This window comes from Crocinitomix catalasitica ATCC 23190 (assembly GCF_000621625.1).
Taxonomy (GTDB): domain Bacteria; phylum Bacteroidota; class Bacteroidia; order Flavobacteriales_D; family Crocinitomicaceae; genus Crocinitomix; species Crocinitomix catalasitica.
In genome coordinates this window covers 1-85,296 of record NZ_JHXV01000024.1, presented here as the reverse complement: position 1 = coordinate 85,296, position 85,296 = coordinate 1, and the positions used below count along the sequence as shown (strand labels likewise).

General features: G+C 34.2%; 72 protein-coding genes. 31 read left to right on the top strand and 41 right to left on the bottom strand.

Features of this window, described 5'->3' with window-relative positions; translation table 11 throughout:
• A partial coding sequence (locus T367_RS0113990) for a transposase (RefSeq protein WP_027420416.1) occupies positions 1–317 on the top strand: 317 nt, incomplete at its 5' end.
• 108 nt (positions 318–425) lie between these two features.
• On the opposite strand, the gene dnaJ is transcribed toward T367_RS0113990, so the two are convergent.
• From dnaJ to lnt, 3 genes are all read right to left on the bottom strand, one after another.
• Positions 426–1,556: a molecular chaperone DnaJ gene (gene dnaJ / locus T367_RS0113985; RefSeq protein WP_035844109.1), complete on the bottom strand. Its 1,131-nt coding sequence runs from the start codon at positions 1,554–1,556 to the stop codon at positions 426–428.
• A gap of 22 nt (positions 1,557–1,578) precedes the next feature.
• On the bottom strand, positions 1,579–2,136 hold the full coding sequence (locus T367_RS0113980; RefSeq protein ID WP_027420414.1) for a nucleotide exchange factor GrpE: 558 nt from the start codon (positions 2,134–2,136) through the stop codon (positions 1,579–1,581).
• Between the two features lie 152 nt (positions 2,137–2,288).
• Positions 2,289–3,902: an apolipoprotein N-acyltransferase gene (gene lnt, locus T367_RS0113975; RefSeq protein ID WP_027420413.1), complete on the bottom strand. Its 1,614-nt coding sequence runs from the start codon at positions 3,900–3,902 to the stop codon at positions 2,289–2,291.
• Between the two features lie 142 nt (positions 3,903–4,044).
• Between lnt and T367_RS0113970 the strand changes: the two genes are divergently transcribed.
• Positions 4,045–5,157: an acyltransferase family protein gene (locus T367_RS0113970; protein WP_027420412.1), complete on the top strand. Its 1,113-nt coding sequence runs from the start codon at positions 4,045–4,047 to the stop codon at positions 5,155–5,157.
• 237 nt (positions 5,158–5,394) lie between these two features.
• On the opposite strand, the gene T367_RS0113965 is transcribed toward T367_RS0113970, so the two are convergent.
• From T367_RS0113965 to topA, 9 genes are all read right to left on the bottom strand, one after another.
• A complete protein-coding gene (locus tag T367_RS0113965) occupies positions 5,395–7,308 on the bottom strand; it encodes an ABC-F family ATP-binding cassette domain-containing protein (RefSeq protein WP_027420411.1) in 1,914 nt (637 codons plus the stop codon).
• A gap of 135 nt (positions 7,309–7,443) precedes the next feature.
• Positions 7,444–9,156, bottom strand: coding sequence for a type IX secretion system motor protein PorM/GldM (porM, locus tag T367_RS0113960; RefSeq protein ID WP_027420410.1), 1,713 nt, complete (start codon positions 9,154–9,156; stop codon positions 7,444–7,446).
• Positions 9,157–9,266: 110 nt separating this feature from the next.
• A complete protein-coding gene (porN, locus tag T367_RS24055) occupies positions 9,267–10,274 on the bottom strand; it encodes a type IX secretion system ring subunit PorN/GldN (RefSeq protein WP_072032209.1) in 1,008 nt (335 codons plus the stop codon).
• Positions 10,275–10,294: 20 nt separating this feature from the next.
• Positions 10,295–12,034, bottom strand: coding sequence for a type IX secretion system motor protein PorM/GldM (gene porM / locus T367_RS0113950; protein WP_027420409.1), 1,740 nt, complete (start codon positions 12,032–12,034; stop codon positions 10,295–10,297).
• A 55-nt stretch (positions 12,035–12,089) separates the two neighbouring features.
• Positions 12,090–12,938 (bottom strand): type IX secretion system motor protein PorL/GldL, encoded by an 849-nt coding sequence (gene porL, locus T367_RS0113945; protein ID WP_027420408.1) that lies wholly within the window; start codon positions 12,936–12,938, stop codon positions 12,090–12,092.
• Between the two features lie 54 nt (positions 12,939–12,992).
• Complete coding sequence (porK, locus tag T367_RS22440; RefSeq protein WP_051568559.1) at positions 12,993–14,570, bottom strand: T9SS ring complex lipoprotein PorK/GldK; 1,578 nt, start codon at positions 14,568–14,570, stop codon at positions 12,993–12,995.
• Positions 14,571–14,680: 110 nt separating this feature from the next.
• Positions 14,681–15,652, bottom strand: coding sequence for a PorP/SprF family type IX secretion system membrane protein (locus tag T367_RS0113935; protein WP_072032208.1), 972 nt, complete (start codon positions 15,650–15,652; stop codon positions 14,681–14,683).
• 125 nt (positions 15,653–15,777) lie between these two features.
• Positions 15,778–16,944, bottom strand: coding sequence for a formimidoylglutamase (locus tag T367_RS0113930; RefSeq protein ID WP_051568558.1), 1,167 nt, complete (start codon positions 16,942–16,944; stop codon positions 15,778–15,780).
• A 43-nt stretch (positions 16,945–16,987) separates the two neighbouring features.
• Entirely contained in the window at positions 16,988–19,291 is a 2,304-nt protein-coding gene (gene topA, locus T367_RS0113925) for a type I DNA topoisomerase (RefSeq protein WP_027420405.1), read from the bottom strand.
• A gap of 324 nt (positions 19,292–19,615) precedes the next feature.
• Here topA and miaB point away from each other — a divergent pair, with 324 nt between their 5' ends.
• The 7 genes from miaB to groL all read left to right on the top strand — a co-directional run bounded on the left by miaB (position 19,616) and on the right by groL (position 26,259).
• Complete coding sequence (miaB, locus tag T367_RS0113920) at positions 19,616–21,049, top strand: tRNA (N6-isopentenyl adenosine(37)-C2)-methylthiotransferase MiaB (protein ID WP_211252712.1); 1,434 nt, start codon at positions 19,616–19,618, stop codon at positions 21,047–21,049.
• 1 nt (position 21,050) lies between these two features.
• Complete coding sequence (locus T367_RS0113915) at positions 21,051–22,292, top strand: sigma-54 interaction domain-containing protein (protein ID WP_027420403.1); 1,242 nt, start codon at positions 21,051–21,053, stop codon at positions 22,290–22,292.
• A 27-nt stretch (positions 22,293–22,319) separates the two neighbouring features.
• Positions 22,320–22,820, top strand: a complete 501-nt coding sequence (lptE, locus tag T367_RS0113910) for an LPS assembly lipoprotein LptE (RefSeq protein ID WP_157454243.1) — start codon at positions 22,320–22,322, stop codon at positions 22,818–22,820.
• Complete coding sequence (locus T367_RS0113905; protein ID WP_027420401.1) at positions 22,817–23,812, top strand: tetratricopeptide repeat protein; 996 nt, start codon at positions 22,817–22,819, stop codon at positions 23,810–23,812. Before lptE ends, T367_RS0113905 begins: the two co-directional genes overlap by 4 nt.
• A gap of 13 nt (positions 23,813–23,825) precedes the next feature.
• Positions 23,826–24,167, top strand: coding sequence for a preprotein translocase subunit SecG (gene secG, locus T367_RS22435; protein WP_072032207.1), 342 nt, complete (start codon positions 23,826–23,828; stop codon positions 24,165–24,167).
• Between the two features lie 163 nt (positions 24,168–24,330).
• Positions 24,331–24,597 carry a co-chaperone GroES gene (locus T367_RS0113895; protein ID WP_035844108.1) on the top strand — a complete coding sequence of 89 codons (267 nt, stop codon included), beginning with the start codon at positions 24,331–24,333 and terminating at the stop codon, positions 24,595–24,597.
• 27 nt (positions 24,598–24,624) lie between these two features.
• Positions 24,625–26,259, top strand: a complete 1,635-nt coding sequence (groL, locus tag T367_RS0113890; RefSeq protein ID WP_027420399.1) for a chaperonin GroEL — start codon at positions 24,625–24,627, stop codon at positions 26,257–26,259.
• A gap of 372 nt (positions 26,260–26,631) precedes the next feature.
• Here the strand turns inward: groL and T367_RS0113885 are convergent, their stop codons facing one another.
• The 14 genes from T367_RS0113885 to T367_RS0113820 form a co-directional block, all read right to left on the bottom strand.
• Positions 26,632–29,802, bottom strand: a complete 3,171-nt coding sequence (locus T367_RS0113885; protein WP_027420398.1) for a SprB repeat-containing protein — start codon at positions 29,800–29,802, stop codon at positions 26,632–26,634.
• 288 nt (positions 29,803–30,090) lie between these two features.
• Positions 30,091–30,687 (bottom strand): sugar transferase, encoded by a 597-nt coding sequence (locus tag T367_RS0113880; RefSeq protein WP_027420397.1) that lies wholly within the window; start codon positions 30,685–30,687, stop codon positions 30,091–30,093.
• Positions 30,687–31,904, bottom strand: a complete 1,218-nt coding sequence (locus T367_RS0113875) for a DegT/DnrJ/EryC1/StrS family aminotransferase (RefSeq protein ID WP_027420396.1) — start codon at positions 31,902–31,904, stop codon at positions 30,687–30,689. The genes T367_RS0113880 and T367_RS0113875 overlap by 1 nt, the downstream gene beginning before the upstream one ends.
• A 157-nt stretch (positions 31,905–32,061) precedes the next feature.
• Entirely contained in the window at positions 32,062–33,087 is a 1,026-nt protein-coding gene (locus tag T367_RS0113870; RefSeq protein WP_027420395.1) for a glycosyltransferase family 2 protein, read from the bottom strand.
• Positions 33,074–34,321 carry an O-antigen ligase family protein gene (locus T367_RS0113865; RefSeq protein WP_027420394.1) on the bottom strand — a complete coding sequence of 416 codons (1,248 nt, stop codon included), beginning with the start codon at positions 34,319–34,321 and terminating at the stop codon, positions 33,074–33,076. The genes T367_RS0113870 and T367_RS0113865 overlap by 14 nt, the downstream gene beginning before the upstream one ends.
• Positions 34,318–35,346: a glycosyltransferase family 4 protein gene (locus T367_RS0113860; protein ID WP_027420393.1), complete on the bottom strand. Its 1,029-nt coding sequence runs from the start codon at positions 35,344–35,346 to the stop codon at positions 34,318–34,320. The genes T367_RS0113865 and T367_RS0113860 overlap by 4 nt, the downstream gene beginning before the upstream one ends.
• Positions 35,330–36,562 (bottom strand): glycosyltransferase family protein, encoded by a 1,233-nt coding sequence (locus T367_RS0113855; protein ID WP_157454242.1) that lies wholly within the window; start codon positions 36,560–36,562, stop codon positions 35,330–35,332. The genes T367_RS0113860 and T367_RS0113855 overlap by 17 nt, the downstream gene beginning before the upstream one ends.
• On the bottom strand, positions 36,549–37,460 hold the full coding sequence (locus tag T367_RS0113850; RefSeq protein WP_027420391.1) for a glycosyltransferase family protein: 912 nt from the start codon (positions 37,458–37,460) through the stop codon (positions 36,549–36,551). Before T367_RS0113850 ends, T367_RS0113855 begins: the two co-directional genes overlap by 14 nt.
• Positions 37,457–38,701, bottom strand: coding sequence for an oligosaccharide flippase family protein (locus tag T367_RS0113845; protein WP_027420390.1), 1,245 nt, complete (start codon positions 38,699–38,701; stop codon positions 37,457–37,459). Before T367_RS0113845 ends, T367_RS0113850 begins: the two co-directional genes overlap by 4 nt.
• Positions 38,691–40,103: an O-antigen ligase family protein gene (locus tag T367_RS0113840; protein ID WP_157454241.1), complete on the bottom strand. Its 1,413-nt coding sequence runs from the start codon at positions 40,101–40,103 to the stop codon at positions 38,691–38,693. The genes T367_RS0113845 and T367_RS0113840 overlap by 11 nt, the downstream gene beginning before the upstream one ends.
• 95 nt (positions 40,104–40,198) lie before the next feature.
• Positions 40,199–41,176 carry an NAD-dependent epimerase/dehydratase family protein gene (locus T367_RS0113835; protein WP_027420388.1) on the bottom strand — a complete coding sequence of 326 codons (978 nt, stop codon included), beginning with the start codon at positions 41,174–41,176 and terminating at the stop codon, positions 40,199–40,201.
• Between the two features lie 34 nt (positions 41,177–41,210).
• The gene (rny, locus tag T367_RS0113830; protein WP_027420387.1) at positions 41,211–42,752 is read right to left on the bottom strand and encodes a ribonuclease Y; all 1,542 of its coding nucleotides are present in this window, start codon (positions 42,750–42,752) and stop codon (positions 41,211–41,213) included.
• A gap of 94 nt (positions 42,753–42,846) precedes the next feature.
• Entirely contained in the window at positions 42,847–43,134 is a 288-nt protein-coding gene (locus T367_RS0113825) for a cell division protein ZapA (RefSeq protein ID WP_027420386.1), read from the bottom strand.
• 3 nt (positions 43,135–43,137) lie between these two features.
• Positions 43,138–43,416 carry a hypothetical protein gene (locus tag T367_RS0113820; RefSeq protein WP_027420385.1) on the bottom strand — a complete coding sequence of 93 codons (279 nt, stop codon included), beginning with the start codon at positions 43,414–43,416 and terminating at the stop codon, positions 43,138–43,140.
• A gap of 177 nt (positions 43,417–43,593) precedes the next feature.
• Here T367_RS0113820 and T367_RS0113815 point away from each other — a divergent pair, with 177 nt between their 5' ends.
• Positions 43,594–45,354, top strand: coding sequence for a M23 family metallopeptidase (locus T367_RS0113815; RefSeq protein WP_027420384.1), 1,761 nt, complete (start codon positions 43,594–43,596; stop codon positions 45,352–45,354).
• 51 nt (positions 45,355–45,405) lie between these two features.
• On the opposite strand, the gene T367_RS0113810 is transcribed toward T367_RS0113815, so the two are convergent.
• Entirely contained in the window at positions 45,406–45,606 is a 201-nt protein-coding gene (locus tag T367_RS0113810) for a dodecin family protein (protein WP_027420383.1), read from the bottom strand.
• 83 nt (positions 45,607–45,689) lie between these two features.
• On the opposite strand from T367_RS0113810, the gene T367_RS0113805 reads away from it, so the two are divergent.
• Genes T367_RS0113805 through T367_RS24050 form a run of 4 tightly spaced genes read left to right on the top strand, consistent with a single transcriptional unit; the run spans position 45,690 to position 48,707 of the window.
• Positions 45,690–47,045 (top strand): sensor histidine kinase, encoded by a 1,356-nt coding sequence (locus T367_RS0113805; RefSeq protein ID WP_027420382.1) that lies wholly within the window; start codon positions 45,690–45,692, stop codon positions 47,043–47,045.
• A 3-nt stretch (positions 47,046–47,048) separates the two neighbouring features.
• Entirely contained in the window at positions 47,049–47,744 is a 696-nt protein-coding gene (locus tag T367_RS0113800; RefSeq protein ID WP_027420381.1) for a response regulator transcription factor, read from the top strand.
• The gene (locus T367_RS0113795; protein ID WP_027420380.1) at positions 47,741–48,079 is read left to right on the top strand and encodes a tRNA-binding protein; all 339 of its coding nucleotides are present in this window, start codon (positions 47,741–47,743) and stop codon (positions 48,077–48,079) included. Before T367_RS0113800 ends, T367_RS0113795 begins: the two co-directional genes overlap by 4 nt.
• A 40-nt stretch (positions 48,080–48,119) precedes the next feature.
• Positions 48,120–48,707, top strand: coding sequence for a DUF4920 domain-containing protein (locus T367_RS24050; RefSeq protein ID WP_051568557.1), 588 nt, complete (start codon positions 48,120–48,122; stop codon positions 48,705–48,707).
• Between the two features lie 6 nt (positions 48,708–48,713).
• Here the strand turns inward: T367_RS24050 and T367_RS0113785 are convergent, their stop codons facing one another.
• Positions 48,714–49,907: a 3-deoxy-D-manno-octulosonic acid transferase gene (locus T367_RS0113785; protein ID WP_035844115.1), complete on the bottom strand. Its 1,194-nt coding sequence runs from the start codon at positions 49,905–49,907 to the stop codon at positions 48,714–48,716.
• A gap of 5 nt (positions 49,908–49,912) precedes the next feature.
• Positions 49,913–50,659, bottom strand: a complete 747-nt coding sequence (locus tag T367_RS0113780) for a hypothetical protein (protein ID WP_157454240.1) — start codon at positions 50,657–50,659, stop codon at positions 49,913–49,915.
• Positions 50,660–50,758: 99 nt separating this feature from the next.
• Between T367_RS0113780 and T367_RS0113775 the strand changes: the two genes are divergently transcribed.
• From T367_RS0113775 to T367_RS0113730, 10 genes are all read left to right on the top strand, one after another.
• Positions 50,759–51,895, top strand: coding sequence for a DegT/DnrJ/EryC1/StrS family aminotransferase (locus T367_RS0113775; RefSeq protein ID WP_027420377.1), 1,137 nt, complete (start codon positions 50,759–50,761; stop codon positions 51,893–51,895).
• Positions 51,896–51,904: 9 nt separating this feature from the next.
• On the top strand, positions 51,905–53,218 hold the full coding sequence (locus T367_RS0113770; RefSeq protein ID WP_027420376.1) for a UDP-glucose dehydrogenase family protein: 1,314 nt from the start codon (positions 51,905–51,907) through the stop codon (positions 53,216–53,218).
• A gap of 2 nt (positions 53,219–53,220) precedes the next feature.
• Positions 53,221–54,216, top strand: a complete 996-nt coding sequence (locus T367_RS0113765) for a UDP-glucuronic acid decarboxylase family protein (protein WP_027420375.1) — start codon at positions 53,221–53,223, stop codon at positions 54,214–54,216.
• A gap of 25 nt (positions 54,217–54,241) precedes the next feature.
• On the top strand, positions 54,242–54,817 hold the full coding sequence (locus T367_RS0113760) for an acyltransferase (protein WP_027420374.1): 576 nt from the start codon (positions 54,242–54,244) through the stop codon (positions 54,815–54,817).
• Positions 54,814–55,854 carry a Gfo/Idh/MocA family protein gene (locus T367_RS0113755; RefSeq protein ID WP_027420373.1) on the top strand — a complete coding sequence of 347 codons (1,041 nt, stop codon included), beginning with the start codon at positions 54,814–54,816 and terminating at the stop codon, positions 55,852–55,854. Before T367_RS0113760 ends, T367_RS0113755 begins: the two co-directional genes overlap by 4 nt.
• 11 nt (positions 55,855–55,865) lie before the next feature.
• Positions 55,866–57,170, top strand: a complete 1,305-nt coding sequence (locus tag T367_RS0113750) for a nucleotide sugar dehydrogenase (protein ID WP_211252711.1) — start codon at positions 55,866–55,868, stop codon at positions 57,168–57,170.
• 10 nt (positions 57,171–57,180) lie between these two features.
• Positions 57,181–58,221, top strand: coding sequence for a dTDP-glucose 4,6-dehydratase (rfbB, locus tag T367_RS0113745; RefSeq protein WP_027420371.1), 1,041 nt, complete (start codon positions 57,181–57,183; stop codon positions 58,219–58,221).
• A 219-nt stretch (positions 58,222–58,440) separates the two neighbouring features.
• Entirely contained in the window at positions 58,441–59,727 is a 1,287-nt protein-coding gene (locus T367_RS0113740; protein WP_027420370.1) for a hypothetical protein, read from the top strand.
• Between the two features lies 1 nt (position 59,728).
• Entirely contained in the window at positions 59,729–63,076 is a 3,348-nt protein-coding gene (locus tag T367_RS0113735) for a WG repeat-containing protein (RefSeq protein ID WP_027420369.1), read from the top strand.
• A gap of 59 nt (positions 63,077–63,135) precedes the next feature.
• Positions 63,136–64,584, top strand: coding sequence for an AsmA family protein (locus tag T367_RS0113730; RefSeq protein ID WP_027420368.1), 1,449 nt, complete (start codon positions 63,136–63,138; stop codon positions 64,582–64,584).
• Between the two features lie 22 nt (positions 64,585–64,606).
• Here the strand turns inward: T367_RS0113730 and T367_RS0113725 are convergent, their stop codons facing one another.
• The 3 genes from T367_RS0113725 to T367_RS0113715 form a co-directional block, all read right to left on the bottom strand.
• Positions 64,607–65,344, bottom strand: coding sequence for a hypothetical protein (locus tag T367_RS0113725; protein WP_027420367.1), 738 nt, complete (start codon positions 65,342–65,344; stop codon positions 64,607–64,609).
• On the bottom strand, positions 65,341–67,908 hold the full coding sequence (locus tag T367_RS0113720) for a leucine-rich repeat domain-containing protein (RefSeq protein ID WP_027420366.1): 2,568 nt from the start codon (positions 67,906–67,908) through the stop codon (positions 65,341–65,343). Before T367_RS0113720 ends, T367_RS0113725 begins: the two co-directional genes overlap by 4 nt.
• A 209-nt stretch (positions 67,909–68,117) precedes the next feature.
• Positions 68,118–69,206: a DUF2891 domain-containing protein gene (locus T367_RS0113715; protein ID WP_035844104.1), complete on the bottom strand. Its 1,089-nt coding sequence runs from the start codon at positions 69,204–69,206 to the stop codon at positions 68,118–68,120.
• Positions 69,207–69,563: 357 nt separating this feature from the next.
• Here T367_RS0113715 and T367_RS0113710 point away from each other — a divergent pair, with 357 nt between their 5' ends.
• Positions 69,564–69,794: a hypothetical protein gene (locus tag T367_RS0113710; RefSeq protein WP_027420364.1), complete on the top strand. Its 231-nt coding sequence runs from the start codon at positions 69,564–69,566 to the stop codon at positions 69,792–69,794.
• A gap of 15 nt (positions 69,795–69,809) precedes the next feature.
• Complete coding sequence (locus T367_RS0113705; RefSeq protein WP_051568556.1) at positions 69,810–70,112, top strand: hypothetical protein; 303 nt, start codon at positions 69,810–69,812, stop codon at positions 70,110–70,112.
• 506 nt (positions 70,113–70,618) lie between these two features.
• Here the strand turns inward: T367_RS0113705 and T367_RS0113700 are convergent.
• From T367_RS0113700 to T367_RS0113665, 7 genes are all read right to left on the bottom strand, one after another.
• The gene (locus T367_RS0113700) at positions 70,619–72,997 is read right to left on the bottom strand and encodes a TonB-dependent receptor domain-containing protein (protein WP_027420362.1); all 2,379 of its coding nucleotides are present in this window, start codon (positions 72,995–72,997) and stop codon (positions 70,619–70,621) included.
• Positions 72,998–73,119: 122 nt separating this feature from the next.
• Positions 73,120–73,656 (bottom strand): DUF3124 domain-containing protein, encoded by a 537-nt coding sequence (locus tag T367_RS0113695; protein ID WP_027420361.1) that lies wholly within the window; start codon positions 73,654–73,656, stop codon positions 73,120–73,122.
• A gap of 34 nt (positions 73,657–73,690) precedes the next feature.
• Entirely contained in the window at positions 73,691–74,311 is a 621-nt protein-coding gene (locus T367_RS0113690; RefSeq protein ID WP_027420360.1) for an SET domain-containing protein, read from the bottom strand.
• A gap of 519 nt (positions 74,312–74,830) precedes the next feature.
• Entirely contained in the window at positions 74,831–75,376 is a 546-nt protein-coding gene (locus T367_RS0113680) for a DinB family protein (protein ID WP_027420358.1), read from the bottom strand.
• Between the two features lie 58 nt (positions 75,377–75,434).
• On the bottom strand, positions 75,435–75,971 hold the full coding sequence (locus T367_RS0113675) for a Crp/Fnr family transcriptional regulator (RefSeq protein ID WP_027420357.1): 537 nt from the start codon (positions 75,969–75,971) through the stop codon (positions 75,435–75,437).
• Entirely contained in the window at positions 75,968–76,492 is a 525-nt protein-coding gene (locus tag T367_RS22425) for a GNAT family N-acetyltransferase (protein WP_035844100.1), read from the bottom strand. Before T367_RS22425 ends, T367_RS0113675 begins: the two co-directional genes overlap by 4 nt.
• 1 nt (position 76,493) lies before the next feature.
• Positions 76,494–77,639: a hypothetical protein gene (locus T367_RS0113665; RefSeq protein ID WP_027420356.1), complete on the bottom strand. Its 1,146-nt coding sequence runs from the start codon at positions 77,637–77,639 to the stop codon at positions 76,494–76,496.
• Between the two features lie 121 nt (positions 77,640–77,760).
• On the opposite strand from T367_RS0113665, the gene T367_RS0113660 reads away from it, so the two are divergent.
• Positions 77,761–78,507 carry a tyrosine-protein phosphatase gene (locus tag T367_RS0113660; protein ID WP_027420355.1) on the top strand — a complete coding sequence of 249 codons (747 nt, stop codon included), beginning with the start codon at positions 77,761–77,763 and terminating at the stop codon, positions 78,505–78,507.
• Positions 78,508–78,640: 133 nt separating this feature from the next.
• Positions 78,641–79,105, top strand: coding sequence for a hypothetical protein (locus tag T367_RS0113655; protein ID WP_027420354.1), 465 nt, complete (start codon positions 78,641–78,643; stop codon positions 79,103–79,105).
• Between the two features lie 68 nt (positions 79,106–79,173).
• Here the strand turns inward: T367_RS0113655 and T367_RS0113650 are convergent, their stop codons facing one another.
• Positions 79,174–79,842, bottom strand: coding sequence for a MarR family winged helix-turn-helix transcriptional regulator (locus tag T367_RS0113650; protein WP_027420353.1), 669 nt, complete (start codon positions 79,840–79,842; stop codon positions 79,174–79,176).
• Positions 79,843–79,942: 100 nt separating this feature from the next.
• On the opposite strand from T367_RS0113650, the gene T367_RS0113645 reads away from it, so the two are divergent.
• A complete protein-coding gene (locus T367_RS0113645) occupies positions 79,943–82,375 on the top strand; it encodes a TonB-dependent receptor (RefSeq protein ID WP_027420352.1) in 2,433 nt (810 codons plus the stop codon).
• Here T367_RS0113645 and T367_RS0113640 read toward each other — a convergent pair.
• Positions 82,372–83,259 (bottom strand): EamA family transporter, encoded by an 888-nt coding sequence (locus T367_RS0113640; RefSeq protein WP_027420351.1) that lies wholly within the window; start codon positions 83,257–83,259, stop codon positions 82,372–82,374. The two genes, T367_RS0113645 and T367_RS0113640, sit on opposite strands and share 4 nt — an antisense overlap.
• 116 nt (positions 83,260–83,375) lie before the next feature.
• Between T367_RS0113640 and T367_RS0113635 the strand changes: the two genes are divergently transcribed.
• Both T367_RS0113635 and T367_RS25040 read left to right on the top strand, forming a co-directional pair.
• Positions 83,376–85,031, top strand: coding sequence for a WG repeat-containing protein (locus T367_RS0113635; protein ID WP_084274430.1), 1,656 nt, complete (start codon positions 83,376–83,378; stop codon positions 85,029–85,031).
• A 30-nt stretch (positions 85,032–85,061) separates the two neighbouring features.
• Positions 85,062–85,296, top strand: a 235-nt coding sequence (locus T367_RS25040; RefSeq protein WP_027420349.1) for an ISAon1 family transposase N-terminal region protein, incomplete at its 3' end; no start/stop codon positions are given.

The window sequence follows — 85,296 nt, the reverse complement described above, 5'->3', positions numbered from 1 at the left end:
ACATAAAAGAGGCTAAAAAATATGCTTGTTATAGCGGAGTAGTTCCGTTTGACTACTCTTCAGGAACCAGTGTAAACAAAAGATCAAGAGTATCCCCGATGGCTAATAAATCGATTAAAACAATACTACATATGGCAGCAATGTCAGCGATTCAATGTGAAGGGGATTTAAAGCATTATTACCTTCGTAAAGTTGCTGAAGGAAAGAATAAAATGAGTGTGCTAAATGCGGTAAGAAACAAATTAATCCTTAGAATTTTCTCTTGCGTTAACCAAAATAGAATTTATCAAAAAAAGTTTAAATTAAATTTGGTTTAACCATAGAAATCGGGACGAAATGGAGGGGATGGAGGAACGCCCTAATAAAAACAAAAAAACCAGCTCCAAATAAATGAAGCTGGTTCTTTTTAAGATATATTTTGATAATTAATTATGAAAAAAGTTTTTCATTTTGTCAAAAAAGCCTTCTTCTTTTGAACCTGGATGCGGCGCAAAATTGTCTGATTTTTTCAACTTTTCTAATATTTCTTTTTCTTCGTTTGAAACCTTTTTAGGCGTCCAAACATTAACATGAACCAGAATGTCACCATGTCCGTATCCTTGAATGCTCGGCAAACCTTTACCTCTTAATCGAAGCATTTTTCCACTTTGTGTACCAGCTTCAATTTTCACTTTTGCTTTGCCTTCAATTAGAGGTATCTCTATAGACGCTCCTAAAACCGCATCAATGAATCCTACATAAGCTTCGTAATGAAGGTTGTTTCCATCTCTCTGTAATAATTCGTGCTTCTCTTCTTCAATCACGACTAAAAGGTCACCTGGAATCCCGTTAAAAGGACCTGCATTCCCTTTTCCACCTACCTTTAATTGCATGCCTTCTTCAACACCACCTGGAATGTTTATTTCCACTACTTCCTCTTGTCTTTTCAGACCTTGTGCATCAACGCCATTTGGTTTCTTATCAATAAGTTTACCTGTTCCATGACAGCTATGACATGTAGACTGTGTTTGCATCGCGCCTAACATCGTTTGCGTTACACGCAATACACGCCCTTGACCATCACAAGTTTTACAAGTGTTGTAAGTCACGCCTTCAGCATTGACTAACTTATTAACTTTTATTTTTTTGGTTGCACCTAATGCTACTTCTTTTAGGTTCAGCTTTATTTTAATTCTTAAATCAGATCCACGCGCTGTTCTTGCGCCACCGCCGCCTCTACGTCCGCCGCCGCCACCGCCGAAAGAACTACCAAAAATATCTCCGAATTGATCGAAAATATCATCCATATTCATTCCGCCGAAGCCGCCACCGCCGCCTTGTGATGCACCGCCTACTCCTTGGTGTCCAAAACGATCATATCTTGCGCGCTTATCGGCATTACTAAGAATCTCGTATGCTTCTGCAGCTTCCTTAAACTTATCTTCAGCAGATTTGTCGTCAGGGTTTTTATCAGGATGAAACTTTAAAGCAATTTTTCTATATGCTTTTTTAATTTCTTTCTCATCTGCATTGCGCTCTAAACCTAGTATGTCGTAATAATCTCTTTTTTCGCTCATTCTACTTTTTCTTATTCAACACTTATTGTCCAACAACTACCTTTGCATAACGCAACATTTTGCCTCTCAAATTATAGCCTTTTTCAATTACGTCAATCACCTTACCTTTATCCTTCTCATCAGTTACTGGAACATTGGTGATTGCCTCATGAATATCAGCATTAAAAACTTCACCTTTTGCTTCCATCGGCTCCAACCCTTTATTCTTTAAAAGGTTAGCGAATTTCGTATGAATTAAATTGAATCCTTCTTTTAAATTCTCGATATCTTCAACTTTTTCGTTGTTCGCTATTGCTCTTTCGAAATCGTCTAAAACACCAATCAAATCAACCATCAAACTTGCGTTCGCAGTGCTAATGATATCGGCCTTTTCTTTAATTGTTCTTTTTCTGAAATTATCAAAATCAGAATATAAACGAACGTACTTATTGTTCAATTCGTTATACTTATCTTCTGGAGAAACTTCTTTAACTACTTCCTCAGTATTGCCTTCAGAAACCTCTTCTTGACCTACTTTTTCGTTAAGTGTTTCTTCTTGATCTAAATTATCTTTTATTTCTTCGTTGTTATTTTCTGACATTGCTATTAGAATTTATTTAGCCTTTTCAAATATGTTGCCAAGTTAATTCCTAGGACAAACTGTCATAAAACAGATCATCAATCGCCAAGATGGCTGTTAAACTGTCAAAAAAACATGGTTAGCGGTGGCAGAGCTGAGGTTGGTTTAAACTTTTAATTCACGGCTTTAACGCCTCTAGATTTTAAATAAGTTGTTAATGCGTAAAGCATCAATGCGAGCGCGACAAAGATTGAAATGCGGCCAATTACATCGCCATAACGAACAAAAAAAGTGATCTCTTTGTTGATATTTAAATCTGCTTTAATTACACCTGCTTCATCCCATCCTAATTCTTGAATTATATTTCCTTTTTGGTCGATTAAACAAGAGATTCCAGTATTTGCTGATCGTGCGATAGACCTTCTATTCTCAATGGCTCTAATTCGTGAAAACATGCGGTGTTGTTTATAGCCAGGCGTATCTCCCCACCAGCCATCATTAGTGATAACACAAAGAATGTCAGCTCTGCGTGCAGTAAAATAACTTACATAGTCACCATAAACAGATTCATAGCAGATTAAAGGTGCATAAAAAAGTCCTTTTGAAGAGAAGTTCATTGGTTCTTCTCCTAAACCAATCATCCCTGAGGTTCCTCCTAGTTCAACTGCATATTTTTTAAGGAATGGAAACCAAGCTAAAAAAGGTAACTTTTCAGCGCCTAGAACAGCTTTTGCCTTATGGTATATTTGGGTTTGTAAATTCGGATCGATTAGTAAAGCCGTATTGTAACCTTCAACCCAACGATCGTGATTTGGCAAATATTTAGCAGCCAAAGAATTTGAAGTATCAAAAAACTTATAAGTATCAGCACCAATTAAAAATGGAACATTATAATGTTGACTACTAAAGTTTTTAATTGATTGAATTAAGCTCGCCTCTTCAATTTGTTCTTCATTTATTCCTCGTGCGATGGCAGTTTCTGGACAAATGACAATATCTGTCAAACTATCGACTTCATTCTTCGCTAAATCGAATATCTTATTCAATTGATCTTGCACTGGTGTAGCAAACTTTTCAGTATACGCATCAATATTCGGTTGAACTACTACAACACGAACAGGGTCAATTTGTTCGTCATAGCGATAATAAATAAATAGAGAACTTAATATTGGCAAAACTAAAACCAAAGAAAGCATCAAAATTATTGGACGTTGAATTCCGAATGATTCTTTTTTAAACCAAACATTTCTGATGACTAAATAAACCAATATGTTGGCAAATAACACCCAGAGACTTCCGCCAGTTACGCCTGAAAATTCGTACCATTGAATCAGCGCAGGGAAATTGCCAAATACATGACCTAAACTTAGCCAAGGCCAAGATAATTCCCAATAATAATGTCCATATTCAAAAGATAACCAAAGCACTAAAAAAGTCAACAAGCCTTTATTCTCTCCTAATTGTCTAGAGATTAATCCTGTCAGCATTAATGGAATTGTCATTAATAACGAATTACAGATCACTGCCATATAAGCACCTCCTTCAGAAGCGTTATAAATCCACCAAGTTGTTATTGCATTAAAAATTAAAAAGTAGATTAAATTAAAAGAAAAACGCAAGAAGAACGGTGTCTTCGTCGTTTTTGTTGGGATTAAATTCACAATCAACAAAGGCGCAAAGGAAATAAACACTAATGGAAAAAGACTGCCTGTAAAGGGAAAACTAAGGCCCAATAATGTGCCACCTGCAATTGATAATATCAACGCGTTTAACTTTGTAATTTGCATATGTCAAAGTTAATTTTTTTTAATTAATCTATCTATCAGTATGTTTATGAAGTCCTAAAAAAAATGTTAAATAGTTTTATATATTTGCAATTGAACGTTTTGACCACGCTTCACTATAAGTTTAAGTAATCCCAACATATTTATGCCACGTAATAAACGGTTACATTTTAAAGATATTGATGGCTTAAGGGCGATTGCATTTTTACCAATTTATATTTTCTGCATTTTAAAGTTAATCCAGACTCAGGAGGAAGGAATGATTTACGAAGCAGTAAACTTAATTAGGTACACTGCGCTTAGTAGCATGGATTTCTTTTTTGTTATTGCTGCCTTTTTGGCAACATCTAATGGATTAAGAGAACATAAATACCTCCAATCATTTTCATTTAAAGACTTTTTAATTCGAAGAGTTATTCGACTTTTTCCTATTTTATTTATTGGGTTACTTTTTGCTTTTCTAATACACCCTTGGTTGGTTAAAGTACTTGCATTGCGCCCGATTTTAGAACATTCTAGCGAATACTACCTTTTTCTGATTCCAAATTACATGATTTCGAACACCCAGAATCAATATATATATCTGGCAGTGATTGCGTCAATTTATATGTTTATTCAGTATTATTTGGTTTGGGGAATTGTGATGAAGTATTTGATAAAACAGATTGTCCCGATTTCAATCATCTTTATTATTGCCGGTATTATCGATCGTGGTATTCATTATTATTTAGGAACAGATTATTTCTTTGATACAATGGCATATGGAATTCCTATTGGAATTGGAGCCATTGTAGCCAATTGGATTCGAAATGAAAGTTCTATTATCAACAAGATAAAAACCTTTAGTAAAAATGTTAATCTGGGTCTTTATGTAGTGGGATCAATCATTTTCGTTTTCGGTTATTTATTATTCTCGAATACCATTCTAATGCTACTTGTTCCTTTTTTAATCTCAATTTTTGTTGGATATATTATCATAGAACAAACGTTTGGTAAGAGTCTTTCTACTAAAATGAGAAAGAAAAAAGTCTTAACTCATCTTGGTAGAATTAATTATGGGATGGTCATTTACCAGTCAATTATTGGTGTATTAATTATGATCATTATCGAATCACTTGATTATAAATTAGATTCGGCTTATGCCATTTTAGGGATAACTTTAGCTGGATATATTGCAACCTGGGTTGTTTCGGATCTCAGTTATAATCTTATTGAAAAACCACTTGCGAGAATTAAAAGTGATTTTAAGAAAGCGTAGGTTAGTGGTTAGTGGTTAGTGGTTAGTGGTTAGTGGTTAGTGGATAGTAAGCTAAATGCTGATAAATTGCGATATCATTTTACAAATTCAACGTTTTTCATTTTAGTATAGTAATAGATCCAAGATAAATTCTGATACGATTTAAAAGAGTATTTATTATACTCCAATTAAACCATTCCGTAAAAAATCTAATTTACTCCTAGCATGAATAGTTAAAAACGATGATTGTTGATAGTTTTAAGATAATTCGTCCAATTGCATTGCTGCTTCTTCCCAATTCGCCATAGCGCCTTCTAAATCCTTTTTAGCACTCTCAAATTTCTCTACTGCTGCTTGATATAATTCTTGATCGTCAAATGGCGCATTTTCTAAAGCTTTCGTTTCCTCTTTCAATTTTGCTTCAAGATCTTCAATCTTTCTCTCACAATTTTTGATTTTCGTCTCTAACTTTTTGATTTTTTGCTTTTCCTCATTAGTAACTACTTTCTCTGCAGCTGGTTTCTTCTCAACAGGCACATCTTTTACAATCGGGTTTTCTAATGACATGGAATTAATTCGATCCAAAAATTCGTTCACACCAAAATAGTGTGTTTTAATTTTACCATCGTTAATCTCCCAAATCTTATTACTCAATCCGTCTAAAAAATCTCTATCATGCGATACTAACAATAAAGTTCCTTCGTATTTTTTTAAAGCTTCTTTAAGAATCTCCTTACTTTGGATATCTAAGTGATTGGTAGGCTCATCCATAATTAAGAAATTGAATTCTTGGAATAATAACCTACAAATTGCTAAACGTGTTCTTTCTCCTCCTGATAATACTTTTACTTGCTTTTCAATATCTTGCCCTTGAAACAAAAAGGCTCCTAAAGTTGCTCTAATATCTTTTCGTTTATCGCCTACTGCTATGTCATCAATTGTTTTAAAGACTGTTGCTTCTGGGTCTAATTTCTCAGCTGAATCCTGTGCAAAATAACCTACTTTTACATTGTGCCCGTACTCAATCTCCCCATCAAAACGAATTTCTTTATTGATACATTTTATCAATGTTGATTTTCCTACACCATTTGGTCCTAACAATGCTATCTTTTCACCACGTGCCAAAACAACATCCAATTTATCAAACAACGTTTTAGTTCCGTAAGTTTTAGAAATGCCATTCATGTCAATGACACGTTTTCCAGAAGGATTCTCTAATGTGAATTTTAAATTAAATGCTTTTCTTTCAATCGTGTCTATTTCAATACGATCTACTTTATCCAGTTTTTTAATCAAACTCTGTGCGAACGAAGCTTTATTTGCTTTTGCCCGGTATTTACTGATTAATTCTTCAGTTCGTTTAATCTCTCTATCTTGATTCTTTTTCGCTTGCATTGTTCGCTCCATTTCTTCAGCGTGTAAGACAAGATATTTAGAGTAGTTACACTTATAATCGTATAATCGTTGGTTGGCAATCTCTATTGTTCGATTCGTCACATTATCTAGGAATCTTCTATCGTGAGATATCAATACCAAACCACCCTTAAAATTCTGTAAATAATTTTCCAACCACTGAATAGAAACAATATCAAGGTGATTGGTTGGCTCATCAATTAATAAAACCTCTGGATTATTAACCAATAGTTTTGCCAGCTCTACACGCATTTGCCATCCTCCACTGAAACTACCAATCTTATTATCAAATTCATTCGGATTAAAACCTAACCCTTTAAGTACTGATTCTATTTTTTCAGCAAACGAATGGGCATCCAGAACAGTTAAACGATCATTGATTTCTGTTACTTCATGAATTAGTTCTAAATAACTATCCGATTCGTAATCTGTACGAGTCGTTAATTCATTATTTACAAAGTCTAATCGTTCTTGTAATCCAGATACTTCTGTATTCGACTTTTCGATGTATTCTCTGACTGCAATATCCTTTTCAATCTCAATATCCTGTGTTAAATAGCCTACAGAAATTCCTTTTTCAACAATCACTGTTCCTTCGGAAGGTGCAATTTGTTTAGAGATTAGACCCAATAATGTTGATTTGCCTACACCGTTTTTACCGGTAAGACCAATTTTATCACCACGATCAATAAATAGTGAGATATTCTTATATAAATGTCCTTGTGGAAGAAAATAAGATAAGGCGCCAATTCTAATCATGGAAAAAGTAATTTTTTGGCAAATTTACGACTTTAATCGTATTCTTCTATAAACCTGAGTTCGATTATAACAAACGCACACAGTTGATTTCAATTTTAGTCTAATAAAAAAGGGAGGTTTAATCCTCCCCTTTCCTTATCTCACAGTAAATAAAATTCCTTTTTCTTTTGTAATAAGATCAGGTGTTTCGTATTTAACAGTGACCATTACTTGTTTACCACTTGACTGTTGTAATACTTTTCTCGCATTTTCATCGATTCCGCCCCCTGGTAAAATCTTACCTTTTAACATCAATCCACTCGCAGAAATTGTTCCACCTAAAATAGGAAAATTGACACCAGTTAGATTCACACTATTGTCATATCTGGTGCTTGTTCTTGTTTGCGCCACAGCAGTTCCACGGGATACAGTTTGTCCATTTTTAATCGATCCAAGATACAATTCAGGATCAGGTAAAGGTTTGACGTCAAACGAATAGGTTCCAACATTTATACTTGAGCCATCATCTCTTCTAGCGATTACAGAAATCGTTGCATTTCTTACACCAGAATTTGGTAATGCAATCCATTTACCACCTTCTCTAACAATTCGACAACCATTTCCTTGTAAGCTGATACTTTCGTTAGGAAAGCCAGAAGCAGTTCCTTCCACCTCATTTTTAAAACCACGGTATAGAATTCGCATTTGAGGCAATGAAACAATCCCTGTAGGTTGGCCTACTGTATAATCAAACTCCCAAGGTTTCCATGCTATTTTCCCTCTTTCCTTTACACCAATTACACCCTTTACTTTGTGTAAACCTGCTGAGGCACCACTTAAAGAAAATGGTCCTTGTGTTTCTTTCCAGCGTTCAGGAATAGTATCCTCATCCATGCCATATCGAATGATATTAGATTCTGTCGAATCATAAGCCGCAATCAAAACATTTAATTGCAATGAGTCACCTTGATTAATATAACCTTTTGCTGCCATTGCCATTGGTTCAATCTTGTTTATATAGTATGGTGCTTCTTCAATTTTAGCCAACATGAATTCAGTTGCCATTGCTTGCGCATTTTTAATATCTACTTTAAACGAAGTAAACATAGCTGCTGCTGCAACAATTGGCGCATGATTAAATGTAACTGACGACCAAGGCAAATCTTGTTGTTCACCATCATCATATAGCATTTCAGGTATCGTAAGCGATTTATAAAATTGTGCGAGCTTAACAGTATCTTTCGGATTTGCAGATTTGAGCGCCTCTGTTAATCCATTTACATTATCAGGTGGCGTAAAAGACCATATACTATTGGCTTCAGTATAATTAGCCATTGCTTTTAAAACACGATCTCGATAATTGTGAATCTGTAGGCGAACGTTTAAGCCACGTTCATTTGGCTGTTTAGGATTCCCACCAACAAACATACGGGTTGGAATATCATAATTATCCTTCGAATTAATATCTTTTAAGGGTTCTAGATACATTATATTGCCTGATGCATCAAAAGCCTTGTCTGACACCCACTTCTTCCCTTCAGAAGCTTCTATCATACTATTACACTCGGATAATAAAAAGCTTACTGTCTCATTGGATAATGCTTTTAATGAGTCAGCTTTATTATTCCACAAATTAAAGGTTGTTAGGTCTGACTTATTCGCTAATAAAGTCATCTTTTTCATATTGAAGGCGGCGTGATCATCTTCAATTTTATTATCAATAATTTTAGAACTAGCATCTAGTTTATCATTAATGGTTACAAATGCGGAAATCACTTCTTTTGATACATTCAATGCAAGTAAAGCAGTTAATACCAAATACATCATTCCAATCATTTTTTGTCTAGGTGTTTCTTTTCCTCCGGCCATATCTTTGTTTTTTTAAGGTTTAATAGGCTAATACAGGAAAGGAAAAAAAGTAACAAAAAAAAGAGGCTAACTTTTCAGTTAGCCTCTTTTTAATGATTTGATCGAAATCTTTAGAAACTCCAAAGGTCGTGTTCGAAATTAGCAATTTTCTCTTTAATTTTTTCAGCTTCAAGCAGGGCGTCAACGCCAGCTCTATAACTGTCTACACTTCGATCATAAATATTTGTTTCTTTATAGATTGTACTTTGGAACATTCTTTTCCAAAATAAATCATCAAAAGACATTCTTTGTGCATCATTGTGTCTACTTTGAACAAAAAAGTTCTGGAACACATATCTACATTCAGGAAAGTACAACCAGAATAATTCTCTAAGCCCACTTATATTACCATTTTGATCACGGCTATATACTACTGGTGCGATACCAATAATTCTACGATCCATAACAGAACGTTCTTTATCGAAAAAGAAATCTTCTTTAATTCGGTATTGAACGATATCCTTTGATGTATACCAAATTGTATCACTTGGAGGATAAACAGCCTCCATAAATCCAGTTTCTGGATTTTCTCTTAATGAATCTTCATCTGGGTATACATAACTTTTTAATGGTTCCGCGAAAGGATCAACTTGTTCACTACCCATATAAATGAATGCGCGTTCACGAAATTCCTTATCCGTAAAATAAGTACCATTTGGCAAATTCGAAACAACTGGATACTTGAACATATCACCATCCACCCATTGTTCCCAATTAGGATTGAATGGAGAGTAGATTGTTAAATCACCCGTCATAACATGATGACGTATAATTGTCCAAAGACTCCAACGTGTTGTATTTTTTTGCCACATACCATTTTGAAGATCATCCAACGGATAATAAAGTGGATGGTTAAACTTTTCACGTAAGTCAACAAAACTCCACACTCTTCGTGCCCAAGTCACATCAGCTTCACGAACAAAATCATAAGGTACTACCTTTTTGGTAGGAATATGTTCTTGTACATAAACCCCGTCTAATACACCGGGTGCTGGACTAGCAATTGGTCCACGAATGTCTGGTTGTGCATAAGCTACAACCACACTCAACATCACTAAAGAAAAAATTAATCTTTTCATAACTCACGTTTTTAATTTGATTATTTTGTTTGGAACACCAATGCTGTTCTTTTAGAAACACCATCCGGTCCAGAGTAATTAACCAATAAAGTCACCTGTTTTCCTTTTGATTGACTTAAAATACTTTTCGCATTCGAATCAAGATTACCACCACCGGTGATTTTACCTTTTCTCATGATTCCATCAACTGATACTGTACCACTTGTAATTCTAAATGATACGTTAGTCAAAGGAACACTTTCATCGTAACGACAGTTTACTCTACCTTGCGCTTTCACGTTAGATAAACCTGGAGATTGACCTTGAGAGATCCCCCCTAAGTACAATCCTGGTGTAGGTAAGGCTTTTACTTTAAATTTAAAAGCTCCTAAAGAAACACTACCACCGTCATCTTTACGTCCACTAACACTAATTGTAGCTTCACGAACACCAGATCCAACTTTAGCAATGTATTGAGAACCTTTTTTAACAAGTTGACAACCACTTCCAGTTAAAGTAACTTTATCTGCGGGGAAACCAGAAGCCGTACCTTCAACTACGTTATCATACCCACGGTATAAAACACGCATTTCTGGTAATGCAACAATTCCCATTGGTTGTCCAACTGCATAGTCAAATTCCCAAGGTTTAGCAACAGGTACACCACGTTGTTTCACGTAAATTACACCTTTAATTTTATGCTGACCTGGTTGGTCACCACGAATTGCGATACTACCGTCAGCTAAATTAGTTGCAGGTAACCAATTGTCCATATTCGCTGTATCAGCATCTTGTCCCCATTTAACATCAGGAACAGTAGTTGAATCATAAGCAGCGATCATAACTCTTAATTTAAGAGAGTCACCTTGGTTGATATACCCTGTATTTGCAAATGCCAAAGGTTCAATTTTATTGAAATCGAATTCTTGAACATCTACTTTAGTCAACAAGAAATCCGTTGCCATTGATTCAGAGTTTTTAATATCCAATTTAAGCGCCGTTAACATTGCTGCTGCCGCAACAATAGGAGCGTGATCAAACATTGCAGAAGGCCATGGAACATCATTTGAAACACCATGAATTCTTTGCTCAATTTTCTCAGGAATATCTAAAGATCGCATAAATGCAGCCAATGAAGACGTATCTTCAGGGTTTGCAGTTTTAAGTGCTTCAGCTAAACCGTCTAACGACTCAGGAGCTGTAAACGTATATTTCTTCTTTTTCGGAACATCTTCATAAGTTGCCATAATCTCTGCTACTGAGTTACGGTAAGCTATTACAGAATCACGAATATTTAATCCTCTTTGCACTGGTTGTTGAGGATTACCTCCAATAAACATATTAGTTGGAATATCGTAATTATCCATACCTAAAATGTCTGCCAAAGGTTTAAGTTCAAAAATCAAACCTTCTTCGTCCGTACCGTCTTCAGCGATCCAATCAGCCCCTTCCGAGGTTTTGATCATTTCATTTGCTTCAGATAATAAAAAACTTACAGTTTGCTTTGTTCTTTTTTCAACTCTCAAAGCTCTATCTCGCCATTCTTCAACAGCTGCAACGTCACCTTTTTGAGCTCGTACTGTAGTAATTTTCTTCTCGAAAGAAGTATAATTACTTTGATTGTTTAAGTTGATGATATTGGCACTTCTATCCAACTTATCATTGATTGTTACGAACGCAGCAATTACCTGTTTCGAAACGTTCAGTGCAAGAAGGGCAGTCAGTACGAGGTACATCATACCAATCATCTTTTGTCTAGGGGTTTCTTTTCCTCCTGCCATGATTTATCTATTTTTTTTGATTTAACATTTAATTAATAATCCCGATGGACCTCAATTAATCTCTAGATACAGTCATAGCTTTTAGCATATTACCATAAACTTGATTTAAATCAGTTAAGTTTTTAGATAACATGGCCATATTTTCTTTGTACAATTTAGTATCTTCAACTGAATCACTTAAGTTAGACATCATTTCTGATACTTGACTTTGGAATTTCTCAGTTGATTCTAAATGTGCACTAGAACCTTTTAATTGTAATTCGTAAACATTATTTAAAGCAGCTAAATTTGTAGATACTTTTTGCATTTGCTCACCGAAAGAAGCACCTTCATCAGCAGTAGAAGTTAATCCTAAAATTGAAGCTGAAGCTTTTTCATAAGTTGAAGATAAACCTTTCATTTGCTCAGAAGCATTTTCAAGACTTGATACATAGCTATCAGTTGCTGCAGCAGCACCTGAAACAGCTTTTAAACCTTCTGCATTATCACTTAAAGTACGGATTCCGTCGCCTAAACGATTTAATAAAGCTGCATCAATTTTAGCTTCTTCTAATAGGCTATCGAATTGCTCAGTAATACCTGTAACAGTACCACCTCCACCACCGCCACCGCCGTGTGTAAGTCCTGATTCGCCTTTTTCATCTAAATAAGCATGTAAATCAAAATCATCATCGTGTGCCAATGCTAATTCTGGGTATACTAATTCCCATTTAGGATCTTCGTGTAATGGTTCAAATGCCGAGAAAACGAAAATTATTGCCTCTGCACTTAATCCAATTACAAGCATTGGACCTGCTCCGGGCCAGTGCATAATTTTAAATAATGCTCCGACAATTACGACTGCTGCACCGATACCGTACAGTTTCGCCATAAATAATTTCCACTTTTTAGTTCCTGGTCTCATAGTTCCTTGCTTTTAGTTTGTTATTAATTTATTTATTTGGTTATTATTGATTTACTATCTTAATTCTACATCAGAACGCAGTTCATTTCCACCTTCAGAATCGTAGTCAGCTCCACCTCTACCAATATGTGATTGTACACATCTGAATCCTACATAAGACTTTGCAGTATCCTGGTATTCGTAAGTTCGTGTACTATTCTGCAAGTAGTATCCTATATCTTTCCAAGAACCTCCTCTTATCACTTTTCTTTTCATTACTGGTGGATCCCAATCTAAAGCATTATATCTATACTCAGGACTAAGGTCATGTGAGAATTCATAAACAGATTCGTCAAAAGCTGTTTCTGTCCATTCAGCAACATTACCAGCCATACAATATAAACCGTAACCATTTGGATTGTAAGAGTAAGCTTTTACAGTGTAGAAACCTCCATCATCAAAGTATCTACCTCGCATTGGTTTAAAGTTACCTAGCATACAACCACCAGAGTTTCTGATGTAAGGCCCACCCCAAGGATAAGGACTTAACTTTAAGTTACCTCTTGACGCATATTCCCACTCACCCTCATTCGGCAATCTGAAATCTTGTACCCAAGGCAAACCAACAGAAGCTAACCAACTATTCAATTTTTGTGTTCTCCAAATACTAAAAGCACGTGCTTGAACCCAAGTTATACCAACTACAGGATAATTGTCATAAGCTGGGTGCCAGAAATACATATTAGTCATTGGATCATTAAACGAATAAGTAAAGTCACGAATCCAACATAAAGTATCCGGATAAACATTAATTACTTCTTCAATAATAAAACGACCTCTATCTTCATGTGCACGAATCGCATTATTCTGTCCGATTTTATTGAAGTAACCTAAATCCATATCTTGTCCAACTGGTTCAGTTGTAAAAGGATTATCTGGGTTTTTCAATTCACGGTGTTGTGGATCTAAATTAGGATTCGTTGCATCACCGTCACGGTTATAACCATTACGAACAATATTTACACGACCTTTTTTAGCAGCTTCATTTAAATCAATCCAATAGTATTTGAATTTCAATTTACGCACATCAATATCACGACGCTTGTAAAATCTTTCATTCGAACGAAGGTATAAATCAGAAATTAATGGAATAATCTCCTCATCATCAATCCCTCTTACTTTCCATGAAAGTGAGAATTTCTCTCTATTCAAGTAAGTTTCAGATGGATCAAATTCTTTCCACTCCAGATTCTCTTCATCATAGAAAACGTCAGGATGACTTAACATGTCCCCTATCAATTCTTCTTCAATAGAATTGTTACCAGTTGGATCCAAGTTTTCGTAGATCCTCTCCAAGAAAATTGAATCTCTCACCCAATGAACGAATTCACGATACTCGTTATTCGTTATCTCAGTTTGATCCATGTAGATAGCTGGAATAGATACTACTTTAGATCGAGACTGATGCAAGAATGGCACATCTTGATCCCCAGATCCCATTGTATAGGAACCCGAAGGAATATAAACCATTCCGAGTGGAATCTCTGGAAAAAACGCTTTTCTTCCCTGCACACCGGTCAAGTGACCAGTACCTGTATTACAGCTTGAAATCAACACTGCAATACCTACTACAAAAACCATTAATTTTTTCATGCTACCTTTTGTTTTTCTACCAATTTTTACCTTCCGACTATCAGGACTTAATAAGGGTTAGGTCTTCTATTAACGAGTGTGAGTAAAATTGGTTACAAAAATATTTTAAATTATTGTAAAATAAACGGGTTTCCATGTCTTGCAATTGCAGGAGCTGGAGGGAACATACAATAATTCAACATTAACTCATGCGTTCCTTTACCATAAGTGTTTAACGCATTCGTCATAATATCAAACGAATAACCTATTTTAAACATGTTTGTATTGACATTATCACTTGGTGAGAACGCGTAACCAACCATAATACCGATTGCATCGATATATCTATAAGTTACACCTGCCCACAAGAATGAATATTGATTCATCCAAAAATCAGCCATAACATTCACATCAAAAACCATTGTAGAACCATCAGCCTTTAATAAGACACTAGGCTTTAAATCAATTCTTGATCCACCTGTTAATTTTGACAAATCGTAATTATATCCACCATAAACATAGTAATGTCTTGCAACACTATAAGAAATAGTTTGAAGATTTGCTGGTGCTAAATGTGTAGAAGATATTCCAATGTAGTAGTTATCATTACTTGTCCAATACAGACCAAAGTTCATGTCAAAACCAGTACCTGAAACTCCTGCAACTGGAAGACTCGCATCAAAATCGTTTGTTGGAGGAACCCATGCTGGATTATACCCAACATTCACCAATCCTAAACCAACACCACCACTCAATGTACCGAAGGCAGTTGGAAAATGGTATGCACCGTTTACAATTAATTGATTATTTCTTTGGAATCCGATTGCATCATTAGAAACAGACAATCCTAAACCAATAACACCAGGTCCAATTTTTAATCTCTGCATATTACCTTGTACATTTAACAAAGTAGTATTTGGCGCATCAACAACATTATCCCACTGGTTTCTATAAATCAATGTCCCACAATACCCTTTAAAACCTGTTGTTGCAGGATTATAAGACATACGATCGAACATGTAGTGCGTATACTGTTTATCTTGTTGCCCATGGGCAATTCCGATTGTAAAGCAGCATAAAATAAAAGATAAAACTTTCTTCATAAATTAGTTTTTTCAATACCATTTAACGTCAGAACACTCCAACAAGGGGCTAAAATAAATAAAAATTATCAAAAACGATATTTTTTTATCAAAGTATTTTATTTTTTTATCACCCCAAATAATGATTAAGTCAATTTTTTAAAGGCATGGTACCATAAATTAGGTACATCATTCTTTAATGCATTTTGATAATCCTCATAATTACAAGGGACTAGCAAGTGTCTTTGGTATTTTGATCCGATCGATTTTGGATAGGGAACTTCCATCCACCATCGACCACTTTTATTTGATTTATAGAATACAATTTCATCTTTAAAATCATCTAATGAAACTGAATATTTAATGTAGTTCACTTTACTGCCTATAGGGTAGTCATTCTTACGTTGGTTATAGCCTTCAATAAAATACCACAACATTTGCGCCATTAAATTCAAGTCGTTCTTCGAATCAATGCTTCTATTATTGAAATTAAAAATACCTAAACTCGTGAGTTTATCACTAAATCCGGCATATCTCATTATTTTACAAGCATCCTCACCATAGAATCCATTGGGTAAAAATTTATTATTGTTTTGATAATCCGAACTTCTTATTGCGTTCATATCAAAGCTGAATAAATCAGCATTTCTGATTAATGGTTCAACAAACTTTGCATTACCATAATACTCACCTAATCTAAAGGTATCAAAATACAATTGTTCCATTAAATCTAATTGTGGCTTAGGAACTAAATAAGATTGGTATCCGAGAAGCGAATAGTTAAACAGATAATTTGGCTTGTGTAACATCAATTTATTCAACCATGCATCAGCTCCAATTGGAGACTCAACATCTCCAAGATCTAATCCTGGATCAACACTTATAACATTAATCGTCTGTTCTAGCTTTTCATATGCTTGATAAACTGCATAAGTTAAGTCTTGAGTTCCTCCGATTACGATAGGCAGAACATCATTCTTCACCAATTCGGACACCACTTCTTTTAAAGCATTATATGTATCACTGATTTCAAGTCCTGGTTGAATGACGCCTAAATCAAAAAACTCGTTTGTCCAGTCGCCATTGTATAGGTTATAGAAACTTTCTCTGAATTGATTGATCCACTCACTATTTTTTTCAGAAAATGGCTCTGCACTGTTCCTGTATTCCGGAACAAATAATAACGCAATACTATTCGCTGACGGAAGTATAAAATCTTTAGCTGAGCTAAAATTAACCTTCGCCCCTATTTGATCTTCTTCAAAATTGTCATTTGAATAAAAATCACTGAAATAGATGCTAATATCTTTCATTCAATCCTATGCTTTTAACCGTGAAAATTATAAATAGCTTAAATTATTTTTTCTTTTTACCTCTTGGCTTTGGTTGATTTTTAGAAATCTCAACACATTCTTCATAAGATAAATTCGCAGGTTCAACATCCTTTGGAAGTTTGAAGTTTTTCTTGCCAATTTTCAAATAAGCACCATAACGACCGTTCAACAATTGCATGGTTTCATCTTCCTTGAAGGATTTAATAAATTTATTTCTATCATCTTCTCTCTTCTCCTCTATCAATTCAATTGCTCTTTCAATTGTCATTCCTTCAATAGAATCTCCATTTGCTTCTTTTATAGATACAAAAAGTTTATCTAATTGAACATAAGGGCCGAATCTACCTTTATTTACTTTAACATCAACATCTTCATATTGACCTATCACTTTAGGAAACTTGAATAACTCAAGCGCTTCTTCAAGTGTAATAGTTTGAATACTTTGATCTTTTTGAATAGATGCGAATTTTGGTTTATCCTCATCGTCTTGCTCTCCAATTTGAACCATTGGTCCAAAACGTCCAATTCTTGCGATCACATTCTTTCCTGATTTCGGATCAACACCTAAAGTTCGTTCTCCTGAAGCACGTTCAGAATTCTCTAGTGTATCCTCTACTCTTAAGTGGAATGGCTTGTAGAACTCTTCCAACATTTTAGTCCACTTCACTAATCCTTTCGCAATATCATCAAATTCCTTTTCAACTTTAGCCGTAAAGTTAAAGTCCATAATTTGATCAAAGTGCTCAATTAAAAACTCTGTTACAACACGTCCGATGTCAGTTGGAACCAATTTACCTTTATCGCTACCTGTTTTCTCTTTTTTCTCAGTTGTCTTGATAGCTCCATTTTTCAATTCTATCTGGGCATATTTTCTATCGACACCATCTCTAATACCACGTTCAACATAAGCTCGTTTTTGAATTGTAGAGATTGTAGGTGCATAAGTAGAAGGTCTACCGATTCCTAATTCTTCCAATTTCTTTACCAAACTTGCTTCGACATATCTTGCTGGAGGTCTAGAAAATCTTTCTGTTGCAGCAATATAATCTGTAATCAATGCATCACCTTCATTTAATGGTGGTAATAAACCATCCATCTCTTCGTCCTCATCGTCAATTTTAGATTCTAAATAAACTTTTAAGAACCCTTCAAACAAAACGATTTCACCAGTTGCTGTAAACTCTGTACTTTTTGGTCCAGCGATTTTAATTACAGTTCTCTCTAATTTAGCATCCGCCATTTGTGATGCGATAGATCTTTTCCAGATCAATTGATATAATCTTTCTTCATCATTCTCTGCAGTTACTGTATGATTTGCAAAGTTGGTTGGTCGGATTGCTTCGTGTGCCTCTTGTGCTCCAGAAGCTTTATTTGTATATTTTCTAAATTTAAAAAACTCAGAACCATAAGCCGAAACAATTTCATCTTGCGCTGCGTCAATTGCAGTTTGAGAAAGGTTAACAGAATCTGTTCTCATGTAAGTGATATGCCCAGCCTCATAGAGTCTTTGTGCAACAGACATTGTTCTTGAAACAGAAAAACCTAATTTCAAACTAGCCTCTTGTTGTAATGTTGAAGTTGTAAATGGAGCTGTTGGACTCTTTTTAGCAGGTTTTTTTGTTATTGCATCCACCTTAAAGTCATAATCCACACAAGACTCAATATAAGCTTCTGCAGTTTTTTTATCCTCAAATATTTTATTCAATTTCGCCTTAAGATTAGCAGTACCAACTTTAAATTGCGCATCTGTTTTAAAACTACTATCAGATAAAAATTTCTCAATTTCTTGTTCTCTTTCAACCACTAATCTTACTGCAACTGATTGCACTCTACCAGCAGAAAGCGATGGTTTTACTTTTCTCCATAATACGGGAGATAATTCAAACCCAACCAATCTATCCAATACTCTTCTTGCTTGTTGCGCATTTACCAAATCCTGATCGATGTCTCTAGGATTTTGAATTGCATTTAATACAGCTTTCTCTGTAATTTCGTTGAAAGTAATACGTTTATAGCCTTTTTTATCCAATCCAAGCGTTTCTTTTAAATGCCAAGAAATAGCCTCTCCCTCACGATCCTCATCCGATGCTAGCCAAACTTCATCAACTAATTTAACTTGTTTCTTTAGTTCACTTATGATTTTTTTCTTGTCGGTTGACACAATATAGGTTGGTGCAAAATCATTCTCTACATCAATTGACCCATCTCCTTTCGCTAAATCGCGAACATGTCCATAACTAGACATAACGATAAAATCTTTTCCTAAATATTTTTCTATTGTTTTTGCTTTTGCAGGTGACTCGACTATTACAAGATTTTTTGCCATATCCTTAAATTCCCTCTTTAATTTTTGACGTTCTTTTTTTATGAAACGCTGTCCCCAAAATTAGAAATGAAAATCCATTTAGTGGAAAAAAAAATACAAAAAATAAAATTTCACTCCCTTATTATGAAATAATAAAAAAATCAACCCTACAAACTCTAATTGTATTTTTCTTGTAAAATTTTATTTACACATCATTATTTACAACCCATGCAATCGATTCATTAGCGATTAACAGAAATTAACTTCTGCCAGTTTGGCAGATGAAAGTTTTTATGCTTAAATTTGCACAAAATCGAAGGAAGAGTAATGGATAATGATAAAATAATTGAAAAAACGATTGACGAATCTATTCAAGGTTCTGCAACGATGTTAAATACTAATCTAGCTGCGGAAAAATTTTCTAATGGTAAAAAATTATACTTAGAAAGTTACGGTTGTCAAATGAATTTTTCGGATAGTGAAATCGTTGCATCAATTTTAACAGATAAGGGATTTTCAACGACTAGAAATGCGGAAGAGGCTGATGTTATTTTAATGAATACATGCTCTATTCGTGAAAATGCTGAACAGCGAGTAAGGAACAAGCTGAGCCAATACAATAAACGTAAAAAACAAAATCCTTCATTGGTTATTGGTGTTTTAGGTTGTATGGCTGAGCGTTTAAAAGATAGCTTATTAGAGCAAGAAAAATTAGTTGATTTAGTCGCTGGACCAGATTCGTACCGCGATTTACCTAACTTAATTGAAGAAGTTGAGAGTGGACAAAAAGCAGTCAATGTTTTATTGTCACGAGAAGAAACTTATGCAGACATTTCACCTGTTCGACTTGGTTCAGGAGGTGTAACAGCATTTATTTCAATCATGCGTGGTTGTGATAACATGTGTTCGTTTTGCGTTGTACCATTTACAAGAGGACGTGAAAGAAGTCGAGATCCTAAATCGATTGTACAGGAAGCTTCTGATTTATTCGACCAAGGCTACAGAGAAGTTACATTACTAGGACAAAATGTAGATAGTTATAAATGGAATATCACAAAGAAGGGAGAAATTATTAATCCAGACGAACCTGTTGTAACGTTCGCTAATTTGATGGAAAAAGTTGCATTAGTAAATCCTGATTTAAGGATTCGCTTTTCTACTTCACATCCTAAAGACATGATTGATGATGTTTTGCATGTAATGGCGAAATATGAAAATATTTGTGACTACATCCACTTACCGGTTCAATCTGGAAATACTGAAGTTTTAAAGAAAATGAACAGAGGTTATACTAGAGAATGGTATATGAACAGAATTGATGCGATTAAACGTATCATTCCTGAGGCTGCAATTTCGACAGACATCATTACAGGTTTCTGTGGTGAAACAGACGAACAACACAAGGATACTTTAACATTGATGAGTGAAGTTGGTTATGATTTTGCATACATGTTCTTCTATTCGGAAAGACCAAAAACATTAGCTGAGCGAAAATTCGAAGATGACATTCCTGAAGCGACTAAAAAACAAAGATTATACGAAGTACAAGAGTTACAAGCCGAATTATCTTTAGCAAGTAATAAAAAAGCTGTTGGTAAAACTTATAAAGTATTGATTGAAGGAATTTCAAAAAGATCTGATGAAGAAGTTTATGGTCGAAATTCACAAAACGTAACAACTATTTTCGCAAAAGACGATTATAAACCTGGTGATTACGTCAATGTTAAAATTACAGATTATACAAGTGCAACCTTAAGAGGTATTGCAGTAAAAGCATAAAATGGATACACAACAAATTAAGCAACGATTTGGTATAATCGGCAATTCGACCGCATTAAATCAGGCTTTGAATGTTGCGGTTCAAGTCGCCCCTACGGATATTAGTGTATTAATAACAGGCGAGAGTGGTACAGGAAAAGAAGTAATGCCAAAAGTGATTCATCAATTAAGTGCCAGAAAGCATGGTGCTTATATTGCGGTGAATTGTGGTGCTATTCCAGAGGGAACGATTGATAGTGAATTATTCGGGCATGAAAAAGGCTCCTTTACAGGTGCACATGATCAACGTAAAGGATATTTTGAGGTAGCCGATAAAGGAACCATTTTTTTAGATGAAGTTGCTGAATTACCTTTAACAACACAAGTTCGTCTATTAAGAGTATTGGAAACGGGTGAATTCATTAGAGTTGGTTCATCAAAACCAATCAAAACGGATGTTCGAATTATTGCTGCAACCAATGAAAACATGCCGCAAGCGATTAGTACTGGTAAGTTTCGAGAAGATTTATTCTATCGTTTAAGCACTGTTCCGATTAACCTACCTCCCCTTAGACAGCGTAAAGATGATATTCATTTATTATTTAGAAAATTTGCGGCTGACTTTGCTGAAAAATATAGAATGCCTCCAGTTAAACTGAGTGATTCTGCTGTAGTGATGTTATCTAACTATAACTGGCCTGGTAATATTCGACAATTAAAAAACGTCACAGAACAAATTTCAGTAGTAGAGAATGCTCGAGATATTGATGGTGAAATACTAAATCATTATCTACCCGATTACGCAAAGACAAATCTACCTGTACTAGCGAACGATCAATCTAGCACAAGTTTAAACGAACGAGATTTACTTTACAAAGTTCTTTTCGATATGAGAAACGACTTGACCGAGTTAAAAAAACTTGTGATTAAGGTAATGAAAGGAGATCAACAAGATTTGAGTACTGAGGATCGATCTGCCATTATAGAAAAGCTATATAAAGATATTTCTCCTTCAGGAAATAAACTACTTGAAGATTCATATTCAAGTGTAAAAGAAGAACAAGCGCCAATTGTTGCGGATTTTGATAATGATTTTGAAGAACATATTGAGGTAGAGGAATCTTTATCTCTTGAAGATAGAGAAAAAGAACTTATTCAAAAAGCGTTAGAGAAACATAGAGGTAAAAGAAAGTATGCTGCGCAAGACCTCGGTATTTCTGAAAGAACCTTGTACAGAAAAATAAAAGAATACGATTTAAAATAAGCGAATCTTACGAACGTTGATATAATTATGCAAAAATCATTTAAATATTTAATCCTACTTCTCATTTTTAATTTGGGATGTGTATCGGTTAAATATTCGATGGTTGACGGAAGTATAGATGCTGAAACCTTCAACGTAGATTTATTTGAAGAAGCCGCACCAAATGCACCTGCAGGATACGGTGCCACCTATGCTGACTTTTTAAAAGACTTTATCATTTCAAGATCGAAATTAAAACTTAACCAAACAAAGTCTGACATTAGCATTAGTGGTAAAGTCACTTATTATAATACGAGTCCCGTATCTGTTCAATCGAATGAGGTTGCTGCGTTAAATAGCTTAACAGTACGTTTAGATGTTATTGTAATTAATAGCAAGAACCCCGATCAAAGTTTTGAAGCTAGTTTTAGTCAGTTTTCAAATTATAATTCTAGTGATGATTTATCAGTTGTAGAGGCAGAATTATTAGAAGATATTAATACGAAGTTATCGCAAGACATTATTAACCGTTTAACGAGTAATTGGTGATTTCTGGAGAAGACATATCAAATTGGATTGCTGAGCCACGCAAAATTACTCAAGCACCTGCGGAAGAACTAAGATTGTTAACTGAAAAATATCCCTATGCGAGCAGTTTACAATTGCTGTATTTGAAATTACTGGCTGACCAAAATGATTTAAAATTTGAAGCCACTCTAAAGAAAGTAGCATCAAATGTGATGGATCGAGAAAGGTTGTATGCTATCATTAAATTGGCTCCGATAGAAAAAGATATTCAAGTTGTAGCGGAGGAGACAATAGAAACGGCTATTTTAGTTGAAGAAGAAGCTCAAGTTGTAATAGATGAAGTTGAATTAATTGAGACACCAATCATTTCAGAAGAAATCGATATCCCAACAATTAATGAGATGCCAGTTGAGGAAGTTATTTCTAATATGGAAATTCCTTCAGAAAAGCTGGATAAACCGTCAGATCTTTCACCTGAGATTGAAGATGTTGTTGATCCAATACTTGAACCGATAAAAATTGTAGAAGAGCCAATTATAGAAGTTGTTCCACAAGAAAAAAAGAACATTACTAAAAAGGCTGATAATCGGATTGTAGCAGAAAAATCTGAACCTGAAGTTTTAGCGAAAGATTTAAGTTTTGTTGATTGGCTTAAATTAAAAAAACAGCAAGACAAAAAGGCTAATTCTGTTAAAAAGCCGGTTCATGTTCGTGAAAAAAGTCCAAAAAGAGAAAAAAGATCAACAGATATTTCGGCATTATTAGACAAGTTTATAGCGGAAGAACCGTCGATAAGCCGACCAACAAAAGACTTCTACAACCCTTCGTTAAATGCGAGAAACAGTGTTGAAGAGGTATCTGATTTAGTGACTGAAACATTGGCTAAAATACACGTCATTCAGAAAAATTATCGCAAAGCAATTCATGCATATGAGCAATTAATTTTGTTATATCCCGAAAAAAAGACTTTCTTTGCAAGTCAAATTGAAAAAATTAAACAAGAAATACATTAAATAAATTAATAAAATGGCCGGATTTTTAACCATAATAGTACTTTTAGCTTGTGTAGGATTAATATTATTTGTCCTTGTACAAAACCCTAAGGGTGGAGGATTAAATGCAGAATTTGGATCTGCAGTTCAATTAGGAGGCGCGAAAAGGGCTACCGATATTTTAGAGAAAGGAACATGGACTTTAGCGATTGGGATTGCTGCAGTATGTTTGATTATGGCCGCTTCAGGTGGACAATCTACAGCTGGAGCTAATGATGATCAATTTGATGCTAATTCAATGAGTGTTGAAGTAGACAATAGCGCACCTGCTGCAGGTGGAGGTTTACCAACTAATACACCAGTACCTCAGCCGTAAAAATACATTACTTAAAAAAAATGTCAGTATGTCACGCATACTGACATTTTTTTTGCTCCAAATTAGCCTCAGAATGCTATTTTGACACTTATTTAAGTCGTAATTTATTTGGCATAAATTGTGACATGATAATGGAAACAACTAATATAATAAACTAAACATTATGATAAAACCATTAGCAGACAGAGTTATTGTCGAATCTGCTCCAGCTGAGGAAAAAACAGCGAGCGGAATTATTATTCCTGACACGGCAAAAGAAAAACCATTACAAGGAAAAGTAATTGCTGTTGGTCCAGGCAAAATTGACGAGCCTATGACCTTAAAAAAGGGTGACAAGGTAATGTATGGTCAATATTCTGGAACAGAAGTTAAATTAGATGGTAAAACGTATTTAATTATGCGTGAGTCAGATATTTATGGTACTTTATAATAACTATTTTAAAAAATTAAACTAGAAATGGCTAAAGAAATAATTTTTAATATTGATGCTAGAGACCGATTAAAAAAAGGTGTTGATGCATTAGCAAACGCGGTTAAAATTACATTAGGACCTAAAGGTAGAAATGTAATCATCGATAAAAAATTCGGTGCACCACATATCACTAAGGATGGTGTAACAGTTGCTAAAGAAATTGAATTGAGTGATTCTGTAGAGAATATGGGCGCTCAAATGGTTAGAGAAGTAGCTTCAAAAACAGCTGATATTGCAGGTGATGGAACGACAACTGCAACTGTATTAGCTCAAGCAATTATTACAGCTGGACTTAAAAATGTTGCTGCCGGTGCAAATCCGATGGATTTGAAAAGAGGAATTGATAAAGCAGTTGAAAAAATTGTTGCTGATCTTAAAAAGCAGTCACAAGAAGTTGGTTCTGACAATGATAAAATTAAGCAAATTGCAACTATCTCAGCGAATAATGAAGAATCAATCGGAGCATTAATTGCGCAAGCAATGAAAGTTGTTGGGAATTCGGGTGTTATTACTGTTGAAGAAGCAAAAGGTACTGAAACTGAAGTGAAAATAGTTGAAGGTATGCAATTTGATCGTGGATATTTATCTCCCTACTTTGTTACTAATGCAGAGAAAATGATTGTTGAGGCTGAAAATCCTTATATCTTAATTTACGATAAGAAAATTTCTAATGTTCAAGAATTGTTACCTGTTTTAGAGCCGGTTGCACAATCAGGTAAATCTTTGGTTATTATAGCTGAAGATATTGATGGTACAGCACTTTCTACTTTGGTAATTAACAGGTTAAAAGGTGGATTAAAAATATCTGCTGTTAAAGCACCTGGATTTGGTGATAGAAGAAAAGAGATGTTAGAAGATATCGCAGTTTTAACTGGCGGTACAGTGATTTCAGAAGAGCGTGGATTTAAACTTGAAAACGCAACAATTGAACACCTTGGTACAGCTGAAAAAGTTGATATTGACAAGGATTCTACTACCATTGTTAACGGTCAAGGTAAAAAGGCTCAAATCACAACTCGAATCAATCAAATTAAATCTCAAATTAAGGCAACTACTTCTGATTACGATAAAGAGAAGTTACAAGAACGTCTTGCTAAATTATCTGGTGGTGTAGCTGTACTTTATGTAGGTGCTGCAACTGAGGTTGAAATGAAAGAGAAGAAGGATAGAGTTGATGATGCATTATCTGCTACAAGAGCTGCTGTGGAAGAAGGAATTGTTCCTGGTGGTGGAGTTGCACTTTTAAGAGCAATTAAAGCTTTAGATAAGCTTAAAGGTGCTAATGATGATGAAAACACTGGTATTGCAATTGTAAAAAGAGCTGTTGAAGAACCATTGAGACAAATTGTACAAAATGCGGGACTTGAAGGTGCTGTTATTGTTCAACGTGTACTTGAAGGAAAAGATGATTTTGGTTACAATGCTAGAACAAATGTTTATGAAAACTTACTAAAAGCTGGTGTTATTGATCCAACAAAAGTAACGAGAATAGCAATTGAAAATGCTGCATCTATTTCATCAATGTTATTGACTACTGAATGCGTTATTGCTGATATTCCAGAGGCTGAACCAGCTAACGGAATGGGTGGAATGCCTGGCGGTGGAATGCCGATGATGTAATGTGCATAAAAAAATGCTTGCAGTTTTGATTTAATAATTAATTATTACTAGAATTGCAATACATTTTAGCCGGTCTGTTTTTCCTTTTTGGTTTTCCAAGAAGATAGAACGGAACGACAACATATAATAATCCCGATCTTTAATTAGGTCGGGATTTTTTTTATGGGTTTTATATATTGAATTGACCTTATCGTTGGAATTTGAATGCTTAAAAACAAAGGATAATAATGCATCCTCTCGTTCACTAGTTAACATCAAACATTCGGAAGGCATTGTCCAGCGTCCGAAGAATAGCATCTAAACATCTTATCCTGTCTAGTATAACAGGCATTAAAGTCTAAAACCACCCTTCATTTTATTGACTATAATTCTTTAAGGGATATAGAATTTGAAACTAACTTCATGCGCAGGAATCTGAATGAAATATACTCCACTTGAAGCAATAGAATTTAAATCTATAGCAACATTAGCACTATTCGTTTCATATACTTGAATTAGTTGTCCATTAACACCATATAAATTGATTATTCCCATCCCTTCGATTTCACCTTCATTTTCAATGATAAATTGCTTTGACAAAGGAGCATAAAAACCTTTTAAATTAGTCGATACTTCATTGTCGACAGAAAGGTTACTCACTAAAGAAAAGCTAGAATCAAACACACAATCATTCGCATCCAAAATTGTTATTGCATATTCACCAGACGTTAAGTCATAGATGTTTTGACTTGCTTCACCGTTGGACCAACTAAAATGATAAGGAACTGTTCCTCCAGTTACTTCTATTTCAATTGCGCCGTCTACCCCAAATGAAACATCTTTCAAATCTGCTTCAATTTTAACATTTTCAGGTTCTCTGATTGTAAATGAAAACTCATTATTCCCACATAAATCATCAATATCTAATATTTGGATTGTATATGATCCAGCATTAAGATCAGCAATTAATAATGGATTTCCAGCAACAGAATTTGAATCTAAATACGTATCTGATTCTATTCGATACGTAACTGATTCTCTATCTAAATCGATATTAATAGCTCCATTATCATCACCAAAACACTTTACATTGGTCTGAGAATAGGTATAATCTTTTCCAACATGCAGCAAAAATCTTGGCGCATAAGTGGTATCGTACATTTCAAAGCTTAAACTTTCACCTTCTGCGATTAAATAGTTTATTCCTGTATAGGTATCTTCTAATTGTAAACAAGGTACATCTAACTCAAATACATGATTAAATTTCAATTCATAATTTCCATTTTCAAAAACAATAGTTCTTAAAGGAATTGACCATTCTACCGAACTTTTGTCAAATGAATGTACAATCAGATCTTTTTCTTCTGAATTATAAAATGAAACTTGCGGATAAACACCCCATCCACCCCAAAGCTTTTCAGCGTCATATTCATGCTCCATCAACTCACTTGCGCCATCCACATGTCTGATCACCGCTTCATCTATCATTTCATTATGAATCAATTGTACAGTAACACCTCTACTCAATTCTTCAGAAGCTAAAAATCTTACATCATTATTTGATTTTACACTTTCACGAATTGTCAATTCAGGGTCTTCAGCGATAGCATGCACCCAAAAAGATTGTTGTGATGCGATATATCTTGAACCGCCATTAACACTTGCTCCAGCCACATACGTTGCATACAACTGAGTGTCTGGATCCTGGATATAAGTCGCATTTGCCATGTTCGTTTTAGTCCAACCTTCAGCATCCCAATCGATAGTGGACGGATATGGATTACCAATCATATTCCAACCATCTTCATCTTCCCTACCAGAAGCGGTAAAGGTTACAGGCAAAGTAATATCCCCTTGATTAACAGGCCCAACTAAATCCACTAAAAAAGGATCAGTGTGAGTAATTGTGTCTCCTGACCATACTTGATATCCTTGACCGACATTTATCACTTGATCTGCACTGACACAAGCTACATACCCATCGCCAGGCGCTCGTGATTCGTCATATGAATAAATTGATGTAAAAGGAAAACGTGGGTATGGTGATCCGTCAAATCCTGAAGTGACAAAATCATCTAAATACTGTTCGATTCTTGGGTTCTCAACTGCTGAAGCAAAATATCTCCAATATGTTTCTCCCGCATCAATATATCGTTCCATTGTAATATCTCCAATTATTGAAGACGTAAAAGAGCAACCTGTTGCTGTCGATCCGTAAACTTCTCCATCATCTGGAGTGGGCCCGTCACTAAACAGTAAAATGGCTGACTCATCATAAATCTCATAAGAATTATCATTCTCATATGAACCGCTTGTATAATTTATTGTAAAACTATTTCCTCCAACAATTTCGAAAGTTCCGATTGACGCATCGTCTTTACAAGAAAAAACTCCAATTAGAACTCCTTCTTCAAAAACTTCTAAGTATCCCCCATTCCAACTATCTCCATAAGCGTCTTCCATTGAGATTGAATAGGTACAAGTTGTTTTTAACGCTGCAACTCTTCCGGTACCTGTTGCGTCAGAATTTATCACTAGGCTATCATTCGTATTTAAGATGCCTTTACTAACTATTAATTCATCATGTATACTTGCCTTGCGACCAGAAAATATAAGTCCAGCCGAACTATTCAAATGGACAGAACCTAAATCAGTTGGTTCCGAATTTGAAAAAACATGCGTCGCTGGTCCTACAAACTCGATAGTCCCACCTAAGTCAGTTATAAGTCCTGTATTCACAAAATCACCATTTACATCCAACTCTGAACCTGCTGCGAATGTTAACTCTCCCTCTAACTCAATATTATTACAATAAGCAAGTCCATCAATTAAAGGATTTCGTATGGCTGAAACAGGAATATTCACATTCATTTCAGCTTCTGGAACACCTGCTGTCCAATTATCATTCGAAAACCAATTTGTACTAACCGAACCTGTCCACTCTGTTTCATCTTGAAATACAAATCGAATATGTGGCTTGTAATTTCTATTTGTATTAGGATTATATCTACATGCATCGTAAAAAAACGTAAATGCACGGTATCTATAACCTCTTGTTGATGTATTTATTCTAAGTTGACCTGAATTGTTTGAACCAGCAGGAATTTGACTCCAACAAATACGAATCACAATATTATCTGAACCATTCCAATCAAATGGTGTATCTAGATCATGCATATCCCAACCACCCGCTGATGGACTATATGAGTCTATCGTTTTTACATCTGTGAAACCACCATTTGATACACCATTTGCTCTGGTTGCAGATGTATGTTTCATTTGAATCGTATAGTTTGGCATATCATAAATTGGCGCATTTGTTACATAAAAGCCCAATTTATTTATTTCGCCACTACCGATTGCTCCACCCGCTAACAATTCAGCACGTGTGTAAACAATATACGAAACAGCTGATCTTGTACTTATATTAACTGGAGTTGCTTCATCAATATCATTTGTATTTGTACCCGTTCCGATTGTAACTATTTGAGAATTAGCTAAAAACGGAAGTAAAATAGAAATGAATAGCACCTTAACTTGTAAGATTATTTTTTCATGTTTCATAAGTCTTGTCAATTATACACATCAAAAGTAAGTATATATACCTACCCTATACGCCTTTATACGGTTAAAGGTTAGTTTAAATCGACGAAGTGATTGTACACACACAACCAAAACACTGTACATGACTACTATTCAAACAAATAGTCAAGCTCTTAAAAAAAATAAAAATGCGTATTAAATTAAGTATTAAGACCTATTAAATAAATTAATAGCATAAAAACAGAATTTTAAAGAGATAAATAGAAAATATAGATTCAATTCCGAAGCTAAATAGTTTGACAATAAAAACTATTTAAAAATTTTAAATATGGTTTGAAAAATCAATTTAAAGTCAACCAATAAACTTCTATCATTTATATAAGACAGATTGAGAGCTAATTTCTCAGGCATAATTTGATCAATATATACTTTTTGCGGATCACTAGCTTGACCTAGAATTGCCTGCTCATCGATATACTTTAATGACGCATAATCTGTCAATCCTGGTTTAACGGACAAAACATGTCTTTGCTCTTGTGAATATAAGACCACATATTCAGGAACCTCGGGACGAGGACCTACTACGCTCATATCTCCAAGAATTATATTGAGCAATTGCGGGATTTCATCCAATTTATATTTACGAATGAATCGGCCTGATTTTGTAACACGGTTATCGACACCAACTGTAATCTTTCCAAGTTGATCTGCATCTTTTCGCATTGAACGAAATTTAAACAAAGTGAAGTGTTCTTCGTTTTTACCAACTCTCACTTGTTTATAGAAGACTCCTCCTCTACTCTCACTTAAAATCCAAAAGGCCAAGCAAAGCCCAATTGGTAAAAACAAAATGAGTACAATACTTGCAGCGCAAAAATCGAAAACTCTTTTAAGCGCTAAATACATTAACCTAAAATTTTATGAACTGCGTTAATTACCGCAGTACTGACTTGCTCCAATTGCTCGTCATTCAAATCATAATAAACAGGTAAAGAAATCTCATTTGCATATTTATTGAAGGCTTCAGGATAATCCTCCATTTTATAACCTAAATTTTTATATGCGGTTAAAAGTGGCAATGGTTGAAAATGAACATTAACTGCTACTTCCTGTGCGAATATTTCTTGAATTATTTGATCCCGCTGATCTTCTGTTGCCCCTTTTATTCTTATCATATAAAGATGATAAGACGATTCCTTTTCATCATTTAAATAAGTAGGCAAAATCGCCCAGTTATGCGAACTAAAAGCATTCGTATAATGTGCGAAAATATCTTTACGTCTATTTAGGTTGTCATCATATCTATCCAGTTCAACCAAACCGATTGCAGCTTGAATATCCATCATATTACACTTATAACCTGGTTCAACGACATCATATCTCCAAGCGCTACCATTTCCTTGGGTTTTCGCTAAAGCATCTTTACTTTGACCATGTAAAGATTTTGTATTTAATTTCTTGTAAATTTCATCTGTATCTAATCGATCTGGAAAATTCATACAAACAGCACCACCTTCAGCGGTTGTTAAGTTCTTTACGGCATGAAATGAAAATACTGCAACATCAGTTACACTACCTTGTTTCTTTCCTTTATAAGACGAACCAACACTATGTGCTGCATCTGCCATCACCATTATTCGTCCTAATGTTTTCTGTTCATCAGTAGCTGGTGTAAATAACGCCTGAATAGACGATTCTCTTACCAAACTATTGATCGCATCATAATCACAGGGTAACCCTGAAATATCAACAGGTATAATAGCTTTTGTTTTCGATGTTATTTTCGAACGAATGGCTGCTACGGAGATATTAAAATCTTTCTCATCAACATCAACCATGACCGGTATAGCACCACAATGCAAAACTACATTCGCAGTTGCACAATAGGTGTAAGCTGGAATGATCACTTCGTCTCCTGCTTTCACTCCAAACCAACGTAGAACTAATTCCATTCCGGCCGTTGCAGAATTTAGACATATTGTTTTTCGACAACCTACATATTCAGAAATTTTCTCTTCAAACAACTTCGTTCTTGGGCCCGTAGTAATCCATCCTGAAAGTAAAACTTTACTTACTTCATCAACGGTTACTTGGTCCATTCTAGGTGGCGAAAAAGGTATCATATTCGATTGTTTTTAGCAAAAATAGAAGTTATTATCTAGTCGATCCGAAAAACATGGTATTTATTTCTCACCAGAATAAAAAGTTAATCAAGACATACAACTAGGTTTGCTATTTCTTTAAACGACATTTTAATAAATTTTAAAATACGTCCAGTCTCTACCCTCTTGACAATTCTTTACTCTTTATTGAGGGTTCTTGTCCTAAAATAACGAATCTCAATAAACCTTTTAAATATCCATATCCATACGATAGATGTAAAATTGGAAAGATACAACTCACTTTCATGGCCACTAAAAGGTTTGGACTAACCTTGAATGCAAATACAAGTGCCAATAGAATATAAAATAATATTCCTGCTACATAAAGCATCCAGAAAAACGGCATTAATACTGAGAATATGGCTCCAAAAATAAGTCCTAATAAAAATAAAATCGGGACCATTTGACGAATCGATGTGACAGTTTTATGCAATTTATTCACATAGACTTTCCAATAACCATACTGATAATACTGTTTGGTTAATTTTTTGACAGAACCACGAACAAAATATTCTGACTCAATTTCTGGATTATATAAAATCTTATATCCCGCTTTTGTGAGTCTGAAATTCAATTCATCATCTTGATTCCTAATTAAAGATTCATTGAAAAAGCCTATTTTATTAAAAACGTCCTTTTTATAAATGCCAAAAGCTAAAGTATCAACGAATTTTTTCTCCCCTCCTATTCTAAAAGTCGCATTCCCGACACCAAATGGACTAGACATAGCAAAGCCTATTATTTCTGCAGTTTTATTCTGGTAAACGTTTTTTATACGACCGCCAGCACACATAATATCTTCAGATTCGAAAACAGCCTCTGTATTCTTTTCTATAAAACCTGGTAATGCCTTCGCATGTGCATCAATTCGAATGATTAAATCGTACGCCGCAGCATTCAAGCCAATATTCATTGCTTGAGGCGTTGTTTTAAACGGATTGTCAATTAATTTAATCCGTGGATCTTTTACTTGTAATTCTTTAATAATCTCTCGCGTACTATCATCACTCATGCCGTCAATCACTAGAAACTCAAGAGATCCCTTATTGTACTCTTGCAAACTTAATGCTTGTAGGCAGATCGCTATATAATCTTGCTCATTACGACAAGGGATGATAATCGATATCGATTTATTCTTCTCCATCAATCAATTTTTTCTTACTATTAAATTTACTCGTTGCACTGTAAGTTAAACAAATACAAATAATTAAAGTATAAAAAACAATCCCCGATTGCCGCTGAAGCATAGATTCGAACAATGAATTAAAGATCAAATTCGAAACAACGAAAAGGAGAATATAATCCTTCCGACGAATAGCAATACCAGCTATCAATAAGAGCAGAATTATCAGGTAATACATGCCAGGTAGTCCAATATCAATTGCAATTTGTAAGAACTGATTATGAGGATTAAGTGCATGATCTTCTAAATGAGTTACGCCATAAAAAGAAGCTCTATCTTCGATATGATAATCAATATCACCTAATCCCACACCAAATGGATACCTTTGTATTATTTCAACACTCAAAATCCATAGAATTGGCCTAAGCTTAGTTCCTGCATCCGTATGGAGGTTATCACATAAAAAATCTTGAGGTTCATTATAGAATTCGCTAATCGTATCTTTCGCTGTGCGAACATCATAATCCAAAAACGGTGTATTATTCAATATTAAATATCCACAAAACGGTGAAAGAATCAGAAAACTCCATCCAATCAATGGTCCTTTTTTCTGAAATAGCAAGACTGCTATCACGACAAAAACTGCACACATTAAAAATAAAATGTTCGCAAATGAAATCAATAAAATGACAATAATTAGCCAATATCCTATTACAATAAATAAACTCGTTTTTGAAATTGATAATCCTTTTTGTCGATAGCCTATAATAAGAATAAAGCCGGCGATTAAAATATATGTACTCGAATAAGTAGGATGAATATTGAATAATTCCATTGAAGCGACATCCACAGATACTTTATTTACCAATGAATAAACGCTTAATGCAACGGTTAAAAAGAAGTTGGCTATTATAAACGAAGGGATAATTTGCCAAAAATCAATTCCTTTTTTCCGCATTAAAAATAACAATGGAAAGATAAAGAAAGACATTTTGTATTCTAGGAGTTTTATTCCGATATCCACATGTTCAGACCATAACAAACCTGCTGCATAAAACAAAAACAAACCCATGAATAAAAAATGTGGCCATGTTCCAGCAAAACTATATTTTTTTGAAACGATTAAATCGATAATAAATACAATGACAAAAAGTGCGATTGCTAATGCCGTATACTTTTGAGCGATGGTACTGATAATTATAAGTAAGCTCAAGCTTAATCCATAATAATCTCTATTTCGAATTAAAGCAATCATTTAACAGATTTATAAACGAATTGAAAGCTGTCAGTAGCAATTTGTTTCGTTCCACTTTTAGAGATAATTTCTTTATTTTTTTGTTGTACTTTCTCTAAATCCAATGATAAGGCTCTTTTAAAAAAATTTTCTTCTGAGGGTTTAAGAATGACACCGTTCTCACCGTCAACAATCCATTCGTGTGAAACCGTCAAGTCGCTCACAATTGGAATACAACCAGCGGACATCGCTTCTAAAAGACTAACAGCAGTTCCATCACTTGAAGGTATTGTTATATAAATTTTCGCCTTTTGATACTGTTTTATATTCTCTTCTTGTGTTAACCAACCTATAAACTCAATCTTGTTCGTATTTAGTTGATCCACTTGTGTTTTTAAATTTTCAGTTTCCGGTCCAACGGCTCCAATAACTAACTTCCAATCCGGATTTGAAGATGAAAACTGATGAAAAGCGTTTATAATTTTATCAATATTATATAAAGGCTTATGTAACCTATTAGAATAAATAATCTGCTCTTTCGGCTTTATTTCAATTGTATTAATTCCCAACAAGATGTATTTAACATTTTTGTTTTTAGACAAATGATGAATGGCATCAATCATCTCGTATGAATCAGCAGAAATATATGCTGATCGATCTAAAACGCGTTGCACCATTTTTTTAAAAACAATATTCCTTTTTGGCACAACCAAAACGTCACTTCCCCATGCTGTTGCAATCAGCGGAATTTTAAGTCGTTTTGTAATGATGCTTGCGAAGAAAGCTTGTCGATTAATTGACTGCACATGAACAAAATCAGGCTTTTCTGAAACTATTATCTTTTCTAGTTTTTTATTTTCTTTTAACCAAGTAAGCGGATTTTTTGCTCTATAGCTTATGACATGAGAAGAATTGACATATGTGAATTCAGTTACCTCTTCACTCACCACTACAATAGAATCAAATAGATCTTTAATCAAAAAGATGAAGTTTTCGACGTGAACCGAATTAGGTCCGATCACAATTATCTTATTGTATTTTTTCATTCAATATTTTATCAATCAAATTTGACAATTTATGCACTTGGAATTTTCTATGTAATTTAAAAATCTCTTCTTTATGATATTTCAGATGCGATTTCGTTTTCCATAATTCAAAACAATCATGGATTGCCTTCTTAATTCCAGTTATATCTTCGAAATCTGCAACAAACCCGATGTTTAATTCCTTGATTAACTCAGCAGCCACATCGTCTTTATCAACAACTGCTAAAATTGGTTTTTCTACAGATGCATAATCGAATAATTTACCTGTATACACCCCTTTCCTTCCAAAAAATGGTTGAATTAGTAAATTTACATCTGCCTTAGCCATGTAATCGAGGCTTTCACTTTGAGAGACCTTTTCAATAAATTCGACATTATCTTCAAATACCTTAGGCACTTTAAAATTTCGAGGCGAACCAACAAAACGGATCAATAAATCTTTAGGTAATTCATCCTTCAATTCAGATAAAGCTTCAAAAAACGTATTCGGTTTCCTTGTTCCATAAAAGTTGCCGGCATAAACAATCGTAAACCTTGAATTAAAATGATTTAAATCTAAGCTTAAGTCATGATCATAGCCATTTCTTATCTCTTCAAAATGCTGAACTTTAGGTAGAATTTCTTTGAAATAATCTACAATTGGATAACTAACTGTTGTTATTGCGTTTGCCTTTTGATTTATTTGACTTTCTATGGCTTCAAAATAAGCTTTAGAATCTTGACTTAATTCTGGATTTTGACTCATTTCATCCCGCATATCAGCGATCCAATTTACGCCAGGATTACTATCCAAAAAATTAGACACCACAACATGGGGAGCTGCAGGTGCAAAAGAACTAATGATCAAATCAATTTTTTCTGTTTGCTGTAGTTCAATCAGCTTTTTTCCAGCCGTTTTAATCCAGCTTGAATACTCGTCCTTAACTAACTTTTTAATGATTAGTTTTTGGGCAACTTTGAACTTGTGCTTTAATTTAGAATCACTCGATTTAAAAGACGGCAATTTAAAAATCGTCTCATTCGAGCATCGATAAATCTCAACCCCATCCTCGACTTCTTTCTTTGGACCTTTTTTATCTCCCAGACAAACAACTTTAACGGCATATTTATCCTTATCAAGGTATTTAGCGAACGCAACCATCCTATTAACGGCAATGCTTTGCAACGGTTTATACCAGGTTGTTACGAGGACGATATTCTTTTTATTTTTTGGCAATACTTTTTAATTTATCAATATAGGTTTGCAAGATAATTCTTTTATCTAGATTTTCTCTAGCCCAATCAATGTTGGCCAAATTAACAGCACCTTTATTCTGATGAAAATCATGCAACATAGTTTTAAAATCATCTGCTATTCTGTCTAAATCATCAACATAATAACATTGAGGATGCGGCTGATTCCACATGACATAATTGCCATTACTTATTGCTTCAAGAACCGACAACGCATAACCGTCATGATCTGTAAGTCGAATAAAAAACGGGCATTGAACTGACAGTTTTTTTACAAACACATTGTCAACCCAACCGTAAAAAATCATATTCTCTGGTGTTTCCAATCCTTCGCCATTTGTGCCAACGATATGAAAAGGAATCTCGGGGAAACATGACGCTAATTTTATCAAATGATTAATGCCATAAAAAACCTCTTTGTTTTGAGCAACATAAGTTAAGACAGCAGGTTTCTCAAAACTCTTCACCTTCGAATTAATATCAATACTTTTAAAAGGTAAAATTTCAGATGAAATGTTTAATTCATTCAATTCTTCTTGTAGCCATTTTGCATCAGTAAAATGCGTAGAGGCTTTTAAGTACTTATCAGTGAAAATACTTCTCGATTTATTTTCGTTTACGCTTAAAACGTCTGTACCATGCCATTGCATAAGGATACGTTTATTTAATAGACAAGCAAGATCAAGTGATTTACTTGTGCTTGTAACACCGTTAAAAGAAATAACGAGGTCAGCATTCAGTATATTCAACGCAAATTTCAATTGATCTATTTTAGAATTGTAGGTGTTGAAAAACAAATATTTATTCTGTTTGTCAAATTCACTCAATTCCAACGCGAATCTTGATGCAAAATATGGAAGACCTGTGATTAAAACTTTCATTTCTTTTTAATTAACGAGATATACCAAAAGAGTAAATAAAGATAATAAATTGACATTACTGCTGCAAAAAGCATGAGGGATGATTGAAAACTATACCCCAAATATACGCCTAGCTCGAATGCTAAGGCAGATAACAAATAACCCACAACACTAATAACAAAAGCTTTTTTCTGTTGTCTATAAATAAGTGTTATTGACGAAACTGGAGAGACTAAAAAGTTAAATAAAATCGGTATCGCCATTATCCTAGCATATTCTCCAGACATTCTCCAATCATCACCTAAATACCAAGCAAACAAAGAAGGTCCAAACAAAAATATAACAATACAAATAGGTACAGCAAAATAGCTAACCAGTTTAACCGATTTAAGAAAAATGGTCATGACATCTTCATCTTCATTTTTCTGATCATTTGCTTCTTTATAAAAAATTTGTCCAACAGCACTGCCAATTACTCTAATAGGGGCTTTTAAATATTTATTCATCATAAAGAAAAGGCCTAAATAGACAAGTCCGTATTCACGTGTTATAATGGCAAAAAGCACAAACTGACTAAAAAACAAATCACTAAATGCATGTGCTGAATTAATCAGTGGAAAGTCTTTATATTCTTTACCAACTTCTTGCATTCCTTGTTTTGATATCCCTTTAAAACTGAAAGATCTATTAAATGAATAAAATGCCATTAAAAATGAAAGAATTAATCCAATTATCCACCCATAAATCAATCCATCTACTCCAAAATTCAGATACCCCATAAAGATGGTAATCAAATTAATTGCAAGTGATTGTAAGACTTTAATACCTGAAATAAAATTATATTTTTTTTCCCTAATCAACCAGTTGGTAAGAATCGATATTCCGCTGCTAACAAATACAGCTATCCCGATATAAATAACATAATCTGAGATAGCTTCATCTTCGTAAAAGTTTGCAATTTGATCTTTAATTAAGACCAATCCTAAAGTTAGAATTGAAATAAGCGTCGTTAAAAAAAGCGCTAGTCCAATTAAATTAACCGCCTTATTTTTTGTTTTTGGTAGCACTACAGCTAATTCATATCGACCTCCAGCAACGATGGCAATGATTCCAACTATCGCCATAAAGTTCGCTTGAATAGCAAACTCTTCACTTGAAAAAATACGTGATAATAAGGGGGCAAATAAAAAAGGAATTATCTGAGCGACTACATTCCCGGAAAACAATACCAAGAAATTTTTTAAGTATGAATTACGCTCCATTTCTCTTTTTATTATTCGAAGACACTCCAACCAATGTTGCTACAAAAATCCAATTAAATTCTAGAATTAAAAAGCCACTAGGCAAAAAAGAGGCGGCGACAAAAAGTAATAAACTGATGATAAAAATTCCAAATTTAAATTTATCATCTTTATTCATTTTCCAATTACTGTAAATGAGTAAACACATTAAAAACAGTAGCAGTGCCGTAATTAATGCCCCAAACTGAGCTAAAACTTCAATAATGTATGCATGGGGAGAAATATTTGTTTTGGTATAATAGTCAATCTCTCCATTCTTATGTTTAACTCTGAATTGACCAGGTCCTATTCCTAGATAATTCGATTCTCTAAAAAAAGCAATTCCATTTTGAAGCAAACCATAACGAATCTTAAATGAATTATAATTAAGCCGTAATGAATCGTTATTCATGTTCTCTGCTTCCGTCTTAGTGAGCGGTTTATTAGGCGCCGTTTTAACTTCAACAATTTCTGTCCCTGTTGGTGATTCTACATTAACCGCTTCACTTTGAACTACTTCTGTTTGATTAACCCAATAAGGTCCGTAATATTTGTCTGTTTTAAAAAACACCAATAACATTACCACAATCGTAATAACAATATAGATCACTTTTGACCTATTCAATTCAGCTTTAGCCCAGGAGTAAATAGAAGGAGCATAATTTAAAATCGTCAAAATGATACTTGTTACAGAAATAAAAGTTCCAATTCTAGCGGACGTGATGACAGCGATAAATAGGTCTACGATTAGCAGAAATGCAATAAAAATAGGTTTCGATTTTAAGTTCTTTTCTAATAATAATATAAGTGCAGAACAGATAAGCATGTGCGCTACAACATTATTTGCGTTATCATATAAAAATATAGGTGCATAATTAATAGAACCTGATGAATCTAAGAGCATTTGATTGGTGAAACTTCCTTCGAAATGGATACCCGAAACAAATTCAAAAAGGGAGAAAAAGAGCAATAAAAAGAAGACTATTTTCAAACTAAAGCCAAGTACCGATTGCCACCTAATATTTCCTAGCTTAGACTTTGTCCAAATAATCACCCAGGAAGTCAAACACATCATAAGCAAGCTTCGAATATCGATTATGGCATCTTCGTTAAAACCTGATATAAAACTTAAACCTATGGCGTAAAGCAGCCAAAAGAGGAGGAATAATAGAAAGAAGATTTCGATTTTACTTGAAATCAATCGAATATGAAAAAATCCCAAAATGGTTAAAATTCCAACCAAAATAAGAAATGGATAAATCGTCATAAAACCAATAGATACCGCAAAAATATGTGAACCAAAGGGTACAGATATAATTAGAGAAGTGAATAATATCTCAATTATATAATTAGATAAACTAATGTTCTTAATCCATTGAAACATTTAATCTTTTTTATTCAATTTAAATAAAATGGGAGTAAAAATTAAATACATTACTAACAATAAATTCTATCAAAAGAAAATCCAGGATTAAAAAATTAATTCTGGTCGATATTTTTTACTGACATAACTTTAATATATTCCTTCATTCCCTCTGCAAAGTTAAGCTGAACTTTATAATTCAATAGATTTTTAATCTTAGAAATATTAGCTAACGAGTCTTTGATATCTCCTTTACGTACGTCGACGTAAATTGGTTGTATTTCCTCAATTCGCTTATCAATACTAATTAGGTTTGACTTTAAAATATTAACGACCTCATTTAAGTCGAAAGAATCGCCACATGCGACATTAAACGCTTCTCCAAATGCCTCTTGATTTATTGATTCAACCGCACACTGATTAGCATGGATAACATTTTTTATATAAGTAAAATCTCTTGTTTGGGATCCATCACCAAAAATAGTCGGAGCTTCACCGTCTAAGAATAATTGAATAAATTTTGGAATTGCTGCGGCATAAACACCGTTTGGATCTTGATTCTTTCCAAATACATTAAAATACCTTAGTCCAATTGTTTCCATTCCGTAGAGTTGATTAAATACTCTACCATAAAGCTCATTCGTTAATTTAGAAACAGCATATGGAGACAATGGTTTCCCCAGTTCTTCTTCGATTTTAGGACTCTTTTGAGAATCGCCATACACTGAGGAACTTGAAGCGTAAACAAAACGTTTAACACCGGCATCTTTGGCCAAAGTTAAGACGTTTAAAAATCCATGTGCATTAATTTCATTCGTTCTAACAGGATTAGCAATAGATCGTGGCACTGAGCCTAACGCTGCTTGATGAGATACAATATCTACATCTAAAAGCACAGTTGACATAAAATCAACATCCAGAATATCACCTTCTAAAAATTCGAAATTCGCATGACTTAAAAGACCTTCAATATTAGATTTTCTTCCAGTTAGAAAATTATCTACACATCTTACCTTATAACCAAGTTCTAAAAAGTGCTCACAAAGATTACTCCCTATAAATCCTGCTCCACCAGTTACCAATATTCTCTGCATGACACTCCTTTATGTGACGAATCGTCGTTTAATACTATTTAGCGTAATGTACCGCTCTTTTTTCTCTAATCACTGTAACCTTTACTTGACCTGGATAAGTCATTTCATTTTGTATTTTCTGAGAAATTACAAATGATAATTCATCCGCACGTTGATCGTTTACTTTTTCACTTTCAACCATCACACGTAATTCTCTACCTGCTTGAATAGCGTAAGACTTAATTACACCATCAAAGCCTAAAGCTACTGTTTCAAGCTCTTTAATTCGTTTTATATATGATTCAGCAATTTCACGTCTTGCACCTGGCCTAGCGCCCGATACAGCATCACAAACCTGAATGATCGGTGAAATTAATGTTGTCATTTCTATCTCGTCGTGGTGAGCTCCAATTGCATTACAAACATCTGGTTTTTCACCATGTTTCTCAGCCAATTTCATACCTAAAATAGCATGCGGTAATTCCGGCTCATCTTCAGATACTTTTCCTATATCATGTAAAAGACCTGCTCTTTTAGCAACTTTAACATTCAGACCTAATTCTGCAGCCATTATAGCACATAAATTGGCAACTTCTCTACTGTGTTGTAATAAGTTTTGTCCGTAAGAAGACCTGTATTTCATTCGACCAACCATTCGCATTAGCTCCGGATGTAAACCATGTATACCTAAATCGATACAAGTTCGACGACCTGTTTCAACAATCTCTTCGTTTAATGATTTTTTAGTTTTAGCAACAACTTCTTCTATTCGTGCAGGATGAATTCTTCCATCAGACACCAATTGATGTAAAGCCAATCTTGCAACTTCACGTCTTACTGAATCAAAACAAGAAAGGATGATTGCTTCTGGTGTATCATCAACAATAATTTCAACACCTGTTGCAGCTTCTAGCGCTCTAATATTTCTACCTTCTCGACCAATAATACGACCTTTCATTTCGTCGCTTTCAATTCTAAAAATAGATACTGAATTTTCAATTGCTTGTTCCGTTGCAACTCTTTGAATTGCTTGAACGACAATCTTCTTAGCTTCACCCGAAGCAGTAATCTTAGCCTCATCAACAATATCTTTTATATAAGACATTGCATCCGTTCTAGCTTCATCTTTTAAAGCATCCATCATTGTCGCTTTAGCCTCATCTGGAGAATATCCAGAAATTTTAGCCAACTCATTTACTTGCTTCTGATGTAACTTAATTATTTCATTCTTCTTGGTATTGATTACTGCCAATTGCTCAGTGACATCATTTTTATACCCATCAACTTCTTTATCTTTACGATTAACCTCTTCTAATTTTTGATTTAGATTTTTTTCCTTACTCTTCGTCTTATCTTCAAGACTTTGAACAGTTCTTTCGCGATTTCGAACAGCTTTTTCATGCTCTTCCTTTAATTGCAAAAAACGTTCTTTTGCTTGAAGTACTTTATCCTTCTTGATCGCTTCTCCTTCTGCCTCTGCTTCTTTAACTATATTCTCAGCTTTTCCTTTTAAAACACTTTTTTGTAATAAAAAAACTATTGCTCCACCACCTACAAGTCCAATTACTAGTCCGATGACGATATTTAATATATCCATATTTTTATACTTAATTAATTATTTTCCCCTACACGTCCCTGACCTTATTGCCCAAGTACAAAATGGTATAAAACCTGACAGATAGATTCTTTAACTATAGAACCTCGTCAATTTTATCAATAATAGATTTGATGTCTTGATTTACTTGGTGTAGTTCCTGATCTTGTTGACCAGCATCGGGCTTAGCTTGCAAAGCAATTTGTAAGGCTGTCATTGCTAACAAATCTTGCATATCTTTCACAGCGTAACTGCCTTGAAGTTTTTTAATATTCGAATTTATTCGATCAGCAGCTTTGCGAATCGCTTCTTCTTCTTCCGTCTTTATGGTCAAAGGATAAGTTCGACCCGCAATAATTACTTTTAAGGCTATCTTATCCATCATTTTCTACACTTTTAGCAATGAAATACATCTATCTATTTCTTTTACCATTTCGTCAATTTTAAATTTCAAGTCTTCTTTCGGAGCTTCAGGTTGAACTGAACCTATTTGATCCAATTTAACTTGTAACCTATCATAAGACTCATTTTTATTTTTTAACGCTGTCTTTAAACTATCAATCTCTTGAGTTTTTAATACAGATTCTTCCTCAACATTTTTCAGCTTAGAAAAAAGTGATTCAACCTTTTTATTTAAATCGTCAAGTAATTGCTTTGTCTGAGACATTGTTCTTCCAAAAAATTCAAAATTTCAAGTTACAAAAATACAATTCAGGAATCCAATTTCAAAGGAAACTTAAACGTTTTATCAAAAAGAAATTTTTAATAAGATAGTGTTAAGATAAGTCTAAATATCCTCAATGGTATTAATTTTGTTGCAAGCCATTCAAAAACAATTGAATTCATGTATAAAATTGCCCTAGCATTTATTTTATTCTCGTTCCACTCCATCGCTCAACATGATGCACACGCAAACATTGCGTACAATACGCTAAACCTGCGATCCCCTGTAAATATACCACTCATTCTTGCTGGAAATTTTGGTGAAATGCGAAGCAATCATTTTCATACTGGGTTAGACATTAAAACTCAAGGTGTTGAAGGTCATGAAATATTAGCAATTGAAGATGGTTATGTGTCTAGAGTACGAATTTCAGAATGGGGATATGGTAAAGCCCTCTATATCGATCATCCGAACGGACTAACAAGTGTATACGCACATTTAAGTGCTTTTCCTGATAAAATCGATGACCTTATCTACATGCACCAACAAAAAAATGAAGCTTTTCAAGTCGATGAAATTGTACTTTCAGATTCTGTTTTCGTAAAAAAAGGTGAATTAATTGCATATTCGGGTAATTCAGGTGGATCAAGTGCCCCACATCTTCATTTTGAAATTAGAGAAACGAAATCTGAACATGCGCTCAACCCTCTTTTGTTTAAATGTTATAGAGACCTAATCGCAGACAACCGTCCACCAGATATTCGAGGAATAAAATTATACGCGGTTTCAAATCAAGGTTATTTGATTCCTGGAAAATCAACTTATTATACTTGCACTAAAAAAGGGGACAATTGGGTAATAAATAATGACAAACCTATCAACATAGATAACCTTTATACAGAAAACTCTTATTTAGGGTTTGGGTTTCACACAACAGACAAATTAGACGCAGCTTATAACACTTGCGGAATACATCATACTGTGCTCAACAGAAATGACACCACTGTACAAGAGCAAGTGATTAATTATATCAACTTTGACAATAATCGATACCTCAATTCTCATCAGGACTACTATTCGTTTAAACAGGAAAAAAAGAATATCCATAAACATTTTAAAACGGATCTTAACCCTTTAAATATTTATAAAATAAACGAAGGTAAAATCTCTTGGAACAATGCAGCATCCCACTATAACTTTATCGCATACGATGTACATGGGAATAAAGAAAATGTGAAATTCGAATTAAATGCACCAACAGCAAAACCTGCTAAAAACCCACTATCAAATACAAATGCTTACTATTTTCCTGATAGTGTAAATACTTTCTTAAAAGAAGACTTCCAAGTTTTAATGGAACCTGGTACTTTTTATGAACCGCTACAAAAAACTTACAGAAAAGATACTATTTCAAAATATTTGAGTCCGATTTACGAATTTTCTGAAAGCACTATTCCGGTACAGAAGAGATATGATCTACGAATTAAAGTTCCAACTGAATTAACAGACGTTAATAGATTTAAACTTGGGATTGGTGTTTTAGATGACAGAAATAGACTTTCATTTTTAGGCGGTTTTTATATTGATGACTGGGTAGAGACTGCTTCGAAACAATTCGGAAAGTTCATTTTAGTTATTGACTCGATCGCACCAATAATTCAACCTTTAGACTTTTCAAAAGGAAAGGATATCAGTAAATTCTCAACCCTCGAATTAACAATTGAGGACAACTTATCAGGAATTAAAACCTTTGCAGCTTATTTAAACGGATCCTGGGTACTTACAAATTGGGATCGACGCAAAAAGAGATACATTATCCCTTTAGACAAAAGATCAAAAAAAATTCTAGTTGAAGGTAAAAACTTCATCAATATTATCGCAATAGATATGAAGGGAAATAAACAAGAGTTACGCACCGAATTACTTTACCATAAGCCATAAAAAAAGTGTACCTAGCGATACACTTTTTTAATAGAATTCCGTAAAATCGAATTAATTCACCTGGAAAGTCAGCTTTAAATTCAATCTATACTCTGTCACTTTACCATCTTCTACTACAGCACTTTGCTCTTGAACGTAGACTGATTTAATATTTTTCAAGGATTTTGAAGCTTGTTTTACAGCTTTTGCTGTTGCATCTTCCCAACTTTTAGGTGAACTAGATAACACCTCTATTACTTTCATTACTGCCATTTTTCTTAATTTTTAGTTAAAAACGACTTAAAAGGTACTTGATTTTAGATGATTAAATATATTACCCTTAACTTTATCTACCAATGAGTAACAAAAATCTACGAACCGTAATTTTTTTAGGAATCGCTTCAATAATAAGCATCCTAACCATTCAGTTTTTCTGGATAAAAAAAAATATTGAATTCCAGGAAACAAACCTGTCAATTCAGAACAAGCAAGACAGTATTCGAAAAGCGCAGTTTAATGATCAAGTTAATATTGCTTTAAAGGAGGTTGCTTCAGAAATTCAGAGAATTAATCATCAACCTGGTGACCTATTCGAAAATGTTAAACAAATAACTTCAAACTATTTCACGGTAGAATTGCAGGATACTTTACATCCATTTTTATTGGAGCAATTATTAAAAAGAGAATTTTATAATCACAATATAAAAAAGGACTTTCAGTACGGTATTTACAACTGTTTTTCAGACAGTATTGTGTATGGAGAATATATGCACTTTAAAGGTGATTCAACCTTTAGCAATTCTCATAAACATAGCGATGCAAAACTAAATAAGAACCTTCAACTTAAGCTAGACACTGATTTACATTATTTTTCAGTAGCTTTTCCTACAATGGAAAACATAAGCCTCAGTAAACTACCGAATCCTGTAACCCCTTGGTATTATTTAATAGCAATCATCCTATTCATAATTGTGTTTTTTAGTTTCTCGGTCTCTATTCTCTTCAAACAGAAAAAACTATCTGAAATTAAGAACGATTTTATAAACAACATGACCCATGAGTTGAAAACTCCAATTGCTACAATTAGGATATCGAGTGAAACCTTAATGAATTTGGATCAAAATGAGGATCCCGACAAATTATTGCGTTATGCCAGTATTATTTATAAAGAGAATAAGAGATTAGAGTCGCAAGTTGAACGTGTGTTGAACGTTGCGAATATGGATCAAAATGAAATCGACTTTAATTATGAAGTCCTCAATTTAGATGAGATTCTTGAAGAGGCTAAAGAAAATTTTCAATACAATCAACTAGAAGAAATTTCTGGAACTATCACATACACCCCAGAAGCAACAAACACGTTGGTTTTGGGAGATGAAGTACATATTACAAACGTAATACACAACCTCATTGACAATGCAATAAAATATTGCGATAAAACGCCGAACATTTTAATTACAACAAAGAATATAAAGCAGAAACTACAAATTATTATTGAAGATAATGGAAAAGGTATATCTCGTGAAAACATGAAGTATATCTTTGATAAATTCTATCGTGTTTCTACTGGAAATCTGCACGACGTTAAAGGTTTTGGTTTAGGGTTATTCTATGTTAAAACAATTGTCGACAAAATGAATGGTAACATTCAAGTAAAAAGCACTGTTGGTAAAGGAAGTGAATTTACAATTACATTTCCCCTAAACGAATAATATATGACACAAAAAATCAAAATACTTTTAGTAGAGGACGATATTAATCTAGGCTTTGTTGTTCAAGACCAATTGAAAAATGAAGGATATGATGTTTGCCTGAGTACTAATGGATCAGACGGTCTTCAAAAATTCAACGAAAAAACTTATCACTTATGTATTCTCGATGTAATGATGCCAAAAAAAGATGGCTTTACATTGGCAAAAGACATTCGTAAATTAAATTCTAGTGTACCAATTCTATTTTTATCCGCTAAAAATCAACAAGAAGACAAGGTCGAAGGTTTTAAATCTGGCGCAGATGACTATATCACAAAACCATTTAGTACCGAAGAATTCTTATTGCGTGTTAAAGCGATATTAAAAAGAGTGAACTTGATTGATGAAATAGAGGTTAAAACAGTTTTTCAATTGGGTGACATTTCTTTTGATTCAGAAAATTATAAACTTGATTTTAAAACAGAACCTTCCAAAAAACTGACTAAAAAGGAATCCCAGATTCTATTGCTTTTGGTTCAAAACAGGAATAAGGTTCTAACAAGAGACATCGTATTAAACGCTGTTTGGGGTCAAGATGATTATTTTGTTGGGAGAAGTTTAGATGTTTTTATAACGAAATTAAGGAAGTATTTAAAAATTGATGAGCGTGTTGAAATAAACAATATTCACGGGGTTGGATTTAAACTAATCACCCCATGATTAAGGATTTAATTGGCTGGTCTGATTTTGAAAAAATCGATCTTCGCGTTGGCACAATCATAAATGCTTCGATAAACGAAAAGGCAAAGAAACCTGCTTATATTTTAGAAATTGATTTTGGCACAATCGGCATTAAAAAGAGTTCTGCCCAAATCACTGAAAGATATAAAATTAACGAATTAATTGGACAACAAATTGTTGCCGTGGTCAATTTCCCACCAAAACAAATTGCTCAAACCATGAGCGAATGTTTAATTCTTGGAGCGGTTGATGGTTCGGACGTTAACCTATTGACACTTTCTCAAACTTCTAAAAACGGATTAAAAATAAGTTAAAATTAAATTCTTTATCTTTGTCTTCATAAAATATAGACATATGAAATTTTCAATTATCACACCAGTAGTATTATCAGCTTTTCTAATTTTCTCTTGTGGAGGGACTGAAGAAGCTGAAACAGAGATTGCAACCGAAGCAAATGCAACTGAGGAAATTATTGAAGAAGAAATTGAAGAGGAAGCATCATTAGCTTTTGATGGTGTTGATAAAGGTGATTATGTTTTATATGGTCATTCTGAGATCACAGCTGATGGTGAAACTGCAGGAATCGACGAAATGATTGCAGAAGTGAACAATTCAGGTTCATTTGAAGGTAAAGTAAAAGTTTCTATTGATCAAGTTTGTCAAAAAGCTGGTTGTTGGATCACTTTTAAAGATAATAACGATGAATCAATTCGTGTTTTCTTTAGAGACCACTTCACTATTCCAATTGAAACAGCAAGTGGAACGGAAGTGATTTTATATGGAAATGCAATTCAAGACACAACTTCAATTGCTATGCAAAAGCACTTATTGGAAGATGAGATTGAAGCAGGTGGCGAAGTAAGTCAAGAAGAAATAGATGCTATCACAGAAGACATAATTGAATTAACTTTTGATTGCGAATCTGTATTGGTCAAAAAATAATTAGACCTAAATTTTTTCCAAAATAATATTGGTAGCACCAGTTTTAGCATTCATGAATGCTTGAACTTGATCTGATAAATCTTTTACTTTAAAATGCTCGAAGGCTATTTTCAGGGATGCTTTGTCATGAATTGAAATACCGATCCTATTTGCAATAAAATCTTTCGCCTCCTGGAACTTATCATAATTAGGACCAAAAATAACAGGAACGCCAAAACTAGCAGGCTCTAATATATTATGTAACCCCTTACCAAAAGCACCGCCCACATAAGCAATATTTGCGTATTGATAAACATTCATTAACATGCCAATATTATCAATCAAGAGAATATCAGATTCACATCCTGCTTTTAAGTTCGAATAACGAACAATACGCTTCTCAAAAAGCCCTTCAATTTGATTTAAGTGCGATGCGTGGATTTCGTGCGGAGCAATAATAACCTTCCAATTAAATTCTGGTGTATCTATCAAAAATTTGAGCAATACTTCATCTTGCCCCCAAGAGGAACCAACAACCAATACTTTTTGTTGATCAATAAAACGTTCAATCAAGGGGTAAGGCTCCACGCGACTTGCGTTTTCTACCACCCTATCATACCTTGTGTCTCCAGCAATGATTGAATCTATCCCAATAGATTTCAGCATCTCTGCTGACGGAGTATCTTGAACAAAAATGGCATCAAAAGCTTTTAGTACTTTTCGCATAAACCCTCCATAGGCTTTAAAAAATATTTGCTTTTTTCTGAAGATCGCAGAAACACTATAGATAGGAATTTCTAACTTTTGGGCTTCAAAAATATAATGCGCCCAAAACTCATATTTTACAAAAAAAATTGATTTCGGTTGAATTGTGGAAAGGAATTTTCGAGCGTTTGCCTTGCTATCTTTTGGCAAATAAACAACCAAATCGGCTAATTCGTAATTTTGTCGAATCTCGTATCCGGAAGGTGAAAAAAAACTTATAACAATCTGGCAAGCCTCCTTTTGTTTTAACGATTCTATAATCGGCCGACCTTGTTCAAACTCCCCCAAGCTTGCACAGTGAAACCAATAAATAGGCGAACCATTACTTTTAAAACTTTCTATCTTACTCCAAACATCCGCCCTACCATCAATCCATTTTTTAGCTTTTTCATTCCACAATGAGAAGACGCTAACAAAAAACACATACAAATTGACACCAATATTATAGAAAAACATTCCCATTAATCAGTATAGTATTGCGTTCTTGTTCGCTTATAAATTGGAATAATATATCCCACTTTAAACCCATACATCATATCAAATTTACTTGAATTATCTGGTCCGCCTAAAGCAAAATTATAAGACCTTACATTTTTCGTAAAACCTTGCACAAATTCAAATCCAGCATACATTTTAATCAACCTTCGATTCGCTTGAAATAAATACCCTACAAATTGCTTTGTTGAAACCCCCATTGTCAATTCGTCATACCCTTTTCTATACTCTCCTTCCAACTGTGGAACATCGTCATATAAACTCTCAATTCGACTTTTATGCATTAAAAATCCCCCCCCAGCTTTTACCCAAATTCCAGAATTTGGATTGTTACCAAAACGATTAAAAACATAACCAAAATCAAAATGTGCTGTTGCCCCTCTCATTAATATTAAAACGGATGCAGGATCTCCAGTCAAAGATGTGATTTGACCAAAAGAATTAATGACATATTTAAAAGCGTCATCAGACCGTAATTGTTTACCAAAAAGGAAACCTCCATCAAGACCAATTGTGACATTATTCTCGAATTTATAATTTACATCTGCACCTAAATGATTTGTAAATCCCCACTTTTTTGAAAGATCACCACCAGTATAATTTGCCTTGTAATTTAAACCAAAAAGCAAAGTATTAATTGGTCCATCATTCAAATTCACTTGTGAGAAGGAAAAATTGACGGTAAAAAAAATTAAAATTAGAAAATATTTCATCATACAAAACTAAATAAAGCCCCTCAAAGAAACGACAATAAGCAGATAAAAATGGCTATATTCGCAAAGTTTATGAAATTCATTAATGTAATTTAACAAATGAAACAAATCCAAATGGTCGATTTGGTTACTCAATATGAGAAGATCAAATCAGAAGTAAATACAGCTACTCAAGAAGTTTTTCAAACGGCACAGTTCATTAATGGACCAGAAGTCAAGGCTTTCCAAAGCGAACTTGAGCAATATTTAAACGTAAAACATGTCATTCCATGTGCAAATGGAACAGATGCTTTACAAATTGCTTTGATGGCACTTGGATTAAAACCGGGTGACGAGGTAATTACAAGTGATTTTACTTTCGCAGCAACTGTTGAAGTAATTGGACTTTTGAACCTAACACCAATTCTAGTTGATGTTAACCGTGATGATTTCAATATATCAATTGAAGCAATTAAAAAAGCGATCACACCAAAAACAAAAGCAATCATTCCTGTGCATTTATTTGGTCAATGTGCCAATATGGATGCTATCATGGAAATAGCGAAAGAACATAATCTATTTGTTGTAGAAGATACAGCTCAAGCGATTGGTGCAGTATATACAACAAAAGATGGTGAAAAGCATGCCGCTGGAGCAATTGGTAACGTTGGTACAACATCGTTTTTCCCATCAAAAAACTTAGGTTGTTATGGTGACGGTGGTGCTTTATACACAAATGATGATAAATTAGCAGCGATTATTCGCTCAATTGTGAATCATGGAATGGGTAAACGTTATTATTATGATCGTTTAGGAGTGAATTCTAGATTAGATTCTGTGCAGGCCGCGGTTTTAAGAATTAAATTAAGACACCTTGATACTTACATTCAAAGTAGACAAACAGCAGCTCAATTTTACAACGATTATTTTAAGAATATCGCAGAAATTGAAACACCTGTAATTGCGGATAACAGCACACATGTTTTTCACCAGTATACTTTAAAAATTAAAGGACTTGACCAATTTAAATTGCAAACTTATATGCAAGAAAAAGGCATTCCTGCAATGATCTATTATCCAATGCCCCTGCATACGCAAGAAGCATATGGCGCAGATAACTTTAAACATGAAGATTTTGCGATCACAAACGAACTTTGTGAATCAGTAATCTCATTACCAATGCATACAGAGTTAGATTCAGAACAATTGAATTATATTTGCAGCAATTTAGTAGACTATATTAAAAATTCGAAATAAATTAATTAAATGAAAAATATTGCAGTAATTGGCTCTGGTTATGTTGGATTAGTAACAGGAACTTGTTTCGCGGAAAATGGCAACCAAGTGATCTGTGTCGACATTGACGAGGCTAAAGTAAATAAAATGAAATCTGGTGTTGTTCCAATTTACGAACCACATTTAGACGTTTTATTTGAACGAAATATAAAACAAGGTAGACTTACATTTAGCACAGATTTAGCTGCTTCAATTAAAGATGCCGAAATTATTTTCTTGGCACTTCCTACTCCTCCAGGTGAGGATGGTTCTGCTGATTTAAGCTATGTTTTAAGCGTTGCTGATCAATTGGGTAAATTAATTACTGATTATAAAGTTATCATCGACAAATCTACTGTACCTGTTGGAACAGCTGATAAGGTTCATGCTGCTGTTGCTGCGAATGCAACAGTTGATTTTGATATTGTGTCAAACCCTGAATTCTTAAGAGAAGGTTTTGCTGTCGATGATTTTATGAAACCAGATAGAGTTGTTATTGGAACAAACTCAGATAAAGCAAGAGCAGTGCTTACGGAATTGTACAAACCTTTTGTTCGCCAAGGGAATCCTATTTTATTTATGGATGAAAAATCGGCGGAATTAACAAAGTATGCAGCGAATGCATTTTTGGCAACAAAGATTACTTTCATGAATGAAATTGCAAATTTCTGTGAAAAGGTTGGTGCCGACGTTGATGCCGTTCGAATTGGAATTGGTTCTGATACACGAATTGGTAAACGATTTTTATTCCCTGGAATTGGATATGGAGGAAGTTGTTTCCCTAAGGATGTTCAAGCCTTAGTAAAATCTGGAAATGAAGTTGATTATAAATTTCAAATTATAGATGCTGTACTTAAAGTGAATAACCAGCAAAAATTAAGATTAATCGAGAAGTTAGAAAACCATTATGGTAATCTTAAAGATAAATCTTTTGCATTATGGGGATTGGCTTTTAAACCAGATACAGATGACATTAGAGAAGCACCTGCATTGTTCATTATTGATGCTTTATTAGCTGCAGGAGCAACTGTCACGGCGTTTGACCCTGAAGCAATGGAGAATGTAAAAGGAATTTACGACAATAAAATTGAATTCGTAGAAAACCAATACGATGCTTTAGATAATAAAGACGCTTTGTTAATCGCTACCGAATGGAACGCATTTAGAAATCCTGATTTCAATAAAATTAAAGAGAAATTAAATGCCCCTAAAATATTTGATGGTAGAAACCTTTTCGACCTTAAAGAAATGAAAGGCAAAGGTTTTTATTATGAAAGTATTGGTAGAGAAACAATTTTAGCTTAAAAATGGATACAACTAAAACAATATTAATCACTGGGGCTGCTGGATTTTTAGGTTCTCACCTTTGTGATCGTTTTATTAAAGAAGGCTACCATGTAATTGGTATGGACAATTTAATAACCGGAAGGTTAAAGAATATTGAACACTTATTTAAGTTGAAGAATTTCGAATTCTATAATCATGATGTGAGTAAGTTTATTCATATTCCTGGTCAATTAGATTATATCCTTCATTTTGCTTCGCCTGCAAGCCCAATTGATTATCTTAAAATTCCTATCCAAACTTTAAAAGTTGGTTCTTTAGGTATTCATAATTGTTTAGGTTTAGCAAAAGCTAAGAATGCAAGATTGATGATTGCTTCAACATCTGAAGTTTATGGAGACCCTCAAGTTCATCCACAGACCGAAGAATATTGGGGGCATGTTAATCCTATTGGACCAAGAGGTGTATATGACGAAGCTAAACGTTTCCAAGAGGCGATTACAATGGCCTATCATACATTCCACCAAGTAGAAACGCGAATCGTTCGAATTTTTAATACTTATGGACCGAGAATGCGACTAAATGACGGGCGTGTTTTACCTGCATTTATTGGACAAGCATTACGTGGAGAGGATTTAACAATTTTTGGTGATGGTTCTCAAACGCGATCGTTCTGCTATGTAGATGATTTGGTTGAAGGAATTTATCGTCTTTTACATAGTGACATTTCAATGCCTATTAATATTGGTAATCCAAACGAAATTTCTATCGGTGATTTCGCTGAAGAAATTATTAAGTTGACAGGAACTGATCAGAAAGTTATTTATAAAGATTTACCAGTTGATGATCCTAAGCAAAGACAGCCAGATATTACAAAAGCTAGAACTTTATTAAATTGGGAACCGAAAATTGATAGAGCGGAAGGTTTAAAAAGAACTTATGCTTATTTTAAAGGCTTAACAACAGAAGAACTTAACGAAAAGGATCATATTAATTTTGACAAGTTCATTATTAAGTAATCTTATTCGACTCAAATAGAATTAAATGGCAGACTATTTTGCACATGAAACAGCAGTAATCGATCAACCTTGTAAAATTGGTGATGGAACTAAAATTTGGCATTTTTCGCACATCATGCCGAACTGTGTATTAGGTGAGAATTGTAATATCGGACAGAATGTTGTGATATCTCCGGATGTTGTTCTAGGAAACAACGTAAAGGTTCAGAATAATGTTTCTATTTATACTGGTGTTATCTGTGAAGATGATGTATTTCTAGGACCTTCAATGGTTTTTACAAATGTTATCAATCCAAGATCTGCCGTCAATAGAAAAAATGAATACCTTAAGACAGTTGTGAAAAAAGGCGCATCAATTGGTGCCAATGCTACAATTGTTTGCGGAAACCCGATTGGTGAATATGCATTTATTGGTGCAGGCGCAGTCGTAACAAAAGAAGTTCCAGCTTATGCATTATTGGTTGGGAATCCAGCAAAACAAATCGGTTGGATGAGCACTTTTGGTGAAAAACTAGAATTTAATGCGCAAAACGAAGCGACTTGTCCAACAAGTGGCGAAAAGTATAAATTAGACAATAATAAAGTAACTCGAATAATATGATCAAAGAAGATCAAAAAGTAAAATTTGCTGTTGTTGGTTGTGGCCATATCGGCAAACGACACGCAACGATGATTCATAGAAATGATGAATCTGAATTAATTGCATTAGTAGATATTAAAGACCCGAATGAATTAGGTTTGGATGAATTTAAAGATATTCCATTTTTTAATTCGATTGAAGAACTTTTAGCTAGCGGTTTAGACTATGATGTGGTAAACATTTGTAGTCCTAATGGCGCACATTCTGACCAAGCAAAAGCGGCTTTGGCTGCAGATCATCACGTTGTTTGTGAAAAACCAATGGGATTGAGAAAAGATGCTTGTGAAAGTGTTATTTATACAGCTTTACAACATTCTAAACAAGTGTTTTGTGTTATGCAAAACCGTTATTCTCCTCCTTCAGAGTGGATTAAAGATGTTGTGGAAAGAAACTTATTGGGCGATATCTTAATGGTACAATTGAATTGTTACTGGAATAGAGATGATCGTTATTATAAAAAAGGAGGCTGGAAAGGCACTGCTCATTTAGATGGAGGAACTTTGTTCACACAATTCTCTCACTTTATAGATATCATGTATTGGCTATTTGGTGACATTGAAAACATTCAAGGTCGATTTGCTGACTTTACACATAAAGATTCAACCGATTTTGAAGATTCAGGTTTTGTTAATTTTGACTTCATCAAAGGTGGAATGGGAAGTTTAAACTACTCTACTGCAGTATGGGATTCGAATTTAGAAAGCTCAATGACTATTATCGGAACAAAAGGTAGTGTGAAGATAGGTGGACAGTATATGAATGAAATTGATGTTTGTAATATCGAGGGTTATAAAATGCCTGAATTAGCACCTTCTAACCCAGCGAATGATTACGGTACCTATAAAGGGTCTGCTGCAAATCATCACTACATCATTGAAAATGTTGTTGACTCATTAAAAATGAGAAAAAAACCAACAACAAATGCATTGGAAGGACTAAAAGTTGTTGAAATAATTGAAAGAATTTACGCAGTACGCGATAAACAAAACACAAAATAAAAGTAGGAAAGATGAGTCAAAATATATACGAAAAACTCGTTAATAAAGAAACAAAATTAGCCGTAATTGGTCTTGGTTATGTTGGATTACCGATCGCTTTAGAATTTGCAAAACAAATTAAAGTAATTGGATTTGACATCAATGAAAAGCGCATCGAAATGATGCAAAATAATATTGATCCAAGTAGTGAATTAGTTGCTTCTGATTTTGAAGGAACTGATATCGAATTTACTGCATCTATTGATAAATTAAAGGAAGCAACATTTTTTATCGTAGCTGTCCCTACTCCTATTGATTCTAGCAAATTACCAGACCTTAAGCCATTACTTGGCGCAAGTAAAACTGTTGGTTTAGCAATTAAAAAAGGTGATTATGTAGTTTACGAATCAACTGTATATCCTGGATGTACTGAAGAGGATTGTATTCCTGTTTTAGAGGAAGTTTCTGGATTAAAATTTAGAGATGATTTTAAAGTTGGTTATTCCCCTGAAAGAATTAATCCAGGTGATAAAGTAAATACTTTAGCTTCTATTGTTAAGGTATCTTCTGGTTGTGATCCTGATTCTGCTGAGCATATTGCTAAAACTTACGAATTAGTAGTAACTGCAGGTGTTCATCGCGCAGCATCAATTAAAGTTGCTGAAGCAGCTAAAATTATTGAAAACACACAACGTGATGTAAACATTGCCTTAATCAATGAATTGTCAATCATTTTTGGTCGACTTGGCATCAATACTTATGATGTTTTGGAAGCGGCTGGAACGAAATGGAATTTCTTAAATTTCAGACCAGGTTTGGTTGGTGGACACTGTATCGGTGTTGACCCGTATTACTTAACGCATAAGGCGAAACAAGTTGGTTACCACGCTAAAATCATCAATTCTGGACGTTATGTGAACGATTCAATGGGATTCTATGTTGGAAAACAAACCGTGAAGAAAATGATCGGTCATGGGAAGAATCCTATGGAATCTAAAGTATTGATTTTAGGAGCAACTTTTAAAGAGGATGTAAGTGATATCAGAAACTCTAAAATAATTGATGTAATTAATGAATTAGAATCGTTTGCTTGCAAGGTTGATGTAATCGATCCGCATGCCGATTCTGAGGAATTATTTGCTGAATACGGATTTAGATTGGCTGAAAAAGCAACGAATGATTACGATGCTGTTATTGTAGCTGTTAATCATAAAGAATATACAACTTTCTCTGAGGCTGACTTTAGTAATATGCTAAAAGGAGACCACGGAATTGTCGTTGATTTAAAAGGAATCTACAAAGGAAAAATTTCTAATATCGACTATTGGAGTCTTTAATATTTATTGAATGAAAACTATTTTAATTACTGGAGGTGCAGGGTTTATTGGGTCGCATGTTGTACGTTTATTCGTCAACAAATATCCAAACTATAATATTATCAACCTTGATAAATTAACCTACGCAGGAAATCTGGAAAATATAGTTGACATTCAAGATCAATCTAATTATAAATTTGTAAAAGGTGATATCAACGATATCACCTTTTTACAAACACTTTTTACTGAGCATAAAATCACTGATGTCATTCATTTGGCAGCAGAATCACATGTCGATCGTTCCATTTCTGGTCCAATGGAATTTATCAATACAAATATTATTGGCACCGCTAATTTATTAGAAGTAGCACGTACGAATTGGCAAAGTGATGACCATATTTTTTACCATATTTCAACGGACGAGGTATACGGATCATTAGGAAAAGAAGGTTTCTTTACAGAAGAGACTGCTTACGATCCTAGAAGTCCTTATTCAGCGTCTAAAGCAAGTTCTGATCATATTGCTCGTGCTTATGCACATACTTATGGCATGAACTTAAAAATATCGAATTGTTCGAACAATTACGGATCTCACCAATTCCCAGAAAAGTTAATCCCTTTAATGATTAACAATATCGTTCACAATAAACCATTGCCCATTTATGGGACAGGTGAAAATGTACGTGATTGGTTATGGGTGGAGGATCATGCAAAAGCGATTGACACTGTTTTTCACACCGGTAAAACTGGTGAGACCTACAATATTGGAGGCTGGAATGAGTGGACCAATATCGATTTGGTGCAATTACTTTGTAGTATCCTAGATAAAAAACTAGACCGTGCAGCAGGGTCTTCAGCCAGATTAATTACGTATGTCAAAGATAGAGCTGGCCATGATGCCCGATATGCTATTGATGCCAATAAAATCAAAAACGAATTAAATTGGGAACCTTCAATTCAATTTGAAGAAGGTCTTGAAAAAACAGTTGATTGGTATTTAAATAATGAGGATTGGGTGAATGATATCACTTCTGGAGCATATCAAGATTATTATAAGGAGCATTATAAATAATCAAAAAGAACAAACCAGCACCTCATTCATTATTAAATCAAGATACAGAAAATCGCTCCGTAGTAGCTGTACTAAAGAACCAACCCAAATAAAGTTACATTTTCCTAAAAAGTATTAATTCAACCGCTTTAATTCGTTGAATACTATAATATCTAACTTTCTATTGTTACTTTTAGTTAGCATTCGCATTATACAATTCGAATCCCTTAAAACCTAACCATGAAACAATTAATCATTTATTGTGCTTGTACATTGTTCTTTTTTAATAGCTGTGACAATAGCCAAAACCAATTAGACAATATAATTTCTAGTATCCAACCTCCATTTAGTGGAGACTTTCATAACGATACTATATTCACGATCGATCCTTCTAAAATCAATCACCTTACAGCAGCAAACGGATCGAATTTTACCATTCCAGCGAATGCAATGGTTGATAAAAATGGCGTTCTAATTAAAGGGAATGTTGATGTCAAATTTGTACAATTTCATTCGTTAGATGACATAATTAGTTCTGGAATTCCAATGAAATATGATACGCTAGGTTCGAATTTCACTTTTCAATCTGCTGGCATGTTCGATTTAAAAGCGAATCAAAATGGAGAAGTGGTGAGTTTAGCTAAAGACAAGTCGATTGACATGAATTTAGCTTCTGATATTGGCGATATTCCAATGAATTTTTATCAAATTAATGAAAAATCTGGAGAATGGTCTTACCTAGCACCTAGTGCTCCAGTTGTAAACAATACAAAATTCGATAAAAAAACAATTCCTTTAAAGCCAGAAAAATCATCGGGTGACTCGTTTATTTTAGACATTAATTTTGAACTGTCAGACTATGATGAACTCAACGGGTTTGATGCAGTAGTATGGGAATATACTGGCTCGCATGATAGTTTAGATCCAAGAAAAAATAAAAAGGTAATGAATAATAAATGGACATCTTTTGATTTGGTGCCTACGAATGAAAAAGCCTACGAATACTATCTTACCCTCAAAAACACAAATACATCCTTTACAACACAGGTTAAAGCAATTTTAGAGGGCGCCAATTTCGATTTGGCCATGACAAATTTCAAACAAGCCAAGGTTGCATACGCGAAGAAACAAGATTTTAATCAAAAACCCTATGTAAGAGAGGTGGCCATTTCTGGTTTTGGCCTTTATAACTTCGATTATATTCATCAAATGGAAGAACCTATTGAAATGATTGCTGACTTTGATTTTGGTAATAAAAACCACTTAAAAGAAAAATCAATGGTCGTAGTGATTTATGAAAAAGAAAACGTGGTGATTAACTTCCCATACAGTGACTGGAAAAAATTTAACCTTGACCGGAAAGCTGACCCTAAAATTTTGGCTATACTGCCTGATAACGAAGTTGCCGTTTGTAAGGAGAACATTTCAAAAGTCTATAATAAGTCCAACCATAAATTTAAAATGGAGGAACTTTCTACAAAAATCACAGACAAAGACGACCTTATTGAAATCATTGCAGATATATAGCATGAAATGGTTGTGTTCAAGTCTTATTTTTCTATTTACAATTACCTTAGGTTATGGACAACAGCGACTGTTCCCTGTAGCTAAAAATGGTAAATGGGGATTGGTTCGAGCTGATGGAACTGAAGTATTGTCCTTGCGATATGACCATATTACTTATAATGCAACGGCCAATGTTTATCTTTTTACACACCTCAACAAAAGAGGTTTATTAGACAAAAATGGACAAGTTTTACAAAAAGCCGAATACAAAAACATCTTCATACACGACTCCGTTTCGTATAGTGCAAATAAAGATGAAAAATTTAATTTAGTTGTATTAGGGAAAGAAATTTTGCCGCTTGAATATGACGCAATCCATCTTTTATCACCCGAATTGTTTTTGTTGAAAAAGCAAGATGAGTATCAGTTTTTTCTTGCCAATTCGAACAAATTTATTCGGAGTAATGCAACCGGATATTTTGAAAATTTTCCAGAATTAATACTTTTATCGACAGCGGATAGTACGTCTATTTTATATTCAAAAAAGGAGAAAGCGATGCTATTGGACAAAGTAACTTCATACGAGCAAGTTAATGATCAGTATGGAATTATAAATACAAAGGAGTATATTTTTCGAATCTTTCGGATGGCTGATTTAAAACAAATTGGACCAAAAGTAAATTATATTCGATTATTAAAAGACCAGTATTTTATCGCAACAAAAGACAATAAAAGGCTGCTTTATTTACCCGAAATGGATAAAGTGTATACGATCCCACCCCTTGACGATATTGTTAGTTTGAGTTCTACGGTTATTATCTATACATTGAATGGTCAATACGGCGTACATAGTTTATTGAGCGATAAAGTTATTGTACCACCAAAATATACATCTATAGAAGAGATTGATGGCGCTTATTTTGTAAGTGACTTTGACCAGTACGGCGTATACGCTTCGACAGGGAAAGAATTAATTACTGCCGATTACGATAATATAAAGTCCTACCCCTACAATTTTGTGACGGTTAAAAATGAGAAATATGGACTGTATACAAATTCAGGACAGCAACTAGAAGATACCATCTTTACAAAAATCAGTGTATTTGAAAAGGCCGTAAAATGTTATACCAAAGAGAAAATGGTAATATATACAATCTCTGAGGATGGTGTTTTTGGGGAACGAAAAGAATTTAATGATTATATGTCAATTGGCATTGAGAAAGAAATTTATCCAAAGCAGCCTTCAACTAGGATTCGTTTTGGTGATACTGAAGATGTAAACCGTTTTGGATGGTTTAGACCCATCTTATACGTGCCTGTCAAAGATACCGTTAAAAAAGAGATGGGAAATTGGGGACTAAAAGATGAGAATGATTCAATCATTCTAATTCCAAAATTCTCATTCATTAATATTCGTGATAACCTCGGATTCACCCAGGCATACATCCCAATTAGGGGTAATAATGCAAAAATGATTCGAACTAAAGTAGAACTGAGTGAAAACACTTTTGCGTGGTATGGGCATCCGTTTTATCTGGTTGATCATCACTTAAAAAAGTACATTTCAAAACAAGTATTCGCATCAATTAATTTTGAAGATATTTCATCGACCCGGACATTAATTAGAGCATTCGATAAAAATTTAATATTGGTGGACCGTAATTTCAAAACTGTATGGAAAGACTTAACTTATTACGCCAACTATCAAGATGGATTTTTATTGGTTTGCAAAGGGGGAACAAAAATGTTGACTGCGAAACAAAAAAGGTATTCAATATCCACTACATGGCAATGTTTAAATGATATTAACGCGAATCAAAAAAGAATAGATGACGACGAAAAATTCATATCAATTCAAGGTGGTGAATGGTATTTTTTGAATGAAAAAGGTGCCATATTAAATGACATTCCATTCGATCATGCATTGCCTTTTAAGGATGGTTTAGCAATCGTCGTAAAGAATAAAAAATGGGGTGTAATTGACACAACACTTAAAATTATAATTCCGCTTGAAGCTGAATTTATAGAGAGAAAAATTGTTGCAGGAAAATCCTATTTTGAAATTCATCAATCAACGAATCAAAACTATATTTATGATCGGTTTACAGGGCTGACTGCAAAAACCGAAATTTCAGAAATTAAGAATTATTATAACGGCAGCTGGATGACGAAAGTCAACGGTGAAAAAGGTTGGCAATTATTAGACACTACTTTGCAAGCCATAACGAATACAAAATTCGATTATATTCTCCCATTCGTAAATGATAAAGCAGCAATTATAGTTCAAGGTAAAAAATCATTTATTGATGCAGATGGAGGTTATATTATCAGTCCTGTAAAGGCAAGGAAGTTACACGACCTCAGTAATGGTTGTTTTGCGATAGAAAACAGAAAGGGAACTGTCATTATCAATGCCAAAGAAGATACTATTGTCAATTCCGACATTTGCAAAGAGGTAGTTGATTTTAACGATGAATATATTGTTTATATTGATCGAGGTAAACAATTGCACCTTCACAAAATTGGGCATGATTTAATGCTGCCCAAAAAGACAAGAATCGTAGGATATTCTCTAGCGGAAGAAAAGCTTTTACTCAAAAAGAAAAATAATTATATCTTATATGATTTAAAGACGAATGAGCCCTTGATTAAAAAAATGGCCTCCGTCGAAAAAGTGGTTTCAACCGGGATAGTATACGAAGGTCCAACAAGAGATTTTGGATTTTTAAACTTTGCATTAGACACTTTAACAAAACCCGTTTACAGTGAAGTAAAAACAACTATTAATCCGAATTGGTTTTTAGTCAAACACGACAAAAAAAGATTGCTTATAGATATTGAAGGCCAGTCAATAATTGACAGCATGGTTTATCAAGTTGAACATCTTTTGTCGCATTATATCATTAGAACTAAAGATGGTTTTGGGATAATCAATAAGTATGGTGAAACGATCCTTCCCTACGTTTACACAGAAATAGAAGCGTATAATTCGACATTTTACAAAGCAACATTAAAGAATAAAATGTATGATTTATACAATGAGCAAGGTGTTAAACTGAACGATTTTCCTTTCGATAATATTAAAGCGATTCAAGAGGATCAATTAATCGTTACGGATCAAAATATTGATTATTTATATGATGGTTTTCTAAACGAAGCGTTATCTTTTCAAAGCATCGACCCAATTTCTAATCAACTTTATTTATTGAATGAGAATAGATTGGTTGGACTTTATAATGATTTAGGCGAAGAAATTATTCCCATTAATTATCACCAAATTAAAGCTGAAGACGATTATTTTCAAGTTAGTTTTTTCAATTCCTTTGGTTATTATCATCACACTGGTACAATGATTTTTAATCCGCAATAAAGGAAGTTTTTGTTATTGTAATTCACAAAAACCATATCTTTCATATTTCAAACATCCCAATGAAAGCATTAAAGAAAATAATTATCGTACTTGCTGCTTTTGCAATACTATATATTGGTGCAATTTTCTCGCTTGAATGGTATATTGAGAAGGAATTATCGAAGCAAGAACACTTGACTTATTCGGAATATAATTTGAGTTTTTCCGGAGACATTGCTTTCAAAAACTTAAAATTCAGCAATGAATTATTTGAATTAGAAGCCGAGGAAGTTAGTTTGCGTATCGGTATCATGAAAATTATAGCTTCAGATACCATCCTTATACGGAAGTCTATAGTAAAAAATGTAAAACTGAATCATTTTAAGCAGGATTCTACTCAATCGAATAAAAGCACAAAAAGTGAACAAAAGCCTATTACTTTAAGGAAGGTCGAAATAGCAGGACTGGATTATTATTCGCTAGTTAAAGATAGTATTGGCAAGACGGATACAATTACCCGCCTTTTACAGGTTGATTTGCAAGCTACGCTTCGTAATTTGTCTGATATTCGTCTTAGTCAATTTGACACATTAAAAATTAAGTATCTACAGCAATACACCGGAGATCTACACGACATTCGAATGGATCACATCACATATCATAATCATCAAGTTCTAATAGATTCGTTTAGTGTCTTGACCCGTTATTCAAAAGCTGATTATATTAACCACATACCAGAACAAAAAGATCATTTGTCGTTAATGGCGCATCACTTGCAAATTGATAGCATTGATTTCGTAGCGACAAATAATAAATTGGAAAAAATTATAGTGAATGAAATTCAAATTGACTCGTTCCAATTAGCTGTTTATCGCGACAAATCAATCCCCAATTACTCAAAAAATAAGCTGACTTATGGACAAATGATTCAGCAACTCAATTTTAAGATCGACTGCAAAGCATTGGAAACTAAAAATTCGACCATTCATTATTCAATGAAAGAATCGGATGGAAAACTAAGCGAGATTGATTTGAATAAAGTGAATGCACGACTAATACATATTCATAATCTACCAGAAAGAAATGAAAATGCCCTACTAAAAGGAAGTTTTGCTTTGAGCCCCAAGTCAAATGTTGATGTAGATATTTCTTATGATCAATTTGCCGAAGTTGAAACCTTTAAGTTAGACGTGCATGCGGTAAACATTGAAACCAATGCTTTGAATAGTGTACTTCGACCATCTGTAAACGTTAAATTACGTGGGTTAATTACAGAATTAAGAGCAAATATGGTAAGTAGAGGAACTGCTAATGGTACATTTATGATTCAATCACAAGATATTGCTTTAGATATCTATAACAAAAGAGGTAAGCAGCGTAAAGTGCTTTCTTTTATTGCGAGTAAGCTCCTCAATCCTCCAATAGAAAAACATAGCGAGGTTCATCGTTTTGAACGTGATCCAACCAGGTCAATGTGGAGTTATGCTTGGCGCTTTATATTAGAAGGTATGAAAAATACGATCATTTGATACCGGCATTCTGAATTTCAACCTACCCTCTCACTTTCTGCAACTGCTTGCCAGCAATAATAACCAAAACATTGGCTGTTGGAATTTTACGGCGGAATAAAGTATTGTCATTCACAATGATCTCTATTGCAAAATTCTCATAGTCTTTACTGTACATTTCATTGCCTATTCTCCGACGAATATCTACTAAAATATTTTCAACCAATTCGTTTTCTGTTAAATACGAAATTGGAACAGGTTCTTCATAATTATCCGAATCCGGATTTGTGGACTTCGGTCGTTTCCCTAAGAATAATCCTAAAGGCGTTTCACCATCACTCTTATCAAAATAAAACCGCTGAAAAGAATGTAAATCAACTATATTAACCGTAAATGCCGCCACCTGGAAGTGACGGCATGGTGCATCTAAAAACCGAAGTCCTCTCTCGGTATAAATCTTCAACTTCTCTTCTGTTGATTTTTTCTGGTAATATGACCGGTGAAAGTACTGCTGTGCACCAAAAGAATATTGTTTTAATGGAATGCTCTGTGTCAGCGCAACACGGCCTTTCTTTTTTCGGACATCGTTCCAAGCGAACATAATTTTCCCACTTAAATTATCCGTATTTAAATTAACTACATCTACAGTTTCATTTGTAGGTGCAGTCAATTCGAAAAACTTAGTTTCTGCTGCGGAAATATGGTCATAAAATATTTGCTTTTGCGAAATCCCAACAAAACAGAACATTAGGAAAATCATACTTAAAAAGATTTTCATCATGCTCCAATTATTTCGGCTAGATCAACTTTGTTTATGTCATCCAATTCTAAAATTTCAAGAGCCATTTTATCGGCTTTATCGAATTGCTCCCATGACCGCCAAACACCCAATCTATTTTTTGAGAAAAAAACGAGAATTGCCGTTTTACTCTTCCCACTATACTTCGCTGAATTCAAATTATTAAATGAAAACGCCGAATTGATCCCATAATCCAATACTGTAACACTTTTAATGCTTCTAGGTATTGAATTTCCATCCATTGCTACAAAATCCGTTGGGACTCGTTTCGGTTGCTTAATTCTCTTCAATTGATCAATATTGCAGATCCCGAAATTTGGCAAATTGAAACCACGCACCACACTCGCACTAAAATCACCTCTCGCCACTCGATCAAGGTAAGTTTGACGAGATATTTCTCGATTTCTTGCAATATTTCGAATCGCACTTACCCATTTCACCATAGCGATATCTGCCTTACGTTTTTGGCTCATTTGCAATTTATATTCTTGCTTTTTAACTGACAATAATTGTTTGTGAAATTTCTTATAAATATCAACTCGACGAACAGGATTATTTAATGCTGACCGCAAGACAACAGGAATTTCGATTAATTCATTTCGGAAATAAAAAGACAATTTGTAGCGATCGCTTTCTTTGTCTAAATTCAATTCAATATCAGAAATATAGTTTAGGCCAATATCATAGTCTAATTTATAAACTTTGTTTGCTGACGTAGATTTATAGCGAAATTGCGCATAATCCTTTTTACAGGTTTTGGCAATTTGTTTTAGCTTTTCAACATATTGTTCAGGTTGATTGGCATCGATTATTAACGTCGTTTTACCAACGAAACTTTTTGTCAAATTCGTCGATCGAATTAACAACATCGAACCCTGGCTATCGATAGATTTTCTTGTTCTGTGTGTAAATAATTCTGTAAAATTGACTTCATAGGCCTTGAACTGGCTATTCTTTTTCACATTCGGTACAAACCTATTTTCGTAAAAAACTAAGTCTTGATTCATCGCATCTCTAAAAGCAATGTCCACTGCAGAATCAACAAGTGACATATCGATTTTAAAAGGTTCTACAATTTCATCTTTTCCTTTATTCACCCAAACCCCACCCTCGTCTAACGCATAGAGATTCATTTTTGGATCTGCCGAAGGGCTTTCAAAATTTATACGAATTGGAGCTGATGGATTCACCTTTAACATATTGTCTCGATCATCTTTCGCTACCATGTTAAACATTCCTCCTGACGAAAAAACAAATGTCTCATCTAACGAATCTGCCGTCATTGTTATTCCACTTAAAAAGATATCTAGCGGATTCATAAATTCTTGGTATTCCATTGAAACAACACCAGAATAGACCTCTCCATTTTCTGTTAAAAACCCATTTTCCGGAATATCTAAAGTCGTCTTACCCATTTTTAATTCTTGCGCTATCCCTGCTTGAATTGTGCGGATTAATGGTTCTATTTTGAACTTCTCCAAAGGAATTTCAACTCCCTTTTTGGGTGTAATATTTTCAACAAAAAGCACATCGATTTCAGGTCTTAGCCTATTTATTTCCTTTAATTCAGTTTTGGGAATGCGATTGCCTCTTACATCTAAATAACGTAGCGACGACATTTCTACAATAGGCAAAACAGTTGTCAATTGATTGTTTTGTGCACTAATGCTATCTGCTTTTAATCCTAAAAAAGGAATCATTTCACGTTCAGTACAACCTTCAATTCTCACATGCTCAGGGAAAACTTTATTGTTCAATACCTCAACAAATTGATCCGGGTTTTCAAATTTACAATTGATAAAACTTAACTGTTTTATCTGCGTCGACTTGTCATTTCTAGGGAATGTATTCAACGTCGAATTACGAACTTCAAGACTCCTAACATTTAAAGCAACGAAATTATCCGGGAAATCTTTTAATTCACTGATTACCAAATTATCTATTTGCTCAAAATAGCCTAAACTCATCAATAATTTATCGAGTTTTAAATTGGGGTTATTTGAGACATCTAACTTTTTTAAGCCCCACCATTTTAAAACTTGCCATGAAATATCTTCTAAATTATTTCTTGATAAATCAACATCTTTCAAATGTCTTAATTTAACGATGGTATATGGCAAAGCTTTCAATTCATTACCTGCCAAGTTCAAAACCTCAACATTGGTAAGTTCTCCAATGGTAGTCGGAATAAAAATCATTTGACAATCACCTAAATCAAGCTTTTTTAGCTGCCAATTATTGGTGAGGAAAAGCGTTTCTAAATCAACGAAACTTAAACCTTGGTTCCCTGATAAATCAAGTTCTTCTAAATGTTTTAATTGACTTAAATATTCTGGCAATTTAATCAGCCCATTATTTGACAGATTCAAGTGCTTTAAGTTGGTACAATCTAGAATACTCAAAGGCAATTCAGTCAAACCTTGATTCGACAAATCAATTGTCTCTATAGCATTTTCATTTCCTGGAATGTCAGCAACATCGGTAATTCGCATCGCCCACGAAAAAATTGGTAATACAACGGATATTAAAAGAAGTTTTTTCATCATTGATAAAGGTTTAAAACCAACTTAATTGTAAGTTAACGTTAAACATGATGAATATATGCGAAAACATAAATCAAAATATTCACGGTAATTATTTATTAAATTGGAATGAGTGAAACATTTTATCAAAAATCAAAACTGCGCATCTTTCGACTCTTGTACTTATTTTATGTCAAAATCAAACGAAGGTAACCCAAGAAAATTTATTTCTCCTACAATCCCTTTCTCGCTTCAAGTGCATAAACCAAAAAAGAAGCCAACCAATGGCTGCCCATATAATCACTGCCTACCACTTGTTCTTTAGACGCTTGAATATGTAAATCACCTAATTTCACCATCCTATCTTTCAAGTCATTATTCTTCTTTGCAATGGCGTAAAAACACCAAGCTCTCGAGAAGTTCAGCCCATCTAAATGCACCAATTTACCATCGGTTCTATCCAAAACTTTACCCGGTTCTAACTTAAAATCAGGTAAAAATAAAGCCGGTAAAAATTCCTTTAACCAACTATTAAAAGTTTTTTCATCCAATACTTTCGACATCAATTCTGCCTCTTGTAAGCAAGGTGAAATAAAATCATAACCACTCGGTTCCCATGTTAACGGACATCCTTTATCCTCCATATAAAAATCCTTCGCTCTTTGCACAATCAACGCCTCAAAAGCCGTGTCTTTTGCTACTCTTGCATAATCCAATGCCAAACTCAAACCAAAGGCCGTATTGGTATGTTCTCCCACTCGAATTGGGTACAATAATTTCGGTAAAAACTCCTTATAGGCATCCACAATATGATTCGTTAGTGGCGCCATTGTTTCCGCCCAAACCTTCGTCTCCTTCTCATAACTATCCAGCATTGACGCATGCAATTTCAAAATCCAAGCCCAACCATAAGTGCGTTCGAACGACTTGTTCAATTTAGGTTCGAAATACGCCAATTCCGCCGCCACTTTCTCCGCCGTAAATTGTTTGGCAAGTAGCGCTGTTGCCTCAATACTTAAAGGCGTATTCACATGGTTTTTAATCGCCATCGTCAATAACCAATGCCCGTGAACAGACGAATGCCAATCAAAACAACCGTAAAAAATAGGATGCAAAGCTTTTGGTCCTTTTAAGTCCGTCGAATCTGTCAGCACCTGCCCCAATTTGTATGGGTACTCCTGCTCAATACAATGCAGCGGTAATTCAGCGAATTTCACCATTCCATCATAATCTAACCCCTTTACTTCTTGCGTATTTTCCGTTTGCGCAATAGCCGTAAATCCAATAAATAATAAGGCAATTCCAAGTATTCTTGCTAACATAAATTTGTTTTGATCTAAATATAATAAGGATTTTTTTAGTGAGATTTATTCGTCAAAGAATCAAGGTTAATTTTTAATGTTTTTTTGGGCGTTACCCCGCTGATGCCCGGTCGCGCTATTCGTTCTTATCTTTTTGTCTTCCTTTTGCATTTCTATTCCTCTTGCCTATGCAGCCACCTCAGCGCCCACTTTGAGAAATTGTACTTAAAAAACAAAAAGGATATCCACTACTATCGCTAACGCGAGGAAGATCAACTTACGTAAAGACTTCAAAGGACGAGGGGAATATTGGATTACCATACTTTCATATTCAAAAAAAATCCATTACTCTAGTTTCATTTTTTGTATCTTTGGTATATGACGCATACTTTTCATATAGATGGATCATCACAAAAAGCGAAAGCGTTGCTGGAGTTTTTAAGAACACTCGAATTTGTAAAAGAAGTCGAGCAAAGCGATGTTGTGCTTACTGATGAACAATTAAGAATTGTTGAAGAAAGAAGAAAAAATCGATTGAATGGTACTTCAACAACTCAATCTTGGCAAGATGTTAAAGGTAATTTAGGGCAAATAGATACGGGACTTTAGACTCCATTTTTTTCAATGAAAAAATCATTAGATATTCAAATTGAAGAAAAAGCTATAATTGAAATAAAAGAAGCTTATTTATGGTATGAAAATCAAAATAAAGGTCTTGGGAAAATTTTTGAAGCTGCTTTAGACGAAGCCTTCAAAACAATTAGTCATTCGGTAAATGGCTTTACTAAATTTGGAAAACACCACAATCAATTTCCAATGGATCGATTTCCCTTTGTTATATTATATGAGGCTACAAAAACAACGCTTTTTATCGACGCTGTATTTCACACTATCAGAAACCCAAAAGACAAATTATCCAGCAAATAAACCAGCTTAATCTATTACCAATTACATTGATTAAATAGCAACTATCCGATCAAAAAACAACATGTTTTCTTAATAACTTCAGATCGACATGCTTCAGACTTACTCAAATATCAAAAACTCAAGACTAACAACTCTCGAATGGTAACTCAACCCCATACAAATCAAACCATTGATTATGAGTTGAGTTTTATATCTCCTCTCCATAAGTTTGATATATAAAAGAGGAATATATGTGACCCCTACAGGGTCAGAGAATTTTGGTAGCAGTTCAAGTTAGAGATGTGTGACTACTACAGAGTCATAAATAAGTAATTTGAGTTAAACCTCAATGCATTGCATTGTTGCTAGATGCGAAATTTTGGAAATGGTTTACAACCGCAGCAGAAAAGTTACATGCGGGGAAATGATACTTTAATGTGGTGTTAATTTATTAGTAGCGATCAACCTATATCAGGGACATACAAAAAGCTCACACCTATTATCTATCAACTCCCGCTCACGCGGGCTTATATCCTATCCGACTGCTTAGATTTAGACTCCTGAATATCATTCGATCCTTTTAAACGACCGAACTTATAATACAATCCCAATTTAAATGCCGTGAAATTATTCTGAGAAATCGTATTCGCCTGGAAGTTTCCTGAGTAGTTTTCGTACTTGCTTACAGGTGGAATAATATTGCTGATATCTGCATAAATTTGGAAATTATTGCCTTTGTATTTTTTCGTGAAACGCATGCCCCAATTCAATACCGTATTACTCACCATGTCCGAACTACCCCATTTATAAATATACAAACGATTCATAATCGACCAATTTTTAGGCAAAGTGAAATTTAAATGACCGTAATAACCATAGGTTAGGTTCCCTAAATTCTCCCTACCGAATTCTGGTGTGAAATAATATTGATTATAATTTGCCCAAATGGAATTCCAACCTGTTAGCCATTTTAGCTGAATGGGGATACTTAAACTCGCGCTATAAACTTCCTCATAATCGGCATTCATTGGTGTTGATTCTCTGTAAAAACTGTCGTCATCAACGAATGATAAAGTACTTTGTTGATCCTTTTTATGGGTATAACTCAAGGTTAAATTATAAGCGTAAAACAAATCAATTTCTAAACTGAAAGTTTGAATAGTCGCCGGACGCAAATAAGGATTTCCGTACGTCACCGATAAACTATCTTGAATTCTTACAAAAGGATCGAAATTTGAAAATTGTGGGCGATCAATTCCTGTTGAATAGGACAATGATAGAGCGACATTTTCACCCGGCTCGAATAATAAACTAGCATTGGGGAACAATAAAAAATAAGTCGAATCTATAAATTGTTGATCCAATGAATTACTATATCCATTTAAACCTGTATACTCGCCTCTTACTCCTACTCTAAAACCAAACTTATCCCAGTTTTTAGACAATTCAGTAAATAAAGCTCCTATTTGTTCTTGATAGTCGTACGAATTAGTATAAAGTGGATCTACAATATATTCTTCGCCCACTCTATTAAACTGATTGAATTTTTTGCCATTTATTAGAATACTATATGATCCTCCAACATTTAACGACCATTTAGTCGTATCAAAATTATGATCGTAATTCACGCGTAACTCGCCTACATTCGGGCGATCAGAGCTCTCATTCCGAACATTAAAGGTACTAAATGAATTGTCTACGAAATTATTGTAATCAGAAAAATAATTCCCTTTGCTTTGACTGATCTTATTGTTATAATTTAAGTTGATCTCTAATGCACTATTGTTCGTATCCGTCTCTAAGGTATAATTCGCAAAAGCACTATTATTTAACCAAGTACTACTCGGATCACTTGATTGAGATTCGCTCGTCATCTTTGCCTCATTAATCGCATAAATAGCATCAGATACATTATTTGAACTATTTAGTGAACCATAACCATTAACACCAACCGTGAATCGCTGTCTATCTGTTGGTCTATATGCCGCCTTTAGATTATAATAATTCCATAAGTTTTGACTTTCATCTGTCGATTCACTATCAAAAGTTCTTTGAGAATCATCGGTCGTAAAACCTTCTGTTTCACTTAACGATATTTGTGATGAATAACTTGCTCCTAAATAACCATTCAATGAGAATTTGTTCTTCTTCAAGCTAATTCCTCCATTCAACCTTGACGTTGGTTTTAATTGGGTATTAATGCCTCCATCAGCGCTGACTGTAACATTATAACCTTCTAAATGGAAATTCTTAGTATATACCTCTATCACACCACTTCCACTTCCCTGTGCTTTATATTTAGCTGAAGGATTGGTGATAATCTCAATTTTTTCGATTTGATCAGCAGGTATCGCTTTTAATTCTTCGTTAGAAATAATCGCTTGCCTATCAATTAAAATCAGCGGACTGCCTTTCCCTATTATTTCGATGCTTTCATCATCAGGAGAAGTTAAACGAGGTGCCGCTTTTAAGACATCAAATAAATTATTGAGTTGCGCTAAAGTTGTACCATCTACATTTACGGAAATTCCATCCATCGTGCGTTCGAATGTTGGTTTTTGATATACAAAATCAACCGTTTCTAAATTTGTAGATTTGGTTAATTCTATCGTTCCCAAATTCGCTAAACCATCAATTATAGAAAAACTAATGGTTGTATCACTAAATCCAGGTGCACGTAAAGTCATATAAAAATCACTTACACCTTCGCTATTAAATTCGGTTGAGAAATAGGAACTATCTAAAAATACAGCTTTGGTTAAAGTCGAATCTACACTTTTATATATCAACATTTTCGATAATTCGTAGGGTAAATCGTCTGCTTTTAACGTTCCTTCAACTTTTACGTTTTGCGCAAAGCCGTGAGATAAAATCAAACAAAAAATAGGGAGTAATATTCTTACCATAATAATCAGTTCATAGGGGATTACAGACAAAAATAACTATCTGAAACACCTTTGGTTACAATTATTATTTAAACGGCTAATTTTTAAGTTAAGTTATGATAAAATAAGTTAAAAGGCGATGACTAACGAATTATTGAAGATCCTTCCGTTGTAAATGAAAAACCTTTGTTTCCTTCGTTACCAATCATTACAGCTTGAATGACAGGACTTACATTTGCACTGTTTGAACTTAATGCTAAAATAAAGTTGGCACCAGAACCTCCTAAATCGTCTTCCTTCTCTACAACATAATCAACCGATTCGAGTGGTTTTAACATGATTGGTCTTTCTAAATATTGACGAACAAGGTCTCCTTTTGTATTGTAATAATCAATTAAGGAAATATAAATACTATCTCTTAAACTTGTATTCCGAATGCTTAAAGTCGCAGCTAAAAGGCTTTTGGTATTGGACGAATTCACATAAATATCTGAATAAATTGGAACATAAACTGTATCCACATAATTGATACTAGAAGCAATGATTGGTTGTGTTATTTCATGTACAGTAAGGATATCTTCACCACCCGAATTTGTATTCGGTCCTTTCTCTGTACAACTAACAATTGTCAAAGAAATTAAAGAGATGTAAATTGCAGTAATGATCTTTCTGGTTGTCATAATACCTGCAATTTACATGATTCTTTTTTAAAAATTAAGCCATTTTCCGTTTTAATTCTTTCCCGTCCTTTTCACTGTCAAAATAATTGGATAAAATTGATTCCATTTCTTTTTCACCTTCATTAACGCGTTCAATCTCTTTCCATGTTTCCGGTTGAATCAATCCTTTTAATGGTTGATCAAGGGTTTGAATTTTGTGAAACACTTTTTGAATTTTCTTATCCCAATGACTGTGATACTTCACCAAATCATCTGGATAAACTGTTTTTCTTCTTGTCCCTTCATCAATTCCTTTGAAAGGCTCTGAGATGTTTAAATAACCATAATCATCTGTTAATTGTTCGCCCGGTTGAATGTCTCGAATCGCAATTTCAAAATCGTATGCTGTAGTTAAACAGTTCGAATTAAAACTATGATTGACAAAACGACCAGTGTCCCAACACAACACATAATTACCTAAATTATTTCGGAAAGTATAAGTGTCTATAATTTCTTGATAAATAGGCTCCAAATTTGCGACTTGATCAGGTGTAAACTCCCGATCTAATTTGTCTAAAACCCAAGTTATTGTTCCAGCAGGAATCAACTCAGTAGCAACAACACCATATCCAACGATGTCGTTAATAAACTTAATTTCAGTTTTTGGATGAATCATTTTTCATGTAATTTTTAATCGAATTTATGCCAAAATTTTGAATAAATAATGTATTCAAAAAAAATAATTATTAACTGTTTAAAAGCGACAGCAAAAACAAATACTAAACAATAACAATCAACTATTTACGACTCATAATCACAGTTAAAAACCGCCTTGTTACTGGTAAAAAAAATAGTAGACGAAATATTTTTATAAAACTCTGAATTAATATATTTATTTTAGTCTTTCTCACTTTTTTTACAGCAAAAAAAGTAAGCAAAAAAGGCTGCCTGGCAGGGCCCGCATCCAGTAGCCCGCTTTTACTCACCAACGCCACTCTTGAAACTGGAAAAGATCGGCGATCTCCAATCAAAGATTGGAGCTTCCTTACTTTTTAGCCGGTTTCAATTCGTTTCTTATGGTTCTTAAAAGAATGGCACCTAGAATTTCAGTTTCTTTTTAGGCACTTTCGAACACTCTATATTTCTTCAATTACAAATAAAAACAAGCCGATTCAATATTAAATCATTACTCCAACTATTTTTTAGCATCAACAGCGCGTTTTGCTTGTGCCAAATGCCTTTCATTATGATAAATTAAAACACGAAATGTATCTCCTAGTCTAAGTCGAATCATTTTACTGATACTAATTGAAGTTTTGATCTTTTGTAATGATGTTGTTTGAGCAGCTTCGAGTAAATCAAGCAACGTATCCTGTTGTTGAATAAAAGTATCAATTACAGTTTTATCCAATTCACTTCCAACAGGATTCATGACCTTAAATGTTTGCATTGATTTTGCATCTGGCTTCATCGCATTCGCAAAATATTCGCCCAACCACGAACTTTTAAAATTTGTTGTAGGTTTTGCTTTGGCGTCTGCTATTCTTCTTTTAATTTCAGGCAAATAAAAGTCCCCATATCTATTTAAATGTTCTAAACATTCCAATGCACTCCAACTTTCAGCACTTTGCTTTAAATTGAGTTGAGACAATGGCTGCTCCTTCATTTTAACAACCTCAGCCTTTACTGAAACAGTAATATTTATTAGTTCTTTTATGAGTTGATCTTGACTTGCTTTCATTTAAAAAATTTTACATCACAAAGATCAAAATCATTCATCGAATAAATATTGATTGAAATCAAGACTTTCTAATTCGAGATAAAGTTTCGGGCGTCATGCGTAAATAAGAGGCAATATATTTCAATGGAATCTCTTGAAACAACTGTGGACTGCGTTCTAACACCCTTTGATGTCTAATAATCGGCGATGCCGTCAATAAATCAATTTCCCTTTCCATTTGTTGCAAAATCAAATCTTGCTGCAACGCTTGATATGCTTCTTGATATTTGACATTCGATTGAATAAAATTCAAAAATTCACTTTTCTCAACCGCCAGTAACTTGCTCGATTTAATTGTTTGCATATAATAGTTGGTCGGTAAATCATTGAGAAAAGAATCGAGTGCTGCGAAAAACGAATTTTTATAACCAAAACGAATGGTATGCTCTTCTTGATCGTCCACATAGAATATTCTGATGCTTCCATCCAAAACAAAATATACTTTGGTATGAACTTGATTCGGCTGACACAAAAAATCACCGCGAGAAAGAAGAAGTTCCTCCGCATTTAAATTGCCATTATTAATCTCTTCAAGAATTACATCAATAAAATTCATTCCTTATTTAATTTATGCGCAAAAACTGATCGATCTAAAACCATATTATAACCTTCCCATAATTCTCCCTCAACTGTTAAAACTTTTGGTGCAACTCGACCGATTACAAAACCCATTTTCTGATAACAGCTAATGGCTGCAGCATTCCATTTAAAAACATTTAAATCAATTTGCTTTACCTTTTCATCTTCAAATAAACGCAATGCAATCGCTTCAATCAATGCTCTTCCATAACCTTTACCACGATCACTTTCTTCACCAATTAAAACCCTTGATATTCGAGGGATATTTGGATTACTAAAATTCATTTCACAATGACCAATTACCTTGTCAGTTTGAGGATCGATCACTTTTAACGGCTTCAATAAAGGTTGTTCAATATAATCTTGCAATTGGACATTTGTCAAGGGAAAAGTAAAGATCGGTCCGGCAAATTGAATTAGAATTTTTTCGTCGATCGACCAATTAATTAATCTCTCGAAATCATCAATAATAAAGGGAGCTAATTTTAACTTGATCATGCTATTTTACTTGCATTTTCTCTAAATAAAAATCTAATGCGCCATTGCCAAACGAGCTTGTATGTCCTGCCAGATAATAGTAATTTTCATATTCTACCATATCATTAAACCTGTCCATTCCATCTCCGCCAATTACTAAATCCTCTATCATATTTCCATTCTTATCAGTGACCACCATATAGGCATTTTGATTCCCTCCAAAGCTCATACTTCTCGCTACAAAAACATATTGCCCTTTCGAATTAATTAAAGCTGCTTCAGCTCCATCATGAGCTGCACCACCAAATTCTCGTTCCCAAATTATATCACCATCCGCATTAACTTTTACGATATACATATTGTGAATTGGATCAGTACTTGCCGAATGGCCAACCAATAAAAAATCATTATCTGAGGTCTGCAAGAATTGCTGTGGTTCTTCATAGTCATCACCACCATAATACTTGCCCCATAATGAATCTTGATCGGCATTTAAACGCATTAAATACAAATCTTGACTGGGATTCCCAGGAATAGTTCCATAACCATAAAGCATAAAGTCTCCATCGGTTTGTTCAAGAATTCTAGATCCTCCATCAACACCTGACCTTCCGAATAATTTTTGCGAAAGAAAATCTAAACTACTTGAAAGCGTTATTAAAGATATTTGACGATGCCCTGCTCTATTATCAGCTCCTATCAACATTAAACGATTGTCTTTTGTTTCATAAACATCGTCTATAGACATATGTGACGGTTCGTCAATATTCTTGACATTCAAAATATCTCCAGCGGTATTCATTTTATAAATTGCCAAATTATAGGCCGAACCATCAGTCGAATAAGTAGCACCTACAATCATATTACCATCAGCTAATGCTGTGATCGAATTCCCGTTCCAATAACCCGATTCACCAATAATTTTTTCGCCAATTTTATTACCATCCAAATCTGTTTTCACCCAATAAATTGAGCCGTTTGAATTACCAAAACTCCTGGTAGTACCTATCATATAAATAAACTCATCTATACGAATCATATTTTCGGCAACATCATCACCTAAGCCACCATACGACTTACTAAAATTATCAATGCTCTTTTCTTCAGGTTCGTGCTTACAACCTTGAATTAATAATGATAACAAAATAAAACTGACGACTATACGCATTTTTTACTAACGTTAATATTTGCAGAAAATTGCAAAATGTTTTCTCATAAAAATAATATTTCTTTCTTAGGTTTGGTTATTAATCAATAACTTTACTCATCAGAAAAACAATGTAAATAAAATGGGAGTATTCAATCGACTTTTTAAGAAAACACCTCAACTTGAACCTGCAGATTTATCTATACTTAAAACTGATGTTCATAGCCATTTAATAGCGGGCATTGATGACGGTGTTAAAACTATTGATGAAGCAATAGTTATGTTGAGAAAATTTATTGAATTAGGCTATACAAAAGTAATTACCACTCCGCATGTAATGAGTGACTATTATAAAAACACTCCAGAAATTATTAATGCTGGACTGGATGACTTGCAAGCAGAAGTTCAAAGGTTAAACCTACCCATCGCTGTTGAAGCTGCAGCCGAATATTATTTGGATCATAATTTATCGCAACTTATTGAATCTAAAAATATTCTCACATTTGGTGATAATTATATGTTATTTGAATTGTCTTTTACAACTGAGCAAAATAGAATAAAAGAATCAATGTTCGAACTCATCACGGAAGGATATAAACCTATTATAGCTCATATTGAACGCTATCCATTTTATTTTAACGAATGGGCTAAAATTGAGGATTACCGCAATAGAGGTGTTCTAATACAAGTGAATACCAATTCTCTGTCTGGTCAATACGGACCACAAGTCAAAAAAATGGCAGAAGAGTTAATTGATCGGGATTGGGTTGATTTGATTGGTAGTGATTCTCACCATCTTGGTCACCTAGAAGTACTTGATGGTTTGAGAACAAATCCACATTTACATAAAATAATAGCCAAAGAAAATCTGCTGAATAAGTTTTTATAGTCCTCAAAATCAATAAATGGTCATTCAAAGTTAATTTATTGTCCTCTATCGATTTCTGCTTCAAACATCTTAGATAAATTAGTAAATTGCTTTGCCAAATAGAATATGGCAAATTAATTAATAAAGAAAAGAAATGTTTGGATTAGACGATTTAATGAGTAAAGTAGATTTAGGAGATATCCTTGAAAAAGTTGGTTTATCAGATAACGATAAGCAAGAAGTTACAAAGCAAGCGGTTGAAGCGGTTAAATATCGTACAACTAAAGAAAAAGCAAGAGGTAATGACAGCACAATGTCTAATTTATTCTCTTCTAACGACAATACTACTGAAGCAAACAATGTAAGTAAAAAATTAGAAGGCGATTTGGCTTTTAATTTGAAGAATAAAACTGGTTTGTCTGAAGGAATTATCGATCAAATTAAATCTGTTGTTATGTCTAAAGTAATGAGTGGTTTTTCAAACTCTGCAGCAGAAAAAGGAGACAAAGAAGGCAACGGATTAATGGATATGTTTACTGATAGTGATATGTTAAGCAAATTCACTTCTGGAGACACGATGGACGCAATTAAAGGAAAATTAGGCGGACTATTTAAATAATGTAGCGTTAACCCAAAGCTCAAAGAAACACCCTTTTGCTAAATTGCTGAATGGTGTTTTTTTTTGTCTTATAAAATTTGAGATTCCTTCTCCGACAGAATCAAGTCGAGATCCATTTCTTTATGTTCGTGTAAAATAGTTTCGTGAAATTGATCTAATTTTTGAAGCATCCCAACCAATAAAATCAATTCATTATTCGATAAGATACCCGCGCTAATAATTGATAATTTATTCAAAGTACCTGACGTAGAAAAAATCGCACCTCTTCCCTGATCCGTAATTTCAATACAAGTACTTCTCTTGTCTTCTAAATTGGGTGATTGTTTTATAAACCCCTTTTTTAATAGCCGCTTTATAATATCTGTTCCTGTTGTTGTAGGATGTATATTGTGTTGTATTAATTCACTTTTAGTCAATTTTTGATACTTCATACAAGTGATCAAATAAGTAAATTCCTCCATACTACCCAGCGGTGTTTCAGGCAAATTTTTTCGACAATAATTATCTACATACCTTCCCATTTTTCCGAGATATGCAGAAGTCATCTCTAATAAGGTTTTTCGATTTAAATTTTTCCAATTCTCAACCTTCACCTCTTCATTAATGGACGATTCCGTTCCAACTTCAGAATTTAAATAAGCTATAAATTTAGTCATATTATCCCCCTGAACATCGGCTTTTAGTGATGTTTTAAACTTTTCGTAATATTTTACTAGTTGCACTAGGGTACTTTCCATGGAATAAAGTTAAAACATTTTTTTACGAAACCGTACTATTATTTATAATTTATTTCGGAATAGTTGTATATTTGTCTAAACAATAACGAAATCGTAATAAATGAAATCCCTAATTCTATATATCGCGTTGCTTTCAATTTCCGTAGGTTTTAGTCAAAACACAGGATCTATTCAAGGTATCGTTAAGGATGTTAATACCGAAGAACCTCTATTATTTGCTAAAATATTGGTTGAGGGAACAACAGAAGGTGCTGTTACTGATCTAAATGGGAATTATCGATTAGAATTACCAGTAGGTACTTATACTTTAAGGGTGTCTTTCGTTGGTTACGAAGCCATGAAGAAATTCAATATCAATGTTACTTCAGGAAATGTGCAAACGGTGAATTTTACGCTAAGTCAAACTAGTAGCGAATTAAAATCAGTTGATGTGGTTTATCAAGATGACAAAATTGCAAAAACGACGGATATGGTTACGCCTTTGTCTGTTCAGAAATTGACTTCAATAGAGATTGAATCGAATCCCGGTGGGAATTTTGATGTATCTAAAGTGGTACAAACACTACCTGGTGTTGGTGGATCCGGTGGCGGAGCGCAAAGAAATGATATCATCATTCGTGGTGGAGCGCCCAATGAGAATGTTTATTATTTAGATGGAATTGAAATTCCAGTATTGAATCATTTTCAAACACAAGGTTCGTCCGGTGGAGCCCAAGGAATTTTAAACGTGTCTTTTATAGAGGATCTTAAATTGAGTTCATCTGCTTTTGATACGCGTTATGATAACGCATTGGCTTCTACTTTTGTAATTACACAACGCCAAGGAAATAGAGAAAAAATATCGGGTAATGTTAGGGCAAGTGTTACTGAAAGTGTATTGACTTTAGAAGGACCTATGGGGAAGAAAAATGATTTCTTGGTTTCTGCAAGAGCATCTTATCTCGATCTGCTCTTCACTTTATTAGATTTGCCCATTCGACCTAATTTCACGGACTACCAATTCAAAACGACTTTCCGACCAAATAATAAAAACTCAATAACTGTTCTTGGTCTAGGCGCATACGATAGATTCAATTTTGCAGCCACGAAAGAAGACAATGACGAAACCGAATACTTGCGTCGTTCGTTGCCATTTATCACACAATGGAATTATACCGTAGGGACAGCTTGGAAACATCGGGTAAAGGACGGTTTCTTCAATCTAGCATTAAGTAGAAACATGTTCGACAATCAACTGGATCAATTTGAGGATGCGCGAAATGGCGATGAGGAATATAGAAATTTCGGCTTGCAATCTCAAGAGATAGAGAATAAATTGCGATTCGATTTTAACCAATATAAAAATGGTTGGAAATACTCATTTGGAGGTGTAGCGCAATATGTTAAATACAATTCGTCACTCTACAATAAAATAACACAGAACATTTACGATTCAACTGGAACCTTGATTGTGCCTGCTCAAATTATTGAAGGGAATAGCGAGATTGATTTCTTTAAATACGGTCTATTCGTTCAAGTCTCTAAAAATATTTTTAAAGATAAATTACTCGTTTCAGCAGGTGTAAGAACGGATATGAATTCGTTCACGGACAAAGGGAATAATCCACTAGAAACCATTTCGCCAAGGTTGTCTTTAGCGTATCATTTAAATAATCGTTGGGACATTACAGCTTCTGTCGGCAGTTATTTTAAAATCCCTACTTATACCTCTTTGGGTTACCAAAATATTGCGGGTGAATATGTCAATCAATCTTTGACTTATATCCGTTCTGATCATTATGTATTGGGTGCTCAATTCTTGCCGAACCAAGGGTTACGAATTACTTTAGAAGGTTTTTACAAGGAATATAGCAATTACCCTGTTTCAGTCGCAAATGGGGTGTCTTTAGCGAATCAAGGACAAGAATTTGGCGCAGTAGGTAATGAATTTGTAACAAGCGACGGTAAAGGGCAGACTTATGGCTTTGAGGTTTTTGTTCAGCAAAAACTGGTTAAAAATGTATTCTTTGCTTTGAGCTATACGTATGTCCGAAGTTTATTCTCTGGCAGTGATGGCGAATTGTTGCCTTCAGCATGGGACAGTCAAAATTTATTATCGGCAACATTAGGATTGAACTTAGGTAAAACATGGAAGTTAGGTTTAAAATATCGTTATTCAGGTGGACTTCCTTATACACCCTGGGATCTTGAAGCATCGCAACAAACTTATTTATTTACAGGTAATGGTGTCTTGAATTATAATGATGTCAACGGAAGTAGATTGCGCGATTTTAATCAAATGGATATCCGAATTGATAAAATTGTAAACTTGAAAAAAGTAAGTTTCGATTTCTATATCGATATTCAAAATATCCTTGCTTATAAACAAGAGTCCTCTCCCTATTATACCTTCCAAAGGAATGCGGACAATACAGGGTTTGCGTCAACCGATGGTAACCCAATTCAAGCAGATGGATCGAATGCTGTTCCGCTTATCATAAATAATGAAAGTAGATTGATAACACCAACTATCGGTGTCATCTTCGAGTTTTAATTATTCGATTTTAAGATGTTTTTATAATTGATCATCACAATTGAGATGATGATGATCCCAACACCCAACCATTGAATCATTGCTACTTTTTCGTGCAATAATAAGTGAGCCGTTGTGATAGAAACAGGAATCTCAATTGCAGTTAAGATACTTCCCCAACCAATACCAATAATTGGGAATCCCTTATTAAAGGCGATAGGGGGAATTATCGCACCGAATAGCGCGAGAAAAATAGCATATTGCCACAATTTAGGATCTGTAAAATTAATGGTGTCCAATAATTCTGTATTCCATATTAACCCGACAATAATTGCTCCACCCAAAATAAGATACTTACTACGATCGAGGTTTGGCAATTTTAGCGCAACGGCATTCGATGCATAAAGCGAAATCGTATAAGCGATACTTGCTAAAATACCATATACAATACCTATTAAATTTAGTGTACTTGATTGTTCAAAAATATTAACGGCAAACATGGTCCCTAGAATGACAAATCCGCTGCCAATAAGTTTTATCTTGCTGATCTGTTTTTGGAGAATGGCTTCTAACACAACCCCCATCCAAATTGCTTGCATCAGCAATATTATCGCAATTGATACGGGTAAATATTGAATCGACAAATAATAGAAATAACTCGTCAAACCTGATGTTGTTCCAAATAAAACCAACTGCAACTTCGGATAAAGCGAATCCTTAACAACCGTCTTTTTCCCTTTCATCAAAGTCAATAAAGCCAGCACAACAAAACCAAGAAAATATTGCAGAAAGTTGATTCCGCCTGTACTTAAACCGTCATTATTAGCAAGCTTAACAAAAGTCGCTAAAACACCATAACTCGCAGCACCAACTACCACATAGATGATGCCTTTTAATTTTATCATGGCGCAAATTTACGACTTATTTACGGCTTGAAATCAATCGAACACCATCTGTTTTACAGCAAAAATTGGCCAATATTATTATCCTTAAATTTGCAATGTAAAAGCCATTCCATAAAATGAAACATTCCACACTCCTCCTATTCTTTCTATATCCTTTATTCAACTTTTCTCAAGTCGTTGAAACACCCATGGGTGAGTTCTTCGATGATGTCATTGAGATGCCTGGACCAGATAGAAATGCCATTTCTTATTTTAAAAAAGAGGGTAAATACGGATTTAAAAAAGGTGATTCATTAATTTTCGCCCCTGTTTTTGATCATGTTAAAAGTTATCGGAATTGTTATGTCGTTCAGACTAATGGGAAATATGGTGCTTTAAATAAGTCGGCTGAATTAATCTTACCCATGAAGTATGATACATTATTTAATGCTCGCCAATCAGGAAATTCAATCATAGCCAAACTCAATAATAAATATGGGGCTTTTGATTTTGAAGGTGCAGCCATTTTAAAACTTGAATATGATCATTTAGATTATGCTGATGCAACCAGTTCTATCTTTGTCGTACGTGATAAAAAGAATCAGACAGCTGTGCTTTTAGCGAATGGTAAACAGATCAAACAACCGATTGATAATATTGTGATCTATAAAAACGGCATCATCGCTTCTGTAGACAATAAGTATGGTTTCATTGCCGACAATTCAATTCAAATTCCCTTTGAGTATGATGAATTAAAAATCGGCACAGCAGGTTTTAGAAAAACCAATCAATCAAATGAGCATTTTGCGCAAGTCTCAGCTTTTGCAAATCCTATCATAGCAAGAAAAGGTGAAGTCTATAGTCTCATCAACAGCAAAGGAGAAATGCTAACACCGATGGATTGTGACGGAATAGAATTCAATAAAACACACAAGTATTACTTGCTCAAGAAGGGTGATAAACAGGGCGCTTACTTTAACACAACTAAATCAATCATTCCAATCGAATTCGATCGTATTTACATGGATGGAATGAGGTATGTAACGGTCACGCAAAATGGTAAAAAAGGGATTTATACGAAAGAAGGCGAAGAAGTCATTCCAATAGAATTCGACGCGATTTGGCTACAGGGATTTAACGAAGGTTTTCAGGTTACCAAGGATAAAAAAGAAGGCTGGTATTCGAAAGAAGGCGAGGTTATTATTCCTCCGATATACGACAAAATTGATGACTTTTACGAAAGTGGTTTTGATGATTTTTTAATTGTTACGATTGATGAAAAAAAAGGAATCATTAACCGTAAACATGAAGTCATCATCCCAATCAATTTCGAATATATTTGGACATTGGACGATCACTTTTTAGTATTTGATAAGCGAAAAATGGGGCTGATTGATAAAACGGGATCTGAGGTATTACCAATGATTTATAGTCATATCAAAAAAAGTCACACAAGGGGAAGTGAAGTCATAATCGTTAAGCGGGATAGTATTGGTCCCAACCATCAAACCTTATACGGTATTTGTAATTCGAATGGTGAATTTTTAGTAAAATCAGAACTTACATCAATTCGATATATTAACAACGCTTTGAATTTGTATAATCCTTCAATTGCAGATGGCGGCGCCTTTTTAGCGGTGCGTAGTGAAGCTGGATTGTATGGTGTATTTAATGAATTTAAACAAGAAATGGCCGTCCCATTCAGTTTTGATGCGGTGCAACAAAAATATGCTTATGACCGTGAAGCCTTTTTCATGGATCAGTCACAAAAGTTGGGGAGGAATTTAGACTAAAATGATTTTCTTTGTAAAAAAGAATAAGTTTTGGAGGGATATTTAGACTTAATAAAAATGATTTTACCTGAGATTTTGGTAGCACATTTTGAGCTTACGGAATCAAAAAAAGTAGGAGAACGATTGAACCTTTATTTTGAGGAAAAGAATACTGTTCCCCAAGAATTTAATTCACGTCAATTAATTTCAAAAGGTTTTCATAAAACCATTACAGTTCAGGATTTTCCTTTAAAAGGTATGTTTGTTTTTTTTCATATTAAACGAC

Bases quoted from the DNA above. Each gene is read 5' to 3' on its own strand.
- dnaJ (WP_035844109.1), bottom strand. From the start codon at position 1,556: ATGAGCGAAAAAAGAGATTATTACGACATACTAGGTTTAGAGCGCAAT.
- T367_RS0113980 (WP_027420414.1), bottom strand. From the start codon at position 2,136: ATGTCAGAAAATAACAACGAAGAAATAAAAGATAATTTAGATCAAGAA.
- lnt (WP_027420413.1), bottom strand. From the start codon at position 3,902: ATGCAAATTACAAAGTTAAACGCGTTGATATTATCAATTGCAGGTGGC.
- T367_RS0113970 (WP_027420412.1), top strand. From the start codon at position 4,045: ATGCCACGTAATAAACGGTTACATTTTAAAGATATTGATGGCTTAAGG.
- T367_RS0113965 (WP_027420411.1), bottom strand. From the start codon at position 7,308: ATGATTAGAATTGGCGCCTTATCTTATTTTCTTCCACAAGGACATTTA.
- porM (WP_027420410.1), bottom strand. From the start codon at position 9,156: ATGGCCGGAGGAAAAGAAACACCTAGACAAAAAATGATTGGAATGATG.
- porN (WP_072032209.1), bottom strand. From the start codon at position 10,274: ATGAAAAGATTAATTTTTTCTTTAGTGATGTTGAGTGTGGTTGTAGCT.
- porM (WP_027420409.1), bottom strand. From the start codon at position 12,034: ATGGCAGGAGGAAAAGAAACCCCTAGACAAAAGATGATTGGTATGATG.
- porL (WP_027420408.1), bottom strand. From the start codon at position 12,938: ATGAGACCAGGAACTAAAAAGTGGAAATTATTTATGGCGAAACTGTAC.
- porK (WP_051568559.1), bottom strand. From the start codon at position 14,570: ATGAAAAAATTAATGGTTTTTGTAGTAGGTATTGCAGTGTTGATTTCA.
- T367_RS0113935 (WP_072032208.1), bottom strand. From the start codon at position 15,652: ATGAAGAAAGTTTTATCTTTTATTTTATGCTGCTTTACAATCGGAATT.
- T367_RS0113930 (WP_051568558.1), bottom strand. From the start codon at position 16,944: ATGAAAGATATTAGCATCTATTTCAGTGATTTTTATTCAAATGACAAT.
- topA (WP_027420405.1), bottom strand. From the start codon at position 19,291: ATGGCAAAAAATCTTGTAATAGTCGAGTCACCTGCAAAAGCAAAAACA.
- T367_RS0113915 (WP_027420403.1), top strand. From the start codon at position 21,051: ATGGATACACAACAAATTAAGCAACGATTTGGTATAATCGGCAATTCG.
- lptE (WP_157454243.1), top strand. From the start codon at position 22,320: ATGCAAAAATCATTTAAATATTTAATCCTACTTCTCATTTTTAATTTG.
- secG (WP_072032207.1), top strand. From the start codon at position 23,826: ATGGCCGGATTTTTAACCATAATAGTACTTTTAGCTTGTGTAGGATTA.
- T367_RS0113895 (WP_035844108.1), top strand. From the start codon at position 24,331: ATGATAAAACCATTAGCAGACAGAGTTATTGTCGAATCTGCTCCAGCT.
- groL (WP_027420399.1), top strand. From the start codon at position 24,625: ATGGCTAAAGAAATAATTTTTAATATTGATGCTAGAGACCGATTAAAA.
- T367_RS0113885 (WP_027420398.1), bottom strand. From the start codon at position 29,802: ATGAAACATGAAAAAATAATCTTACAAGTTAAGGTGCTATTCATTTCT.
- T367_RS0113880 (WP_027420397.1), bottom strand. From the start codon at position 30,687: ATGTATTTAGCGCTTAAAAGAGTTTTCGATTTTTGCGCTGCAAGTATT.
- T367_RS0113875 (WP_027420396.1), bottom strand. From the start codon at position 31,904: ATGATACCTTTTTCGCCACCTAGAATGGACCAAGTAACCGTTGATGAA.
- T367_RS0113870 (WP_027420395.1), bottom strand. From the start codon at position 33,087: ATGGAGAAGAATAAATCGATATCGATTATCATCCCTTGTCGTAATGAG.
- T367_RS0113865 (WP_027420394.1), bottom strand. From the start codon at position 34,321: ATGATTGCTTTAATTCGAAATAGAGATTATTATGGATTAAGCTTGAGC.
- T367_RS0113860 (WP_027420393.1), bottom strand. From the start codon at position 35,346: ATGAAAAAATACAATAAGATAATTGTGATCGGACCTAATTCGGTTCAC.
- T367_RS0113850 (WP_027420391.1), bottom strand. From the start codon at position 37,460: ATGAAAGTTTTAATCACAGGTCTTCCATATTTTGCATCAAGATTCGCG.
- T367_RS0113845 (WP_027420390.1), bottom strand. From the start codon at position 38,701: ATGGAGCGTAATTCATACTTAAAAAATTTCTTGGTATTGTTTTCCGGG.
- T367_RS0113840 (WP_157454241.1), bottom strand. From the start codon at position 40,103: ATGTTTCAATGGATTAAGAACATTAGTTTATCTAATTATATAATTGAG.
- T367_RS0113835 (WP_027420388.1), bottom strand. From the start codon at position 41,176: ATGCAGAGAATATTGGTAACTGGTGGAGCAGGATTTATAGGGAGTAAT.
- rny (WP_027420387.1), bottom strand. From the start codon at position 42,752: ATGGATATATTAAATATCGTCATCGGACTAGTAATTGGACTTGTAGGT.
- T367_RS0113825 (WP_027420386.1), bottom strand. From the start codon at position 43,134: ATGATGGATAAGATAGCCTTAAAAGTAATTATTGCGGGTCGAACTTAT.
- T367_RS0113820 (WP_027420385.1), bottom strand. From the start codon at position 43,416: ATGTCTCAGACAAAGCAATTACTTGACGATTTAAATAAAAAGGTTGAA.
- T367_RS0113815 (WP_027420384.1), top strand. From the start codon at position 43,594: ATGTATAAAATTGCCCTAGCATTTATTTTATTCTCGTTCCACTCCATC.
- T367_RS0113810 (WP_027420383.1), bottom strand. From the start codon at position 45,606: ATGGCAGTAATGAAAGTAATAGAGGTGTTATCTAGTTCACCTAAAAGT.
- T367_RS0113805 (WP_027420382.1), top strand. From the start codon at position 45,690: ATGAGTAACAAAAATCTACGAACCGTAATTTTTTTAGGAATCGCTTCA.
- T367_RS0113800 (WP_027420381.1), top strand. From the start codon at position 47,049: ATGACACAAAAAATCAAAATACTTTTAGTAGAGGACGATATTAATCTA.
- T367_RS0113795 (WP_027420380.1), top strand. From the start codon at position 47,741: ATGATTAAGGATTTAATTGGCTGGTCTGATTTTGAAAAAATCGATCTT.
- T367_RS24050 (WP_051568557.1), top strand. From the start codon at position 48,120: ATGAAATTTTCAATTATCACACCAGTAGTATTATCAGCTTTTCTAATT.
- T367_RS0113785 (WP_035844115.1), bottom strand. From the start codon at position 49,907: ATGTTTTTCTATAATATTGGTGTCAATTTGTATGTGTTTTTTGTTAGC.
- T367_RS0113780 (WP_157454240.1), bottom strand. From the start codon at position 50,659: ATGAAATATTTTCTAATTTTAATTTTTTTTACCGTCAATTTTTCCTTC.
- T367_RS0113775 (WP_027420377.1), top strand. From the start codon at position 50,759: ATGAAACAAATCCAAATGGTCGATTTGGTTACTCAATATGAGAAGATC.
- T367_RS0113770 (WP_027420376.1), top strand. From the start codon at position 51,905: ATGAAAAATATTGCAGTAATTGGCTCTGGTTATGTTGGATTAGTAACA.
- T367_RS0113765 (WP_027420375.1), top strand. From the start codon at position 53,221: ATGGATACAACTAAAACAATATTAATCACTGGGGCTGCTGGATTTTTA.
- T367_RS0113760 (WP_027420374.1), top strand. From the start codon at position 54,242: ATGGCAGACTATTTTGCACATGAAACAGCAGTAATCGATCAACCTTGT.
- T367_RS0113755 (WP_027420373.1), top strand. From the start codon at position 54,814: ATGATCAAAGAAGATCAAAAAGTAAAATTTGCTGTTGTTGGTTGTGGC.
- T367_RS0113750 (WP_211252711.1), top strand. From the start codon at position 55,866: ATGAGTCAAAATATATACGAAAAACTCGTTAATAAAGAAACAAAATTA.
- rfbB (WP_027420371.1), top strand. From the start codon at position 57,181: ATGAAAACTATTTTAATTACTGGAGGTGCAGGGTTTATTGGGTCGCAT.
- T367_RS0113740 (WP_027420370.1), top strand. From the start codon at position 58,441: ATGAAACAATTAATCATTTATTGTGCTTGTACATTGTTCTTTTTTAAT.
- T367_RS0113735 (WP_027420369.1), top strand. From the start codon at position 59,729: ATGAAATGGTTGTGTTCAAGTCTTATTTTTCTATTTACAATTACCTTA.
- T367_RS0113730 (WP_027420368.1), top strand. From the start codon at position 63,136: ATGAAAGCATTAAAGAAAATAATTATCGTACTTGCTGCTTTTGCAATA.
- T367_RS0113725 (WP_027420367.1), bottom strand. From the start codon at position 65,344: ATGATGAAAATCTTTTTAAGTATGATTTTCCTAATGTTCTGTTTTGTT.
- T367_RS0113720 (WP_027420366.1), bottom strand. From the start codon at position 67,908: ATGATGAAAAAACTTCTTTTAATATCCGTTGTATTACCAATTTTTTCG.
- T367_RS0113715 (WP_035844104.1), bottom strand. From the start codon at position 69,206: ATGTTAGCAAGAATACTTGGAATTGCCTTATTATTTATTGGATTTACG.
- T367_RS0113710 (WP_027420364.1), top strand. From the start codon at position 69,564: ATGACGCATACTTTTCATATAGATGGATCATCACAAAAAGCGAAAGCG.
- T367_RS0113705 (WP_051568556.1), top strand. From the start codon at position 69,810: ATGAAAAAATCATTAGATATTCAAATTGAAGAAAAAGCTATAATTGAA.
- T367_RS0113700 (WP_027420362.1), bottom strand. From the start codon at position 72,997: ATGGTAAGAATATTACTCCCTATTTTTTGTTTGATTTTATCTCACGGC.
- T367_RS0113695 (WP_027420361.1), bottom strand. From the start codon at position 73,656: ATGACAACCAGAAAGATCATTACTGCAATTTACATCTCTTTAATTTCT.
- T367_RS0113690 (WP_027420360.1), bottom strand. From the start codon at position 74,311: ATGATTCATCCAAAAACTGAAATTAAGTTTATTAACGACATCGTTGGA.
- T367_RS0113680 (WP_027420358.1), bottom strand. From the start codon at position 75,376: ATGAAAGCAAGTCAAGATCAACTCATAAAAGAACTAATAAATATTACT.
- T367_RS0113675 (WP_027420357.1), bottom strand. From the start codon at position 75,971: ATGAATTTTATTGATGTAATTCTTGAAGAGATTAATAATGGCAATTTA.
- T367_RS22425 (WP_035844100.1), bottom strand. From the start codon at position 76,492: ATGATCAAGTTAAAATTAGCTCCCTTTATTATTGATGATTTCGAGAGA.
- T367_RS0113665 (WP_027420356.1), bottom strand. From the start codon at position 77,639: ATGCGTATAGTCGTCAGTTTTATTTTGTTATCATTATTAATTCAAGGT.
- T367_RS0113660 (WP_027420355.1), top strand. From the start codon at position 77,761: ATGGGAGTATTCAATCGACTTTTTAAGAAAACACCTCAACTTGAACCT.
- T367_RS0113655 (WP_027420354.1), top strand. From the start codon at position 78,641: ATGTTTGGATTAGACGATTTAATGAGTAAAGTAGATTTAGGAGATATC.
- T367_RS0113650 (WP_027420353.1), bottom strand. From the start codon at position 79,842: ATGGAAAGTACCCTAGTGCAACTAGTAAAATATTACGAAAAGTTTAAA.
- T367_RS0113645 (WP_027420352.1), top strand. From the start codon at position 79,943: ATGAAATCCCTAATTCTATATATCGCGTTGCTTTCAATTTCCGTAGGT.
- T367_RS0113640 (WP_027420351.1), bottom strand. From the start codon at position 83,259: ATGATAAAATTAAAAGGCATCATCTATGTGGTAGTTGGTGCTGCGAGT.
- T367_RS0113635 (WP_084274430.1), top strand. From the start codon at position 83,376: ATGAAACATTCCACACTCCTCCTATTCTTTCTATATCCTTTATTCAAC.